Consider the following 91,474-nt stretch of genomic DNA (forward strand, 5'->3'; position numbering starts at 1 on the left):
CGGCTTCTACAAAGCGTTTTTGTACAAAGTCGAATTCTTCTTTGGCTTTTTGTAATTTAAAATTGGTTACAGTTTCCTGCAGTACTTTTTGGGCACTTTCGAGCATTTGAGCGGCAGGGAGTGCTTCTCCCATCACAAACGAGAGGGTGAAATAACCGTCTTTTTCACTCATATCCAATTTGATACGGCTGTCGATACTGTTAAGGATTCCCCTCTCTTGATCGGAGAGTCGGGTAATATCAGTACTATCTTGGGTAGCAGTAGTGGGAGCTGTAGTTCCTTTAGAAAAACTAAAAATACCCATTACGCGCCCCAACAGACTGGGTTTAGTGTAGTTCTTACAATATTCTTCGTAAGTTACCGGTTTAGGAATGTCAGAGAATGTGAGTTTGGTTTGTGCTAATTTTTGTTTAAAAGGTACGCTTTCAATGATTTTAGCGTAGGTAGTGAGCGGGAGTGTTTCGGATCCTCCTCCCAAACTGATACCTGCCATTGCTGCCAATCCTCCCAATCCACCAGTGGATTTGCTATCAGTAGTTTGTGGCACCATAATGGTGGTAGCGGTGTATTCTTTAGCTGAGAATAAAGCAATGAGTATCCCTATGACAAAGAAGAGCAAGGTGAATAGTAAAATCGATTTGCGAGCACCCCATACCTTGCGGATAAGCTGCATCAAATCTATTTCGTCCTCTGCCGTTTCTTCTTCTACAGAGTTGACTACAGGAATCAATTTATTTTCCTCTAAATGATTGGTAACATCTTCTGAAGTTCTTATTTCTTGATTTTCGTTAATTGCCATAGTTCTAATTTTTTAGTACGTTGTAAATAAGCACTCCCATAGTGGTAATTGCCGAGATAATACCTATACTTTCGCCAGTGCTAAGGCGTTGGCGTTCGGGTTTAGATGGTACGATAATGATAGCACCGGGTTCCAATTTAGGATAGTTTCTAAAGAAAAGAGAATTGCGAGTAGCACGCACATCGCCATTGGCGTAAAGCACATAGATAGCGCGCTTTTTAGCTTGATTGCCAAAACCTCCAGCTCTATCGATGTAATCTATCAAGGAAAGTCCTTTTTGGTAACGCACCAATGAAGGGGCTAACACCTCACCGCGTACTTCAATAGTTTGTTTTTCAGAAGGAATGAGCAGTACGTCACCATCACTGAGGATTAGGTCGTGCTTGCTGTGTTTCTTTTTCAAAATTTTATTGATATCTATCCCTATACGGTATTCCGAAGTTTTTTTGCTGGCTTTTTTCAGTGATTTAGCAGTTTCACTACTATTGCTTTCTAACTCAACTAATTCTTTTAGAAAATCTTCTTGCTGAATTTCGCCCTCATCAGTTTTTTTGCGAATCAAAGTTGCCCCTTCTTTATAGGCAAAAGGAGTAAAGCCTCCCACACGCTCTAATAAGTCGGAAATGCGATCGTTCTTGCTTTGGATGCTATAAACCCCAGGGTAGACAACCTCTCCCATTACCGAGACAGTTTGTAGAGGAGTAAACCCTTTGATATAACGTACTGAAACAATGTCGTTAGGTTGCAGGGTGAGTGTATTGGTGCCTTCTTCAGGTAAAAGCTCATTGTTAGACGATACTTTGAAAGCTGTACTGAGTCTCTGAAAGCTACCGTCGTTTATTTCTCTAAACACCTCAATAGTCGAGGGGTCGGCACCGTTAGAAAGACCACCCGCCAAGGCAATCACATCTTCCACTTTCATATTCTCCATAAAAGGCAATTCTTTAGGAGAATTTACAGCGCCTTCTACTTTTACAAAACGTTTGTATTGAAGAGAATCTTTGTAGAAAATATGAATGCTGTCGTTATCCTTCAAAGGGATGTCGTTTTTCTTCTCGATGAGGTCTTTAACCGAAAAGCTAAGCGTTTGATAATCTACGCGGTTTTCGGTGCGGAAGATGAGTCCGAGATTGAGAGAAGCATCTTTTTTCACACCATTGGCTCTTTCTAGTAAGTCGTGAGCGGTCATTCCTTCTTTAAACTCATAAGTGCCAGGCTGATAAACGGCTCCCCCTATACTCAAGCGATTGCGGTATTCATTGGTGATAGAATGCACTTTTAGGCGGTCGCCATTTTGCATTTTCATCTTGCCAATTTCGCTAAAGGCAATTTCTTGCACTTCGCGTTTAGCATCCTTAATGCGTTCTAACACAAGAGTATTGGTAAAAGCATCGGAAGTAAAACCTCCAAAGAAAGTAACAAGGTTAGCAAGGGTTTCGTTGTCGAGCATTTCGTACAATCCTTTGCGTTTTACTTTACCCTCTACCCACACGCGGTTTTTGTAGGGTGATACGATGATTACGTCTTGGTCTTGCAAGCCGATATTACCTTTTTCTGAACCGTTAATCAGGAAGTTATACACATCGAAAGTAGCGACTTTCTTGCCTCCTCTAAATACGTTGATATCCCGAAATGAACCGCTTTCTGAGGGGCCTCCGCAGGCGTATAAAGCGTTGAGCACGGTAGAAAGTGAGCTAAGTGAATAAGTGCCAGGCACTACTACCTCGCCAATGATATTTACTTTTACGGTGCGCACTTGGGTGATAGTTACGCCCGTGTAGATTTTAGCATAACTGCCATCGGGGGCTGAAATGCCTGAATAGATGCGTTTTAGATACGAATTTATCTTTGCTTTTACCTCACTGAACGAAAGTCCAGATACGTGTATGCGTCCCACACCATTGAGAAAAATATTACCCTCAGCATCTACTTTTTGTTTGAAAGAACCCTCGGTAGCTCCCCACACTTCCACAAGTAGTTCGTCGCCAGGCCCTACTTGGTAGTTTTCGGGGGTAGGCATATTCAGGTTAGGAGTAAAGGAAATTTTGGGATTTTTGAAGAAACTCATCCCAAAGATAGAGTCTTTTTTCTGTTTGCGGTTGAGGGAATCTTTTTTCTCTCTACCAGTATAACCAAAGATGTCATCACCCTCCGCAGGACGGCGCATTTTGTCATTGGTGTTCTTGTTTTTAGCATTAGATTTTTGAGTGCCAGAATAGCTGTCGAGTTGCATAATGCGTTGGCGCAATTTCATCACTTGCGTTTCTTGCATCCCGCGTGAACGTGCTAAAGCGAGAAATTGGTCTAAGGTATAACCTTGTGCTTGAGCGCGATCCCAATAGGTTTTGATTTGTCCATCGGTGAGATTATCGATGTTTACAGTGGTGATATCAACATTGTTATATTGCTGATTATTACCTATTTGACCTATTACGGGGGCGGTTGTTATAAATAAAAATAAAAGAAGTAATTTAAGTCTCGACATTCTAAAATCTGTTTTGGGGGCAAAATTACGAATAATTTGTTAATTAGCCAATGAGTGAATTAGTATTTTTTTCTGTTTAGCCTATTATATTCCTAACAATTCATTCTAATTAAAAAAAAAATCATATCTTTGCCCAAAATAAAACATTTTCAACAAAATGGGGTTGTTTTTCATTCATTGATAAACAGTTGCTTTTGTTAAATATTAATTGTTAATTGAGAATATATGTCTGCAATCTTAAATTCATTATTAGACAACGATTTCTACAAATTCACTATGCAATGTGGCGTAGTGCAGTTATTCCCTAAAAACAAAGCGCGTTACACCTTTATCAACCGCGGCAAACACGAATTCCCCGAAGGCTTTGCCGATGCTATGCGCGAAGAGGTGAACAATATGGCAAAACTGAAACTCACTAAAGCCGAAAAACAGTTTTTGAAAGACAACTGCCCTTATTTGAGTCCGTTGTATTTAGACTTTTTGGAAGGCTATCGCTATGACCCTTCTGAAGTGCATATCGAACAACACGGCACCGACTTGCAGGTAACTGTTGAGGGCTACTGGTATCGCACGATACTTTGGGAAGTACCTCTGCTTTCGGTGATTAGCGAACTTTTCTACAAACTTACCAAAGCAACGGCTTGGACAGATGAGCAGGTGATTGCTAACACCCGTGAAAAAGAATTGTTATACAAAGAATTAGGCGTTGTATTTGCTGAGTTTGGCACCCGTCGTCGCCATTCGTATCACGTACACGACATCGTGATGCACACTTTAATGGAAGGCTACAACCAAACCTTTATAGGTTCCAGCAATGTGCATTTTGCGATGAAATACAAGGTAAAACCCATAGGTACTCACGCTCACGAGTGGTTTATGTTCCACGCAGCTGAGTACAGCTACAAAATGGCTAATGCACTCTCTCTCGAACACTGGGTAGATGTGTACCGCGGCGACCTTGGGGTAGCTCTCTCCGACACCTATACTACCGATGTGTTTTTCAAGCAGTTCGACAAGAAATTTAGCAAGTTGTTTGACGGTGTGCGTCACGATAGTGGCGACCCTATAGTCTTTGCTGAAAAAACGATTGCTCATTACAAAAAAATGGGGATAGACCCACTCTCTAAATACATTATTTTCTCCGACGGACTTAACCCTCAAAAAGTACAAGCTATTACTGAGGCTTGTAAAGGAAAAATAGGCATTTCATTTGGTATAGGTACCGACCTTACTAATGATGTAGGTTTGCGCCCGATGAACATAGTGATGAAACTCACCGAAGTACTCACCAGCGACAACGAGTGGGTGCCTACTGTAAAACTCTCCGATGAGCCTAATAAGCACACCGGCGACCCAAGAATGATTGAACTCGCAAAAGGAATATTAGCAATTAGCTAATTAGCAAATTGACAAATTGACAAATCGAATTTATGAATTACATACTAATGATTTTAGGGGTATTGGTAGCGCTGTCGCGTTATCTGTTCCCCAAATACGACCAAGCGTTACTCATTGGCGGTATAAGCCTATTGATGATAGGTATTTACCGCATTTCGCGTAACCTACCCTCTAAAAACGAGGAAGATTTTCAAGACCCAGCAACGAAAATAAGAAACCCAGAAGATAATTAGCAAATTGGCAAATTAGCAAATTAGCAAATTAACACAGTGAACATAGGAGATTACATAGAAGTATTAGACGATACCATCAAAGGACATATAGTGCGCCTTACGCCTCAGCAGGTAACAGTGCTTACTACTGAAGGGTTTGAGCTCACTTTTCGTCCTGAGGAAATAATAGTTATTGAAGAAGATGCACCTCTAAAAGGAGCTTTCACAAATATAGATGAAGAGAGTTTGCGCAAAGATGTAGTGAGCAAGCGAAAGAACAAATCACCCCTCACTAAAAAAGAGCGCAACATCCCTCCAATGGAGGTAGATTTGCACATCGAGCAATTGGTTGATTCTACAAGAAATATGACTAATTACGATATGCTTACCCTACAACTCGAAACCGCCCGCCGGCAGTTAGAGTTTGCCATTGCACAGCGTATCCAGCGGGTAGTGTTCATTCACGGCGTGGGAGAGGGAGTGCTGCGCACCGAATTAGAATTCCTTTTGGGGCGTTACTCCAATGTTACTTTCTACGATGCCGAATATGCCAAATACGGTGTAGGCGCTACCGAAGTATATATCTATCAAAATGCAAAATAAATGATTCAAGCTATCAATATTCATAAAACTTATAAAGATTTAGAAGTGCTTAAAGGCGTATCGGTGAATGTTGCCAAAGGCGAAATTGTATCGATAGTAGGTGCTTCAGGAGCTGGGAAAACCACCTTGTTACATATTTTAGGCACTTTAGACAGCCCCGATGCCAATAAACCATCATCGTTGGTAATTAATGGCACAGATATATTGTCGTTATCCTCCAAAGCCTTAGCTAAATTTCGCAATGAACATATCGGGTTTATCTTCCAATTTCACCAGTTATTGCCCGAATTCACTGCTTTGGAGAATATTTGTATTCCTGCACTCATTAGAGGAATAGGAAAAAAAGAAGCTGAAAAGCGCGCAATGGAGCTCTTAGAGTTTTTGCACCTTACCTCGCGTGCCGACCATAAGCCCAATGCCCTTTCAGGAGGCGAGCAACAGCGAGTGTCGGTAGCACGTGCCTTGGTGAACTACCCTTCAGTAGTATTTGCTGATGAACCCAGTGGCAACCTCGATTCCGAAAGTGCTGAAAAACTGCACCAACTCTTCTTCCAACTGCGCAATGAGTTCCGACAAACATTTGTAATTGTTACCCATAACGAAGAATTGGCTACTATGGCAGATAGAAAACTCGTAATGGTAGATGGTCGTATAATGACGAGAGACGAATGACGAGAGACGAATGACGAGGAACAAATAATATTAATCAAAAATTACTTTTATTATGAAAGAGAATGTTTTAAGGAAAAAGAGTCTTACTTTTGCTGTAAGGATTGTAAATCTCTCTAAATACTTAAGGGAGAATAAAAAAGAATTTACGCTATCCGACCAAGTTTTACGTAGTGGCACCGCTATAGGTGCTATGATTTGTGAGGCAGAAAGATCTGAGAGTACTCCTGATTTTATTCATAAGTTGAAAATAGCTGAAAAAGAAGCTAATGAAACGCTCTATTGGTTGGAACTATTAAAGGAAACACAATACATTACACAAACTGAATACAATAGTATAAATGATAATACGATTGAACTTATTAAAATGTTAGTAAGTAGTATAAAAACAGCAAGAGCAAATTATAAACAACAGCAAAATTCGTCATTCGTAATTTGTAATTCGTAATTATTCCAGATTCTTTAGTATAAATGATAATACGATTGAACTTATTAAAATGTTAGTAAGTAGTATAAAAACAGCAAGAGCAAATTATAAACAACAGCAAAATTCGTCATTCGTAATTATTCCAGATTCTTTCCCAAATTAGGTATTATCTTTGCAGCGTTAAACTTAAAAACAGATTAAAACAATGAAAAAATTAGTATCAATGATCGCCACTTTTTTATTGACAGTAGTGGCAGTACAAAACGTATCGGCTAAGGATATTCCTATCACCTTTGAACAATTGCCTGCTAAGGCTCAAGCTTTTGTGAAACAATACTTTAAAATAGAAGAAATCGCTTCGGTATGGAGAGACGACGATATCCACGATCAAGAATACAAAGTGTATTTCAACGATGGTAGCGAAATTGAATTCTATGCCAATGGCGACTGGGAAGAAGTAAAAACTCGCACTCTGGCTGTACCTGAAAAACTTATTCCTAATGGTATTGCTCAGTACGTAAAGAAAACTTACCCTCAAACAGATATCTACAAAATCCAAAAGAAACGCTATGGCTATGAGATAGAACTCGCTAACGGGCTTGATTTAGAGTTTAATGCTAAAGGACAATTTTTAAGAATAGACGACTAATGAAACAACTCCTTTTTGCTGCTTTTGCAGCCCTTGCATTCAGCTCGTGCGCACGATTGCCACAGCCTGCTCGTGACTTTATCAGCATTCACTTTCCTTATACTTCTATCAGAGAAGTAGAAAGAGAAGATGATATCAACGGCTATTCAGTAGAACTTAAAGACCACACCGAGCTGGAGTTTACAGCTAATGGCGACTGGCTAAAAGTAGAAGGTGAAGACGGCAATAGTATCCCTACTACCTTCTTCCCTAAAAAAATATCCGATTACGTTACCCAGCAGGGTTATATCATCGAAGGAATTAGAAAAACCAATATAGGTTATAAAGTAGATCTTATAGGCTCTCACACCGATTTGTTTTTCAATCACAACGGTGACCCTATCGGAAATTATTAATAACTTTACTACAAATAAAAAGACCTCTTTTACGGAGGTCTTTTTTTATTGAATATCATACTGCTACATTACTACACTTTACTAAAGTTTTAGCTCGCATTTGCCTGTGCGGATCGCACTCGTACCTAATTGAAAAATAAGTGTGGAAACAACTGTTCCATTGGTTTTTTAGAAAAAGCAATTTTAAGAGTAGCCTTGAGAAATCCCCAGCCATAGCTAAAAAACTGCACCAAAAGCGCCCAAATCGAGAGTAGTCCTATTTTTACACTGCGGTTTTCACGGGTGCTATCCCAACCTATAAGGATAAAATAACATACATATATGAGTAGCGGGGCTATATACCCCCAAACAAGTAGTAATAACGCCCCACAAAGTCCTAAGGCAAAGCAAGTAGGTAGCCAAAAAGTAAGTTTGCGCGTTTGTGGATGCCAATGGTTGAGGATAGCGCGTGTCTGTCCGAATTTACTTACTTGAGTGCGAAATTTTACCCACGAAATACGGCGTTTATGGAACACAAAAGCAGTAGGGATAAAGGCAGTGTCAAAACCTTGTTTCCAGAGGCGTATCACTAAATCGGGGTCTTCACCAGGGTGTATTTTTCCAAAACCACCTGTCGCTTCAAAAGCCTTACGCGATAATCCCATATTAAAACTACGAGGTTCAAATCGTTGAATGCGCTTTTGGCTACCGCGAATCCCCCCTGTAGTGAGCAAGGACGTCATAGTGTAGTTGATAGCCTTCTGTATATCAGTAAAATCATTAGTAGCGGTATCAGGCCCTCCAAAGCAATCTACATAATGAGTTTGCAGATAATCATCTACAGCTTCTAAATAGTGAGGAGGCAAGATGCAATCGGAATCTAAAATGAGAAAATAATCGTGTTGGGCGTGTCGCATACCGTAATTGCGCGAGTCGCCCGGACCTGTATTAGGCTTAGAAAGATAAGTAATCGATAAATCGTTTTGGTATTTCTCGCATACTTCTTTTGAAGGAATAGAAGAACCGTCTTCAATCACTACTACCTCAAAAGTATCTTCGTAAGTTTGTGATACAAGGCTATTTAGTAGTTCATCTAACTCGTCCGGACGGTTGTATATAGGGATGATAAAACTGTACTTCATCTGTTAATATAATGTTAAAATTCAAAGGTTTTGTAACATCTGTGTAAAGCTATACGTATAATAGGGCGTATAAGAATCGACAAAATTAAGGATTTTTTCTGAATGAGACAACTAAAAATTACCAAACAGGTAACCAACCGTGAAACCGCATCTCTTGATAAGTACTTACAAGAGATTGGGCGTGTAGATTTGATCACTGCCGATGAAGAGGTAGAATTAGCACAACGTATCAAAGCAGGCGATGTAGCTGCTTTAGAAAAACTAACCAAAGCAAATTTGCGCTTCGTAGTATCGGTAGCTAAGCAATACCAAAACCAAGGTCTTACTCTTCCTGACCTTATCAACGAAGGGAACTTAGGGCTCATCAAAGCCGCACAGCGATTCGACGAAACTCGTGGGTTTAAGTTTATTTCTTATGCCGTATGGTGGATTCGTCAGTCTATTTTGCAAGCCTTAGCCGAGCAATCGCGTATTGTGCGCTTACCGCTCAACAAAATTGGTTCAATCAACAAAATCAACAAGATGTACGCTTACCTCGAGCAGGCGAACGAGCGTGTACCTTCAGCCGAAGAAATTGCACGTGAGTTAGATATGTCCGTAAATGATGTGAAAGAATCAATGAAAAATGCAGGGCGTCATATCTCTATGGATGCGCCTTTGGTTGAAGGAGAAGATTCTAATCTTTACGACGTGATTCGCAGTAACGAGTCGCCTAACCCCGATAAGTCGCTTATTTTAGACTCCTTGCGTACCGAAATTGAGCGCGCACTCGAAACACTCACCCCTCGGGAAGCCGATGTAGTGCGTTTGTACTTTGGTTTGGGCGACCAGCACGCTATGACCCTTGAGGAAATAGGTGAAACTTTTGATCTCACCCGTGAGCGCGTACGTCAAATCAAAGAAAAAGCCATTCGACGCCTCAAACACACTTCACGCAGTAAAATTCTAAAAACATACTTAGGATAGTCAATTACAAATTACGAAATAGGAATTACGACTGTACCTCTACACTTTGCCAAAGTTTCCTGCCTATGTGGCTCGTACCTTTGGCAAAGTTTTTTTATTGTGATTGTACTTATTTTTTTTTAACAATAAAAGTTGTATCTTTGCTCCATAGTAATTTTGAGTTAAATAAATCCTATGAAAAAGTTTATTGTGAAAGTATTTTTAGTGTTTAGTATCTTTATCAGTTTTCAATTAAAATGTACTAAAACAGAAGAAGAAGTAATTGAAAACATAAAGACGAACTCTCTTAAACATAATTATATAGTAGTCAATTCAGTAGATAATTCACCTGCTGAAGTAGAAGTGAGTTATTCAGTTTTTATCAGCGGAAATACTAAAAATATCGTAAAAACAGAACGCAAGACAACACCTTTCATTATAGGGGGAGAGTCTGTGCAAGTAAATTATGATAGTATTGTATATATTCGGGATAAAAAATTCCGCGATTACCAAAGAAAACTAAAAAGAAACTATACCCCTGAAGGTGCTGACTATCTATCAATCAAAAATCTATCATCAGTAGCTATTGAATATGCAGTTATAGGTAATCAAAAATTAGAGTTTTTATCTGCTGATGAGATTGCTAATAGCAGTGATATTGTAAACAAAAATGAAATTGATAAATCTAAGGTAGTTAAATATCCTAGCGGTGCAGCTCCTATATATAAAGCTACTCCTGTATTGTATCTAATAAAGCCAGAATTAGCCCCTCAAACTATAGTCTATGTACTCAAAGGAATATATAGTAGTGAAGGAGGAGTATCTGGAAACAAAGCTGTAGCAGTACCTCTTAAAGTACCTTATTTTGGTGAAGTGATAGCTCATACAGCTTTTTCAGTAGCTGATATCCTCAGCCTATACAAACAGGAATATGTTTCAAGGAATATATTATATCCAGAATATGATACCTATATGAATAGGGGAAGACCTTATAATCAAAGTATTTCCCAGAGAAAGTACTATTTGAAACTCTATGGAACTATAGATGCTGGTAAAACATTAGAAAATACAGGGCAGATATGGTTTATCAATACTTTCGAAGGAACTTTTGGCATTAATACTTTTTAGAATATCCTAATTTGTATTACTATGAAAAATCTATTCTTAAAAACTTTAGTGCTATTCACTTTCCTTACCAATGTATTTATGACTTGCTCTAAGCCAGAGATAGAAACAGCTACAAGTAATAAGACTAAAGTGTTAAAGCATAATTATATAGTAGTTAATTCAGTAGATAACTCACCTGCTGAGGTAGAAGTAAGCTACTCAGTTTTTATTAATGGGAATGCTGAAAACATTGTAAAAACTGAACGTAAAACTACTCCTTTTATCATTGGAGGAGAAGAAGTAAAAGTAGTGTATGATAGTTTACTTTTTGTGCACGGAACTACTCGAAGATTTCATCAAAATGAATTAAAGAGGAATTACACTCCTCGTGGTGCTGACTATCTGTCAATCAAAAATTTATCATCAGTAGCTATTGAATATGCAGTTGTAGGCAATCAAAAATTAGAGTTTTCATCTGCTAATAAGATTGCTAATAGTAGTGATATTGTAAACAAAAATCAAATAGATAAAACAAAAGTCGTTAAATATCTTAGTGGTGCAAACCCTATATATAAGGCTACTCCTGTATTGTACCTAATAAAACCTGAATTAGCCCCTCAAACTACGGTCTATGTACTCAAAGGAATATATGCCGCTGATGGAGGTGTTTCAGGTAGAGAAGCAGTAGCTGTACCTCTTAAAACTCCTAATTTTGGAGAAATAGTAGCTAACACACCTTTTTCAGTAGCTGAGGTTCTTAGTTTGTATAAACAAGAATATACTTATGGAAATACATTATATCCTAATTATGATGCTTATATGGGAAGAAACACTAAAGATCCAAATGATAGAAGTATTCTTCAAAAAAACTACAGAATCAAGCATTATGGGGTAGTATCTGCAGGGGAATCTTTGGAGAATAAAGGGGAAGTATGGTTTATTAATACTCCTAATGGAATAATGGGCTTTAATAGTTTTTAAACAGATGAAAAATTTTTTTTACGAACACTAAAAACACCTATGAAGTACGTTGTTATACAGCTTCTCATTTAGTGATTAAAACCACTCTTAAAGCAGTTGATCATCAAGAAAATATTTCACTATCATTAAATGCTGATGGAGTGTTATCTATCAAAAAATAATACGAATATATTTGAATATTAGAATGTAATAGATTTTGGCAAAGTTTTTTCTTACCTCTTATCTCTTACCTCTTACCTGAATAAAATGAATTACCTTTGGAACTTTAAACCGCTGCCACCGCAAGCCACTGTAATACAGCTACAACAAGAGCTCAACATCAGCGAGCCCTTGGCAATACTCTTAGCCCAACGAGGTATCACCACTTTTCAGCAGGCTAAAGATTTCTTCCGCCCTACACTCTCACAATTGCATAATCCTTTCCTGATGAAAGGAATGAAAGAAGCTGTTGAGCGTTTAGACCAAGCCTTAAAAAATAATGAAACTATCCTTATCTATGGCGACTACGATGTCGATGGCACTAGTGCGGTCTCTCTAATGGAACGCTATCTCAGCACTTTCACTGATAAACTGTTTACTTATGTACCCAACCGTTATACCGAGGGCTATGGCATTTCTTTTCAAGGGATTGACTATGCCGAGGCGCAAGCTTGTACCCTTATCATTGCTTTGGATTGTGGTATCAAAGCTATTGATAAAGTGCAATATGCCAAAGAAAAAGGGATTGATTGTATCATTGCCGACCACCACCGCCCGTCAGACCAAGTGCCCGATGCCGTGGCAGTACTCGACCCCCAACAAGCTGATTGCTCTTATCCATATAAAGAACTCTGTGGCTGTGGTTTAGGCTTCAAATTGGCGCAAGCATATCACGAGTATTTGCAACGCCCGTTCAGTGAACTGATGCCTCTTTTAGATTTAGTCGCCGTCGCCACTGCTGCCGATATTGTGCCAATGGACGGTGAAAATCGCATGCTGATGTACTTCGGTTTAGAAGTGATTAATGAACAGCCCTCAGCAGGAGTAAAAGCGCTCTTTGGCGAACATCAAGGGGCTATTACGGTAAGCGATGTAGTGTTCAAGGCTGCCCCGCGTATCAATGCCGCCGGACGTATAGAGCACGGCAAATATGCTGTCTCTCTACTCACCGAAACTTCACCTGAACAAGCTTTGCAAAAAGCCAAACAAATAGACGAACTCAACAGCGAACGCAAGGAATTAGATAGCAGTATCGCCGCCGAAGCACTCGACCAAATAGAGTGCAATGGCGAGCAAAATCGCTATACTTCAGTAGTTTTCAGTGAGCAGTGGCACAAAGGGGTGATAGGTATTGTCGCTTCCCGCCTTATCGAACATTACTACCGCCCCACAATAGTATTTACCAAGAGTGGCGATAAGTATGCCGCCTCAGCACGTTCGGTACAAGGGTTTGATATCTATGAGGCTTTGGAGCAGTGCAGCGAACATTTAGAACAGTTCGGTGGACATAAATACGCGGCTGGACTCACGCTCCTCCCCGAGCAATATCCACTCTTCAAAGAAGCGTTTGAAACTGTGGTTAAACAAACCATCAACCCTGAATTGTGTATCCCGAAACTCTCTATAGATACCGCACTTCCCTTGAGCAAACTCACTCAAAAATTCTATAATGTCCTCAAACAGTTCGAGCCTTTCGGGCCTTGCAACCTGCCACCGCTCTTCTATGCCGAAAATGTAGTCGATACAGGTTTTGCAAAGCACATTGGTAAGAATAACGAGCACTTAAAACTCTGTTTGCGCGAAGTGGGCAGTGCCCCGTATTTCGATGCTGTAGGTTTTAGTTTAGGACATAAACTCCCTCTCATCACCTCAGGCAAACCTTTTAGTATTGTCTATTCAGTAGAAGAAAACCTGTGGAATGGCAAGCTAAGTTTGCAGTTGCAAGTCAGAGACATAAAATAATTTGCTAATTTGCTAATTTCCAAATTTGCTAATTAATATATTTTGGTATTATTTTTGCGACTACACTTTTCACTATTCACTTTTAACTTAAAAAAAAATGGCAAACATTACATTTCACGAACAACCTGCACACACTGCTGGCGAACTTCCAAAAGTGGGCGTTGTAGCCCCTGAATTTTCAGCTGTTAAAAACGATTTAGCCGAAGTAAAACTCTCTGATTTCAGAGGTAAAAAAGTAATCCTAAACATTTTTCCCAGTGTAGATACAGGTGTATGTGCTGCTTCAGTGCGTAAATTTCACGTCGAGGCTTCAAAGCTCAACAACGTAGCAATTCTTTGTATATCAAAAGATTTGCCTTTTGCACTCACACGTTTTTGTGCAGCCGAAGGTATTGATAATCTTACAATGCTCTCCGATTTCCGCGGTGATTTTGCAGCTCATTATCCTATTGTTTTTACCGATAGTCCGCTAAAAGGATTGCTATCTCGTTGTATAGTAGTGCTCGACGAACAAGGCAAAGTAGTATATACCGAGCAAGTAGCCGAAACTACTAACGAACCTAACTACGCTAAAGCACTCCAAGCAATTAACAATTAATAATTGTGTCACAAAAAGGCTGTCCGAAAAGTCTAAAAATCGCTTTTGCATCATAAACTTTGTCAAAGTCCCAAAACTTTGACAAAGTCTATAAGTTTGATAATCAATTACTTTTAGAGTATATTATGTAGAGGCGTTTTGCAAACGCTCACATAAATAAAACTTTTTGGACACCTTCTCTATTGTCAAATCACAGCTTGTTACCTTTTTTATTGCCCAATCGCTAAATTATTCTTATCTTTGCCCCCTCAATAGGCCACCCTCACACCTGTCCCCCTAAACCCTAATAAAAATGGCTAAAAAGAAACAAGATAAAAACAAAGATAGCGATAAATCTTCTACAAAAAACAAAGAGGCTAAAACCGTTAAATCCAAGCAACGCCGCCTGATATGGGGTGGTTTTTTAGTACTACTTACAGTCTATTTGCTTTTTATTTTTACTTCATTTTTCTTTTCTTGGCAAGCCGACCAAAGTGTGTGGGCTGATCTCGCTAATCGTGAAGAAATCGCCGATAACTTAGGCAGTAAAATAGGAGCTTATCTCAGCTATCTATTGATGTACAAAGGCTTTGGCATCGCAACCTTCATCGCTGTATGGCTCATTTTCCTCTCCGGACTCAAATATCTGTTCAATATCAAAATAGCATTGCTCAACCGCTGGTATTGGGGCACTTTGCTAATGGTACTCCTCGCTACTTTTTTAGGCTTTTTGCAAGGAAAATCTACTATCCTTTCAGGAGTTTCTGGCTATGAAGTAAATCATTTTCTGCAAGATTACTTTGGTAAAATAGGTACTTTTTTAATCCTTTTCTTCTTTGCTTTGGTATATGCTATTACCAAATGGCAACTCACCCCCGAGAAGATAATGTCTTTCTTCCAAAATACCTTTACTAAACTGAAACGAGAACACGACGATGAACAAGATGACGATTTTGAAGATGCTGATGATACTCCTCCTACAACCTCTTCTGATATCATAACTGACAATGAAGAGGAACAAGATGTGGAAATCATTCTTCCTCAAGTAGATGATGAAAAAATCGACCCTTTTACACATAAAAAAGAAATTCCATTTCTCGATGGCAAAGGTGAGTTGGAAATTACCAATATCCCTGAAGATGAAGCTCCTGAACTCACCATCACTCCTATAGTGCCGCCTGTAATGGTTGATCCTGAAGATTTAGCCAAGCAATTAGTAGAAAATTACAGCGAATACGACCCGCGTTTAGACCTCAGTGACTATCGTTTCCCTACAATTGAATTGTTGAACGAACCTAAAGATAAAGGTATCATTATCAACGAGGAAGAGCTAAAGGAAAACAACGATACGATTATCAAAACCTTAGCCGATTACAAAATTGAAATCTCCAAAATCAAAGCGACAGTAGGGCCTACTGTTACGCTCTACGAAATTGTACCGGTGGCGGGTACACGTATTGCGAAAATCAAGAGTTTGGAAGATGATATTGCACTCTCACTTGCGGCTCTCGGTATTCGTATCATCGCTCCTATCCCCGGCAAAGGAACCATTGGTATTGAGGTACCTAACAAAAAACCGACAATGGTGTATATGCGCTCAATGATTACCGCCCAAAAGTTCCAAAATGCCGAAATGGAACTCCCTATTGCCTTTGGTAAAACCATTAGTAACGAAACTTTCGTCGCCGATCTTACTAAAATGCCACACTTGCTGATGGCAGGGGCTACAGGGCAAGGTAAATCCGTAGGTATCAATGTCGTGCTCACCTCTCTGCTCTACAAAAAACACCCTGCTGAGGTGAAATTCGTGCTCGTCGACCCTAAAAAAGTGGAACTCTCTATCTTCGAGACTATTGAACGCCACTTCCTCGCCAAACTACCCGATAGTGAAGAGGCAATTATCACCGATAACAAAAAAGTGGTGAATACGCTTAACTCCCTCTGTATTGAGATGGACAACCGTTACGAACTGCTAAAAAATGCTCAAGTGCGCAACATCAAAGAGTACAACGCTAAGTTCAAAGCGCGACAACTCAACCCTAACGAGGGGCATCGTTTCTTGCCTTACATCGTACTAGTGGTAGATGAGTTTGCCGATTTGATAATGACGGCAGGTAAAGAGGTGGAACTCCCTATCGCTCGTTTGGCACAGCTTGCCCGCGCCATTGGTATTCACTTGATTATCGCTACCCAACGTCCATCTACTAACGTAATTACAGGTATTATCAAAGCCAACTTCCCTACACGTGTCGCCTTTAAAGTGAGCTCTAAAATCGACTCTAAAATCATCTTAGATGGCTCTGGGGCCGAGCAGCTCATCGGTCGAGGTGATATGCTCTACTCACAAGGCAATGAGCCCGTGCGCATACAATGTGCTTTTGTCGATACACCTGAAATACAACACATCACCGAGTTCATCGGGGCACAACGCGCTTACCCCGATGCCTACTTGCTACCTGAATATGTAGGCCCCGATAGCGAACCTGTAGATTTAGATTTCGACCCCTCCGAACGTGACCCTATGTTCCGCGAAGCCGCCGAAGTAGTTGTCAATGCACAACAAGGTTCAGCTTCCCTCTTGCAACGCAAACTCAAATTGGGCTACAACCGCGCGGGTCGCCTCATCGACCAGTTAGAACACGCCGGTGTAGTAGGCCCTTTTGAAGGCAGTAAAGCCCGCCAAGTGCTCGTGCAGGACATCACAAGTTTAGACCGCCTCTTAGGAGGAAATGAATAATGCAAAGTGAATAGTGCAAAGTGAAAAATCCTTTTTGTGGCTTGTCCCCCTTCGGGAAAGTCTGCGAAAGCAGAGTATGTGGGGGGTATACACGTATTGCTACACTTTTCTAAAGTTGGTTGCTCTGATAATCAATCTATTGTAGGGGTGTTTTGCAAACGCCCATACAAATAAAACTAGGCTAAGCCTTTAAATGCGAACACCCTGAGCTACGAAGCTATAAGAATAATCCTGATAATAACAATCAACAATGATAGAACAAAACCTCACCACAAACCTTACCCCAAAAACAGCCGACCTCCAAGCAGTACTCCACACTCACTTTGCCGATTGCTTCAGTAAAGAAGGAACTTTTGATTTTGAGAAATTTAAAACAGTATTACAACAAAAAGAAATAGACTTTTTCACCGAAAGCTATTCCTTGCAATGGCTCGGCAAGCAGTATGCCCGTCTGTTAGCTACCGACCCCGTAACAACGCTCTTGCGCGCCGATGAGGCGCATAACACCTTGCCTGAAAACGCCCATTCGCAAAACCTACTGCTCAAAGGCGACAACCTCGAAGTGCTCAAGCACCTCACCAATGCCTATTACGAAAAGGTGAAAATGATATACATCGATCCTCCTTACAACACAGGCTCTGACGGTTTTGTATATCAGGACGACCGCAAGTTCACCGTACCTCAGCTCGCTCAGTTGGCAGGAGTAAGTGAGGAGGTAGCCCAACGTATTTTGAGTTTCACCCAGAGCAAGAGCAACTCGCATTCCGCTTGGCTTACTTTTATGTATCCCCGCTTGTATATTGCCCGCCAATTACTCAAAGACGATGGTGTTATATTCGTATCTATAGACGACAATGAAGTAGCTCAATTGCGCCTACTAATGGATGAAGTGTTCGGTGAGGATAATTTTGTGGGACAATGGAATTGGTTTAAATCTGCTACTCCAGCCAATCTTTCTAAAAAAATAAAGAAAAACATAGAATATATTTTGTGTTACCAAAAAGGTAGCAACTTTGCATTTTTCAAAGGAATTTTAAAACATAGTAAAAGTGAAGATCCTTTTACAAAACCTCAAAATTCATTAAAAACACTTATTTTTCCACCCAATAGTATTAATGCAAAATTAGAAGATGGTATTTATAAGGCTGGTACTTATGGAACGGAGAAATTTCCAAATGAACTATTAGAAGATCTAATTATAAAAAACGGGAAAAATGAAAATAATGCTATCTTTAGTAATAGATTTATTTGGCAACAATCCAAATTAGATGAAGAGATAAAGAAAAAAACTCGTATCTCTCTATCTAAACAATTGGTTTTATCGTATAAAAAATCAGATTATGGAGAAGAGGTTCCTCCTAATCTAATCGATAAAAATGTTGATGTAGAAACCACAGAAAATGCAGGAAATGAATTAGCAAAACTATTTGATAATACTGCTGTTTTTAATTATCCTAAACCTATTTCTTTAATTAAATATCTAATTAACTTCTTAGTTGATAAAAATGCTAACGACCTCATTCTCGATTTCTTTGCAGGATCAGGTACTACCGCCGATGCCGTGATGCAACTCAATGCGAAAGACGATGGCAACCGCCGTTTTATACTCGTACAACTCCCTGAGCTTATTGATAAGAAAAAGAACAAAACTGCTTACGAAGCGGTCTTGTCTTTCCCATCATTTGTCTCTCGTAATTCGTCATTACCCGCCGAGCCTACTATTTTCGATATTACTAAAGAACGTTTGCTAAGAGCAGCTGCTAAACTCAAAGCTGAAAAAAACGACCTTTTTAACACAAAAGCGGTAGACTTCGGCTTCCAAATTTATGAAACTTTCCCTATTTGGGACGACTATGAGTTTGAGGCAAAGGATTTTACTCCTTCTCTTACTCTTTTTGATGAAACAAAACTCACCGAAGCCGACCTCCGTGCCTTGTTACTCACTTGGAAAACCTACGATGGCATTCCACTAACAGAAAGTCTTGCTCCTGTAGATTTAGCAGGCTATGAAGGTTATTACGGTTTTGATAAATTGTACTTAATACATCGCGGTTTTACTACCGAAAGCTTAAAAGTATTGCTTGAAATGATGGACAATACCCCCGACTTCAACCCTACGACCATTGTAGTCTTTGGTTATCATTTCGAGAGTGCACACCTGCGCCAAATTGCCGAAAACGTGAAAGCGTATGCCAATAAAAAAAGTATCAGCACCGATTTTATCATAAGGAACTAAGTATGAAGCTCAAATTTGAAAAAAATCTCGACCACCAGTCAAAGGCAGTCAAAAATACGGTGAGTGTTTTTGATGAGTTGCACGTGCAGTTGCCTAAAAAACAAGGAGCTGAGTGTATCAACCCTAAGGTGGATAAAAATAGCTATGCTTATGAGCGCAATATTAGGGAGCTGCAAAAAGCTCAAGAAATAGACACGCGTTATTGCGATGCCCGCAACAATATTATTGATGTGATGATGGAAACAGGTACGGGCAAAACCTATACCTATACTAAAACCATTTTTGAGCTCAACAAAGCCCTTGGCATCTTTAAGTTTGTGATAGTAGTCCCTACCCTCTCTATCAAAGCGGGTACCCTTAGTTTTCTAAAGTCGGAAAGTGCACGTAGCCATTTTATGGACGACTATAGCAAAACCATTGAAGTGCATATAGTCGAAAGTCAAAAGAGTAGCAAGGGCAACAAAAGCGGCTTTCCGCCTGCTGTGCGCAGTTTTGTAGAAGCCACTGCTACACAAAACAAAATACAAGTGCTGCTCATCAATGCAGGGATGCTCAATTCGGATACAATGCAAAAAACGTTCGACCAAACCTTGTTCGACCGTTATGCGATACCCTTTGAAGCCATTGCTGCCACCGCCCCTTTCCTCATCATCGATGAACCTCATAAGTTTGCCCAAGAAAACAAAACGTGGGAAGCCATTAAAAAGATGTCTCCTCAGTTTATTTTCCGCTATGGGGCTACTTTCCCTGATAAAGAACTAAAACGCAAAACAGTATTCGGTACTACCGAAACAATTAAAATAAAAGATTACCACAATTTAGTATACCAACTCACCTCTGTCGATGCTTTCAACAGCAACTTGGTAAAAGGTGTAGTGGGGTATGTTACTGAGTTTTCAGGAAGTAACAATGCCTTGTTGCGCCTTACGGACACCGATGGCAAAGAAGCACATTTTGAGCTGATAGAAAACAATAGTCAAAAGAAAATTGTCTTAACCAAAGGCGATGATTTTGAGAGAGCTCACCCCGCAATGCACGGCTTGCAGATAGTACAACTAAATAAAACTACCGTTCTGTTATCCAATGGTTTAGAACTCAAAAAAGGCGATAAACTCAACCCTTATTCGTATTCGGAAACCTTGCAAGATAGAATGTTGCAAAAAACGATTTTCCATCATTTTGAGTTAGAACGCGAGCTGCTCTGTCGCGAAGTGCGCATCAAACCGCTCACTTTGTTCTTTATCGATAACATCGAGGAATACCGCAATACCGAAGGTCATTTGCGCAAAACGGTAGAACTCCTTATCAAAGCTGAAGCCCAAAGACGCTTGTATTCTGAAGAAAACGAGTTTTATCGCGCTTATCTACAGAAAACTATCGACAATATCGCCGGTACACACGGCGGCTATTTCTCTAAAGATAATTCGGTTAAAGATGAAGAAGTAGAAAAGGAAATCAACGAAATTTTGCACGACAAAGAAGCAATATTGAGTCTGCAAAACCCACGCCGGTTCATCTTTTCCAAATGGACGTTGCGCGAGGGTTGGGATAACCCCAATGTTTTCCAGATATGCAAGTTGCGCAGTAGTGGTAGTGAGATTAGCAAACTGCAAGAAGTAGGGCGTGGCTTGCGCTTGCCCGTGAATGAGTACGGTAATAGGGTGAAGGATAGCAATTTCTTTCTAAACTATTTTGTAGATTTCACCGAAAACCAATTTGTAGACCAATTGGTGAAGGAAATTAACGATAAATCAGGGTCTGTTTCAATTGAAACGCCGCTTGATAGTTTGAACGACGATCTTATCAGTCAAATTGTAAAACTGTATCATTTTGATGATAAAAATGCGCTTTTAGAGGAATTAGATGAACACAATGTACTCAAACGCGACAACAGTTTCAAACAAGGTGGTTTAGACTATGTACGAGCACATTTCCCCTTAGCTTTCCAAGGGGTAGATAGTAGCAAGATACGCAAGGCTACCCAGCCTAAAAGAACTATACGTATACGCGCCGATAAATACAGTAAGCTAAAAGAGTTTTGGGAGCAGCTCAACGAAAAAGCGATTTTGGAATATCAGTTCAAAAACGAACAACAGTTTCAAGATCTCTTTGTAGACTATCTCAAAAACGAAAGTCGCAGTGCTAACCGCTCTTTTGAGAAATGTACTTTAGTAGAAATTGTCAATAGAATACACGTACAAGACAAACGCGCTTATGTATCCGAAGAAAGAGCTGAATACCACGAACGCAAGCAGTCGTTTTCAACAATGAGCTATAGTGATTTCTTAAAAGAACTTTCAAAAATACTCTTTGTGAACATCAAAACCCTACACAAGGCGTTTTGCAGCACCCCTACCGACATCAATCTGTATCTAAATATAGCGACGATAAGGGCTATCAAACAAAATTTTGAGTTTTTCTTGTTAGCCAATGCCTTTACTAAATATACAGTAGGCTACCAAAAAGTCAGCAATGCGATACACCCTACCAAGCTCACTAATGCTAAGGGAGAGCCTTTAGCCGAAATACCTGCTGCTGAGGTTGGGATACTTTCCGAAAATCAAACCGTTGCTCATAACTATCTGTTCGATGAACTCTTTTTTGATTCGGAATTAGAGCGCGAAAACATCTTGCAAAATATCGATAGTGTAACCGTATTTACCAAAATACCTAAAAACTCTATCAAAATACCTGTGGCAGGAGGTAAAACCTATTCACCCGATTTCGCTTACATCGTGCAGTACAAAAACCAATCCCAACAACTGCACTTCGTGATAGAGAGCAAGAACGTACCCAATGACAACGCTTTGCGCGAAGAAGAAAAACTGAAAATAAGGCACGCTGTAACTTTCTTCAAAGGCAAAGTGAATATACATTTCAAAACCCAATTCAGCAACGACAAAATAATGACGCTCTTACAAGAAACCTATTATAACAATTAACAATTGACAATGTTTGTGTCGCTACGACCTTTGCCAAAGTCTGAAACTTTGGCAAAGTTGAAATTAGTAACTGACACTGCATACACTGCATACTTTGTTATACTTTAAGGACATTGACAAAGTAAAGAAAAATTAGAATTTATAAATATGGATATTACATTATACAATAATAAATATATTGAAAAAATAGATAAATACCCAGATATTTGTCCTCATTGTCATAAACATCAAGTGCCTAAATATATAAGTGGTTTAAAGTATACAATAGCTCTTCATGGAAATATGATAAAAGTAGTTGAAGCCTTTTTTCAATGCACTAACAGTGATTGTAATAAAGGTTTTATAGCTTATTATTGGGAAGGGTGTCTAATAGATACATCTATAGGGACTTTTGAAAAAAAAGAATTTAGCGAAATTATAGAAACAATATCTCCTCAATTCTCTATAATCTATAATCAGGCATATTTTGCTGAACAAAATAAACTTCAACAAATTACAGGCGTTGGATATAGAAAAGCATTAGAATTTCTCATAAAGGATTATGCTATAAAAAATAATCCTTCAGAAGAAGAAAGTATCAAAAAAACACCTTTAATGCAGGTTATCAACAAATATATTACAGATACTAATATTAAAAATGTTGCAACACGCGCTGTATGGTTAGGAAATGACGAAACTCATTATATAAGAGTTTGGGAAGATAAGGACTTATCTTTTCTAAAAAAACTAATTGATTTAACAATTCATTGGATAGAGGCAGAAGAACTTACAAAGACAATAATAGAAGAAATGCCTTATGGCAGATAATATAAATTATATTGAAGCTGTTTAAACTTTTTCCTATAATAAAATAAAAGTTCCCGAAAATTAGTAATTTTGTGTTTGAGAAAAAAAGAACACCAAAATTCAGGAACTTTGGGCAAAGATACAATAAATAATTGGATTATTCCCTTTTTAAGTGTAGGAAAAAGAGGATTTAAAAGTAATTTTGATTTGGCTACAATTGGATGGTAGTCATACACGTTGTCGGCAAAAAGGAGAATCTACAGGCTATCAAGCAAGAAAAAAATCCGTAACCACAAATAGCATTTTTTTGTGTGATAATAAAGGGCAAATGATAGCAATGGGGAGTATCTTGATGTAACTTGGATTGGAATGCTTTTATTAGGGTTTATCTCCAAGTTCCTAAAAAAAGTTTAAACACGTTTATTTATAAAATAGGGAGAGAGGTTATTCCTACAAGATATTTTGATGCAAAAAGTTTCTCAGGAGGAGTAGCTTTAGTTCGTCCCACTAAACTTGATAGATGGTTTGAAATAAACAAGAAAGGTGAGTGTGCAGAGTTTTGTGATGAAGCCCCAGCAGGACACCCCATAACCAAATAATTTTTAAAAATATTACAAACATGAAAAATATATTACTTTACGCTCTATTACTAACTGCTACCCTAACCTATGCGCAAGGTCTGCTACCTGAAGAAAAGGTAAAAAAAGAGCCGTCTGCCCAGCCTGTGCAACAAACAAAGAAGTACGCTTGGAAAGATAAATATTATGAAGGATTAGCAATGGTAAGATTGGATAAAAAATATGGTTTTATAGATAAAACAGGTAAAGAAGTGATTCCTATAAAGTATGATAATGCTAGGGGTTTTTCAGAAGGATTAGCTTTAGTAAAATTGAATAATAGATATGGTTTTATAGATAAAACAGGTAAAGAAGTGATTCCTATAAAGTATGATGATGCGAGGAGTTTTTCAGAAGGATTAGCAAGCGTGAGTTTGAATGGAGAATATGGTTTTATAGATAAAACAGGTAAAGAAGTGATTCCTATAAAGTATGATTTTGTTGGGGATTTTTCAGAAGGATTAGCAAACGTTAGGCTAAATAACAAATGGGGTTTTATAGATAAAACAGGTAAAGAAGTGATTCCTATAAAGTATGATCATACTTGGCTTTTTTCAGAAGGATTATCAAGCGTTCTGCTAAATAACAAATGGGGTTTTATAGATAAAACAGGTAAAGAAGTGACTCCTATAAAGTATGATGATGCTGAAAGTCCTTCAGAAGGATTAGCTGAAGTAAAATTGAATGATAAATATGGCTTTATAGATAAAACAGGCAAAGAAGTGATTCCTATAAAGTATGATGATGTTTGGTTTTTTTCAGAAGGATTAGCAGCCGTAAGTCTAAATAACAAATGGGGTTTTATAGATAAAACAGGTAAAGAAGTGATTCCTATAAAGTATGATGATGCTGAAAGTCCTTCAGAAGGATTAGCTAAAGTAAAATTGAATGATAAATATGGCTTTATAGATAAAACAGGCAAAGAAGTGATTCCTATAAAGTATGATTATGCAGAAGGATTTTCAGAAGGATTAGCAGAAGTAAAGCTAAATAACAAATGGTTCTATATAAACCAAAAAGGAGAATGTGTGAAAGACTGTAATAATGCCCCTGCCGACCACCCCATAGCCAAATAACTTTTAAAAAATATTACAAATATGAAAAACATATTACTTTACACTCTATTACTAACTGCTACCCTTAGCTATGGACAAATGAAAAGAACGACCATATCTACATTGATGCCGATAATGCTATTCACCCCATTATCAAAACAACAGTAGAAGAAGGCACTTTAAAAGTAGCTTTAAAACTGCCTAAAGGGGTAAATATGGTGCAAAGCTGAAAATGCCACTTTTGTATCAAACGGAATAGCTGATATAGAAGCATACGATTTGAAAATACAAGATGCTACTTTTGACAACTCATCAATACTAAAAGCTAAATTGTATATTAACGGCACTATACAAGGCAAATCTAATGGCTTTTTTGAATTGCGATACAAAGGGAATGCTATTAGCCGTATAGACCCCAGCCCAATGGTTAAGATTATAAAAGAAGAAAAAGAATGACACAAGAAAAAGACTTTCTAAAATACCAAGCTCCTACTTCGCCTTATCCGCGATTATTGGAAGTAGAGCGCGCCGAAGGTAGCTATATCTACACTACCGACGGTAAGAAATATTTAGATTTTGTAGCAGGAGTATCGGCTTGTACCTTAGGGCATTGCCACCCTGCAGTAGTGAAAGCTATACAAGAGCAATGCGCTACTTATATGCACGTAATGGTGTACGGCGAGTACATACAAAAGCCTGCGGTAGATTTCTGCAAGCTCCTTGCGGCACAACTACCCCCCGAACTCAACACTACCTATTTGGTAAATTCGGGTACGGAAGCCATTGAGGGGTCAGTAAAGTTGGCGAAGCGCGTAACAGGGCGCACCCAACTGATTGCTGCCAAAAATGCGTATCACGGCAACACGCAGGGTTCTATGAGCCTAATGGGCTATGAAGAGCGCAAGCGTCCGTTTCGTCCGCTCCTGCCCGATGTAGATTTTATAGAGTTTAACAACGAGGCTGATATACTAAAAATAACTGAGCGCACTGCTGGGGTAGTATTAGAAAGCATACAAGGGGGCGCGGGCTTTATAGAACCCCAAAACGATTACCTTATCAAGGTAAAACGCCGTTGCGAAGAGGTAGGTGCTCTCCTTATTATCGATGAAATACAACCAGGTTTCGGGCGCACCGGTAAGCTCTTTGGTTTTCAGAATTATGGCATCACCCCCGATATTATCGCTATAGGCAAGGGTATGGCAAGCGGTATGCCGGTGGGGGCTTTCGTATCGTCATACGAGCGTATGCAGCTATTGGCAAACAACCCTAAAATGGGGCACATTACCACCTTTGGCGGTAACCCTGTGATTGCAGCAGCCTCTTTGGCTACCCTCAACCAGCTGCTCACCACCGACCTGATGGCTCAAACTTTGGAAAAAGAAAAACTCTTCCGCAAGTATTTGCAACATCCACTTATCGAAAGTATCAATGGTCGCGGATTGATGTTGGCAGTCATTGTGAAAACTGCCGAAATCGCCGATTTTGTAGTGAATTACTGTCAGGATAAAGGATTGATAGTCTATTGGCTTTTGTTTGAACACCGTGCCGTACGACTTTCGCCTCCACTTACCCTCACCGATGAAGAAATTAAAGAAGGTTGCGATATCATTATTGAAGCGCTAAACCAATTCAATTAACAATTAAAAATAAACAAAAATGGAAAACGGAATTTATGCTAAAATAACTACTAATAAAGGCGTTATTTTACTGCGTCTTACTTACGACAAAACTCCTGCTACGGTAGGTAATTTCGTGGCTCTTGCTGAAGGAAAAATGAAAAATTCACAAAAACCATTAGGCACTCCTTATTACAACGGACTCACCTTTCACCGCGTGATTCCTAATTTTATGATACAAGGCGGCTGTCCGTTAGGTACAGGTACTGGTGACCCTGGTTATCGTTTTGATGATGAGTTCCACCCAGAATTGAAACACAACAAAGCAGGTGTCATTTCTATGGCAAATGCAGGTCCTGGCACTAATGGAAGTCAGTTTTTTATCACGCATTTAGCAACACCTTGGTTAGACAATAAACACACTGTTTTTGGTGAAGTAGTAGAAGGACAAGATGTGGTAGATGCTATTGCACAAGGTGATAAAATTGAAAAAGTGGAAATTCTAAGAGTAGGAGCAGAGGCTGAAAAATGGGATGCTCTCAAGGCTTTTGAAGATTTCAAAGCTGCAAAAGCAGCTCGTTTAGCCGAAGAAAAACGCAAAGCCGAAGAAGCCTTAGCTAAAGAAGTAATAGGCTTTGATAAAACCGACAGCGGTTTGTACTACCAAATCACCCACAAAGGCAATGGCAAAAAAGCAGTAGCTGGACAAAAAGTAGCGGTGCACTATACCGGTATGTTGTTAGATAAAACGGTGTTCGATAGCTCTCATCGCCGTAGAGAACCTTTGCAATTTACCGTAGGTGTAGGGCAAGTGATACAAGGCTGGGACGAGGGTATTTTGCTCCTCAGCGAAGGTGACAAAGCCCGCTTGGTGATCCCTTCAGAGCTCGCTTATGGCAGCCGAGGTGCTGGTGGTGTTATCCCTCCCAATGCGCCTCTCATCTTTGATGTTGAATTAGTTTCAGTAGGATAAAATAATAAAGCCAGCTTTTAGCTGGCTTTATTATTGTCTGTTATTTGTTACTTGTTAATTATCCAAAGAAGTGTAGCGCTTCAAAACTTACCAAAGTGAGGTATCCTAAAATAAATCCTAAGAGCGCTATCCATAAGATATTTTTTACGTACCAGAAGAAATTAATTTTCTCCATACCCATAGCTACAACTCCCGCCGCCGATCCGATGATAAGCAAGCTACCACCAGTACCTGCCGCATAAGCGATGAAGTGCCAAATACCGTTGTCTATTTCCTCTTGGAACATACCCATACTAGCAGCTACCAATGGTACGTTGTCTATAATAGCTGAAGCAAAACCTAAGAGTAAGATTACTACGTTTTTGCTTGGGATAGTTTCGTTGAGTGTTTGTGCAAAATTGAAAAGTGTACCAATAGTTTGCAATGAAGCTACTGCCAATAAAATACCTAAGAAGAACAAGATGCTCGAAAACTCGATACGACTCATCGCACGGTGAATACTGAATTTATCCTTATCAGTAAACGAAAGTTCGCTGATAGGTTTCAATTTTTCAGAAACAAACCACATTGTAGCCAAAGCAAAGAGCATTCCTATATAAGGAGGCAAATGAGTGATTGATTTGAAAATAGGAACAAAAATAATAGCGATAAATCCTATAGAGAGTACGGGCATACTGCTTTTGTAAGTAACGCCTTCTTCACTGTTAGAAGTATCGATTTTTCCTTTGAACACAGGTAAAAATGATGCAATGAGCAAAGGTACTACTAAACATACTACTGCAGGGATAAATACATATTCCACTAATTTAGCAGCAGTTACTTTGCCTTTCACCCAAAGCATTGTGGTAGTTACGTCGCCGATAGGTGACCAAGCACCTCCTGCATTGGCAGCAATTACAATCAGAGAAGCGTACCATATACGTTCTTTTTGGTCTGGGATGAGTTTGCGCAGAATGGTGATGAGGATAATAGTAGTAGTAAGGTTATCGATAATTGCAGAGAGGAAGAAACCGATAATTCCTATAATCCATAGGAGTTTTACCTTACTTTGGGTACGAATCAATCGTTTGATGATTTCAAACCCTCGGTGCATATCAATAATTTCTACAATGGTCATTGCACCGATTAAGAAGAAGAGAATCTCAGCTGTTTCAGCTAAGTGATGTTGTAAAGCTTTGTCGATAGCAGTAGCGTTGTTGGTAGGGTCAGAGGGTACTAATATACCATTTGATACTTCCATTACATCAATGTTAGAAACTTTTAAGAGCGTCCAACAGATAACAGCCATAGCTAAAGCCGAAATAGTTTTGTCCACCTTTATTTGGTGTTCTGTAGTAATACAAAGATAGCCAATAATGAAAATGGCAATAATCCAAGGTTCCATACAATAAATTTTATTTAAAAAAGATTAATGTGGCGCAAATATACTAAATCTTTCTATTATACGCCAAATCTTTTTGTTTAATTTTTATTGAGAAGTGATAGCTTGGTACACTACGTTTTGTATCTTTTGGCGCACTAATTTGTTAATCAGTAGTTTATTATTTGAAGAGGGGTAGGTGCGGTTAGAGAGAAAAACGATTAAAATTTCATTTGTTGGGTCAGCCCAAGCAAAAGTGCCCGTAAAGCCTGTATGCCCAAAACTGTTCATAGGCACACAACCACAAGTTGGCCCTGAGCGGCCTAATTGAGGCTTGTCGAAACCTAAACCACGACGGTTGCCTTCGTTGCAGTAGTTGCAAGTGTTGAAAAGAGCGACGGCTTGAGGTTGCAGAAACCACGTGCCCCCATAATAACCTTTTTGGAGATACATTTGCATCACTTTGGCTACATCATCGGCAGAACCAAAAAGCCCTGCGTGTCCGCCTACTCCTCCTAGCATAGCCGCACCTTGGTCGTGTACATAACCGCGAAGCACTTGGTTGCGAAAGCCTTTTTCATCTTCAGAAGGAGCAATATTTACAGGGGAAAACTTATGTAGAGGCAAGTAGGTGAGTTGGTAAGCTCCTAATCCTCTGTAAAAGTGTTTTTGTACCAACTCTTGTAAAGGCTTTTTTTCTTTCTTCTCTATGAATTTTTTGAAGTAGTAATATGGTAAATCACTGTATAAGTACTTTTTATCTTTGATGAGCTCACTCTCGTCTATACGTTTGTAAATCGTATCGGTATATCCTTCTATGAGGTACATATCTTTGGCTACTTCGGTGGGGAATTCATCGCTTTTCACAGTGCTGTAAAACGCTGTACTCGGCTTTTGTACAGAGTCTAAGGTTCTTTTAAAAAAAGGAATCCAAGCCTGAAATTGTGCGTAATGAGAGAGCACATCTTTCATCGTCATTTCAGCTTTGTTAGTGTGCTTGAGTTTAGGCAGCAAGTCTTCAAAGGTGTCTACAGGTTTGAAATCACCTTTGGTGTATAGACGCATCAGTTCGGGGAGGGTTGCTAATATTTTGGTGAGTGAAGCAAGGTCGTAAATAGTGTTATCGGTAACCTTATTAGCAGGATTGTAATCCAAAGTACCAAAGTTTTTTCGGTATACTGTTTTGCCCTTTTTGGCGACTAATATTTGGATACCAGGGGTCATTTTTTGGTTGATAGCATCTAAGGCAATACTATCAATTTCTTTAAGTTTAGCCGAATTGAGCCCTACACTTTCGGGTAATCCAAAAGCCAATCGCCCTATTTTTTGAGTACTGATGGAAGTACCTACAGGCAAATTGGGGTGAGCGGTTACGGGCAATACACCTTTGCCTTCAATGGCGCCAAAGATGAGCTGAGCCGCTTTTTCTTGAGCTACTTTGTGGTTTTGGTAAGCAAATACGATTGCCTTGATATGTGCAATATTCTTTACATTGAGCATTGCATACGGACGGGTGAAAATAGTTAATATCACTTTCTTCTTTTTGGCGATATGCTCTAACCATTTCAGTTCATTGTCACTGAATTTATAATCGTCCCAAGGAGTTTTGTCGGGTTTGTGCAAACCGATGATAATCGTATCGAAATTCTCTATCGCGTTGTAGAGTTGAGTTTCGTTTTGAGGTTCTATAAGAGTAACTTCAGCGTATTTGCGCAAAGAAGAATAGAATGTCCAACCGCTGTCGTTGCCAAATTTCACGTAAGCAATTTTGCGTTTATCGAGGTCTTTTAAAGGGAGTATATTTTCCTTGTTTTGCCCTATTGTAAGAGCGTTTTCAAAGAGTTCTTCGGTGAGCAAATCATCTTCGAGGGTGTGCAAGCCTTCAGTGATTTTTGTTTCGTCTAAGGGGGTGAAAGTAGTGAGTCCTACTTTGTATTTAGCCATCAGTATTTTTTTTACTGAGTGAGCCAAACGTTCCTCACTGATACGTTTGTTTTGGTAGGCTTTTTTCATAGCTTCAAAACCTTTGGCTACATTAGCAGGCATTAGCAAAATGTCGTTTCCAGCCAAGAAGGCTTCCACTTCCACTTCGCCTACAGGCAGATATTCCGATACACCTTTCATACCCAGCGCATCGGTGAAGATGAGTCCTTCATAGCCCATTTTCTTTTTGAGCAAATTGGTAATGATAACCGAAGAAAGAGAAGAAGGCAACCCCGCTTTAGGTTCTAAGGCAGGGACGTTTAGGTGGCCTATCATCACGCTGGCAACTTCTTTGGCAAGAACCTTAAATGGATAGAGTTCTACTTCATCCAATCGAGTGTTGGTAAATGAAATGGTAGGAAGGGTTTTGTGAGAATCTTTAGAAGTATCGCCGTGGCCAGGGAAGTGTTTGGCGCTGCCCAATACCCCCACTGATTGCATTCCGCGGGTAAAAGTGAGTCCTTTTTCGGCGACGTTTAGTTTATCTTCGCCAAAAGATCGGTTACCGATAATAGGGTTGTCGGGGTTAGTGTTGATATCAATATCGGGTGCGAAATTGAACTGCATACCTAATTGTTTGCAGTGCATCCCGATGCGTTTGCCCGTACGCTCAATAAGTGCATTGTTTTTAATAGCGCCAAGGGTCATATTCCACGGATAGGCATAGGTAGAGTCGAGGCGCATAGCAAGTCCCCACTCGGCATCCATTGCCATAAAAAGAGGTATTTTAGAGAGAGATTGGTACTCATTGGTGAGCTTTGCCTGACGTTTAGGGCCGCCTTTAGAGAAGATAATCCCACCGATGTAGTATTTTTTGATGAAGTCTTTAATTTCTTCAGCCCTTTTGGTGCCTATATGGCTTGAGTAGACTGATACCATAAAGAGTTGCCCTATTTTTTCGTCGAGAGACATCTGGTTGTAAGTATCGTTTACCCATTTTTCTTGGGCTTGAGCATCGGGAGAGCGCAACGGTGATTGAGCTACTGAAGTAAAGAAAGATACAATAAATAAAGATATAAAAATATAAGTTTTTTTCATTTTTGGTATTCTTCTATTTCTTTGCTAAGAATATCAATATAATGTTGATGTTTGGGTTTATAAATAAAATTAATATAGTGATTTCCTACTGTCTCATTGATGATTTCAGAAGTTTTTATCAATAAATCTTTAGGATTAGCTTTGATAAAAAGTGTATAAAAAAATGTTGGGGAGATAAAAATCGATTCTTACTATTTCTGTAATATATTTCTGCGTTATCACAATAATAGTATAAGATGACCTCTCTTTTTGAAAGATATTCTTCTATTTCTTTGATGATATAATTGAAAACTTTCAGTGAGTTAGTGGAAGTTACTTGCTTTTTCAAAGCTAAACTTACCTCAACTACTGGGATAGAAATATCAGAAAGAGGTTCATAAACAGAAAACACTAAAGCATACTGATTACCTTTTTCACTCTCAAAAGGTATGTTAATATTCAAGTTCAAAACTAGATTCTTTTGTATTCCTTAAAATCCATTTGCATTATTTCTTCTTTTAGTTTTTTAGATCTTTCAGCTAATTTTTCTATAAAACTCAGAAGTTTCTGATTTGGATTTTTTATAGTTACTTGCGTAGCATTATGTGTTTTTCGTGTTACTACTACTACTTGTTTTTTTGCTGTTCTCATATTTTTATTAGGTTAAAAGAATAAGAAATAAAAGGTAAGAGTAAGTTTTACTTCTTATCCCTTACCTCTTATCTATCTAAAATTCATCGATATTGTAGGCTTTGAGTTTGTTGTAAAGAGTTTTACGTGTAAAGCCTAATAATTTAGCTGCTTCTGTTTTATTGTTATGGGTTTCGTGTAAAGCCCCAATGATAAGCTCACGTTCATTTTCTTTGGTAGAGAATGAGAAGCGTTCGGTAGGGAAATGGCGAGTTTCTACAATCACAGGTTCAGGCAATTCGTTTTCGGTGATGTAATCGCCTTGAGTGAGTAGGGCAGCGCGTTTCACGGTGTTTGATAGCTCACGCAAGTTACCGCTCCAAGTGTATAGAAGCATTTTTTGTACAGCTTTTTCAGTGAATCCTTGTACATTTTTGTGAAGTTTTTCATTAGCTTTTTCCAAGAAATGTGAGGCGAATATCATCAAATCGTCTTTGCGTTCGTTAAGAGAAGGTACTTTTATAGAGAATTCGTTCAAACGGTGATAGAGGTCTTCGCGGAACTCGCCTTTGTTTACAGCAGCGAGTAAATCCTCATTGGTAGCTGCCAATACACGGATATCAACATCAATTTCTTTAGAGCTACCGATAGGTTTGATACGGCGTTCTTGGAGGGCGCGCAATAGCTGGATTTGGTTCTCGTAGCTGAGGTTACCTACCTCGTCGAGGAAGATAGTACCGCCATTGGCTTCTTCAAAGTGTCCTTTTTTATCACCAATAGCCCCTGTAAACGACCCTTTCACGTGACCGAAGAATTCACTTGAAGCGATTTCTTTAGGGATAGCGCCACAATCGACAGCGATAAACGGTTTGTTTCGGCGTTCGCTTTTAAGGTGGATAGATTTAGCAACTACCTCTTTACCAGTACCACTTTCACCCATAATAAGCACCGACATATCGGTAGGGGCTACTAAGTTGATAAATTTACTCAAGCGTTTAGAGGCAGGGCTGATACCTTCGATGTAAGGATTGTTAGCATCGGTTTCAGGTGCTTTAGTCACCTTGGCAGGGGCGCTATTATCGGTAGCTGATGAGGGAGTACTTTTTTTCGCTACAGCGATGTCTTGTTGTACGGTGCGGGTGCTGCTTTGGGCATTTTTGATAACGTTGAGTACATCTTCTTGCTGGAATGGTTTAGATATATAATCGAAAGCTCCTAATTTCATTGCTTCTACCGCAGTAGAAACCTCGGCGTAGCTGGTCATTACCACTACAGGGAGGTTAGGGAAGCTTTCTTTTACAGATTTTAGGAAATTGATACCATCACCATCAGGAAGTCTTAAATCGGTGAAAACCATACTCAGCGATGCGTTTAGGTTTTTCTCCGCTTCTTCTAACGTATAACACCCTATTACATCATATCCATTGCGTTCTAAAAAACGGCTTAACATTTTGGAAAATACTACATCATCTTCTACTAAAAGAATAGGATTCTTCATATTCGTATGTCTTTAAAATATATAAAATTAATATTTGCTTTTGTTGTTTTTTTTCTTTTATACACAAAAAGCGTGCAAATGTACAAACTTTTTCCGAAATAATTGTAATTAGTCAAAAAAAAAAGACTTCCCTATTCAGGAAGTCTTTTCCAATGCATATAATATAAATACTACTACTACTAACTCCCAAATTTGTTAGTATTTTTAAACTGGCAAAGTCTCTTCGGCAGTTTAAAAGACTATTTTTTACAATAGTTCAATAAATGATTTTGTTTAACAATTAAAATTTTAGCAATGTTTCTTTAAATGAATGTCGTTTCCCAACGATTTTAGTAAAATGAAATGAAATTTAATTTTTTTACACAATTTTGTTTTAATGATTCTTATCTAACAATGTTTCTTTTAGCAATTTTTCTCAGTAATTTAATTTTTAACCAATTTTTGTACTTATGAACAAATCATTCATTATTTAATTATGTATGCATCATAAGTGATTTCTTTTATTCACTCACGCCTTTTCTATTGAAAATATCGTGCCAAACTTGAAAATTATGTTTATAAACTCGTTAATTGCTTTTATTTCAGTGAAATATACTGTTGATAATCTGTTAATAACTATGTTGATACTTTGTTGAAAAACGTATAATTACACAGTTAAAGTGTGTAATAAGTGTGTAATTCTTGTTTACAGTTTTACAGTTTTTTGGATATTTCTCAGTACTAAAAGGTTGTATAATACCCCTAATATTAATAAAATTGTGATGGCGGCTATAAATAGTATGCTTTGTTCGCTGTTGAACTCAAAAAGGGTGTTGAGTTTTTCAGTATAGAGTTTGCGTATGTATAGACTGAGTGCTATTGCTCCTGCAACGGCTATTACTGTAACTATGCTGATGACCCATTGATAGAATCGCGCAATTTGATGGGGTTGGTAGCCTATATAATATAGATTTACTATTTGTTCTTTGTGTTTTTGAATGATTAGATTTACGCTGAGCAAGATGAAAGCAACCGATAGTACTATGATAATCAGTGCGATGCCTACTACAAAGAGCAAGGCAGAATGGAAAAAGAAACTCATTTTGCTGAGTTCTAATTCGTCTTTATTAATGGAGAGATTGTGAGTGTTAAAATATTGCAACACGCGTTCATCGGAGGGGTTTTCAAACTCTACTAACAATCGGCTGGTGTTACTCACTTCAGTTTTGCCATACTCTTTATTTGCCCAATCTAAAAAACTTTGGGGTACTAATATAGAGTTGATTTTGTTAGAAAATCCTACAATTCTGCTGGCGTAGTTGTCGTTTTTACCATTGCCGCTCACTTCTAAATTGAAACGCACTTGCGAAATAGTATTTTTAGAAAATACGGGTAGTCCTTGGCTTTCGGCAAAGCCAAAGTTATAGAGGTTTAGATAGCTCTCAGGGATGATAATAGGCACAAACCTACTGCCTTCAGTCCATTGCCAATCATCGGGTTGAACATCGAGGTATTTATCGGGGATGCTTTCAAAAAAGAGATCGGTGTAGAAAAGGGGAATATTATCGTCTTTATCAGTATAAGCACCTATTTTGAAAGTTGCAGGGGTAAAGTGTGAAACACTCTTTACAAACGGCTCTTGTTTGAGTTTTTCCATCTCGTTTTTATCGAAGTAAATACCTTCTTTATCAAGAGTCTTGAAAATGGAAATATTTTTGCTCACTACTGCGTATTTACTTGCAAATACATCGGTTTGATGCTGTAGTAACGGCTTTACATCAAAATATAACTGACAAACGGTGAGCAGTATACACACTCCTATACAAAGTGTGAGGGCATAACCTATGACTTGTGATTTAACAAGTGTGTTTTTTTGTAGTTTGTATAACATTTTTTACAATTAACAATTAACATATTTAATTTCTAAAACCTAAATTGAGTTTTTTGTTATAGTGGAAAAAGTTGTTGTCTTCCAAAGAAGTGAGGAGTAGGCTGGCGTTGCGGGCTTGTAGTTCTTCCTCTATAATTTCTCTTAGAATAGCGGTGTTGCTATCGTCTAAATGACTAAAAGGCTCATCTAATAATAGTAACTCAAAAGGCTGACACAAGGCGCGCAAAAGGGCGATGCGCTGGCGTTGCCCTAAAGAAAGTGTTTGTACCAAAGTGTCGCGTTTGTGGGAGAGCCCTACACGCTCTATGAGGCTGTTTATTTGGTCTTCAGTTTTGTAGTGGGTGAGTTTGTTTTTCAAGATGATATTCTCAAAAGCGGTGAGGGTAGGGAAGAGCCTTAAATCCTGATATACATAACTCAGTTTATCAATGCGATAGCGAAGAACTTCTTTTTTGTTAAACACCTCGTTGTAAGTAATTTTGCCATCGTAACTAAAACTTGCACCATAGATGAAATTCAAAAGTGAGGTTTTGCCTTGCCCCGATTGTGCCCTGATGAGGTAACACTGACCCTGTTCAAAAATTACTTCTGGCTGTAAATATATATCGGACGACGGTATTTCGTCGCCCGACATATAGGTGGGTTTTAAATGTTGTAGCTTAATTTTCATAGTTTATTACTTTGTCTATCGACTTGAAGAAAGTATTCAAACTGTTCTTTTCAATCCCTTTAAGGTGATAAATAAATTCAGCTGAAGAGTTGTCGATGCGTTTGCACTCTATGTTAGTGGAATGTTGGATAAATAAATCGAAAGCTAAACTGCCTTCACGGCTGTTTTTTTCTCTAATTATATCAACATACTCTTGTGGATAATCCTTAGGTTCTAAACTCATATAGAAATAGGCGAGATCTTTGCTTACGTGTTTGCCAAAATCGGACTTCACTGCGTTGTTGCTCACACCGCCTTTTAGGAATGCTTCTACACCTTTAGGAGAATTACTGCCGTAGAAAGCCTTATTGTTATAAGCAAAATAAAGCGTGAGGTCTTTTTGAAGAGGGAGTTTGTAATAACCGTTTTCTAACGCTAAGTGAGCAAGTGCTACCCCTTTGTCGAGGAGCGTTTTATCGCCTATATTGAATGAGAGTCCAAAAACAGGAAACATTCTTTCTTTTTCTACTTCTTTGTATTCATAACCATCTTCACTTTGCTCATCTTCTACCAAATCATAGCTGATATATTTTTGATTTTCAAAACCTTCAATAGCTAACACAAAGCTACCACCAAAGAAGTTGAGCACATTGTCCTTAGTAAGCCCCTGAGTGTTGAGGAGTTTCACGAGGTCGTCCTCATTGAGTTCTTTGCCAAATTGAGCTTTTAAGAACTCGTAGTAGTTTTTCACATTTACAGCGCCACCTATGGCTATAGGTAATTTTTCAGGGAAGTTTTTCAAGATATCTTTATCAAACGAGATATCGTACAAGTCGTATTTTTTTAAGAGTTTAGCTGTTTCTTGGTTGTAGATGCTATAAGTAGTGAGCTTGATATCATCTTTACCGAAATCTATAAAGCCATAGAAATAAGAGTCTTTTTGCATATTGAAGAGACTTTTGTATAAAGAAGCTGCAATTCCATTGAGGAACATACTGTCGTCTTGCATAAAGCCTCCAAAATTCAACCATACATTGATATCCTTCTGTCCGTCTAAGAAATCAGAAAAACCTTTGATATCAGTAATTTGCTCTGATTTACTTTGTTCATATAGTTTTTTAAGCACTACATCAACTCTTGTACTATAGTTGTCGTTTACAAGGAAGAGCATTTTCTTGTTGTCCCAACTGAGGGATGCTCCTTCATTAAAATAAACAATGTTTAAAGCACCTTCTTTTTTGATGTCCAACTGAAGTTTTGTAGCTTGAGAGACTCTGTTTAGCAAGTCTTTAAATTTAGCGTCATCGCTTAGTACTGCAGTTACACCTATATAAGGGTTGCGGCTATCACCTCCGTATTTTTTACTGTCGCATACAAAAAAGAAAACATTCTTTTTAAAGTCAACTCCTGAAGACTTAGGGTCTTTTAGAATTTCATTGAAAATTTTACCCATTTCCTTGTTGTCGTTGCTGATTTCCTCTTTGAGTTTTTGGAAACTCTTGAGTTGTTGTAATTCCTCTACATCGGCTTTTTGGTAAAGCGATTGCAAGTCGAATGAAACGACTACCATAGCATCTTTAGGGATTACTTTTAAGTTCTCACTTTTCTTAGAACACGAAGTAAATCCTAAGGCTAATACACCTAATAATAAAATAAACTTTTTCATAGTATTAACTGTTATTTGTTATTTGTTAGTTGAACGGTATCTCCATTTTTTAAACTTTTACTCACAACGTTATAAGGTCCTGTGATGATAATTTCGTCTTTGGCGACACCTGAAAGGATTTCGATATGCACATTGTCCTGAATGCCTGTATTTACAGCGCGAAGTTCGGCTTTACCGTTTTTGAACACGAATACCGCTTCTTGTTTTTTATCAGCGTCTTCTTTAGGCGTTTTAGGGTCGATTTCCGATTTTTTCTTTACAATAATAGCACTGATAGGAACTGCTACTATATCTTTTTTGGTTTTAGTGAGTATATCAACAGTAGCAGTCATTCCTGGGCGGAAAGGAGAATAGCCCGCGGGCTTGCCTTCTAAAAGGTCTTTGTAAGAAGTTTCTTCTATATGTATTTTTACTTTGAAGTTCGTTACTTGGTCTACACTGGTGGTAGTGTTGGCGGTGTTCGCAATATTGGTAACCCTACCTTTGAACACGCGCTTGAGGTAAGCATCGACTTCTACATTCACTGAGTCGCCTACGCTTATCTTCACGATATCATTCTCATTTACATCTACTTCTACCTCCATATTGTGAAGGTTAGCCACGCGCATAATCTCAGTTCCCGTCATTTGCATCGTACCTACTACGCGCTCGCCTAACTCTACACTGAGTTTAGAAATAGTGCCATCAGTAGGTGAGTAGATAATTGTTTTTTTGAGGTTATCTTGGGCTTCCGATACACTTGCCATCGCACTTTGTACATTGAAACGAGCCGACTCGCGAGAGGCTTTGGCAACCTCATAGGCTGATACAGCTTTGTCCCAATCGGATTTAGAGATAACGCCCTTTTCGTACAATACTTTGTTGCGTTTGTAACTCTCTTCGGCTTCTTTGAGCGTTGCGGCTGATTGTTGTAAGCTCGCACGTACGGTTTCTAAACTCGCCGCACTGCGTTTTACTACTGATTGGTAAATATCAGGATTGATACGCACCAAAAGATCGCCTTTTTTGACCATTTGCCCTTCTTTTACAGGGAGTTCTATAATTTCTCCTGATACTTCTGAAGATAGTTTGATTTCTAATTCAGGCTGTATTTTTCCTGTAGCGGATACTTTTTGGACAATAGTTGTAGGGGTAATTTTTTCTGTTTCAACAGTTAAGACATCGCTGTTACCACCAAACCAGCCTGCTTTTTTTCCGACAATTAGTACGATTAAAAGCAAGACAACGGATAAAATAATGAGTATAGTTTTTCTTTTCATAACAATCAAGTTGTTTTTCAAAGGCAAAGATAATAAAAAAATACGAATTACGAATGATGGAAAATAGTTGTAATACTATTTTTAGTTCTTACCTCGTGATTCGTCCATCGTGATTTACCTAAAAAACGTCATTTTTCCATTCTCTCTAAACGCTTCAAAAGGAACTTCAAAACCTTCTATTTTCTTGCCGTTGAGCTGAACGTATTCTACCAAGTTATCAGTACTGTTGCGAGCTACAGATTTAATTAAAAACTTTTTACCTTCAGGTAGTTGCAAAGTCACTGTTTTGAATAAAGGATTTCCTAAAATATAAGTATCGTTAGCAGGAGTTACAGGGTAAAAACCTAAGGCTGAGAACACATACCAAGCCGAAGTTTGTCCGTTATCTTCATCGCCGCAATAACCATCGGGGGTAGGGGCGTAGAGTTTTTCCATTACCTCACGCAGTTTAGCTTGAGCTTTATGAGGTTTGCCAGCGTAGTTATATAGGTAGATAAGATGTTGGATAGGCTGGTTGCCGTGAGCGTAGTTACCCATATCCATAATTTGCATCTCGCGTATTTCGTGTATGGTAAATCCGTAGTACGAATCGTCAAACAATGGTGGCATTTCAAACACTTCGTCTATCTTTTTCTCAAAAGCCTCTTTGCCCCCCATCAGTTGTATGAGTCCCTCAAAATCCTGAAATACCGACCAAGTGTAGTGCAAACTATTTCCTTCAGTAAATGCATCGCCCCATTTTAGCGGATTGAAAGGCGATTGGAACTTGCCGTCCTTATTTTTGCCCCGCATCCACTTAGTTTCGGGGTCAAATACATTTTTATAGCGTTTGGACTGTTCGTAGTATTGTTTAGCTATATCGGCTTTGCCCATTTTTTCTGCCATACGCGCAATGCAATAATCGGCATAAGCGTACTCAAGGGTGCGGGCTACATTTTCGTTAATCTTCACATCATAAGGTACATAGCCTAAACTATTATAGTAATCTACCCCTTCACGACCTACTGATTTTACTGGTCTGCCATCGTTTTGGGTAGCATTCTTTAGCATTGCCTCTAAAAGAATTTCGGCATCAGCAGCCTCTATATTTCCTTTTAGGTAAGCATCGGCAATGATAGAAGCTGAGTTTGAGCCTATCATACAATCCCTATGTCCTGGGCTAGCCCACTCGGGTAGCCAGCCCGATTCTTTATAAGCATTCACCAATCCCTTCATCATCTGTTGGTTCATTTCAGGGTACAATAGGTTAAACAGCGGAAATACAGCGCGGAAAGTATCCCAAAAACCATTGTCGGTGAACATATAGCCTTTTTCTATCTTGCCGTTATACGGACTATAATGCACCATTTTGCCTTCTTTGTTGTATTCGTAGAAAGTGCGTGGGAAAAGCAGAGTGCGGTACAAACAAGAGTAGAAAGTGCGCAAATGGTCTATATTTTCGTCTTCCACTTGTATTTTGCTGAGTTCAGTTTCCCAAAGAGCGAGAGCCTTTTGTTTTGTTTGCTCAAAAGTATCGTTGCCTAATTCTGTTTGCAAATTCAACAAAGCTTGTTCAGGTGAAATGAACGACGAAGCTACTTTCACAGTTACCTGTTCGCCTCTTTTGGTGTGGAAACCTATCACAGCTCCTGTATGTTCACCCATACTTTCAGTGTTTTTTGATAGTTTAAAGCCGTTGCCCCACGTTTGTACGCTCTCAAAATCTTTGTCGAAAGTAAGCACAAAGTAATTGTGGAAGTTCTCGGGTACTCCCCCGCTGTTGTTGCGAGCGTAGCCTATAATCTTGCGCTCTTTGGGCAATACCTGTACCATCGAACCTTTGAAATAAGCATCGAGAAGCAAATAAGCCTTATCGCTTTTGGGAAAAGTAATGCGAAACTGTGCAGCTCGTGAAGTAGGTGTAATCTCTACTGATGTATCATAATCAGCTAAATACACTTTATAGTAATGGGGTTGAGCTGTTTCTGCTTTGTGCGAAAACCACGAAGCTCGCTCTTCTTCTTTGATTTTCAAGTCACCTACTACAGGCATCAATGCAAAAGCCCCATAGTCGTTAATCCACGGACTTGGTTGGTGAGTTTGCTTAAAACCTACAAGTTTATCAGCGTGATATTGATATGCCCAGCCATCGCCCATTTTGTTCGTTTGGGGTGTCCAAAAATGCATACCCCAAGGCACAGCTATTGCGGGATAAGTATTGCCGTTAGAAAGACTAAATTTGGAATCGGTACCCATCAGAGGGTTTACGTACTGAGTATAAGAAGTTTCGGGTACAATAGGGATATCGTCTTGTTGTTGAGGTGGTTTGTTTTCTGAAGTAGGAGAGGAGCAAGCAAACAAACTCCCTAAAAAGATGGTTGAAAATAATCGTTTCATAAGGTGTTTTTTATTTGAAGGCAAAGGTAATAATAAAATTTGAATAAACAAGTTTTATAACTTACTTAATCTCAATATTATTTCTTGTGTAAAACTGGCACATTAATTGCTAACTTTCTCAAAATTGAATCTAAACCCCTGATTATACATCACAAAATGTTAAACAAAGGCTTCATTTTTGAAGGTCAGGGTACTAAAAAGAAACTTATGAAAAACAAATCTTTATTCATTGCTCTTTTCTCTTGTTTGCTGGCACCATTGTCGGCACAAACTTCAGATTTGCCTTTTAAAGGAGGCGAATGGTTGCGTTTTAAAGTAAAATATGGTGTTTTTAATGCGAGTATCGCTACAATGTCGGTCAAAGAAGAGATGTATGGAGGTGAAAAAGTGTATCACGCTACCGGAAAAGGGGCAACTACAGGTTTAGCACGTGTATTTTTTAAGGTAGATGATACTTATGAGAGTTATTTTGGTATCACCGATGGCAAACCACGTCTTTTTATCCGTAATATCTACGAAGGTGGCTATACTAAATATTTAAAAATGTACTTCAATCATACCGATAACAAAGTGAAAATCCACAATATGGAAAATGGTAAAGATACCGAAATTTCCTTCCAACCAGGGCTTCACGATGTGATTTCGGCTTTCTACGCTCTTCGTCATCACCCAGATATTGAAAATATGAAAGTGGGGGGACAAATCTCTTTAGATATGATTTTCGATGACGATGAAGTGTATAAATTCAAACTCAAACTCCTCGGTCGTGAGAAAGTAAAAACGCATTTTGGTACTGTAAATACGCTTAAATTCTGTCCGTTAGTACAAGATGGTCGCGTGTTTAAAGAAGAAGAAAGTATCACAATGTGGATTACTGACGACAAGAACAAAGTGCCCGTAAAACTGCGTGCCGCCTTACGTGTAGGCTCATTAGTAGCTGAACTCGACGGGTTTAACAATCTCAAAAATGAAACTGATTTGAAAAAAAAATAAGTGCATTGTATAGATAGTTTATTTTTTTTACGTATATTTGTGCCCTCAAACAATATAATCTCAAAAATAAACAAATTATACTATGAAAAACTTGTTTTTAGCAGTCTCTGTTTTTCTTGCCTCTTTAGCGTATGGGCAAGATACAAGTGTGAAAAAACTGATGAAACTCGCCGAGAAAGGCGATGTGAAAGCCCAGTCGGAATTAGCCGAAGCTTATCTGAAAGGCAAAGGGGTAAAACGCTCTTTTCAAGATGCTGCCTTATGGCTTGAAAAAGTAGCCGAAACAGGCGATGCACAAGCGCAATACCAGCTTGCCCACCTCCATCTCGATGGTAAAGGAATGCCTAAATCTGAAGAAAAAGGTACTGAATGGCTCGCTAAAGCAGCCGAAAATGGCAACCAAAAAGCCGAACAAGAACTCGCACTTTGTTATCGCGATGGTCGCGGTGTTCCTCAGTCTACCGAAAAGTACTACGCTTGGATTGAAAAGAATGCCGATAATGAAAAAGCTGAAACTTTGCTCGACCTTGCTAAAGCGTATTATGCGGGTGATGGTGTGACTAAAGATGTGAACAAAGCTAAATTTTGGGCTGACAAAGCTGCTAAAAAAGGAAATAAAGAAGCTGAACTTCTCCTCGCTACTTGGGTGTACGAAATCAACCCTTCTAACCCCGAAGCGATACAACGCTTGATGCAAGTAGCTGAAAAAGGTGATACTGAGGCACAAGCAATGATAGGTGAGTCTTACCTCAATGGCAAAGGGGTAGAACAATCTGAAAGTAAAGCGATAGAATGGTTTGAGAAGGCAGCAGCCAAAGGCAATGCTACAGCACTCTATCACTTGGCTAATTTCTACTTCTATGGCAATAGTCCACTTATAGGTAAATTCCCTAAAAAAGCACTCGATTACTACACTCAAGCAGCTAATAAAGGCAATGTAGATGCTCAACGACAATTGGCAGTATGCCTCTATAATGGTATTGGAGGGGCTACTTCTCAACGCGATGCTTTCAACTGGATTCTCAAAGCGGTGAATGCCAACCCTTCTCCTATAACCGAAAACAACTTAGCTATATGTTATGCTACAGGCAATGGCACACGGCAATCAGTAGCTCAAGCAGTAGAACTCTTCCGAAAAGCTGCTGATGCAGGCGATGTAACTGCTCAATATAACTTAGGAACTCTCTTGCTTGAAGAACCACAACAAGATGTGAAAAAAGCCTTTGAATATCTCGAAAAAGCAGCCGCTCAAAACCACCTACTTGCGCTTAAAAAATTAGGTGATTTGAATTTCACAGGGAAATATACAAATCAATCTTACGCTCGTGCTTTTGAGTATTACAATAAAGCTGCAAAACTTACTCCTACCCCTGAAAATCAAATGTTAGACTATTTCTATCAAGGGCAAGCTGATGCTTATGCCGATGTGCTTTTCACCCTCTCTCAATGCTATGCCGATGGTAAAGGTGTAAAAAAATCACCACGTGAAGCAGCTAAATGGGCGATGAAAGCTGCCGATTTGTCTCATAAAGGAGCTTTTGATTGGTTACTCAAAAAAGTAGAAGCAAACGATCCTAAAGAAAATCCTGATGTAATCCTCACTGTTGCCGATGGATATTTCTATGGTAAAGGAGTGAAAAAACAAAACGATAAGGCTTTTCCTTTATATGAAAGACTTGCTAAACAACAAGATAACACCCAAGCGCAAAAACGCTTGATTGAATACTATTTCGAGGCAAAAAACCCTCAAAAAGACGAAGAAAAAGCAGTGTATTGGAGCGAACGTGTTGCTAAAAAAGGCGATGCCGAAACACAATCTAACTTAGGTAAATACTATATGACTTTTGTTCCTGATGTAGCTCCTGCACCTAAAGAAAAACCAGCACCTGCGCCTAAGACTCCCGATCCTGCTAAAGGTAAAACTACTACAGTAACTACAGCTGCGGCAACTACAACTGCTACACCTACAACACGTACCAGAGTGCGCCCTTCTGCACGCCCTACAATAACAGAAAATACTACTGTTAAGGCGCCAGCAGTGAACAACCGCACTGTTGCCCAACATAAAGTAACACACAATGCTCCTGCACCTAAAACACCAATGAAACGCCTCAACGAACACAAAGGGGTACTTTGGCTCTCTAAAGCTGCCGAACAAAACAATGTAGCGGCACTCACCGAACTCGGTACTTACTACGAAAGCAAACAAGATTTCGGTCAGGCGGTAACTCAATACCAAAAAGCTGCTCACCGCGAATACGCTGAAGGGCAATACAAATTAGGAAATTGTTATTACAATGGTAGTGGTTTAGAACGCTCTAACGAAAAAGCCGCCGACTATTATAAACGCGCAGCCCGCCAAGGTTATGCACCTGCACAATTCCGCTTGGGTAATTGCTATTATCACGGCGAAGGTATCCAGCAATCCGATGCTCGTGCTATCGATTGGTTTGATCAAGCCTGCGATAGTGGAGAAAAACAAGCCTGCGATATGCTAAAAGTTGCAGTGGCTAAAAAATAAATATTCACAACACTACAAATAAAAAAAGCTGTCCAACTCTGGACAGCTTTTTTTATTATTATTCATCTTGTCTCATCTCATCCTTTTAAATCTATTGTGTGTCCACAAGTAGAACTCAGGACGGTCATAAATTTGTCGGGTTACATGTTCAAAGAACATATCTGTGATTTGAAAATCCACGTAATCGTTAGGTACTTCAGCTAAAACTTCAAAAGTTGTTTGGTAATACCCGCGTTTTAGTTTTTCTATTTTAGCAAACACAATCACCGTATTCAAAGCCTTACCCAAGCGTTCTGCCCCAGTGAAAACAGGTACATTCAAACCTAAAAACGGACGTAAATAGTTCTTTTTGTTGTTTGGAATCTGGTCGGAAGCAAATCCATAACAATATACATCGTGAGCATCTTTGTGTTTTTTCATCTCGCGGTGAGCAGTGTAGCGCGGTAGCAAAAAGCTGTGATGTTTAGTGCGTATTTTCTGCAAAAGTTTGTCAAAATAAGGGTTGCTTAGCGGGGTATAGAGAGCATACGATTTGTGTTTTAAGAAGTAAGCCAATGAAAGTAACCATTCGTAACTTGCGTAATGACTGCACATAAACAAGATGTTGCGTTCCTCATTTTCGTATTTCTTCAAAACTTCCAAGTTAGGAAAAACCATACGTTTTTTCATTTCTTTTTCACTCATTCCGTACGATTTTACCATTTCTAAAAGAGTATCACAAAAGTGGTGGTAGAATTTGCGTTCGATGTCTAAAAGTTCAGTTTCAGTTTTAAAAGGGAAGGCTGTATGCAAGTTTTTGCGTACCACTTTTACTCTGTATTTCAATAGAGTATATAGTATAAAGTATAAAAAATCCGATATGCCATAGAGCATCCAGAAAGGCATTCGCGAGAGTAGCCAAATAAGTGGGAAGGCAATAATATAAATAAATAAATTCATTAGAGGTTCAGTTTCAAGCCGCAAAGGTAAAAATAATTTGTCAAATAGCCAATTTGCTAATTTGCTAATTCACAAATTATTCGTACTTTTGCCCCCGTTTTTAAATTATTAATTGTCAGTAGTCAATTGTCAATTATCAATTGCTAATTATTCTCTATGCTGAATGTTCACAATCTATCTGTTTCTTTTCAAGGTGAATACCTCTTCGAGGATGTCGCTTTTATGCTCAATGCAGGCGACCGAGTGGGGCTTATCGGTAAGAATGGAGCGGGTAAATCTACAATGCTCAAACTGCTTTCACGCGAACTAAAACCCGATACTGGTGGAATTGCTACCGATAAAGATGTGCGCATCGGTTTCCTTAAACAGGATATCGATTTTGTAAAAGGGCGCACTATCTTAGAAGAAGCCTATCAGGCATTTACCGAAATCAAAGCATTAGAACGCCAGTTAGACAATATCCATCATCAAATAGAAACTCGCACCGATTACGAGAGTCAAGAATACCACGATTTGCTCGATAAGCTAAGCGATTATACACATCGTTTCGATCTCATCGGGGGGTATCAGTACCAAGGTGAAACTGAAAAAGTATTACAAGGTCTTGGCTTCCAGCGTAGTGATTTTGATAAACTCACCGATAGCTTTTCAGGAGGTTGGCGTATGCGCATAGAGTTGGCAAAACTGCTCTTGCAAAACAACGATGTGTTGTTGCTGGACGAGCCTACGAACCACTTGGATATCGAGTCAATTATATGGTTGGAACAATTTCTCACAACTTATAGTGGGGCAGTAGTGATTGTCTCTCACGATAGGATGTTTTTAGACAATGTTACCAACCGCACTATCGAGATTTCAGTAGGCAAAATATACGATTACCCTAAACCTTACACCCAATTTTTGGCATTGCGCCAAGAAATACGCGAACAGCAACTCGCTTCACAAAAAAATCAAGAAAAGAAAATTCAACAAACTGAAAAGTTGATTGAAAAATTCCGTGCAAAAGCTACTAAGGCTTCTATGGCGCAATCGCTGATGAAAAAACTCGACAAGATAGAGCGCATAGAGGTAGATGAGGAAGATAATGCTGTGATGAATGTGCGTTTTCCCGTATCGGTAACTCCAGGGAAAGTGGTGCTCGAAATAGATGATGTATCTAAAAACTACGGTGAAAAACAAGTGCTTAGCCACGTGAGTTTACTCGTAGAACGCGGTAGTAAAGTGGCCTTTGTAGGACAAAATGGACAAGGAAAAACTACCCTCGCCAAGATGATTGTAAGCGAAATTCTGTACGATGGAACTATCAAGTTAGGTCACAATGTACAATTAGGGTATTTTGCCCAAAATCAAGCCGACTATTTGGATGGTGAACTTACCGTACTCGATACGATGTTCAACGCTGCTAACGATAGCAATCGTATGAAAATCCGCGACATACTCGGCTCTTTCCTCTTCCGTGGCGATGAAGTAGATAAGAAAGTGAAAGTGCTTTCAGGAGGCGAACGCAACCGCTTGGCATTGGCTAAAATGTTGCTGTCAGATTTCAATGTCTTGGTAATGGACGAGCCTACGAACCACTTGGATATCAAGAGTAAAAACGTACTCAAAAAAGCACTTCAGCAATTCGAAGGAACGCTCATTATCGTGTCGCACGACCGCGATTTCTTGCAAGGACTCACCGATAAAGTATACGAATTTAAAAACCAACACCTCAAAGAATATTTGGGCGATATTGATTTCTATTTAGAACAACGTGCTGCCGCCAATTTTCGCGAAATAGAACAACCTAAAGAAACTACTACTGCTAAAGCTGCTCAAACTCCTGAAAAACTCTCTTTCGAAGAACAAAAACAACAGAAAGCAGCTCAAAACAAACTCAATAAAATAGAACGCAACATCACCGAGCTTGAACAGGAACTCAAAGCGATGAACGAGCAAATGGGGCAAGGCGTACAAACCGATGCGTTCTACAAACAGTACGAACAGAAAAAACAACAATTGGAGGATTTAATGACCGAATGGGAATCTTTAATGAGTTAATCTATGCAACCTAAGAAAATCTTACTCTTTATCGTGGGACTACTCGCTGCCCTTTTTGCGATGACCTTTTTCAGTCGTTATCACACCACCGCCAACGGTATGGTGCGTGAAGGTATTGCCTTTGGTGATGCAATGTTACGCTATCCTACCCCCGATATTTTAGGAGAACTCTTCAAAGCTGATGAAAAAGAAAACAACAAACTCGATGAGCTAATCAAAGAAACTTCGGGAAGTATCGTTGATGAAAAAACAAAAAATTTAACAACGAACGATACTATCGAAAAAGATTCTCTACACACTTTAGATACCAATGTAGAAGGTAAAATCTATTACCCTGGAAATAAAATTGACTATATCAAACGCCTCAAAGCTAAACTTCGTCAAGGCGTTTGCCAAATTGTACATTACGGCGACTCTCAAATAGAAGGCGACCGTATCACTGCCTATATACGCAACCGCTTGCAACTCTCCTATGGTGGAGGCGGACCTGGTTTTGTTCCTATCAAGGTGGTCTATAGCCAAAATAGTGTAGAAATAGTCTCTTCACCTAACTGGATGCGCTATGCTTTCTTTGATCGCAAACAGCGCAAAACTTTGAAACACAATAGTTACGGACTTTATGCTACTTATTCGCGCTTTACACCTTATGTGAAAGATACTGCTTTGTTGAAACCTACAAAGGCATCCTTTACAATCAAACCTTCTAAAAAATCCTACGCACGCCTGCAAAACTATACCAAATTTGGGTTGCACTATGGTAATGCTACCAGCCGAACTGCTATTAGGGTATACCAAGGAAAAAATGTAATTAAAATTGATACTCTCATCGCCGATGGTAAATACCATAACTACCAACTGAATTTTGCAACTACCCCCGATGAGTTATATATAGAATTGGAAGCACGTGTAAGTCCTGATTTCTATGGAATTACCCTTGATGCTGCTTCGGGAGTGCGCGCCGATAACGTGGCAATGCGCGGTGAAGCAGGACGTATTTTCACCCGTATGAACTATGAGAATTACCGCCAAATGTCTGCCGTTCGTAAACCCGACCTCTTTATTTTCGAGTTCGGTGGTAATACCATTCCTTATATGAAAACCGATCAACAGCTGAAAGACTATGTTGAAGGACTTATTTTCAATATGAAATGGGTGAAACGTGCCAACCCCAATGCAATGTTTATGCTCATAGGTAATGGCGATATGACCACCTCGCGCAACGGCAAGCGCATCACTTATCCTTATGTGCCTAAACTCAACGATTTGATGAAAGAAGAGTGTATGAAAAACGATATCGCCTACTTCAGTATGTATGAGGCAATGGGTGGCGAAAACTCTATGATTACGTGGGTAAAAGAAGGAATGGCAGCTGCCGATTATGTCCATTTTAGCCCTAAAGGAACTAAACTTATTTCAGAAGTGTTTTATCAGTGTTTACACAACGACCTCACAGCGGTAGAATAACAGATTTATGACAGACTTTTTCAACAATTTCTTTATGTTTAATCCTGAGCATCCGCTTACTTTTGTGCGGATAGACTTCTGGATATTCTTTGTCTTGGTGTATGCTGTCTTTGCTCTGATTTACCGACGCCGACACCTGCGCAATCTGTTTTTGCTAATCGCTAGTTTCTATTTCTATTACAAGGCGAGCGGCCTTTTTGTGTTGCTGTTAGTATTCAGTACTGTTACCGATTTTTATCTGGGGCACTACATCTATCGGCAAGCCGAAGAACGCCGACGCAAAATAGCTGTAACCGTGAGTGTTTGTTTAAATTTATTAGTGTTAGCATATTTCAAGTATGCTTATTTCTTCACCGATACTTACAATGCATTCTTCCACACCCAGCACCAAACGTTTAACTATTTAGCCTATTGGGCAAATGGCTTTAGCAATCAAGGCTATTTCACAGTTGATAAAATTATTTTGCCTGTAGGGATATCTTTCTATACATTTCAAACGATTAGCTACACAGTAGATGTATACCGTAACAAGGTAACTCCCCTGAACTCTATACTCGATTTTGGTTTCTATGTGAGTTTCTTTCCTCAACTCGTGGCAGGGCCTATCGTCCGCGCCGAAGAGTTTGTACCTCAAATTCTCAAGAAAACTGTTGTTTCTAAAGAAGAGTTCAATAAAGCGATATTCTTCATTCTCAAAGGGCTCATTAAAAAAATGATTTTTGCCGATTTTATTGCTTTGCACTTCTTAGACAAAATATTCGATGCCCCTTCTATGCACACAGGTTTTGCCAATATTCTGGCTCTCATAGGCTATTCGTTGCAAATCTATGGTGATTTCTCTGGTTATACCGATATTGCTATAGGGGTAGCACTGCTAATGGGTTTTCATTTGCCTGTAAACTTCAATTCGCCTTACAAAGCTTTGAATTGCGGTGATTTCTGGAAACGTTGGCATATCTCCCTTTCCACTTGGCTGAAAGATTATTTGTACATCCCATTAGGAGGTAACCGCAATAGTACCATAGGCACTTTCGTCTTCTCTTTGCTTTTTGTAGTGATTTTGGTAGTAGCGATCAACAATCTCGTTTTCACCCTCATCACAGGGCTACTGTTAATAGCAGGTTCTGCGGTTGCGTTCTTTTATAAACCCTTTGAACGCTACCTTACTACCAATATTAATATTATGATTACAATGCTCATTGGAGGATTGTGGCACGGTGCATCGTGGAAGTTTGTTATCTGGGGCGGACTCAATGGTTTAGGAGTTGTGGCTTATAAGTATTGGCGTAAGGTGAGCCCGTATGAGAACAGTAACTTGTGGGTAGTACGCGCTTGGAAAATAGCTTTTACTTTTGTTTTTATCACTTTCACACGTGTGTTTTTCCGAAGCAACGATATGGAAAGTATAAACCAATGGTTTGACCAAGTCGCTCATAATATGGACTGGGGTTCGGCTATGCAAGTGATGAAGTACAACAATATTAGTTTAGGAATCATCCTCATAGGCTATATCACCCACTGGCTGCCCCAACGCTGGAAAGACTATACCGAGCACGTTTTTGCCGAAAGCCATTACGTAGTAAAAGCTGCCATCGCCTTAGTGGTAGTATTGATATGTTATCAAGCCTATTCCACCGATATACAGCCATTTATCTATTTCCAGTTTTAATCAAGAATTAGGTTTTAGAAATCAATAATCAATCCTTTTTATCTGTCTACTTTTCCCCGAGACCCTCCAGAATCTTCCAAGATTCTTCGAGGTTCTCCCTATAATATTCTCTCTACTTTTCTCTAATTTGCTAATTCACAAATTTGCTAATTTCTAAATTATTCGTATTTTTGCCGATTGAAAGGGCTCTTATACCCTCTCTATTAATGTAATAATCCATAGAAAAATGAGTTGCAATACTTGCACACACAATACGAACAATAGCTGTAATACAAACTGCGGAGCGCGAAGCTTTGGCACTGCCAAATTATCAGTTTTTGATTGGCTGGCAAATACCCAACTCCTTGGCGGACAAGAGTATTTTGATTGCGTCGAGGTGCGCTTCAAAAACAGCCGCAAAGAGTATTTCCGCAATGTCGATAAATTGCCCCTCCAAATGGGTGATGTAGTAGCCACCGAAGCCCCTTCAGGACACGATGTAGGAGTCGTAACCCTTACAGGTGAATTGGTGCGCTCGCAAATGAAAAAACGCAAAGTCGATTGGGAAGGCGATATACCTCGAGTGTATCGCAAAGCTAATCAGCATGATATTGATGTATGGCAACAGTCGCGTGCCAAAGAAATAGAAGTCCAAAAACAATCGCGTGAATTAGCAATTGCCTTAGGTTTAGAGATGAAAATCTCCGATGTAGAATTCCAAGGCGACGGCTCTAAAGCAACATTCTACTACACAGCCGAGGGGCGTGTAGATTTCCGCCAGCTCATCAAGGATATGGCAAAAGCCTTTTCTGTGCGTATAGAAATGCGACAAATAGGTTTCCGCCAAGAGGCAGCCCGCTTAGGTGGAATAGGTTCTTGCGGTCGTGAACTCTGCTGCTCTACTTGGCTTACCGATTTCAGAAGCGTTTCCACTTCAGCAGCACGATACCAGCAATTGTCACTCAACCCTCAAAAACTTGCAGGTCAGTGCGGTAAACTCAAATGCTGCTTGAACTTCGAACTCGACACCTATCTCGATGCTCTGCAAGATTTCCCCCGCACCGATGTAAAACTCCACACACAGCGCGGTATGGCATCGTGCCAAAAAATAGACATCTTCAAACGCCTAATGTGGTTCACTTACGACGAAAATCCTATCACTTGGCACAAACTCTCAGTAGATAGCGTAAAAGAAATTATCGAACTCAATAAAGAGGGAGAACCTATTGAAGAGTTAGAAGAGTATGCCATCGTTACCGATTTGTCTTCACGTAAAAGCACTTCAGCTTATGAAGGTATTGAACTCGCTCCAGTAGAAGAAGATAGCATCACCCGTTTCGATGCCCCTAAACGCAAAAAGAACAAGCATAACAACAAAAAAGCGAGCAATAATAACAGTAAGCCTCAGCGAGATAACAAAACCCAACAAGCACAATCCCAACCCCAAGGGCAGTCTAACAAAAAGAAACAATCGCCCAAGCCTAAAAATAACGGCAATAATAACAATCCTAATGCTAATAACAACCCCAATACCGCTAAGAAAAAGCCCAATAATAAAAATAACAAACCCAACTCTAATGCCGATAAACCTAAAAATGAGAACGCTTAGTGTATTACTCCTATGGCTAACCCTCGTGTCTTGCCATAGTAATGTGGAATACAGCCAATATGTGTCTTTGCCTAATGGTTGGACTAAAAACGAACCTGTAACCTTTCTTTTAGAAGCAAACGATACGTTGGCTAAAAAAAACTTGTTCATAATGTTGCGTAACGATGAGCATTACGAGTTTAGCAATATCTATTTGATTGCCAAAATGGAAGTGCCCAATAGCGATAAGGTAATTGTCGATACGTTGCAATACGAAATGGCAACCCCCGAAGGTAAATGGTTGGGAGATGGCTATTCAGCAGTGAAAGAAAGCAAATTGTGGTACAAAGAACAATTCGTTTTCCCTGCTAAAGGTAAGTACAACATCAAAATAGAACAAGCAATGCGCAAAATAGGTGATGATGAAGGAATACCAATACTCAAAGGAATCACCGAAGTGGGGCTACGCGAAGAAACTAATAAATAATTGCCTAACAAAAGAGTTTTATATAGTCTCAATTTCGTGTAAATTCGTGAAATTCGTAGGAGACTTAAAAAATAATAAACTATGAAAAAAGCAAACAGCACAAACAGTAACAACAGCAGCCGCAAACCTAAAAAAGGACTCAGCACAGTCGTGAGATGGTTTTGGTATATCTTTATAGCGGGCGTGGTAGGAGTGATATTACTCTTTACTTCGGCTTCTTTAGGCTTGTTGGGCGAAATGCCCGACTTCCAACACTTGGAAAATCCCGAAACCAATTTGGCTACCGAAATCGTTACCGCCGATGGTAAATCGTTAGGAAAATTCTATTTAGATGAAAACCGTACGCCTATCCGCTTCAAAGATTTACCTAAACACTTAGTCGATGCCCTCGTCGCCACCGAAGACGAACGTTTCTATGAACACTCAGGAATCGACGTGCGTGGTACATTGCGGGCAATGGTCTATTTTGGTAGAAAAGGAGGTGCTTCCACCATCTCACAACAATTGGCAAAACAGCTTTTTCATAAAGAAAAAACCAGAGGTTTAGCACGTTATACTCAAAAAATAAAAGAATGGGTGATCGCTACACGCCTTGAAAAACAATATACTAAAGAAGAGATATTAGCAATGTACTTCAATATCTACGACTTCAATAACAATGCCGATGGTATCCGTTCGGCTGCTAAAATCTACTTCGATAAAGAACCTAAAAACCTCAAAATAGAAGAAGGCGCAATGCTTGTAGGGATGTTTAAAAACTCTGCTCTCTACAATCCTGTGAAAAATAAAGAAGGAGTAACTAATCGTCGCAATGTAGTACTCGCCCAAATGGCTAAGAACAACTACATTACCCAAGAACAAAAAGATTCCTTGCAAAAGTTGCCATTGAAAATCAAGTTTACCCCCGAAAGTCATAACGACGGGATGGCAACCTACTTCCGTGAGTACCTGCGTTCTTATATGAAAACCTGGATAGACCAAAACCCTAAACCCGATGGTACTAAACACAACCTCTATCTCGACGGATTGAAAGTCTATACAACCATCGACTCTAAGATGCAGGCTTATGCCGAGGCTGCTGTGAAAGCTCATATGAAACAACTACAAAAAGCCTTCGACGCCGAGAATAACCCTAAGAAAAATGCTACCTATCCTTTTGTGAAAGTCTCTAAAGAAGAGTATAAAAACCTAATGGAACGCGCAATGAAAAACTCTAATCGCTGGATACACCTTAAGTATTTAGGCTATTCCGAAAAGGAAATCCGCGAGTCGTTTGATAAAAAAGTAGAGATGCGTGTCTTCAGTTGGAAAGGTGAAAAAGATACCATTATGACCCCACGTGACTCTATATTGTATTATAAAGCTTATTTGCGTACAGGTATGATGTCTATGGAACCTCAAACAGGACACATAAAAGCGTGGGTAGGAGGCATCAACTACAAGCATTTCCAATACGACCAAGTGATACAAGGAGCTCGCCAAACGGGCTCTACCTTCAAACCTTTTGTATATGCCACCGCTATCGACCAATTGCACTATTCTCCTTGTATGGAACTCCCTGATATCCCAACGTGTGTAGAAGCTCATAAGTACGGCAATGTGCAAGCGTGGTGCCCACGTAACTCTACAGGTAATTTCACAGGTAAAATGATGACCCTCAAATACGCTTTGGCAAACTCAGTAAACTCTATTACTGTAAACCTGATGGATAAAGTAGGCCCTATACCCGTGATCAATTTGGTGAGAAAACTCGGCATCACTTCCAATATGCCCGAAATGCCTTCTATCGCCTTAGGTACTGCCGATGCAACTGTCTTCCAAATGGTAGGGGCTTATGGTACTTTCGCCAATGAAGGGGTATATGTAAAACCTGTGTTGGTAACGCGTATAGAAGATAAGAACGGTACAGTACTTTTTGAAAACACCCCTGAAACTCACGATGTAGTAAGTGCTGAAGTAGCTCGTGCTGTTGTAAACTTGATGGAAGGGGTTACACGCTATGGTTCAGGAGCGCGCTTGCGTACCAAAGGTGCAGAAACTTATAATACCATTTACAAAAATGTAATGACAGGATATCCTTATCAATTTACGAACCCTATTGCAGGTAAAACAGGAACCACTCAAAATAATAGCGATGGTTGGTTTATCGGTATGGTGCCTAATCTTGTTACCGGTGTTTGGGTAGGAGGTGAAGACCGCGCGATACACTTCCGTACTACTGCCTACGGTCAAGGGGCTACAATGGCACTCCCCATATTCGGCTATTATATGAAAAAATGCTATGCCGATAAAGATTTGAGTGTTTCTAAAGGCGCTTTTCCTGCCCCTCAAAACAAAGAAATTCCTATAGATTGCAATAAAGAAAAAGAAGGAGATACTGAAGACCCTGAAATCGATTTTTAAAGTTTCTTGAGCGAATGTTTGTCTCTTTGTAATATTTTTAGTAGTTTTGTCGCCCTTATTGTAATAAACTAAAAAACGCACTTACATTATTAAGAATATGAAATTTAAAAAATATACACTCACTACCCTCGCCTGTTTGCTCTTAGGTAGTATGCCAATGCAGGCGCAAAACTCTCAAAAAGACACAATAAATAGAAATCCTAAACGCGAAGGATTACACAAGTTTAACGATAATCCCAACATAAAAAAATATGATGAAAAATGGCTGAAAGAACTGTCTAATTCCGATTTGTTCTTTCAAATGAGCGAAGATGTAGCCGCAACCCCTACTGATGTAGATTACAGTGAGTTGCCTACTGAAGTACTCAAAGAGCGCTTGCGTAAACTGAATGAAAAAACACCTTTCAACGTGGAGTATAACCCTATATTAGAACAGGTGATCAAATCGTTTTTGAAAAATCGCCGCTCTTCGTTAGAACGCCTGATGAGCCTCAGTGATTACTATTTTCCAATGTTCGAACAGGAAATGAGTAACCAAAAAATTCCTCTTGAAATGAAATACCTCGCCATTATTGAATCAGCCTTAAATCCTAAAGCCCGCTCTCGTGCTGGGGCTACAGGCTTATGGCAATTTATGTATGCTACAGGTAAAAGCTATGGCTTAGAGGTAAATAACTATGTCGATGAACGCAGCGACCCCGTTCGTTCTACTAAGGCCGCTGCAAAATACTTAAACGAACTCTACAAAATATTTGGTGACTGGGATTTAGCTCTCGCTGCCTATAATTCAGGACCTGGCAATGTCACTAAAGCTATACGCCGATCTAACGGAAAGACTAACTATTGGAATTTGCGCCCCTATCTTCCTCGTGAAACAGCGGGGTATGTGCCTGCTTTCTTGGCAACACTCTATATTTTTGAATATGCTAAAGAACACGGCTTCAAACCTCAAAAACGCGCCAATCATCTCTTCCAAACTGATACCATTCGTGTAAAACAAGCCATTCCTTTCAAGGATATAGCCGAAATTACAGGTATGGATGTACAAGATATTCAGTTTTTTAACCCTTCTTACCAATTAGATGTAGTGCCTTATGTTGAAGGGCGCAACTATGCCGTGCGTTTGCCTATCTCCGAAATAGGTAAGTTCGTATCTAATGAACAAGCTATCTACAACTACCTAAACGAACAAAAAGCTCAACGTGAACAAGTTCTTCCTGAAGTAACCAAAGGCGAACAATACGCAGGAGGTAAATCTACTAAAAAAACAGTTTATACGGTGAAAAAAGGCGATAACTTAGGTAAAATTGCTAGTCGCCACGGCGTGACAATCAACAATATCAAACGCTGGAACCGAATGAAAAGTAATAAAGTACGCGTGGGACAACGACTTTCTATATACAAGTAATATAGAAGTTAGAAATAACAGTTAGATAGTATGAAGAGAAGAGCTTTATTAAAATTATTGGGGCTTTTTTCGGTAGTTCGTGGCTACAATATTGCGATGGTTTGTGTAGCTCAGTACTTAGCCTCTATCTTCGTGCTCTCCAAACAACCTTGGCGTGAAGTCCTTGCCGATACACACTTGTTGATGCTCGTCATAGCAGGAGCTTTGGCTATCGCTGGAGGGTATATTATCAATGGTTTTTACGACAAAGGTAAAGATTTGATTAATAAACCTACCCAAACGATGATCAACCACTTAGTGAGTCAGAATACCAAACTTACCCTCTATTTTTTGCTCAATTTTCTCTCAGTAATAGTAGCGAGCTATGTGTCGTTTAGAGCAGTGATTTTCTTTTCAGGTTATATCTTCACAATGTGGCTTTATTCACACCGTATCAAAAAGCTACTGCTTTGGGGCAACCTCACTTCAGCAAGTTTAGCTATTATCCCCTTTTTTGCAATATTTGTGTATTATCGCAATTTCGAAACCGTGATTTTCGCCCATGCTATACTCATCTTTCTGTTAATGCTCACCAAAGAGTTTATCAAAGATTTGCAAAACATCAAAGGTGATCTCACTCACAACTATGCTACAATTCCCGTGGTCTATGGTGAGAGTTTTGCTAAAAAACTCATCACCTTGAACGTATTGCTCTGCTTTATGCCTATCTATTGGCTACTCCATAGTTTCCCCATATTCAAACTGACGTACTTTCTCTACTTTACAATGCTTTATTTATTGTTTTTTGTAGCCTTTCTTTGGAAAAGCCAAACCCAACCTCAATACAGAGCCTTACACAATATGCTTAGAGTGATTCTCGTAATGGGAGTCTTTAGTGTAATATTAGTAAAGCAAATCAATAGTTAAAAAAATACACCTCGTATTTTGCACTTTTCGTCGATAAAATCAGCCTTTCTGTCGATATTATTTGCCTAAATCCTCTCTTCATCTTACCTTTGCACCATAAATTTTAAAACAGCGCATTGGTGTCTCATTTACTAAACTTTAACAAAAGATTAACGCCATCCCACACTTGCCTATAACTATTTTTGAACTACTTTTGCCAATAACACTTACCCTCCAACCCCACCTAACCACCTCTACCTCCCCCGACCGGTCAGCCCCGTCCGACTCGTCCTAAAACTAACACTAACAACTAATAATTAAAGTATTATGAATAAAATCTTTTTAACAGCAACAACCGCTATCGCATTGGTAGCTTGTAATAATGGAAATCAACAACAACAACAATCAAATGGACCTGAGGCTTATCCTGTGATTGTAGTAGGTGAACAAAATACGGTTTCTCAACTCTCTTATCCAGTAAATATTGAAGGCATTGTAAACAGCTCCGTGCAGGCCAAGATTTCTGGTTATATCACCAAAGTATTAGTAGACGAAGGTCAGGTAGTAACCCAAGGGCAACCGTTGTTTCAGCTGGAAACTCAAACCCTTAACCAGTCGGCAGCCTCAGCCAAAGCAGCGGTAGAGGTCGCCAAAGTAGAAGTAGATAAATTAGTGCCCTTGGTAGAAAAAAATATCGTGAGCCCCGTGCAATTAGCAACTGCCAAAGCCAACTTGCAACGCGCTCAAGCTGCCTACAACGAGGTGGCCAGCAATATCGGTTTTGCGGTAGTAAAAGCACCTGTAAATGGAGTAGTAGGAGCAATCAACTTCCGAGAAGGTGCTTTAGTAACCGCCAATAACACAGTACTCACTACTGTTTCTGATGTGAAAGAGGTATATGCTTATTTTTCAATGAACGAAAAAGAATACCTCGACTTTTTAGCTAACACCGAAGGCAAAACTACTACCGAAAAACTCAAAAACCTGCCTGAGGCTTCTTTGGTATTAGCTAACGGAAAAGAGTATGCTGAAAAAGGTAAAATTCAAGCGGTAACCGGACAAATTGACCCCTCTACAGGTAGCATACAGTTCCGCGCTACTTTCCCTAATCCTAACAAATTGCTCACTAATGGCAATAGTGGAACGATTAAAATACCTCAAAATTTCAATAATTCACTTGTAATTCCTGAGGTAGCCACTTTTGAACAACAAGGAAAAGTATTTGTATACCGCGTAGCCGAAAAAGACACCTTGCGACAAACCGTCATCACACTTAAAAACCGCGCTGATAATTATGCAGTTGTAGAAAGCGGACTCAAAAAAGGCGATCTCATCCTCGCTCAAGGTCTCAACAAGGTACGTACAGGTACCGTGATCAAACCCCAAACCATTTCAATGGACAGCCTCGTAAAGAAAATACAACCTATCTTTTAGTGAAAAGTTGCCCCTCGTCATTCGTAACTCGTAACTCGTCATTCGTAACTCGTCATTCGTAACTCGTCATTCGTAACTCGTCATTTGCCCCTCGTTATTATGAAATATTTGTTATTATTACTCTTTTCTCTGCCTCTCACAGCACAAGTTAAGGAATCCCAAGGCGGAGGTATAAAGGATATAGGGGAAATTTCTAACAAGACTCCACTTTACCTCATCGATGGAAAGAAATTTAGCGAATGGAGTTTAAAGACTAAAAAACTACAACCCAAAGATATAGCCGAAATTTTGGTATTTTTTACAGAAGAAGCTAAAAATCTTTTTGGCAACAGTGCAAAATACGGAGCCGTATATATCATCACTAAGGAAACTTTTCAGAAAGCAGAAGCCCTTGTCAATAATCCTCCTAATAGGCAACTCAACAGGAAAGAGCAACTTTATGCCGAGATTTGGGAAGTCTATCAAACGCGACGCTCTATAGTGGTTTCGGGGAAAGTTAGTAACAGAGAAGGCAAACCTCTGGCTAATATTAGGGTATATAACAAAGATAGCAATACCGAGGTTCTCACCGATAGCATAGGCAATTACACGATCCAAGCCCGTCGCTGGGAGGCGATACAAGCTGAAAATATAGAGGATTGTTATCTTGTTGTAAAAGAAGCAAAAGAGCAAAGTTATAACTTTGTACAACATCCTCCTATTGAAAGCAGAAGTAGCGACCCAAGAGCCTCTACACTTTCTGTATTTGGGTCGCCTTGCGACAAGTTGTTTGTTCTCGACGGAGTGCCTATGGAAAATAAAAAAAGTTTTCTTGCTAAAATAAGAAATAAGAAGATAGAGAAAATAATAGAATTAGATGAGCAACAAGCTTCGATGTATGGCTCTCTTGGAGCCTATGGAGTAATCATTGTAAACACTAAAAAATAAAAGCTATGACCCGACTTACTATATTTTTATTCTTTTTTACGCTTTCGGTTATGGCGCAAGCTATTAAGGAGTCTATCGAAAAAACAAATAGTATAACCCAGATAGCGACTGCTTTTAGAGCCTGTCATTCTATTGTAGAAAATACACCTCCTCTTATTATGCTGGATGATGAAAGCATTAGTGATAATCATAAATTCCTTAACGAATGGGGAAATAGAGCAGATGAAATTGAAACAATTTATATATTAAGGAATGATATAGTAACAGCTTTATATGGATCACGAGCTATAAATGGCTTGATATATGTTACCACCAAAGTAGCTAAACAAAAAGCTGATAGCCTTGCAATGAGTCGTTGGACAAGAAGGAAGCTAAAGAAATATCAGAAATATCAAAAATATTGGAATATTTTAGGGTGGTATAACTATATGAATTCTTTTATTACTATAACGGGTAAAGTTACTGATAAAGAAGGTAAGCCTTTGGCTAATATTAGGGTATATAATAAAGATAGGAATACTGAGACATATACGGATAGTTTAGGCAATTACGCTATCCAAGCACGTCGTTGGGAGGCAATACAACCTGAAAATATAGAGGATTGTTATCTTGTTGTAAAAGAAGCAAAAGAGCAAAGTTATAACTTTGTACAACATCCTCCTATTGAAAGAAGGAGTAGCGACCCAAGAGCCTCTATACCTTCTATAAGTTTGAAAACTCCTTGCGACAAGTTGTTTGTTCTCGACGGAGTGCCTATAGAAAAAAAGGAAGAGTTTCTCAAAAAAATACGACGGAAGAAAATAGAGGAAATAATAGAAATAGATGGACAATCAGGAGTTCCATTATATGGCTCTCTTGGAGCCTATGGCGTAATCATTGTAAACACTAAAAAATAAAAGTTATGACCCGAATTACTATATTTCTATTCTTTTTTACGCTCTCGGCTATGGCGCAAATTACTATAACAGGGAAAGTTACCGATTATCAAGGGAAGCCTCTTGCCAATATTACCGTAAATACAGATGTAATTACTTATACAAACGAAGGGCATTACGCAGCTAATGAGGTAAAAACAGATGCCAATGGTATGTATAAGATACAAGCAAAACAGTGGGATACAATCCACTTTGACAATATGGGCTGTTATATTGTGTTTAAAGACACACCTCACCAAGTATATAACCATACTATGGACAGACTCTATAGGAATAGTGATATTCATATAGAGTATGGTTATATTTGTGGAATCCTTTTTATACGTAATGATAAGATAGTTGAAGAAAAAGATAGAGAAGCATTCAAAAAAGAACTCCGAAGCGGACAGTTTTACAAGTATTCTGTAATGGAGAAGCAAGAGTTATTTGAGCAATATGGCTATCTCAGTCAATATGGATTAGTAGCTTATACCAAAGATTACTATAATGAGCATAAAAAGAATAAGAGTAAAAAGAAATAAAATATTTTTGATATGACCCAACTTACTATATTTTTATTCTCTTTTACACTTTCATCAGACCCGTCTGACTTGTCTGCCCCGTCTGAACCCCCTAACCCCCTAACCCCTAACCCCTAACAACTAATATGTATAAAATCATTTATAAATCAGTTGCTATAGTAACTATAGCCCTTAGCCTTACCGCTTGTGCAGGTCGTAAATCTTATGAACGCCCACAAGTTATAAACGAAAAACTTTTCCGTACGGATAATATCCCTACGGATAGCCTTAGCAGTGCTAATGTATCTTGGCGTAACATCTTCACCGATGCCACTCTCCAACAACACATCAGCAAGGCGCTTGCCAATAACCTCGATGTGCGGGTAGCGATGCAAAGTGTAGTTTCAGCACAAGCCTACCTCAAACAAAGTAAGGCGGCTTTTATCCCTACCCTCTCAGTAGGAGCTAACTATACCCGTAGTACCAACTCTATCAATGCAACGGGAGGTATGGGCGAACGTACTTACAACAACCTATTTGATATTACGGGTAGTGCTTCGTGGGAAGCCGATATTTGGGGCAAACTCTCCGCCCAAAAACGCGCCTCCTATGCCTCTTATTTGGCAACTGTCGAAGCTCAAAAAGCAGTACAGTCCGAAGTGGTAGCAACTTTAGCAACAGCTTATTACCAATTGTTGATGCTTGACGAACAGAAAAAAGTACTCGAACAAACAATTGAGTTCCGCACCAAAAGTTTGGAAACTACCAAACAACTCAAAAATGCAGGTTCTACTACCGAAGTAGCGACCAAGCAAATCGAAGCACTTGTGTACAACGCACAAGCACAACTTATTACAATCAACAATAGCGTATGGGCATTGGAGAATACGATATGCGTACTCCTCGGTGAAGAACCTCATCACATAGAGCGAAGCACCCTTGCCGAGCAACAATTCCCTACTGAATTTAAACAAGGATATGCTGTAAGTTTGCTCAAAAATCGTCCTGATGTGGCACGTGCCGAACTGAACTTGCGCAACGCTTTTGAACTCACCAATGTAGCCCGTGCTGCTTTCTATCCTACCCTCACTCTCAGTGCTCGTGGCGGTATCAGCAGTACTGAACTCGATACTTGGTTTTCAGCCAAATCGATGTTTGCTAACTTTATAGCGGGATTGGCGCAACCTATCCTCAATCGCCGACAAATACGCACCCAGTACGAAGTGCAAAAAGCTGCTCAAGAAACCGCTTTGCTCAACTTCAAAAAGGCAATTCTTTCAGCAGGCAAAGAAGTCTCTGATGCAATGCACCAATTCAACTCTCAAGACGAGTTTATCCAACTCAAAACTAAAGAAATGGAAGCCTATCAAAAGGCAACTGATTTCTCTAAACAACTCTTTGATAGTGGTATGGTGAATTATTTGGAGGTGATCACTGCCGAAGTAAACCGCCTCAACGCCGAGCTTAGTGTTGCCAACGCACAATTCACTCGTATGCAGTATGGTATCACCTTGTATAAAGCCCTCGGAGGAGGCTGGAAATAATTGGCAAATTAAAAAGAAGAATCTATAACTTAAACTTATGATAAAAAGTTTTATAAACAGACCGGTACTATCAACGGTAATTTCTATTCTGATAGTAATTTTAGGGATTTTAGGGATTATATCCTTACCTATTTCCCAATACCCCGACATTGCCCCTGTAACAGTACAGGTATCGGCTAACTATGCAGGTGCCAATGCCGAAACAGTGCTTAAAGCAGTGGTGATTCCCTTAGAAGAACAAATAAATGGGGTTGAAAATATGGATTATATTACCTCATCGGCTTCTAATAGTGGTTCAGCAAATATTACTGTGTATTTCAAACAAGGCACCAATGGTGATATTGCAGCAGTAAACGTGCAAAATGCAGTGTCGCGTGCGAACTCTATTTTGCCATCGGAGGTAACCCAATCGGGGGTAACCGTGCGCAAGCAGAGTTCAGGTAACCTGATGTTCCTCACTTTCTTTTCTGAAAATAAAGAGTTAGACGATGTGTTCTTGCAAAACTACTTGAGCATCAATGTGATTCCTGCAATCAAACGTATCAGTGGGGTAGGGGATGCCAGTGCTTTTGGAGGTAAAACCTATTCTATGCGTATTTGGTTAAATCCGCAAAAACTCCAAGCCTATGGGCTCAACCCTACCGAGGTAACTGCTGCAATTTCAGCTCAGAGTAGAGAAGCAGCTGCGGGTACTTTGGGGCAAAACAGCGGTAGTAGCTATGAATATGTAATTAAATATAAAGGAAAATACACTCAAGTATCTGAATACGAGAATATAGTACTCAAAGCCTTAGATGGCGGACGTGTACTTCGCCTCAAAGATGTGGCTACTGTAGAACTCGATGCCTTGGGATATACAGGATTTTCTGAAAGTAAAGGTCGTCCTGCGGTGGCTATGGGTATTTCCCAAACCCCAGGCTCTAATGCTCACGAAATTATCCAAAATATCGAAAAACTCTTAGAGGAGCTAAAACCTTCTTTCCCCGAAGGGATTACTTATACTATCAACTACAACGCCAATACGTTCTTAGATGCTGCCATTTCTAAGGTGGTGTCTACCCTCTTAGAGGCTTTCCTTTTGGTGTTCTTGGTGGTGTATATCTTCTTGCAAGACTTCCGTTCTACACTCATCCCTGCTATTGCGGTACCAGTGTCTATCGTGGGTACTTTCTTCTTCTTGAACCTCTTTGGTTATTCTATCAATATGCTTACCCTCTTCGCCTTGGTGTTAGCCATCGGTATAGTGGTAGATGATGCGATAGTCGTCGTCGAGGCGGTGCACGCCAAAATGGAGCAAACTCACGAGAAAGCGAAACCTGCTACCATTTCGGCTATGAACGAGATTACAGGGGCGATTATCTCTATCACTTTGGTAATGGCAGCAGTGTTCGTGCCGGTAACCTTTATGGGCGGTACTACGGGGGTGTTCTACAAACAATTTGGGGTAACTCTGATTGTAGCGATTGTCATTTCAGCAATCAATGCGCTCACCCTCAGTCCGGTACTTTGCTCGCTCTTCCTCAAACCTCACGGCGATAAAGAATATGAAGAAAAATCGTGGTTTGGCAAGTTCTTCCACAAGTTTAATGTAGCTTTCAATGCAGCAACTTATAAATACGGACAAACTTTTACTTTCTTCCTTCGCCACAAATGGGTAACCTTAGTGCTTTTACTCTTGGCAGGAGGTGGTATCTATTTTACCAATAAAAGTATGAAATCGGGGTTTGTGCCCAGTGAAGACCAAGGGTTTGTGATGATGGATGTATCTATGATTCCTGGTGCCTCTATGGAACGTGTTGCCAATATTATGCGTGAAGTAAACGAAAGTCTTTCCAATATCCCAGGGGTGGAAAATGTTACCTTTGTAACGGGTCGTGGTATGATTTCGGGCGAAGGTAGTAACAATGGTATGGGCTTCTTCAAGCTGAAACCTTTCGAACAGCGTTCTAAACTCCCTGGTCAAGACATTCAGTCAATTATCAATAATGCCTTTCGTGCAGTAGCTAATGTCAAAGATGCCAATGTGATTTTCTTCCAACCGCCTTCAGTACCTGGTTTTGGTATAGGTGGTGGGGTGTCATTTGTGCTCTTGGATAAATCCGGAAGTGATATCAGTGAGGTGAACAAAAATGCACAGCAATTTTTAGGTGCTTTGATGCAACGCCCTGAAATAAAATTTGCTCAAACCTCTTTCAATGTAAATTATCCACAATACCAAATGGATATCAATGTAGAGCGCGCTATGCAATCGGGTATTACGGTGAGTACGATTCTTTCTACCTTGCAGAACTATATAGGTGGTTTTTACGCTACCGACTTTACCCTCTACGGAAAGCAATACCGCGTAATGGTACAATCGTTGCCCGAAGCGCGTAAAGACCTCAATAGCCTGAACAACTTGTTCGTAAAAACAGGTAGTGGCACAATGGCGCCTATTACCGAGTTCGTAACGCTCACACGTACCTTTGGACCTCAATCGCTCAGCCGTTATAATTTATTTACTTCGGTATCTATTTCGGCTCAGAATAACCCTGCTTATAGTACGGGTGATGCCCTAAAAGCAGTACAAGAGGTAGCAGCCCAAACCCTTAATGCTAATTATAGTATCGATTATACAGGTTTAACACGTGAAGAACAAACCGCAGGCTCACAAACCATACTCATTTTCTTGCTCAGCTTGGTGTTTACTTATTTTATCCTTTCAGCACAGTATGAGAGTTACTTATTGCCATTATCAGTGCTCTTCTCATTGCCTTTTGGTATCTTTGGAGCTTATTTAGGACAGTGGCTTTTTGGCTTGGAAAACAATATCTATTTCCAAATCTCTCTTATTATGCTAATGGGACTCTTGGCAAAGAATGCAATTCTAATTGTAGAATTTGCCGTACAACGCCGCCGTATGGGTGAGAGTCTCTCTAAAGCAGCCATCAATGCCGCTATGGCGCGTTTGCGTCCTATCTTGATGACCTCTTTTGCCTTTATCGTTGGTTTGATGCCATTGGTATTTGCCTCAGGAGTAGGTGCCGAAGGTAACCGTTCAGTAGCTACAGGGGCTGCGGTAGGGCAGTTGATAGGTACTTTCTTTGGATTGATAGTTATACCTGTGCTCTTTGTTGTTTTTCAAGACTTGCAAGAGCGCATTAGCGGTTACCGACACAAATCCGACGAAATATTCGTGACCCCAACGGATGAATATTAATTTAAAAAACATTTTATTTTTTAACAGAACTATAAGATTTTTCCAAACAAAATGTAAAAGAAAAGTTAAAAAATGAGAGGATAGTGCGTTTTTGTAGCTCAAAAATGAGGTAGTTATAAAAAATAGTTATACATTTGCCCCGTATTAATCGTGAATAAGTTTTTTTTAAACGTTATTTTTATGAAAAGAACTCTTTTAAGAGTTGCAGCTATCGTTGCAACTTTCGTAAGTGCTAACGCACAAGAAATGCTAAGTAAGAGCAAATTTTTTGACAACTGGCAAGTAGGTGTTAAAGGTGGTGGATTCTCTTGGACTACCCGTGAAGCCTTTATCAAAAACACCCGTGCCACTTTTGGAGCCGAGATAGGTAAACAAATCTCTCCAGCGTTCCGTTTAGGCGTTGAAGGTATGGCGTATGTACGTCCAGTAGATTTTGATGATGCTCCAGAGTATGGAAACTTTGTAGATATGTCAAACGTAAGTTTGGTAGGTACTGTAAACTTGAGCAACCTTTTTGCTGGTTACAAAGGAACTCCTCGTTTCTTTGAAGTTGAAGGTTTTGCTGGTTTAGGTTGGGCTCACAAATACCCACAAGGTGCTGACAACAGAAAAGCTCCTAATGTATTGAATGCTATGACAAGCCAATTTGGTTCTAACTTGTTATTCAACTTAGGTCAAAGCAAAGCTTGGGGTATCAAAATCAGCCCAGCACTTATCTACTTTGTTGATGGTGTAGAAAACCGTGCTGAATCTAACTCTCAAAATGAGTTGAACCTCAAAAACTCTTGGACTCAAGTAACTGCTGGTGTAGTTTACCGTTTCAAAGGCAGCAATGGTGCTCACCACTTCACTACAGCTGCTCAAGCGCCTGATAACAGCGGTGAGTTAGCAAGACTTCGTGATGAGTTGAACAGCAAAAACAAACAATTAGCTGATGACCAAAAACAAATCAAAAAATTGCAAGATGATTTAGAAGCTGCTCGCAACAAAAAACCTGAAGTAATTGAGAAAGTAGTTACTAAAAACAAAAAAACTTTGGAATCTGTAGTTACTTTCCGTGTAGCTAAAAGTACTATCGATGCATCTCAATTGCCTAACGTAGAGCGTATCGCTTCTTACCTTAACAAATATAGAAATGCTAAAGTTGTTATCAAAGGTTATGCTTCTCCTGAAGGTGACTTAGAGAAAAACAAAAAATTGGCTGCTGCTCGTGCTGAATCTGTTAAAACTTTATTAGTAAATCGTTACAAAATCTCAGCTGATAGAATCCAAGCTGAAGGTAATGGTATCGGTGATATGTTTAGCGAGCCAGATTGGAACCGTGTAAGTATTGCTAATATTGTTGAGTAATTTATAGATAATTTGAGACTTAAAAATAAGAATTACTAAAAAAAGCGAGGTGAAAACCTCGCTTTTTTGTTATCTATTACTTGTTACCTGTTACCAGAAAAGCTCCTACTTCAATCACTTCTTTAGCATTGCTCAAGCGTACAGTAGTTTCTTCTTGTTTTTGCTGTGGAGTACCAAAGTGTGTGTAGAAAGTAATGCGCAAACTCACGGGCATCAATTGCTTTTGTGAGTGAGTGCCAAAGTAATCTACTTGTACTTTGTATTGACCTTTCATAGCTTTTTTAATCATAAACTCTTCAGGGCCATAACCTTCAGTTACGTCGTCTGATATTTTTCCACCGAGATAAGTGATTGTGTTTTGGTAATAACATTTCTCGCCTTTAGGGTCGGTTACCCATAAGTCCATATCGCAATCATTGGTATCCCAAGAGAGTACTACACGCACATCTACGGGCTCTTTTTTGAGCAAACGCTTGTCGATATAGCTCGTTTTTACATTTTTATTACGCGCTACGATACTGTTGAGGTCGTTCAGGGTAATGAGCTTTACATCTTCAAATCGATCGTCGTTCCAATCTTCAGTAATTACTTTGTAAAGGTTCTTCACTGCTTCATTGTACTGGGTATCATCGGCTAAAGCTAAGCCTAAATCACGGAAAGATTGAGGCTCTTCTGGTCGTATAGTTGCTACTTTTTGAAATACTTGTACCGCTTCTTTTTTGGCATTGTAACGACTGAGTTTATAACCTAATACTCTGAGCAGTTGTGGGTCGTCTAAACCGAGTTCTGCCAAATTAGAAACCACTAAAATCGCTTGCTCGCGATTGCCTTTTTTGAAGAAGTAATCGGCTACATCGGCATAGAAAGCAGGTGTTGTGCCGTATTCTTTTTTCAGTTTGTAATAGGTTTCTACAGCTTTAGCTTCTTCAGTGTATTCCATTACCTTTAAATAAGGAGTATCGGGGTTGTAGGCATTGAGTTCTATATTTGCCATTGGGGTATTTTCAACTCTCACATCATTTATAGCTATAGCAGAAACAGAGCCTGTTAGACTTCTTTCCATCACAGGAGCGTAACCCCTTACTACTACCTCATTGAGTTCTGAGCGATCAGTATCTTCTGAAACAGAGCTTATCCCTCTCATACTGATTCCTCGCGCTTGAGCTTGAACTTCAGCTTGAGGTACAGACTCTTCCATTTTAGCTGTTTCAGCAGAAGCTATAACCTCATCTTTTATTTCAGCACGATTGTCGGTTATTTCATCTACTACTACATTTAGCTGCTTTTTGTTTTTAGTTTTTTTATCTTTTAGAGGATATACGGTTTTCCACCATTCTGTTTGCTCGTTTGATTGCTCAATAAGGTTTTCTAAAATTTCCTTTTTCCTCTCTTTTTTCTCTTCTGCTTGAGAGTTTAGTCTCGCATAGTACTCTTTAGCCAATTCTTCAGGAGGTGTAATGCGGTAGCGCACATAATCTTCTACGGTTTCTAAAACGATAAGTGAGTTACCTTCAGTTACAATGCTGTATTCACGTCCTACGGCATCTATTTGCTTTTGTTCAGCGCTTTCGCGTTCTAATTGTGCAATTTGCTTTTCTGCCCATATACGGCGCAAAAGGTCAAACTCACTTCCCGAAGCATCGGGGTTAGCTGTAAAATGGATTTCTTTTTGTACGATTATATTTTTAGGGTATCCAAAGCTGAGTACTAAGGTTGCTTCTTTAGTTTGTAATTCGCCTGCAAGTGTAAAATTACCTTTGGTAATAGTAGTGCCTTTCTGTGGGAAAAATTTAGCTATTTTACCATTTTTCACTTCTATATCCAGCAGTTGGAAAGGTACAGTCTGCGCTACTTTTAGTGCCTGCTCGGTAGTGAGGGTGGTCAAATCTATAAAGCTACCCCCCGTAGCATTGGCGAGGTATTGTATTTTTGATGTATTGGCAACTGCCGACGCATTGACTACCGTTATAGGGGTTTTGGCTTGTTTTACTACTTCGTTTACTGAAAAATCTTTACTGCCAAAGTTGAAAATACCATCGCTAAAGAGGAGTAATTCATCGGCTTTGAGACTGAAATTGATAGCGTTGCCATCGGTAGCACCATCATATTGCAAACTTTCTAAATGTGATTTCAGCGCTTGCCAATTGCCGTTTTTCACTTCAAAACTAAGGGGTTTATCAGTGCGAATATTGAAGCTGCTAAGAACGACTTTCATATTTTTGACTGCTTTGAAATAAGCGTCTAAGAAAGCAAATTCTTTTGCTCTATCGCGATTGCTTGCCGAATGTGACGCATCCCATAAAATACCTATTTCTGTAGGGATAGGTTTGTTTTTGGATTGGGCAGTCGCCAAAGCGATATTGCCATAGCAATAGGTTTTGTTGCCTTTAGTAGCACTAATGCTTTGTGGTTTCTCAATTTTAGGGAAAGTGAGCGCAATGTTCTGGTTGAGCGCAAAATTCTGTTGGCTCACCTCACTGATATAGCTGTTGCGCGCTTGCTTGAAGTCTAATTGCAAGCTGTTTTGAATATCAGCCTTTACAAAGCGCGATACTACTTCGGTGCGTACTTTGAAGTTTTTAAGGGTTACATTAGCTGTGATGGGCAAGAAGTAATAATCCTGTCCATTGCGCTCGTGTAACTCTTGTTCAAAAGCGATAAGCACACGGCGAGAGCCTTGGGCAGGCATAGGATACACGCGGGCTTTGAAGTTATTGCCCTCCGTCTTTTCTAACAAACCAGGGTCTACACCCCTGCGCACGATTTCCTCAAAGGCTTTGCGCCCTGAGGTCTTATCTACTACCACCCCTTCGCGCATTTTGCCGTTGATGTCCAAAGCAAAGCGTGACACCTGCTGACCGTCGGCAAGAGGAAACTGAAATTCGCCTTCCATTACGCGGCTGTTGGGGTTGTAGAAAGTCATTTCCATAGTGGTGACGGCTGTTTGCCCTATTACCAATATGTCTATGGAGAGGTCTTGCAACACCATAGGGTTGGCATTGCGTTCATTCACTACCTTCACCTCGGGCACCACCGATTTCTGTGCGGTGATCACAAAGGAAAGCAGTAAAGCTACTGAAGATAAAAAATGTTTGATTTTCATTACTAAACAATGTTTTGATGAAACTTATTAGCTGTAAATCAAACAATATACCAAAAATTATTCGTCTAAAAACTGCACTTCGTACAAATTGCGGTAGTAACCGTTCTCTATTTGTAACAACTCCTCGTGAGTACCCGTTTCTACAATTCTTCCTTTGTCTAACACGATAATTTTGTCGGCTTTTTTTACCGTTGTAAGGCGGTGGGCGATGATAATAGAAGTGCGCCCTTCAGTCATTTTATCGGTAGCCTTTTGTATAAGTTGTTCGGAATGAGAATCGACTGATGAAGTTGCTTCGTCTAAAATGAGTATCTGTGGTTTGTGTACATAAGCACGTAGGAAAGCAATAAGCTGGCGTTGTCCTGCCGAAAGCATTGTGCCGCGCTCTTTCACATTGTAGTGATAACCTTCAGGCAAGCTCATCAAGAAATCGTGAACGCCTATGCTCTTAGCTGCTGCAATCACTTCCTCTTCACTGATGGCGGGATTTTTCAGGGTGATGTTGTTCAACACGCTGTCGGCAAACAAAAATACATCTTGCAATACAGTGGCGATGTGTTTTCGCAACGAACTGAGGGTGTATTCCTTAATATTTACTCCATCGATGTAAATCGCACCAGAGCTAAGGTCGTAAAAACGGTTCAGCAGATTGGTAATCGTAGTTTTCCCAGCGCCTGTCGCCCCTACAATAGCAATAGTCTCACCCTCTTTGACTTCAAAACTGATGCCGTGCAAAATTTCTTCGCCTGCTATATATTCAAAGTGAACATCTTTAAATTCTATAGCCCCTTTCACTTCGGTAAGTTCCTTGTGTCCTTCAGTTTCCGAGTCGTTTTTAGTTTCCAAAATAGCAAACACACGATCGGAAGCGATAATGCCCATCTGTAAGGTGTTGAACTTATCGGCGATATGCCTGATAGGACGGAAAAGCTGTTGGGAGAGTTGGATAAACAAGAAGATATTCCCTAAATCGTACACATTATCGCCTACGATTTGTCGTCCGCCAAACCACACGATAAGGGCAATAGTAATCGATACGCACAAGTCGCCAATAGGGAAGAAGATAGAGTTATACCATATTGTTTTGAGCCACGCTTGCTTGTGTTTCTCGTTGATTTTCTTGAAGTTTTCTAATTCTTCGCGTTCTTGGGCAAAAAGCTGTACTACTTTGATACCCGAAATGCGCTCCTGCACAAAGGCATTGAGGTTAGCTACTTCTTTGCGCACTTCTACAAAAGCGGCATTCATAGAACGCTGAAACCAACGGGTGAAGTAGAGAATTAGCGGCATCGTAGCATAACTGATGAGTGCTAATTTCCAATCGATTACAAACATTACGATGGTGATAACTAACATTTTGAGCACATCACTTGCCATCTCAAAAAGTCCTGAACTGAAAATCTCGCCAATGCGTTCCATATCGTTCACCGCACGGGTTACGAGCACACCAATTGACGATTTATCGAAATATCTCATCTTTAGGCGCAACAAGTGAGCAAAGAGTTTTTCGCGTATATCGCGTATAACGGTTTGTCCTAACCAGTTAGAATAATAAGAAAAGAGGAATTGCATCAACACTTCGGCGCAGAGCAAGGCTACTAATATATAGGTGATGCGCAACAGCCCTTCGTAGTTTTTAAGGGTGATATAATCGTCGATTGCTACTTTTATGAGGTAAGGCTGAGCCGTTGAAAAAATAGAAGAAAGTATCGCAAAGAGCGCGACGGCTATAAATACGCCTCGATAAGGTTTTACAAAGCGCGATAGCTGATGAAAAGTATGTTTAGTGCGTGATGTTTTTTCGGACATTGTTTTCTTTTAAGGCTGCAAAAGTACAAAACAATTAGCAAATGAACAAATTAGGAATTTAGCAAATTAGCAAATGAAGAAATTAGCAAATTACATTTTAATAACTTTATGTTTAACTCCTATTTTTACACTATATATGTTAAAATTATAATAAAATATAGCTGAAACAATAAAATAATAGCTAAAAAACTTGCATAGTATTCTCTATTTATAGACTTTTGTACGCGAATAATTAAAACAGTATGTACAATGGAAGAAAAAGAATTTTTGGACAATGAGGAGATCTTCTCTAAAGTCCTAAGGGCGGGTAGGCGCACTTACTTCTTTGATGTGAGGGCTACACGCGCTAATGATTATTACTTGACCATTACCGAAAGTAAGAAATTTACGCACGACGATGGGTCTGTACACTACAAAAAACACAAAATCTATCTCTATAAAGAAGATTTTGAATTGTTTAAAGACATTTTAAACGAAATGACAGCCTATGTTTTTGATGAAAGAGGTGAAGAAGTAATTTCTGAACGCCATCAAAAGGATTTTAAGAAAGAGCTATATGCTGAACGATTGGAAAACGTAAGAGTTAATGGTAACGGTGTTACTAATGGCACTTATCGCAGCCTTGATTTTGAAGACCTCTAACTAAAAAACGCTAATAAGGTGGAGCTTCACTCATTGTATATAGAGTGATGACGTAATGGGCTATTGGGTAAAGCTCATCTTCTGGCGTGGGTGATACTTTATCAGTGCTTCTCGCAAATAACTCTTCTCTACGTGTACGTAAATTTCAGTAGTAGTAATATTCTCGTGCCCTAACATCATTTGTATAGCTCGCAAGTTGGCACCATTCTCCAATAGGTGTGTGGCAAACGAATGCCTAAATGTATGCGGACTAATTGTCTTCTGTAACCCTATATTTTCCGCTACTTGTCTTACAATCGTGAAAATCATCGCTCGTGTGAGCTGTTTTCCCCTTCTGTTTAAGAATACAAAATCCTCGTGTCCTTTGGCTATTTTTAGCTGTCGGCGCTGGTTGTCTATATATTGCTTCACTTGCTTTTGGGTGTAAGCCTCAATAGGTACTAACCGCTGTTTGCTGCCTTTCCCCATCACCCTGATAAAATCTTCATCGAAAAACAAATCGGACAATCTGAGCGAAATAAGCTCCGATACGCGTAACCCGCAAGCGTAGAGCATCTCTATCATCGCCTTGTTGCGATGACCTTCATCGGTGCTTAAATCTATAGAAGCGAGCATCGCGTCTATCTCTTGTAGTGAAAGTGTATCGGGGAGTTTTACGCCTATTTTGGGGCTTTCAATGAGACTCATCGGGAAGTCTTCACGCCCTTTTTCGTACATCATAAATTTGAAAAAACTCTTCAATGCCGAAATGAGTCGCGCTTGCGAACGTGCATTCAAGTCTTTAGCTACTTCGTATACAAATTGCCGCAAAGTGTCTTCCTCGATGTTGCTAGGAGTTTCGGTGATGTTGTATTTTTCTAAATAGCAGATGAGTTTTTCGATATCCAAACCGTACGACACAGCTGTATTCTGCGACAAGCCTCGTTGCAGTCGCAGATAATGCTGAAAAGCTATATTTGTTTCACGCCACACCTGTTAATTGTTAATTATCAATTGATAATTTTTCACTGTCGTTGTAGTGTTTTTTATCGATGATGGTTCCTTTGGAGAGGGTAATAAGCCCTGGGTTAGAGCGAATCATCGTTTTTAGCGTGGTAGCATCGTTGTAGTAGAAGTTGAAGTTGAGTTCGTATTTCTTTACGATATAAGGCGCTTTTTCCATTTGTGAAGTGAGACCTATTACTGTATAACCGTTTTTCATTGCTTTATCGGTAACGGTTTTAATAGCTTTAAATGCCTCTTGGTTAGCGCGGTCAAGACGATAGGAAATCACCATCAAAAGTTTGTCTTTGTTGATGAATTCCTCTAAATAATCGGTGGTTCTATCCTTATCCTGAATGTAGAAGTCGTGGATAGGAGGCATTTCGGTTTTAGAAGTAAGACTCACGTACTCACCCGCTATTTTAGGGAAGGAAGGGTCTTTAGTTTCAATCACTTTGTTTTGCCCATCTATTTTAAAAGTCCAATAGTAAGTAACAGCATTAGGAGGTAATTCCATACCTTTAGGGATGTTAGTACCTATTTTGTACACGCGGAAGTCCTTCACAGGCAAATGGTTGTACACATAATAAACGAAGATGATGCAAAAAAGCACTGATAAGCAAGTTACTACCAAAGGCAATTTGCCTTTAGTAAGCGGATGAATATATTTCTGACCGAAGAAAACAACCAAAGTGAGTGCTAAAAGCACTAAATCTTTAGTAAACGATTGCCAAGGAGTGAATTTAATAGCATCGCCAAAACAACCGCAATCGGTTACCTTGTTAAAATACGCCGAATAGAAGGTAAGGAAGCCGAAGAATACTAACATAGCGAGCAAAAGCCACAGTGTGAGTTTCTTTTTGTAGCCTACTAATAGAGTTACACCCAATACAACCTCAAAAATGCATACAAAGATAGCAAATGCTAAAGCATAAGGCACGAGGAAAGACAAATTGAGTACACCAGGAGCGAAATAATCTTCTAATTTAAACGAAAATCCCATAGGGTCGTTAAGTTTTATCATCCCACTGATGATGAAAGTAACACCTACTAATATACGGCAAAGTTGCACAAGATATTTCATATTGCTATAATTGATTTTTTTGACTCGTTTTGCCTCAAAAACTTTGCCAAACTTCTTATCTTTTAGACAAAAAAAGAAGAGTTACTCATAAAATGAATAACTCTTATTTTTTAATTAATTTAAAACTTTACAATTATGCTTCTAATGGAATAACAGAAACATAAGATTTATCGTTTTTCTTTTTCTCGAATTTTACGATACCATCTATTTTAGCGTGCAAAGTATGGTCTTTACCAATGTACACGTTCTCGCCAGCATTGTGTTGAGTTCCACGTTGTCTAACGATAATGTTTCCAGCGATGGCAACTTGTCCACCGAAAATTTTAACGCCTAAGCGTTTAGAGTGTGATTCTCTACCGTTCTTTGAACTACCGACACCTTTCTTGTGAGCCATTTTCTTTAATTTTTAAGTTTAACAATTATTTTACAACAATGTTCTCGATTACAATTTGGGTGAGATACTGACGGTGTCCGTTCTTCACTTTGTAACCTTTACGTCTTTTCTTTTTGAATACGAGCACTTTGTCTCCTTTCAAATGTTTTAAAACTTTAGCTTCTACTGAAGCTCCGTTTATAGCTGGGGCGCCTACAGTTACAGCTCCGTTGTTATCAATGAGAAGTACGTTAGAAAAAGTTACTTTTTCATCTTCTGCATTAGGCAAACGGTGCACGTAAACTTTTTGGTCTTTGCTTACTTTAAATTGTTGCCCTGCTATCTCTACAATTGCATACATAGCTTTAACGTTTTTAATTATTGTTTAAATCGGCGGCAAAAGTACGAATTATTTTTTACGTGGCAAAATAAAATGAAAAATATTTGCTGCTTTTGTAGATATACTTTACCTTTGCCAAAGTTTAACAACACTTTTAGTTGGACAAGATTGTTAATTATTAATTGTCAATTGTATGAGAATTGTATTTATGGGAACGCCCGATTTTGCTTTAGCGTCCCTAAAAGCCTTAGTAGAAAATAATTATAACGTAGTAGGCGTGGTAACTGTTGCTGATAAACCTTCTGGTCGCGGACAAAAATTGCATCAGTCGCCCGTGAAAGTTTATGCCGAAAGCAAAGGCATACCTGTACTTCAACCTTTGAAACTCAAAGATGAGGATTTCCTCGCTGAACTTAAATCCCTTCAACCTGATTTACAAATAGTTGTAGCTTTCCGTATGTTGCCTGAAGTGGTGTGGCGATTGCCTAAATACGGTACTTTCAACCTTCACGCTTCGCTCTTGCCTAATTATCGCGGGGCTGCTCCTATCAACTGGGCGATTATCAATGGTGAAAAACAAACGGGAGTGACGACATTTTTTATAGATGAAAAGATTGATACAGGTGCAATTATCGCTCAAGCTGTTACCCCTATCGATGCTCACGAAACAGCAGGTACACTCCACGATAAACTAATGTTACAAGGAGCTGATTTGGTACTCAAAACAGTAGATAGTATCGCTGCAGGTACTTGTACCACTCAGCCGCAAAACAAGGAGATTACTTTTGCCGAAGCACCTAAAATATATAAAGAGACCTGTAAAATCAATTGGGAAGAGGACGGGATGACTATCGAGCGCCTCATTAGAGGAATGAGTCCGTATCCTACTGCTTGGGCGGAGTTTCCTCACAAAGGGGAAATGCTTGCTACCAAGGTGTATGATGCTGTGTTTGAGCCTGCAACTCATAATGAACCCATCGGGAAACTTTTAGCAGAGAAGAAACAATTGCGCGTAGCGGTGAAAGATGGGTTTATCCAGCTTTTAGAATTGCAGCTTCCCGCCAAAAAGCGTATGAAAACCGCCGATTTGCTCAATGGATTTTCTTTTAGTGAAGAGTAAAAAGTGAATAATAGGTTATAAAAAAGACTTTGTAGAATTTTTGATGCTACAAAGTCTTTTTTTGTTATTCTTTTACAATCGTTTTATTCATTATTCAGTTTAGTAGGTTGGGGAGATTTAATTACTTTCTCCTTATTACCTTTCACTTTTTTAATTTTATCCTTCGTCCATACAATCAGCTTGTGAGTGAGAGGAAAGTGGAATACTTCTTTGTCGGTAGCGACTCTTCCGGTGAGATATACGCCCAAAGGCATTAATATCAAAGCGGGAATCCACGGGGCTAAAGCAGGATTGATAGTGTTGTTCTCGGCGATGTTCTTCATAAACATTCCTATAAAATAATAGGATAAGAACAATATCATCGCAAAAACTAAGGGTAAACCTATACCGCCTTTACGGATAAAAGCGCCTAAGGGAGCTGCTACAAAAAAGAGTACAAAGCAAGCTATGGTGAGCGCAAACTTATCACTGAGGTTCATTATGTGCAAGTTCATCAGTTTGTAGCGATATTCAAGGTCGCTCTGGCGAAACTCAACATTGTCTAACTGTGCTTGGTTGTTGTTCATTGCCATCTCAAGCACTCGTTGTTGCTCACCGTTGTTGAGCATTTTTAGCAATTGCGCCACCGATTTTACCTCTATAGGTGCTGCTGCTTTTTTCTTTTGTGGCAAACTATCAGTAGGTATCGGTGGGGGAGGAGGGGCAGTGCTAAAGCCCGTACGGCGAAACATATTATTTCCGTAATCGGTGATGTTTTGTTTGAAATCAGATTGAAGGGAGTCGATTGCGTAATTCAACTGGCCTACATTCATCATTTTATAGGTAGTAGCATCGGTTTTTTCGTTAAAATCTACATTGTTTAGGTGAGAAAGGTCGAGATTGATTACGTATTTTTTGAAATGCACTTTGGCAAAAGGCATTTTTTGTTGTGTTTCGTAGGTATTGGTTTTGATATCTTCGTAATAAGTACCGTCTTCTAAGATGAGTTGTAGGAAGTTAGGATTAGATTTAGCACTTTTCAATTCACCGCGTTTAGCATTGATAACCGTGCGGTTCACTCTATCGGGTGTTTTTTTGTGAATGAGCACACTCTCTAAAAATTGGTCGTTATCACCACTTTTTTTACCTACTTTAATACTGATATCTTCTCCTATATTAGAGAATACCCCTTCGGCTATAGCCATTGCAGGTTTTACTTTAGCGATGTTCGACCTGAGGGTATACACCTCGCGATAGGCTACCGGAATCACATTGTTAGCCAAGAAGAAAGTGCCTATACACAACAATGCCATTAAGATAATCAGTGGTCGCATTACACGCATCAGTGAAATACCTGAGGCTTTCATCGCAGCGAACTCATAACTTTCGGCAAAAGAACCAAAGGTCATAATTGAAGCAATTACTACTGCCAGCGGCATAATGATAGGGATGAGTTGTGGGATGAAATAGAAGAGGAATTTAAAGATAATCCAAAGTTCCAATCCACGTCCTGCCAGCTCATCGATGTATGTAAAAATAGTGTGGAATACAAAGATGAGAATGAGGATAGAGAGTGCCCCGAGGAAATTTTTGAGGAACTGAGTAATGATATAGCGATCTATGATTTTCATACAACTAAAGCTGACGACTAACGAACTAACGACTAACTACATTTCGGTGATAGTGTAACCGTCTTTTTTATATTTTTCGCGGTCAAACTTGAAAATATTAGCTGATAACGGCTGATTGGTTTTGAAAGTATTTACTGTAATAGTTGTTCTTGTGCCGTTTTTGCCTATTTCAATAAGGTTGTAGATGTGTTTGGTTTGAATATCAATACCTAATAGGATTTGTTTTACCTCGCTATTAGCTTTTTGAGGTTTCAATTCTACGTATTGAATTTTGCGACCACGTACATTTTGTTGTATATCCCATTTGTACTTATAGCCTTTTTTGTAGAAGGTAAGCATTTTAGAAGGGGTAATGGTACTGTCGTCGGAGGCTTTTTTTTCTATGGTAATTTCTTCGTTTTCAGGAACAATAGTATAAGTTTTACTGCCGTCGTACATTTTAGTAGCTCCTAAATAGTTTAATACATACTTATCTTTGGCAATAGTTACATTACCTTTAGTTTCCTGATTGATATTTTCAGCAATATTATCGAGGTTGTATTTAAAATCTATATAGATATTGTTGTAAGCCACCATTTTAGCATATACTTCATCTAATAGTTTTTTAGCTTTATCAACCTGTTGGGCTTGTATGGTTACGCTGCACAGAGCGATAATAACCAATAGTATTCTTTTCATTTTCAGTGTTTTTAATGATTTTAGTTCAAGATTACAAGCAATTTTCGTGCCAATCAAAGTAAAAGCCAAATAGCCTTTTTGCTATTTGGCTTTTGTTGATTGTTTTATCAATTGTTAATTAATAACTATTTTCGTCAATCTCTACTTTGCCCCAGAATACTTTGTAAGCAAAATAAGTGTAGATAAGCAATAGAGGTGCGCCTATCGCTGTGATAGTGAGCATAATCTCTAATGATTTTTGAGAAGCAGCAGCGTTGTAAACCGTGATACTATTGCCTGTTTCTAAAGTAGTTCTCAAGAAAGTAGGGTGCAAGTTGAGTGCGGCTACTACCATAAAGAAAGCGATGGTGAGTATTGTGCCTACAAAAGCCTTTTTATAGTCCTTTTTCTTCATAAAGAATGCTATGCTCAAGATGCTGAGGAGCAATAGGGTAGGGAATACCTTTAGCGCGGTACTATTGGCGATGTTCTCAGCTAAATGCGGTGTGAGCATACTGTAAATCGCTACAGCTGTGAACACTACCACAAAAGCGAGATAAGCATAATTGATGCGTTTCTCGATGCGGTGGTGCATATCACCGTGAGTTTTGATGAGTAAATACAAACCTCCGTGTACCATAAAGAGCAACAAAGTCATTACACCTACAAGCAGTGCATAAGGAGTAAGGAAAGTAAAGAGCGCTCCTCCGGTGTACTGAAAGTTCTCGTTTAACGGTAATCCTTGTAATACGTTGGCAATCACCACGCCTAAGAGTACGGGTAATACAATGCTGCACACGCTATACACAGTATCCCAAGTATTGCGCCAACGGTCGCTGTCCTCTTTGCCACGTACTTCAATGGCTACTGCTCTAAAGATAATAAAAGTGAGAAATAGCATAAAAGGCGTATTCATAGCCGAAAACAATTCGGCATACATTAGTGGGAAACCAGCGAAAATACCAGCTCCTCCAATTACTAACCACGCCTCATTACCGTCCCATACAGGACCTATGGCATTCAGAGCTACGCGGCGTTCTTTTTTCTTGTCGAAACACAAATGCCACGCTCCAGCGCCGAAGTCGAAGCCGTCTAAAATAGCATAGCCTGTAATCAAAAATCCTATAATGATGAACCACCACGTAGGGTAGTCGATTCCTAAAAATGTTTCCATATCTGTATAATGTTATGCTGTTTGTAATTGTTCTTGAGTTTCGTGTTCATCAATACCGTGAACAATTTTCTTGTTCATCAAGTAGATGAATAGAGCGAAGAGGATGATATAAATAACGGTAAATAAGATAATTGCGAAGAGTATTTGGTTCGCCGACACCGATTTAGATAACGCATCGCTGGTGCGCAAGAGTTTGTACACTATCCAAGGCTGGCGACCCATTTCGGCTGCAAACCAACCTACTTGATTGCCTATTTGTGGCAACAATACACTCCATACAAAAATATGTAAAAGCCAGCGTTTGTTATACAATTTGCCTCTCCATAATAGGAAAGAAGCATAGAGGGTGAGTGCGATGAGGAACATACCAATAGCTACCATTATATGATAGAATTGGAATACAGCGTTCACCTGCCCAGGGCGGTCTTCCACAGGATATTGGTCAAGACCTGTTACAGGAGCATCGCCGTCAAAATGCACCATATACGAAAGCCCTTTAGGAATACTCAACCCGTGAGTTTCTTCATTTTTCTTATCTACCCAACCAATAATGTAAGCATCACCAGGCCCTGTTTTGAAGTGCCCTTCCATAGCGGCTAATTTCTCGGGCTGGTTTTTAGCTACACCATCAGCTGAGCTGTGTCCTGAAACCAATTGCAACAAGCACACAACAGTAGCAATGATAAGGGTTACTTTAAAGGCTTTTTTAGAGATTTCAACGTGGCGACCTTTGAGTAAATACCAAGCGTGAACGCTCAATACCAAGAAGATACCAGCCAAGAAAGCTCCTTGCCACACGTGCCATATACGGTCTACGCTTGAGGGGTTGAACACCATCGCCCAAAAATCGGTAATGACAGCTTTAGCTTGCAAACCTTCACCTGCAATTACATAACCTGCGGGGGTTTGTTGCCAGCTGTTGGCAATCACAATCCAAATAGCAGAACACATAGAGCCTAAGAACACCCCAAGGGTAGCCAAGAAATGCCATTTAGGTTTCACTTTGTTCCAGCCGAAAAGTACAATACCAAGACAGGTACTTTCAAGGGCGAAGGCAAAAACACCTTCAGCAGCCAAGGCACTACCAAAAATATCACCTACATAGCGCGAATAGGTAGCCCAGTTAGTGCCAAATTCAAATTCCATCACAATTCCTGTAGCGACTCCTAAGCCAAAGGTAAGTGAGAAGATGCGCGTCCAGAAGCGGGCGAGCCTGTCGTATTCTTTTTTACCAGTGCGCAAGTAGATGCCTTTAAAGACAACCATTAGCAGTCCAAGCCCTATACTTAAAGGCGGATAGATGTAATGGAACGCAATTGTGAGTGCAAACTGCACCCGTGCTAAAATTTCTGTTTCCATGCGTGAGTAATTTAATTAGTAAAATATGCGACAAAAATACGCTAAGTGATTGAAATTCCCAAAGAAAAGTAAAAGAAATGACTTTAATTTATATTGTGTCTAATTAAATTAGTGAATTTGCAAATTAGTAAATTACGAAATTTGCAAATTGATAAATTATTTGTATCTTTGCCCAAAACAAGACAATATCAGTATGATAAAATTACACATCACCAACGAAACCAATAGGTTAGAAGCCGTAATTTTAGGCACGGCTACCAGCAATGGACCTACTCCTAAACTCGAAGAAGCCTACGACCCTAAGTCGGCAGAGCACATCAAAGCAGGTACTTACCCTATAGAAAAGGATATGGTAGCTGAAATGGACGCTTTCAGTGCAGTACTTGAAAAATACAATGTAAAAGTATATCGTCCCAAAATTATCACCGATTGCAACCAAATATTTACCCGAGATATTGGTTTTGTGATTGAAGATACTTTTATCAAAGCGAATATTTTGCCTGATAGGCAAGATGAATTTCAGGCGATTGAGTACATTGTCGCTCAAATGCCTCCTGAAAAAGTGATTACACCTCCCGCCGATGTACATATTGAAGGGGGCGATGTAATGCCTTGGAACGACCATATTTTCATTGGTACTTATAAAGGCGCTGACTATAAAGAACAAGTAACTGCTCGTACCAATATGGCTGGTGTAGCCTTTATTCAACAGCTCTTCCCTCATAAAAAAGTAAAAGAGTTCGATTTGCTGAAATCAAAAACTGAAGCACGCGATAATGCTCTTCACCTTGATTGCTGCTTCCAACCCGTAGGTAAGAACAAAGGGATTATTTACAAAGGAGGCTTCCGAAGTGAGGCTGATTATCAGTATTTAGTAGACCTCTTTGGCAAGGAAAACCTCTTCCATATAGAGCGCGAAGAAATGTACAATATGTGCAGTAATATATTCTCTATCAGTCCAGAAGTGGTAGTTTCCGAAAAGAATTTCACCCGCCTAAACCAATGGTTGCGCTCACAAGGCTTCACTGTTGAAGAAATCCCTTATGCCGAAATTGCCAAACAAGAAGGATTGTTGCGATGCTCTACACTACCTCTTTACCGAAATTAGCAAATTGGCAAATTAGCTAATTATTTAGACTGCTTATATATTTAGGTATTTTAATGATAAAAGTTCGCTGTATCTTGTGTTATTTACAGCGAACTTCTTATTTTTGCCCCTGCAAAACACAACTATCAGTAGTATCAATCACTAACAAGCTATGACACAACATTCTATATCTAAGAACAAATCTTTCTACTGCATTGGGCTTAGTTATCAAAAAGCAGATGCAACTATACGTGGGATGTTTAGTCTTACCCCTGAAAATAAAGACCAATTACTCACTCAAGCTAAAGAAGAAGGCTTTGAGGAGTTTTTACTTATTTCTACTTGTAACCGCACAGAACTCTATGGATATGCCGAACACCCCTTTCAACTCATTCAATTATTATGTAAATATGCCAAAGGCTCGGTAGACGATTTCCAAAAAGTAGGCTATGTAAACAAAAACAAAGAAGCAGTAGAACACCTTTTTAGAGTGGGTACAGGTTTAGATAGCCAAATATTAGGTGATTTTGAAATTATAGGGCAGATGAAACAAGCCTTTGCGCTCTCACGAGACAAAGGATTGGCAAATGCTTTCTTAGAGCGGTTGATGAACTGTGTGATCAATGCCAGCAAACGCATTAAAAATGAAACAGCCTTATCTTCGGGGGCAGCTTCAGTGTCGTTCACAGCGGTACAGTACATTATGCAAAATGTGCCTGAGGTATCACAAAAAAATATTCTCCTCTTTGGAGTAGGTAAGATAGGGCGAAACACTTGCGAAAATCTTATTAAACATACTCAAAACAAGCATATTACCCTTATCAACCGCACACGTGAAAAAGCTGAGCAGGTAGCAGGAAAATTTAATGTAGTAGTGAGAGATTTTGCCGATTTGCAAACCGAAATTAGCAAAGCTGATGTACTTGTAGTTGCTACAGGAGCAGCTACCCCTACTGTACACAAAAAATTTATCAACCCCAATAAACCTATCCTCATTTTAGACCTTTCTATTCCTAAAAATGTAGCGGAAGAGGTTGCGCAACTTCCTAATGTAACCCTTTTGCATATGGATGAACTTTCTAAACGCAAAGATGAAGCCTTAGAACGCCGTAAAGAAGCTATTCCACAAGCTTTGGCAATTATAGAAGAGGTAAAAGGAGAGTTTTTTCAATGGGTAGACAATCGCAAATTTGCACCTACTATCAAAGCGTTGAAAACCAAACTCGAAAGTCTTAAAAATGCTGAAATGGACTTTCATCGCAAGAAGATTAGCGATTTCAACGAGGAACAAGCTGAACTCATTAGCAATCGCATTATTCAAAAAATTACCACTCAGTTTGTAAATCACCTAAAGGACACATCGTCTATCGACGAAAGTATCACTTGGTTACAAGAAGTCTTCCAATTAGAAGTGAGTGCTTAATATAATATTGAAAATATACATAATAGCGAATTATAAACAAGAGAGGCTACCTATATTTAGGTAGCCTCTCTTTTTAGGTTCAAATGTTTTTTCAAAATTCATCTTTAAATTTTTAGAACACTGAGTCGTCTTCTATAAGTTTTAAAACATTTAAGTATTTAGAAGTTTTTAAGTATTTAGCGTCGTTGTAGTAAGCAAAAATCATTGTTTTATCTTTAATGGTGTTAATTACTTGCTTGTAGATGTTAGGAGGCAACACAGGGCAACCCAAACTTCTACCCATACGTCCGTTGCGAGCGATATAGCTTTCGTTAGCATAATCGGCAGTGTGAATTACTACAGCGCGTTTTGCTAAATTGCTGTTGTAACCTTTTTCATCACCGTAGAGCATTAGGCTATAACCGTTGCTACCTTCATAAGTTTCTCCAGTGATATAAAAACCAATGCTACTTTTGTTAGATTCCTCTACATCAGAAAAAGAAGTAGCCAAGCGTTCTCCGCTTTTTTTGCCGTGTGCTACATAAGTGTAGTACACAATTTTCATTTTTTCTAAATCGATAGTATAAAAGCGTTTAGAATTACAATCTTTAGTGAAATCAATAATCGAGAAGAGTTCTTTATCGTTTAAGCGGTGTTGTTTTTTAAGTGATTGATAGCCTATATAAGCATAGCGAAAAGCTTCAAAACTGAGATCATATTGGGCAGCGTTGAGCTCGCTGTATAAATCCTTGATGTTTAGTTCTGCTTTCTTTAAAGCTAATTGGCGTTCTTTACTTAGGTATGTTTGTGCTTTAGCAAAGTACAAAAATGTACTCAAAACAAAGATAAGAAATAAAAAAAAGTACTTTTTGTTCATAGTGTTGTTAAGGGTGTTTTTTTAAATAATACTAAGAAATCATTGCTGGGCGCAAAAGTAGTACATTTTTCTCATATTGTGTATATTTACACACAATTTTAACAATTATTTAACGTTGTAAGCTGGTTTGTGGTAGGTTTTACAAGCATTTATAAGAGGAAGTTGTCTCTACGATGCAAGAATTATACCAATCTAATTAGCAAATTAGCAAATTGGTAAATTGGCAAATTATTACTACTTTTGCTTTCTGATTGAAAATAACAACTTTATGCGCATACTGCTTATCGCTCTTTTCTTCTTTTGTTTTAGCACTGCTTTAGCCCAAAAAGCAGATGCTGAAACAGTGCGCTTTATAATGTCGCTTGATACGGTGAAAGAAAACCAACAACCCACTACAATCAAACAATTTATAGCTGAAACATTTTCATCTCAGCAGCGGGGTAACTCTCCTGCTTATTGGCTTACCAAAGAACGCTTGCTAAAAGCCGAAAAGAAAAAAGATAGTATTGCTTATGCTTTAAATGCAGTACAACTGAAAGATAATCAATACGAATTGGCAGTTTTGCACTTTGTGGAAAGCTTGCAGGCAAAAAACGAGTACAAATCGTTAGCGCCTCACCAAACAGTAAAAGCACTCTTGCAACAAACTCAAATAGCAGAACAACATCATTGCAGGAATGTATACAGATTATACGACGAGTTAGCTAAGTATGCTTACCTAAATGCACTGAGTTTTGGTAACTATACCGAAAGCAAAAAATACGTACAACAGTATATAGACCACCACCCTTACAAGCAGCACCCCCGCGTGCGACAACGGTATTACGATATCTGTTGTATGATTGCCCTCAGCGAGAAAAACATCAATGATTTTGAAAAATACTACGCATTAGCAGCTCCTTTAGCCAAAAAAATGAACGAGCCCGAAGCCCTCAATCGCTTGCGTCAGTTTGAAGCCGAATACTACAAACTCACAGGCAAAAACGCACAGTCGCTGGCGATAATGCAACAGAGTTTTCAAGTGGCAAAAAAACGCCATAACCTTTCCCCTCAGTTGCTTCTCAATATGTCGCGTACCTTTCTGCAAAACAAACAGTACGATTCGGCTATCTACTACTCGCGCGAGGCAATTGCAATGAATCGCGCTATCGGTGCCGACCCCGCAAACAGTTTCAATTACTACCGCGCTCTCAACGAGGCATACAGAAAGAAAGGTGATTACCGCAATGCTTACTACGCACTCGATACTGTACTCACCCTATTTGCAGCTCGCGAAAAATCCATACAAGCCGATAAAAACAACGAATTGCTCACTCAGTTCCAAACCGAGAAAAAAGACCTGCAAATCAAAGCACTGAAAATGGATAATGAGCTGAGTGAAAAGAGAATTTCTCAACAGAAGTTCCTTATTATAGCTATTGTATTCTTTCTGGGGATAATTTTAGTGTTGTTCTACCTATTTTACAACCGTAGGCTGTTGAAAGCTAAAAACAAACAACTCCAAGCTGAAAACAAACAATTGCTCTTGGAGCAACAAACCCGACAATTACAACTAAATCCGCATTTTATATACAACGCAATCGCTAACCTGCAAGGACTTATCGGCGACCAGCAAACTGAACGCGCCAATAGTTATCTCGTAGCTTTCTCTCAATTTATTAGAAAACAATTGGAGTTAAACCGCGAAGAGACTATCACCTTACAAGAGGAAATAGAAGCCATTGAAATTTATGTAAAACTTCAGCAAATGCGATATGAGAACCGTTTTACTTTTCACGTGGAAACCGATTTGGATACCGAAGCCTACTTGCTCCCTCCTATGCTCATTCAGCCTTTTGTAGAAAATGCTATTGAACACGGCTTTAAAAATATCAACTACCAAGGAATACTCACACTCACTATAGAAGAAAAAGATAACAAACTGCATCTTATCCTTATTGATAATGGCAATGGCAAAGGGGTATCTAACCCTCATAAAAAATCGCTTTCTAAACTGATTACCCAAGAGCGTTTAGACCTTTTGTTTAACACCCAACAAAAAGGCAATGCTTATTTTGATGCTGCTCCCTTGTCCCCTCCCGAAATGGGATACCGAGTAATAATTGTAATCCCAGTAATACCCTCTTAACTGATATGAAAGTTTATATTTTAGAAGACGAAACTAATATTTTAAAGTACCTCATCTCCTTAGTTGAGGCACTTCCGTTTGTGCAAATTGTAGGCTATGCTTCCGAAATTGTTAAAGCTGAAAAAGAGATTCCTGTTTTGCAACCCGAGCTCATCCTTTCGGATATTCAGCTTGCCGATGGCAATAGTTTTACACTTTTTTCACGGATAAAAACTGATAGTTTGCAGATTATCTTTATCACCGCCTTCAATCAGTTTGCTATGGAAGCCCTAAATTTAGGCGCTTTTGCCTATCTGCTAAAACCCATAGACAAAACTACTTTAAACGATACCCTATTGCGCTGTTACCAAAAACAAGAGCAATATAAGTTCAATCAACATCAAATGCAATTGGCAATGCAGTATTACACCGAAAAGAAAGAAGTGACCAAACTCGCACTCAAAACAGCTGATTGCATACAAATAGTGCCCGTACAAGATATTGTGTATTGCCAAAGTGATAAAGGTTATACTACCTTCTACCTTGCCGATAAACAGCAAATAGTAGTGAGTAAAGTGCTAAAAGAATACGAATCGCTGTTGCCCGAAACTCAATTTGTGCGTTGCCACCAGTCGTATTTAGTGAATAGCACCTATATAAAGAAGTACTACAAAGATGGACTCTTAGAACTTACTACCGGTCATACGCTCCCCGTATCCGACCGCAAACGCGAATACGTACAAGAATTTTTGTTGAAAAACTAATTAATGTGAGTTCGACGTAAGAAAAGTTATTTTTTATTTGCAAAAAAGGGATAGTTTTAGTAACTTTGTAGTTTGAAAATCAAAAGTTTAACTAAAAGACTATCCCTATGTTATCATAGACACAAAGTTACGGAAATTTTCTTTATAATAGACGAATTTGACAAGAATTTTGAAAAAATAGTCTCTGACCATAGCCTTGTGCAAAATACTGACTTAAAACAGAGAAATCGTAAATCAACTTTATCTGATAGTGAGGTTATGACTATTCTAATTCTCTTTCATTCAGGTCATTATAGAGATTTAAAACATTACTATATCAATCACATAAAGAAGCATATGAAAAGTGAATTCCCACAAACTGTATCCTACAATCGATTCGTTGAATTGCAAAAGAAAGTAGTTGTAAAATTAGCTATATTCTTGAAAATGTTTTGTTTAGGAAAATGTACTGTCATTTCGTATATTGATTCTACCCCCATAAGATTTTGTCATATCAAACGTGAAAAACAACATAAAGTATTCAAAGGATTTGCCCAAAAAGAACAATGTTCTTTAGGCTGGTTCTATGGATTTAAGTTACATCTAATCATTATGGTAGCAAGTTGTGTTTTGAGCAGCTGAAAACCTTTTAGGCTGCTCAAAACTACTTGTGTGAAAGGGAGCGCAAAACACCGCACTCTGAAGTTGTAGCGATTAGGTCATTCTGCATTGTGATTTTCGTTGTGCCCTTTGTCTTTTATGGTGATTTTACCACCTACTGAGCACATACAATAGGAGTTTTCTGTAAGTATTTTTTGCCCGTTGATAGTGTCTTTCTCTGCTGCATCTTCCCATTGAATAGGAGCAGGCACACAAGGTAAATAACCACCAGAAGAAGGTTTTAGTTTGCATTGCTTAAAAGGCTGTATATTGGAATTCGCTTGCTTGTCCTCCTCTGTAGCCATAGCTTTACCCTCAATAGTTACAAAATCTTGACTTGTAACAGTGAGTTTACTCGTTGCTGTACCTTGATTGCAACTGAGTTCTGCAGTATCAGTGATGATTTGTGGCATAATGATTAAGTTTTAAATTAACTTAGAAATAACCTTTCCCACCAAGGGCGTGTTTTTACATATAGTTCCCACTCTTTTTTAGTGAAAGCCCTATCGTTATAAAGGCGGTAAGTGCCAGCAGGGTAATAGCCGCCTTGTTTATAGGGTACACCTAACTCTTTAGGCTGAGTGGTTTCTTCTATGAAGAGGGAGGTTGTGTTACCTTTTTTCATCTCTAAATAACGATAAAAGGGAGGTTTTTCTCCATCATTTCTTTTGAAATAGCTCGTTTTGAAAAGAGTTTTTCCTGTATTGACATCTACAAGTATATAGGTTCTTTCTCCATATATGTTTACTAATCCTTTAGGGTCAAAAGAAATAGAAAAATATTTATTCCCCTCATTGTCAGTTTCTAAACCTACAATAGGGCTATTAATTTCTCCTTCTATATCAATGTCATATTCTTTTTTTATTTTTTCAATAAGTTCTTTTATTGAAAATTTATATGATTTATCATAATCAATTTCTTTCTTTATTCTTCCCATTTCATCATAATACACCCATTTCCCAGTTGGGATATTATAAAAGCTTTGCCCTTTTAGTACTAAAATTTCTGTTTTTCTACTATAAGACCAAAAACATTCCCAAGGAGTTAGCGTATTTGTCTCCTCTATTTGAAAAGTATCACTAAATTTTGAAATGCGTACTCTTTTATTATCTTTTTTAAAGTACCAATCTTCTTCTGTATTGGAATAACTTGGTTCTGTCTCCCAATCTTTGTATTCTGTTTTTTGTACAAATTCTTTCATGGTTATTTGACTTATTAGATGGTTTGAAATAAATAACATTATGATTAATACTATCTTATTCATTTATTTGTAAATTAAAGATTAAACGTTCGTAGATTTGGATTTATAATCAGCCATTGCCAATGCCAAGTAGTAAATTTATTAAGTGTGCCATAACTCATTATATTGGTTGTAGAACCATAGAAATAGATATATTTTTTATTACTACGATCATATGGTATAATAACTTCATCATGCATCATTAGTTTTGTCTCATACCCATCTATTTTCACAAACTTAACTTCTCTGTGTGTGTGATAAAGTCCTAGTCCGTGTAAGGTTTCGTGGGCTAAAGTGTAATCTTCATTTCCACGAGGTAAAGTAAATATAATAACATTTTCAGTTTTTATATCTTGTGTTTCTCCTAATAATCCATCTTTATTTGACTCTACACCAAACTTAAATATAGTAAAGTAATTATCTCTATATCTCGCATTCTGTTGAAAAAACAGTTCTTGTAACCGATTATAAACTCTCTCTCTTATTGTAGGACTAGTCATTTGTATTTTTCCATCTGCAATGAAATCACCACCTATCTGAAATTCAGAATTAGATGATAAATTAAGTGTAGTATATTCTACTATGGGTATAATTAATGCTTGATGTAGAGCATTATAAAGCATTGTTTTTTCCTCCAGAGAGAAATCCTCTCTTTCATTTTTCCCATTTTTATCAATATCTGTCTCTATTTTTACTAATACAATTTTCTTCTCTTTTCGAGTACTACGATCATTTTTTAGAATAATGAGCTTTCCTGCTAATTTAGCTTCTTCTCTATTATGAGTTCCCTTAGGGTAGGCATAAATACATATTTCTTCATTTTTATCTAAATCTTGATTACAAGTTATCGTAATTGTTCCTCCTTTTTTGAGTGAAGTCGTGTTTTTATCTGTTAGCCCCTCTGTTCTTATATTAATTCTTTCAGGATTAGTACATTCAATATAAAAACTTTCTAACTCTCTTTCAATTCCCACTATTAATTGTAATGTAGCTTCATATTTAGGACGTGCAAATGGTGCTATCCCTAATGTATCAACAAAAGTTTTTGAAAAAAGAGTAAGGTAAGGAGCAAAGTACTCATTTTCATCTATACCATCAATTTGCATAGGATGATGTTCGTACTCACCTCTTAGTTGAGAGTAAGCTTCATCTTTTGTTAAATCTCTCCTCTTGCCGTGCTCATCTTCTTTTGTTGACTATCCACTTGATATGATATCTTTATATGCTAACTCATTTTTAAATGGAAAATACTTATCTCTCAT

The 91,474-nt window shown here is 39.0% G+C and carries 70 protein-coding genes and 2 pseudogenes (1 of these 72 cut by a window edge); 45 read left to right on the top strand and 27 right to left on the bottom strand.

Annotated elements, in window-relative coordinates; all coding sequences use genetic code 11:
- Both I7X29_RS07325 and I7X29_RS07330 read right to left on the bottom strand, forming a co-directional pair.
- Positions 1-799 carry the 5' portion of a Wzz/FepE/Etk N-terminal domain-containing protein gene (locus tag I7X29_RS07325; protein ID WP_262895892.1) on the bottom strand. Its footprint begins 344 nt before the window's first position, so the window shows 799 of its 1,143 coding nt (coding positions 1-799); the start codon lies at positions 797-799; its stop codon lies beyond the left edge, outside the window.
- 4 nt (positions 800-803) lie between these two features.
- A complete protein-coding gene (locus tag I7X29_RS07330) occupies positions 804-3,284 on the bottom strand; it encodes an SLBB domain-containing protein (RefSeq protein ID WP_198473645.1) in 2,481 nt (826 codons plus the stop codon).
- A 225-nt stretch (positions 3,285-3,509) separates the two neighbouring features.
- Between I7X29_RS07330 and pncB the strand changes: the two genes are divergently transcribed.
- From pncB to I7X29_RS07365, 7 genes are all read left to right on the top strand, one after another.
- The gene (gene pncB, locus I7X29_RS07335) at positions 3,510-4,682 is read left to right on the top strand and encodes a nicotinate phosphoribosyltransferase (RefSeq protein WP_198466302.1); all 1,173 of its coding nucleotides are present in this window, start codon (positions 3,510-3,512) and stop codon (positions 4,680-4,682) included.
- A gap of 32 nt (positions 4,683-4,714) precedes the next feature.
- Positions 4,715-4,915, top strand: a complete 201-nt coding sequence (locus I7X29_RS07340) for a hypothetical protein (RefSeq protein WP_009750772.1) — start codon at positions 4,715-4,717, stop codon at positions 4,913-4,915.
- Between the two features lie 36 nt (positions 4,916-4,951).
- The gene (locus I7X29_RS07345) at positions 4,952-5,497 is read left to right on the top strand and encodes a Smr/MutS family protein (protein ID WP_009750773.1); all 546 of its coding nucleotides are present in this window, start codon (positions 4,952-4,954) and stop codon (positions 5,495-5,497) included.
- A complete protein-coding gene (locus I7X29_RS07350) occupies positions 5,498-6,169 on the top strand; it encodes an ABC transporter ATP-binding protein (protein ID WP_198473647.1) in 672 nt (223 codons plus the stop codon).
- Between the two features lie 52 nt (positions 6,170-6,221).
- Positions 6,222-6,614 (top strand): four helix bundle protein, encoded by a 393-nt coding sequence (locus I7X29_RS07355; protein WP_095899014.1) that lies wholly within the window; start codon positions 6,222-6,224, stop codon positions 6,612-6,614.
- Positions 6,615-6,798: 184 nt separating this feature from the next.
- Complete coding sequence (locus I7X29_RS07360) at positions 6,799-7,242, top strand: PepSY-like domain-containing protein (RefSeq protein WP_198473649.1); 444 nt, start codon at positions 6,799-6,801, stop codon at positions 7,240-7,242.
- On the top strand, positions 7,242-7,637 hold the full coding sequence (locus tag I7X29_RS07365; RefSeq protein ID WP_198473651.1) for a PepSY-like domain-containing protein: 396 nt from the start codon (positions 7,242-7,244) through the stop codon (positions 7,635-7,637). The genes I7X29_RS07360 and I7X29_RS07365 overlap by 1 nt, the downstream gene beginning before the upstream one ends.
- 125 nt (positions 7,638-7,762) lie before the next feature.
- Here the strand turns inward: I7X29_RS07365 and I7X29_RS07370 are convergent, their stop codons facing one another.
- Positions 7,763-8,758, bottom strand: a complete 996-nt coding sequence (locus I7X29_RS07370; protein ID WP_198473654.1) for a glycosyltransferase — start codon at positions 8,756-8,758, stop codon at positions 7,763-7,765.
- Positions 8,759-8,860: 102 nt separating this feature from the next.
- Here I7X29_RS07370 and I7X29_RS07375 point away from each other — a divergent pair, with 102 nt between their 5' ends.
- The 14 genes from I7X29_RS07375 to I7X29_RS07435 all read left to right on the top strand — a co-directional run bounded on the left by I7X29_RS07375 (position 8,861) and on the right by I7X29_RS07435 (position 27,271).
- Positions 8,861-9,724, top strand: a complete 864-nt coding sequence (locus I7X29_RS07375; RefSeq protein WP_088594954.1) for a sigma-70 family RNA polymerase sigma factor — start codon at positions 8,861-8,863, stop codon at positions 9,722-9,724.
- A gap of 174 nt (positions 9,725-9,898) precedes the next feature.
- Entirely contained in the window at positions 9,899-10,831 is a 933-nt protein-coding gene (locus I7X29_RS07380) for a hypothetical protein (protein ID WP_198473656.1), read from the top strand.
- Between the two features lie 21 nt (positions 10,832-10,852).
- Positions 10,853-11,791, top strand: a complete 939-nt coding sequence (locus I7X29_RS07385; RefSeq protein ID WP_198473658.1) for a hypothetical protein — start codon at positions 10,853-10,855, stop codon at positions 11,789-11,791.
- Between the two features lie 246 nt (positions 11,792-12,037).
- Positions 12,038-13,732, top strand: coding sequence for a single-stranded-DNA-specific exonuclease RecJ (gene recJ, locus I7X29_RS07390; RefSeq protein ID WP_198473659.1), 1,695 nt, complete (start codon positions 12,038-12,040; stop codon positions 13,730-13,732).
- 97 nt (positions 13,733-13,829) lie between these two features.
- The gene (gene tpx / locus I7X29_RS07395; protein WP_198473662.1) at positions 13,830-14,330 is read left to right on the top strand and encodes a thiol peroxidase; all 501 of its coding nucleotides are present in this window, start codon (positions 13,830-13,832) and stop codon (positions 14,328-14,330) included.
- Positions 14,331-14,622: 292 nt separating this feature from the next.
- Positions 14,623-17,046 carry an FtsK/SpoIIIE family DNA translocase gene (locus I7X29_RS07400; protein ID WP_198466294.1) on the top strand — a complete coding sequence of 808 codons (2,424 nt, stop codon included), beginning with the start codon at positions 14,623-14,625 and terminating at the stop codon, positions 17,044-17,046.
- A gap of 250 nt (positions 17,047-17,296) precedes the next feature.
- Positions 17,297-19,282, top strand: coding sequence for a site-specific DNA-methyltransferase (locus I7X29_RS07405; protein WP_198473664.1), 1,986 nt, complete (start codon positions 17,297-17,299; stop codon positions 19,280-19,282).
- Between the two features lie 2 nt (positions 19,283-19,284).
- Positions 19,285-22,224 carry a type III restriction-modification system endonuclease gene (locus I7X29_RS07410; RefSeq protein ID WP_198473666.1) on the top strand — a complete coding sequence of 980 codons (2,940 nt, stop codon included), beginning with the start codon at positions 19,285-19,287 and terminating at the stop codon, positions 22,222-22,224.
- A gap of 147 nt (positions 22,225-22,371) precedes the next feature.
- Positions 22,372-23,031 (top strand): DUF4145 domain-containing protein, encoded by a 660-nt coding sequence (locus I7X29_RS07415; protein ID WP_198473668.1) that lies wholly within the window; start codon positions 22,372-22,374, stop codon positions 23,029-23,031.
- Between the two features lie 598 nt (positions 23,032-23,629).
- Complete coding sequence (locus I7X29_RS07420; RefSeq protein ID WP_198473670.1) at positions 23,630-24,703, top strand: WG repeat-containing protein; 1,074 nt, start codon at positions 23,630-23,632, stop codon at positions 24,701-24,703.
- A 21-nt stretch (positions 24,704-24,724) separates the two neighbouring features.
- The gene (locus tag I7X29_RS15610; protein WP_262895893.1) at positions 24,725-24,850 is read left to right on the top strand and encodes a hypothetical protein; all 126 of its coding nucleotides are present in this window, start codon (positions 24,725-24,727) and stop codon (positions 24,848-24,850) included.
- Between the two features lie 111 nt (positions 24,851-24,961).
- Positions 24,962-25,138 carry a hypothetical protein gene (locus I7X29_RS07425; protein ID WP_009750791.1) on the top strand — a complete coding sequence of 59 codons (177 nt, stop codon included), beginning with the start codon at positions 24,962-24,964 and terminating at the stop codon, positions 25,136-25,138.
- A complete protein-coding gene (locus I7X29_RS07430) occupies positions 25,135-26,319 on the top strand; it encodes an aspartate aminotransferase family protein (RefSeq protein WP_198473672.1) in 1,185 nt (394 codons plus the stop codon). Before I7X29_RS07425 ends, I7X29_RS07430 begins: the two co-directional genes overlap by 4 nt.
- 19 nt (positions 26,320-26,338) lie before the next feature.
- Positions 26,339-27,271, top strand: coding sequence for a peptidylprolyl isomerase (locus tag I7X29_RS07435; RefSeq protein WP_198473674.1), 933 nt, complete (start codon positions 26,339-26,341; stop codon positions 27,269-27,271).
- A 58-nt stretch (positions 27,272-27,329) separates the two neighbouring features.
- Here the strand turns inward: I7X29_RS07435 and nhaD are convergent, their stop codons facing one another.
- The 9 genes from nhaD to I7X29_RS07480 form a co-directional block, all read right to left on the bottom strand.
- Complete coding sequence (nhaD, locus tag I7X29_RS07440; protein WP_198473676.1) at positions 27,330-28,655, bottom strand: sodium:proton antiporter NhaD; 1,326 nt, start codon at positions 28,653-28,655, stop codon at positions 27,330-27,332.
- 84 nt (positions 28,656-28,739) lie between these two features.
- Entirely contained in the window at positions 28,740-31,652 is a 2,913-nt protein-coding gene (locus tag I7X29_RS07445) for a glycoside hydrolase family 3 N-terminal domain-containing protein (RefSeq protein WP_198473679.1), read from the bottom strand.
- Between the two features lie 450 nt (positions 31,653-32,102).
- Positions 32,103-32,282, bottom strand: coding sequence for a hypothetical protein (locus I7X29_RS07450; RefSeq protein ID WP_009750798.1), 180 nt, complete (start codon positions 32,280-32,282; stop codon positions 32,103-32,105).
- Between the two features lie 76 nt (positions 32,283-32,358).
- Positions 32,359-33,759, bottom strand: a complete 1,401-nt coding sequence (locus I7X29_RS07455; protein WP_009750799.1) for a sigma-54-dependent transcriptional regulator — start codon at positions 33,757-33,759, stop codon at positions 32,359-32,361.
- 685 nt (positions 33,760-34,444) lie between these two features.
- Complete coding sequence (locus I7X29_RS07460) at positions 34,445-35,629, bottom strand: FtsX-like permease family protein (RefSeq protein ID WP_198466287.1); 1,185 nt, start codon at positions 35,627-35,629, stop codon at positions 34,445-34,447.
- A gap of 25 nt (positions 35,630-35,654) precedes the next feature.
- Positions 35,655-36,299: an ABC transporter ATP-binding protein gene (locus I7X29_RS07465; protein ID WP_225879451.1), complete on the bottom strand. Its 645-nt coding sequence runs from the start codon at positions 36,297-36,299 to the stop codon at positions 35,655-35,657.
- A complete protein-coding gene (locus I7X29_RS07470; RefSeq protein WP_198473681.1) occupies positions 36,289-37,944 on the bottom strand; it encodes a DUF4836 family protein in 1,656 nt (551 codons plus the stop codon). Before I7X29_RS07470 ends, I7X29_RS07465 begins: the two co-directional genes overlap by 11 nt.
- An 11-nt stretch (positions 37,945-37,955) precedes the next feature.
- Positions 37,956-39,203, bottom strand: a complete 1,248-nt coding sequence (locus tag I7X29_RS07475) for an efflux RND transporter periplasmic adaptor subunit (RefSeq protein WP_198473683.1) — start codon at positions 39,201-39,203, stop codon at positions 37,956-37,958.
- Positions 39,204-39,317: 114 nt separating this feature from the next.
- Positions 39,318-41,579 carry a GH92 family glycosyl hydrolase gene (locus I7X29_RS07480; protein ID WP_198473685.1) on the bottom strand — a complete coding sequence of 754 codons (2,262 nt, stop codon included), beginning with the start codon at positions 41,577-41,579 and terminating at the stop codon, positions 39,318-39,320.
- A gap of 207 nt (positions 41,580-41,786) precedes the next feature.
- Between I7X29_RS07480 and I7X29_RS07485 the strand changes: the two genes are divergently transcribed.
- Together I7X29_RS07485 and I7X29_RS07490 are read left to right on the top strand one after the other, a co-directional pair.
- Entirely contained in the window at positions 41,787-42,572 is a 786-nt protein-coding gene (locus tag I7X29_RS07485) for a DUF3108 domain-containing protein (RefSeq protein ID WP_034555623.1), read from the top strand.
- An 82-nt stretch (positions 42,573-42,654) separates the two neighbouring features.
- Positions 42,655-45,093, top strand: a complete 2,439-nt coding sequence (locus I7X29_RS07490; RefSeq protein ID WP_198473687.1) for a tetratricopeptide repeat protein — start codon at positions 42,655-42,657, stop codon at positions 45,091-45,093.
- Positions 45,094-45,165: 72 nt separating this feature from the next.
- Here I7X29_RS07490 and I7X29_RS07495 read toward each other — a convergent pair whose 3' ends face one another.
- Complete coding sequence (locus I7X29_RS07495) at positions 45,166-46,032, bottom strand: lysophospholipid acyltransferase family protein (RefSeq protein WP_198473689.1); 867 nt, start codon at positions 46,030-46,032, stop codon at positions 45,166-45,168.
- Positions 46,033-46,188: 156 nt separating this feature from the next.
- On the opposite strand from I7X29_RS07495, the gene I7X29_RS07500 reads away from it, so the two are divergent.
- The 15 genes from I7X29_RS07500 to I7X29_RS07570 all read left to right on the top strand — a co-directional run bounded on the left by I7X29_RS07500 (position 46,189) and on the right by I7X29_RS07570 (position 67,844).
- Positions 46,189-48,072, top strand: a complete 1,884-nt coding sequence (locus tag I7X29_RS07500; protein ID WP_198473691.1) for an ABC-F family ATP-binding cassette domain-containing protein — start codon at positions 46,189-46,191, stop codon at positions 48,070-48,072.
- A 3-nt stretch (positions 48,073-48,075) separates the two neighbouring features.
- Entirely contained in the window at positions 48,076-49,536 is a 1,461-nt protein-coding gene (locus I7X29_RS07505; RefSeq protein WP_198473694.1) for an SGNH/GDSL hydrolase family protein, read from the top strand.
- A 7-nt stretch (positions 49,537-49,543) separates the two neighbouring features.
- Positions 49,544-51,205, top strand: a complete 1,662-nt coding sequence (locus I7X29_RS07510) for an MBOAT family O-acyltransferase (protein ID WP_198473696.1) — start codon at positions 49,544-49,546, stop codon at positions 51,203-51,205.
- A gap of 226 nt (positions 51,206-51,431) precedes the next feature.
- Positions 51,432-52,793: a PSP1 domain-containing protein gene (locus I7X29_RS07515; protein WP_193433069.1), complete on the top strand. Its 1,362-nt coding sequence runs from the start codon at positions 51,432-51,434 to the stop codon at positions 52,791-52,793.
- Complete coding sequence (locus I7X29_RS07520) at positions 52,780-53,259, top strand: gliding motility lipoprotein GldH (RefSeq protein WP_009750813.1); 480 nt, start codon at positions 52,780-52,782, stop codon at positions 53,257-53,259. Before I7X29_RS07515 ends, I7X29_RS07520 begins: the two co-directional genes overlap by 14 nt.
- Before the next feature lie 81 nt (positions 53,260-53,340).
- Positions 53,341-55,662 carry a penicillin-binding protein 1A gene (locus I7X29_RS07525; RefSeq protein WP_198473698.1) on the top strand — a complete coding sequence of 774 codons (2,322 nt, stop codon included), beginning with the start codon at positions 53,341-53,343 and terminating at the stop codon, positions 55,660-55,662.
- A gap of 97 nt (positions 55,663-55,759) precedes the next feature.
- A complete protein-coding gene (locus I7X29_RS07530; RefSeq protein WP_198473700.1) occupies positions 55,760-57,070 on the top strand; it encodes a lytic transglycosylase domain-containing protein in 1,311 nt (436 codons plus the stop codon).
- Between the two features lie 30 nt (positions 57,071-57,100).
- Positions 57,101-57,976 (top strand): geranylgeranylglycerol-phosphate geranylgeranyltransferase, encoded by an 876-nt coding sequence (locus I7X29_RS07535; RefSeq protein WP_198473702.1) that lies wholly within the window; start codon positions 57,101-57,103, stop codon positions 57,974-57,976.
- A gap of 306 nt (positions 57,977-58,282) precedes the next feature.
- A complete protein-coding gene (locus tag I7X29_RS07540) occupies positions 58,283-59,389 on the top strand; it encodes an efflux RND transporter periplasmic adaptor subunit (protein ID WP_198473704.1) in 1,107 nt (368 codons plus the stop codon).
- 99 nt (positions 59,390-59,488) lie between these two features.
- Positions 59,489-60,316, top strand: coding sequence for a carboxypeptidase regulatory-like domain-containing protein (locus I7X29_RS07545; RefSeq protein ID WP_198473706.1), 828 nt, complete (start codon positions 59,489-59,491; stop codon positions 60,314-60,316).
- Positions 60,317-60,321: 5 nt separating this feature from the next.
- Entirely contained in the window at positions 60,322-61,212 is an 891-nt protein-coding gene (locus tag I7X29_RS07550; RefSeq protein ID WP_198473708.1) for a carboxypeptidase-like regulatory domain-containing protein, read from the top strand.
- Positions 61,213-61,217: 5 nt separating this feature from the next.
- Positions 61,218-61,772 (top strand): Ig-like domain-containing protein, encoded by a 555-nt coding sequence (locus tag I7X29_RS07555; protein WP_198473709.1) that lies wholly within the window; start codon positions 61,218-61,220, stop codon positions 61,770-61,772.
- Between the two features lie 125 nt (positions 61,773-61,897).
- Entirely contained in the window at positions 61,898-63,295 is a 1,398-nt protein-coding gene (locus I7X29_RS07560; protein ID WP_198473711.1) for an efflux transporter outer membrane subunit, read from the top strand.
- 37 nt (positions 63,296-63,332) lie between these two features.
- Positions 63,333-66,494, top strand: coding sequence for an efflux RND transporter permease subunit (locus tag I7X29_RS07565; RefSeq protein WP_198473713.1), 3,162 nt, complete (start codon positions 63,333-63,335; stop codon positions 66,492-66,494).
- A gap of 180 nt (positions 66,495-66,674) precedes the next feature.
- Positions 66,675-67,844, top strand: coding sequence for an OmpA family protein (locus I7X29_RS07570; protein ID WP_198473715.1), 1,170 nt, complete (start codon positions 66,675-66,677; stop codon positions 67,842-67,844).
- 76 nt (positions 67,845-67,920) lie between these two features.
- On the opposite strand, the gene I7X29_RS07575 is transcribed toward I7X29_RS07570, so the two are convergent.
- Positions 67,921-70,947 (bottom strand): VIT domain-containing protein, encoded by a 3,027-nt coding sequence (locus tag I7X29_RS07575; RefSeq protein WP_198473717.1) that lies wholly within the window; start codon positions 70,945-70,947, stop codon positions 67,921-67,923.
- A 57-nt stretch (positions 70,948-71,004) separates the two neighbouring features.
- The gene (locus tag I7X29_RS07580) at positions 71,005-72,756 is read right to left on the bottom strand and encodes an ABC transporter ATP-binding protein (RefSeq protein ID WP_198466261.1); all 1,752 of its coding nucleotides are present in this window, start codon (positions 72,754-72,756) and stop codon (positions 71,005-71,007) included.
- 249 nt (positions 72,757-73,005) lie between these two features.
- On the opposite strand from I7X29_RS07580, the gene I7X29_RS07585 reads away from it, so the two are divergent.
- The gene (locus I7X29_RS07585; RefSeq protein ID WP_009750826.1) at positions 73,006-73,398 is read left to right on the top strand and encodes a PUR family DNA/RNA-binding protein; all 393 of its coding nucleotides are present in this window, start codon (positions 73,006-73,008) and stop codon (positions 73,396-73,398) included.
- Positions 73,399-73,458: 60 nt separating this feature from the next.
- Here I7X29_RS07585 and xerD read toward each other — a convergent pair whose 3' ends face one another.
- From xerD to rplU, 4 genes and pseudogenes are all read right to left on the bottom strand, one after another.
- A complete protein-coding gene (xerD, locus tag I7X29_RS07590) occupies positions 73,459-74,370 on the bottom strand; it encodes a site-specific tyrosine recombinase XerD (RefSeq protein ID WP_198466260.1) in 912 nt (303 codons plus the stop codon).
- Between the two features lie 10 nt (positions 74,371-74,380).
- A complete protein-coding gene (locus tag I7X29_RS07595; protein ID WP_198473719.1) occupies positions 74,381-75,463 on the bottom strand; it encodes a BT_3928 family protein in 1,083 nt (360 codons plus the stop codon).
- A 133-nt stretch (positions 75,464-75,596) separates the two neighbouring features.
- Positions 75,597-75,857 carry a 50S ribosomal protein L27 gene (rpmA, locus tag I7X29_RS07600; RefSeq protein WP_002679833.1) on the bottom strand — a complete coding sequence of 87 codons (261 nt, stop codon included), beginning with the start codon at positions 75,855-75,857 and terminating at the stop codon, positions 75,597-75,599.
- A 34-nt stretch (positions 75,858-75,891) separates the two neighbouring features.
- Positions 75,892-76,197, bottom strand: a pseudogene (gene rplU, locus I7X29_RS07605) (50S ribosomal protein L21); the annotation flags it as partial.
- A 172-nt stretch (positions 76,198-76,369) separates the two neighbouring features.
- Here rplU and fmt point away from each other — a divergent pair.
- On the top strand, positions 76,370-77,296 hold the full coding sequence (gene fmt, locus I7X29_RS07610; protein ID WP_198473721.1) for a methionyl-tRNA formyltransferase: 927 nt from the start codon (positions 76,370-76,372) through the stop codon (positions 77,294-77,296).
- Positions 77,297-77,379: 83 nt separating this feature from the next.
- Here the strand turns inward: fmt and I7X29_RS07615 are convergent, their stop codons facing one another.
- The 4 genes from I7X29_RS07615 to I7X29_RS07630 form a co-directional block, all read right to left on the bottom strand.
- A complete protein-coding gene (locus tag I7X29_RS07615) occupies positions 77,380-78,906 on the bottom strand; it encodes an LptF/LptG family permease (RefSeq protein WP_198473723.1) in 1,527 nt (508 codons plus the stop codon).
- A gap of 36 nt (positions 78,907-78,942) precedes the next feature.
- The gene (locus I7X29_RS07620) at positions 78,943-79,584 is read right to left on the bottom strand and encodes a LolA family protein (protein ID WP_034555601.1); all 642 of its coding nucleotides are present in this window, start codon (positions 79,582-79,584) and stop codon (positions 78,943-78,945) included.
- A 118-nt stretch (positions 79,585-79,702) separates the two neighbouring features.
- Complete coding sequence (cydB, locus tag I7X29_RS07625) at positions 79,703-80,737, bottom strand: cytochrome d ubiquinol oxidase subunit II (protein ID WP_198466257.1); 1,035 nt, start codon at positions 80,735-80,737, stop codon at positions 79,703-79,705.
- 12 nt (positions 80,738-80,749) lie between these two features.
- Positions 80,750-82,096 carry a cytochrome ubiquinol oxidase subunit I gene (locus tag I7X29_RS07630; RefSeq protein ID WP_198473725.1) on the bottom strand — a complete coding sequence of 449 codons (1,347 nt, stop codon included), beginning with the start codon at positions 82,094-82,096 and terminating at the stop codon, positions 80,750-80,752.
- A gap of 193 nt (positions 82,097-82,289) precedes the next feature.
- On the opposite strand from I7X29_RS07630, the gene I7X29_RS07635 reads away from it, so the two are divergent.
- A complete protein-coding gene (locus I7X29_RS07635; RefSeq protein ID WP_088594908.1) occupies positions 82,290-83,204 on the top strand; it encodes a dimethylarginine dimethylaminohydrolase family protein in 915 nt (304 codons plus the stop codon).
- 151 nt (positions 83,205-83,355) lie between these two features.
- On the top strand, positions 83,356-84,606 hold the full coding sequence (hemA, locus tag I7X29_RS07640) for a glutamyl-tRNA reductase (RefSeq protein WP_198473727.1): 1,251 nt from the start codon (positions 83,356-83,358) through the stop codon (positions 84,604-84,606).
- Between the two features lie 112 nt (positions 84,607-84,718).
- Here hemA and I7X29_RS07645 read toward each other — a convergent pair whose 3' ends face one another.
- Complete coding sequence (locus I7X29_RS07645; protein WP_198473729.1) at positions 84,719-85,462, bottom strand: murein L,D-transpeptidase catalytic domain family protein; 744 nt, start codon at positions 85,460-85,462, stop codon at positions 84,719-84,721.
- A 268-nt stretch (positions 85,463-85,730) separates the two neighbouring features.
- Here I7X29_RS07645 and I7X29_RS07650 point away from each other — a divergent pair, with 268 nt between their 5' ends.
- From I7X29_RS07650 to I7X29_RS15740, 3 genes and pseudogenes are all read left to right on the top strand, one after another.
- On the top strand, positions 85,731-87,590 hold the full coding sequence (locus I7X29_RS07650) for a histidine kinase (RefSeq protein ID WP_198473731.1): 1,860 nt from the start codon (positions 85,731-85,733) through the stop codon (positions 87,588-87,590).
- A gap of 5 nt (positions 87,591-87,595) precedes the next feature.
- Positions 87,596-88,333 (top strand): LytR/AlgR family response regulator transcription factor, encoded by a 738-nt coding sequence (locus I7X29_RS07655; protein WP_198473733.1) that lies wholly within the window; start codon positions 87,596-87,598, stop codon positions 88,331-88,333.
- Between the two features lie 78 nt (positions 88,334-88,411).
- Positions 88,412-88,924: pseudogene (locus tag I7X29_RS15740) on the top strand (transposase); the annotation flags it as partial.
- 107 nt (positions 88,925-89,031) lie between these two features.
- Here the strand turns inward: I7X29_RS15740 and I7X29_RS07665 are convergent.
- The 3 genes from I7X29_RS07665 to I7X29_RS07675 are packed head-to-tail and all read right to left on the bottom strand — an operon-like array spanning position 89,032 to position 91,318.
- On the bottom strand, positions 89,032-89,385 hold the full coding sequence (locus I7X29_RS07665; RefSeq protein WP_198473737.1) for a DUF4280 domain-containing protein: 354 nt from the start codon (positions 89,383-89,385) through the stop codon (positions 89,032-89,034).
- 17 nt (positions 89,386-89,402) lie between these two features.
- Positions 89,403-90,236 carry a hypothetical protein gene (locus I7X29_RS07670; protein ID WP_198473739.1) on the bottom strand — a complete coding sequence of 278 codons (834 nt, stop codon included), beginning with the start codon at positions 90,234-90,236 and terminating at the stop codon, positions 89,403-89,405.
- 11 nt (positions 90,237-90,247) lie between these two features.
- Positions 90,248-91,318: a zinc metalloprotease gene (locus I7X29_RS07675; protein ID WP_198473741.1), complete on the bottom strand. Its 1,071-nt coding sequence runs from the start codon at positions 91,316-91,318 to the stop codon at positions 90,248-90,250.
- Positions 91,319-91,474: the final 156 nt, after the last annotated feature.

This window comes from Capnocytophaga periodontitidis (assembly GCF_016126015.1).
GTDB classification, from domain to species: domain Bacteria; phylum Bacteroidota; class Bacteroidia; order Flavobacteriales; family Flavobacteriaceae; genus Capnocytophaga; species Capnocytophaga periodontitidis.

Bases quoted from the DNA above. Each gene is read 5' to 3' on its own strand.
- I7X29_RS07330 (WP_198473645.1), bottom strand. From the start codon at position 3,284: ATGTCGAGACTTAAATTACTTCTTTTATTTTTATTTATAACAACCGCC.
- pncB (WP_198466302.1), top strand. From the start codon at position 3,510: ATGTCTGCAATCTTAAATTCATTATTAGACAACGATTTCTACAAATTC.
- I7X29_RS07340 (WP_009750772.1), top strand. From the start codon at position 4,715: ATGAATTACATACTAATGATTTTAGGGGTATTGGTAGCGCTGTCGCGT.
- I7X29_RS07350 (WP_198473647.1), top strand. From the start codon at position 5,498: ATGATTCAAGCTATCAATATTCATAAAACTTATAAAGATTTAGAAGTG.
- I7X29_RS07355 (WP_095899014.1), top strand. From the start codon at position 6,222: ATGAAAGAGAATGTTTTAAGGAAAAAGAGTCTTACTTTTGCTGTAAGG.
- I7X29_RS07360 (WP_198473649.1), top strand. From the start codon at position 6,799: ATGAAAAAATTAGTATCAATGATCGCCACTTTTTTATTGACAGTAGTG.
- I7X29_RS07365 (WP_198473651.1), top strand. From the start codon at position 7,242: ATGAAACAACTCCTTTTTGCTGCTTTTGCAGCCCTTGCATTCAGCTCG.
- I7X29_RS07370 (WP_198473654.1), bottom strand. From the start codon at position 8,758: ATGAAGTACAGTTTTATCATCCCTATATACAACCGTCCGGACGAGTTA.
- I7X29_RS07375 (WP_088594954.1), top strand. From the start codon at position 8,861: ATGAGACAACTAAAAATTACCAAACAGGTAACCAACCGTGAAACCGCA.
- I7X29_RS07380 (WP_198473656.1), top strand. From the start codon at position 9,899: ATGAAAAAGTTTATTGTGAAAGTATTTTTAGTGTTTAGTATCTTTATC.
- I7X29_RS07385 (WP_198473658.1), top strand. From the start codon at position 10,853: ATGAAAAATCTATTCTTAAAAACTTTAGTGCTATTCACTTTCCTTACC.
- recJ (WP_198473659.1), top strand. From the start codon at position 12,038: ATGAATTACCTTTGGAACTTTAAACCGCTGCCACCGCAAGCCACTGTA.
- tpx (WP_198473662.1), top strand. From the start codon at position 13,830: ATGGCAAACATTACATTTCACGAACAACCTGCACACACTGCTGGCGAA.
- I7X29_RS07400 (WP_198466294.1), top strand. From the start codon at position 14,623: ATGGCTAAAAAGAAACAAGATAAAAACAAAGATAGCGATAAATCTTCT.
- I7X29_RS07405 (WP_198473664.1), top strand. From the start codon at position 17,297: ATGATAGAACAAAACCTCACCACAAACCTTACCCCAAAAACAGCCGAC.
- I7X29_RS07410 (WP_198473666.1), top strand. From the start codon at position 19,285: ATGAAGCTCAAATTTGAAAAAAATCTCGACCACCAGTCAAAGGCAGTC.
- I7X29_RS07415 (WP_198473668.1), top strand. From the start codon at position 22,372: ATGGATATTACATTATACAATAATAAATATATTGAAAAAATAGATAAA.
- I7X29_RS07420 (WP_198473670.1), top strand. From the start codon at position 23,630: ATGAAAAATATATTACTTTACGCTCTATTACTAACTGCTACCCTAACC.
- I7X29_RS15610 (WP_262895893.1), top strand. From the start codon at position 24,725: ATGAAAAACATATTACTTTACACTCTATTACTAACTGCTACCCTTAGC.
- I7X29_RS07430 (WP_198473672.1), top strand. From the start codon at position 25,135: ATGACACAAGAAAAAGACTTTCTAAAATACCAAGCTCCTACTTCGCCT.
- I7X29_RS07435 (WP_198473674.1), top strand. From the start codon at position 26,339: ATGGAAAACGGAATTTATGCTAAAATAACTACTAATAAAGGCGTTATT.
- nhaD (WP_198473676.1), bottom strand. From the start codon at position 28,655: ATGGAACCTTGGATTATTGCCATTTTCATTATTGGCTATCTTTGTATT.
- I7X29_RS07445 (WP_198473679.1), bottom strand. From the start codon at position 31,652: ATGAAAAAAACTTATATTTTTATATCTTTATTTATTGTATCTTTCTTT.
- I7X29_RS07450 (WP_009750798.1), bottom strand. From the start codon at position 32,282: ATGAGAACAGCAAAAAAACAAGTAGTAGTAGTAACACGAAAAACACAT.
- I7X29_RS07455 (WP_009750799.1), bottom strand. From the start codon at position 33,759: ATGAAGAATCCTATTCTTTTAGTAGAAGATGATGTAGTATTTTCCAAA.
- I7X29_RS07460 (WP_198466287.1), bottom strand. From the start codon at position 35,629: ATGTTATACAAACTACAAAAAAACACACTTGTTAAATCACAAGTCATA.
- I7X29_RS07465 (WP_225879451.1), bottom strand. From the start codon at position 36,299: ATGAAAATTAAGCTACAACATTTAAAACCCACCTATATGTCGGGCGAC.
- I7X29_RS07470 (WP_198473681.1), bottom strand. From the start codon at position 37,944: ATGAAAAAGTTTATTTTATTATTAGGTGTATTAGCCTTAGGATTTACT.
- I7X29_RS07475 (WP_198473683.1), bottom strand. From the start codon at position 39,203: ATGAAAAGAAAAACTATACTCATTATTTTATCCGTTGTCTTGCTTTTA.
- I7X29_RS07480 (WP_198473685.1), bottom strand. From the start codon at position 41,579: ATGAAACGATTATTTTCAACCATCTTTTTAGGGAGTTTGTTTGCTTGC.
- I7X29_RS07485 (WP_034555623.1), top strand. From the start codon at position 41,787: ATGAAAAACAAATCTTTATTCATTGCTCTTTTCTCTTGTTTGCTGGCA.
- I7X29_RS07490 (WP_198473687.1), top strand. From the start codon at position 42,655: ATGAAAAACTTGTTTTTAGCAGTCTCTGTTTTTCTTGCCTCTTTAGCG.
- I7X29_RS07495 (WP_198473689.1), bottom strand. From the start codon at position 46,032: ATGAATTTATTTATTTATATTATTGCCTTCCCACTTATTTGGCTACTC.
- I7X29_RS07500 (WP_198473691.1), top strand. From the start codon at position 46,189: ATGCTGAATGTTCACAATCTATCTGTTTCTTTTCAAGGTGAATACCTC.
- I7X29_RS07505 (WP_198473694.1), top strand. From the start codon at position 48,076: ATGCAACCTAAGAAAATCTTACTCTTTATCGTGGGACTACTCGCTGCC.
- I7X29_RS07510 (WP_198473696.1), top strand. From the start codon at position 49,544: ATGACAGACTTTTTCAACAATTTCTTTATGTTTAATCCTGAGCATCCG.
- I7X29_RS07515 (WP_193433069.1), top strand. From the start codon at position 51,432: ATGAGTTGCAATACTTGCACACACAATACGAACAATAGCTGTAATACA.
- I7X29_RS07520 (WP_009750813.1), top strand. From the start codon at position 52,780: ATGAGAACGCTTAGTGTATTACTCCTATGGCTAACCCTCGTGTCTTGC.
- I7X29_RS07525 (WP_198473698.1), top strand. From the start codon at position 53,341: ATGAAAAAAGCAAACAGCACAAACAGTAACAACAGCAGCCGCAAACCT.
- I7X29_RS07530 (WP_198473700.1), top strand. From the start codon at position 55,760: ATGAAATTTAAAAAATATACACTCACTACCCTCGCCTGTTTGCTCTTA.
- I7X29_RS07535 (WP_198473702.1), top strand. From the start codon at position 57,101: ATGAAGAGAAGAGCTTTATTAAAATTATTGGGGCTTTTTTCGGTAGTT.
- I7X29_RS07540 (WP_198473704.1), top strand. From the start codon at position 58,283: ATGAATAAAATCTTTTTAACAGCAACAACCGCTATCGCATTGGTAGCT.
- I7X29_RS07545 (WP_198473706.1), top strand. From the start codon at position 59,489: ATGAAATATTTGTTATTATTACTCTTTTCTCTGCCTCTCACAGCACAA.
- I7X29_RS07550 (WP_198473708.1), top strand. From the start codon at position 60,322: ATGACCCGACTTACTATATTTTTATTCTTTTTTACGCTTTCGGTTATG.
- I7X29_RS07555 (WP_198473709.1), top strand. From the start codon at position 61,218: ATGACCCGAATTACTATATTTCTATTCTTTTTTACGCTCTCGGCTATG.
- I7X29_RS07560 (WP_198473711.1), top strand. From the start codon at position 61,898: ATGTATAAAATCATTTATAAATCAGTTGCTATAGTAACTATAGCCCTT.
- I7X29_RS07565 (WP_198473713.1), top strand. From the start codon at position 63,333: ATGATAAAAAGTTTTATAAACAGACCGGTACTATCAACGGTAATTTCT.
- I7X29_RS07570 (WP_198473715.1), top strand. From the start codon at position 66,675: ATGAAAAGAACTCTTTTAAGAGTTGCAGCTATCGTTGCAACTTTCGTA.
- I7X29_RS07575 (WP_198473717.1), bottom strand. From the start codon at position 70,947: ATGAAAATCAAACATTTTTTATCTTCAGTAGCTTTACTGCTTTCCTTT.
- I7X29_RS07580 (WP_198466261.1), bottom strand. From the start codon at position 72,756: ATGTCCGAAAAAACATCACGCACTAAACATACTTTTCATCAGCTATCG.
- I7X29_RS07585 (WP_009750826.1), top strand. From the start codon at position 73,006: ATGGAAGAAAAAGAATTTTTGGACAATGAGGAGATCTTCTCTAAAGTC.
- I7X29_RS07595 (WP_198473719.1), bottom strand. From the start codon at position 75,463: ATGAAATATCTTGTGCAACTTTGCCGTATATTAGTAGGTGTTACTTTC.
- rpmA (WP_002679833.1), bottom strand. From the start codon at position 75,857: ATGGCTCACAAGAAAGGTGTCGGTAGTTCAAAGAACGGTAGAGAATCA.
- fmt (WP_198473721.1), top strand. From the start codon at position 76,370: ATGAGAATTGTATTTATGGGAACGCCCGATTTTGCTTTAGCGTCCCTA.
- I7X29_RS07615 (WP_198473723.1), bottom strand. From the start codon at position 78,906: ATGAAAATCATAGATCGCTATATCATTACTCAGTTCCTCAAAAATTTC.
- I7X29_RS07620 (WP_034555601.1), bottom strand. From the start codon at position 79,584: ATGAAAAGAATACTATTGGTTATTATCGCTCTGTGCAGCGTAACCATA.
- cydB (WP_198466257.1), bottom strand. From the start codon at position 80,737: ATGGAAACATTTTTAGGAATCGACTACCCTACGTGGTGGTTCATCATT.
- I7X29_RS07630 (WP_198473725.1), bottom strand. From the start codon at position 82,096: ATGGAAACAGAAATTTTAGCACGGGTGCAGTTTGCACTCACAATTGCG.
- I7X29_RS07635 (WP_088594908.1), top strand. From the start codon at position 82,290: ATGATAAAATTACACATCACCAACGAAACCAATAGGTTAGAAGCCGTA.
- hemA (WP_198473727.1), top strand. From the start codon at position 83,356: ATGACACAACATTCTATATCTAAGAACAAATCTTTCTACTGCATTGGG.
- I7X29_RS07645 (WP_198473729.1), bottom strand. From the start codon at position 85,462: ATGAACAAAAAGTACTTTTTTTTATTTCTTATCTTTGTTTTGAGTACA.
- I7X29_RS07650 (WP_198473731.1), top strand. From the start codon at position 85,731: ATGCGCATACTGCTTATCGCTCTTTTCTTCTTTTGTTTTAGCACTGCT.
- I7X29_RS07655 (WP_198473733.1), top strand. From the start codon at position 87,596: ATGAAAGTTTATATTTTAGAAGACGAAACTAATATTTTAAAGTACCTC.
- I7X29_RS07665 (WP_198473737.1), bottom strand. From the start codon at position 89,385: ATGCCACAAATCATCACTGATACTGCAGAACTCAGTTGCAATCAAGGT.
- I7X29_RS07670 (WP_198473739.1), bottom strand. From the start codon at position 90,236: ATGAATAAGATAGTATTAATCATAATGTTATTTATTTCAAACCATCTA.
- I7X29_RS07675 (WP_198473741.1), bottom strand. From the start codon at position 91,318: ATGCAAATTGATGGTATAGATGAAAATGAGTACTTTGCTCCTTACCTT.